The organism is Pseudomonas sp. MC6 (genome assembly GCF_054790575.1).
The window spans coordinates 3,394,769-3,507,318 of sequence record NZ_CP186504.1 but is presented as its reverse complement, the minus strand read 5'-3'; the positions used below and the strand labels follow the sequence as shown (position 1 = coordinate 3,507,318).

Genomic DNA, 112,550 nt, shown 5'->3' with positions numbered 1-112,550 from the left:
ACAACTCGCCCAGACCGAAGACGATGAACAGAATCGGCAGGATCGCCAGCGGCGGCACCATCGACAGCACCGTCAGCAGCGGCGACAACGGCGCGCCGAACAACGGCAGCGTGCCGGCGGCGATGCCCAGGCACAGGCCAGCCAGTGCGGCAATGCCGAGGCCGATGGCCAGGCGTCGCAGACTCGACGCCGTGTCCTGCCACAACAGGTAGTCACCGGTGCGGCTGTCGGCGTTGAAGGCCAGGCGTTTTACCGCGTCGCTCATCTGCACGGCGCTGGGCAGCAGTTTGTCGTTGGGGTTGTCCGCCAGGCGCTCGGCCGAGCCCATGAAGTAGGCGAACAGCAGCAAAGCGAACGGCAGGATCACCAACAGCAGGCGACTGGGGCGATCCGGGTGGCGATTGATCAGGCGCATGGCCAAATCCTCCGTGGCTTACAGCTTGGCGTCGGCGGCCATCTGCACGTAGGTCGGATCGAAACGCAGCTTGAGGTTGCCGGTATCGCCACTGGTCACGCCGTTGGCGAAGGCCATGCCGACCGCGCTGGTGTCTTTCGCGCCTTCACCCAGCAAGCCGTGCTGGAAGGAGAACTCGGCGACCTTGCGCATGGTTTCCGGTAGCTGTTTGCTGGTGGCGAAGTTCAGCGCTTCGCTTGGCGTGGCGAACAGTTTGGTGGTGTCGAGTTGTGCCTGGAATCCAGCGAGGTCGGTGCCCGAAGCTTTGGCCATATGCTCCAGCGCAGCCTTGCTCGCGGCGGTTTTGGCGTTCATCAGTTCGACCACTTCGAACCACGCGCCGGTCAGCGCTTTGCCCAGCGCCGGGTTGTCTTTGAGGGTGGCGCTGTTGACCACCATCATGTCCATGATCTCGCCGGGAATCTGGCTGGAATTGAACACCTCGGTCACACCCGGTTTGGCCTTGATGTCCGAGAGCATCGGGTTCCAAGTAGTGACGGCGTTGACCTGTTCGGTGTTGAAAGCGGCGGAGATATCGGCGTCGGAAGTGTTGACCACTTTCAGGTCTTTCTCGGTCAGGTCGACCGAGTCCAGCGCGCGGGCCAACAGGTAATGCGAGACCGACAGTTCGACCAGGTTGACGTCCATGCCCTTGAGATCGGCGACTTTCTTGCCGTCGCCCTTGAGGACGATGCCGTCGTTGCCGTTGGAGAAGTCGCTGACGATCAGCGCGGTGCTGTCGACGCCGCCCGCCGCCGGAATGGTCAGCGCGTCCATGTTGGTCATGGTGCAGCCGTCGAACTGGCCGGCGGTGTACTGGTTGATCGATTCGACGTAGTCGTTGAGCTGCACGACGTCGATCTTGATCCCGTACTTCTTCGCCCATTTGTCGACGATGCCCTGGCTGCCGGCGTATTCCCATGGCATCCAGCCGGCGTAAATCGTCCAGCAGACGCTGAAGTGGTCTTTCTGGGCGGCGGGGGATTGGGTACTGATGAGCGCGGCGAAGGCGGCGGCGAGCAGGGCGGGCAAACGTAGTCGGGTCATGGTGGCTTCTCCAGTTGATCAAGGGCGGACAGGAAGGCAACGCGGCACCGCGAACGGTGGCTTGTCTCCCGGGCTTTTGTCCCGCCGTGTAACCTCAACTGGAGGTCGCCAACTCTCGGACCAGCCACTCGCGATTGCGAGCCGGAACCCTAGTCAGCCATTGCAAATTGTGGTGCCGCGAACCTGTGATGACTCCTGCACGGGTTTGCTAAAGCGAGACGCGTGCCAAGTCGCGACAGGCGCTCTGGTACGGGCGCGCGGGTTGCTTAGGGTTGGCGGCGAGGGCGCTGAGGCGCTTTGTGTTGGTGCGCGGCTGCACCGTGATGCAGCGTATCAGCCGCTGATCCGATGGTTTTGGGTTGTTGGCACTCGGCATGGCTTTGCCAGTCAAAACAGATGTCAGCCGGTCTGTGCCGACTGCTGTCGCGGGTCTTTCAGGAGGCCGCCATGCTTATTCAGAAAACGTTGCGACGAGCGCTGCTGGGAGCGGTGCTCGGTTTGGGTCTGTCCGGTTGTTATTACTACGCCGGACCCTACGGCGGTTACCCCGCTACTTACTACTCTCCCGGCTATTACTCACCTTATTCCTACGGCAGTTATTACGGCCCGCGCTACTACGGCGGCGCGCGTTATTACTACGGTGGCTACGGGTATCGAGGCGGTTACGGACGGGGTTATCACGGCGGCGGATATCACGGTGGCCACCATTAATCAGCGGCTGAATGACAGCGTTTTTGCGGATGAACAAGGTTTCATCAATCACTTGTTTCAACTTGTTACGGGAACGCACCAGATGCCAAAAGCGCTGTCTGATTTTTCGACAGTCACCGATTAAATGACTGTCGCCTGCCAGCGTCGCTGGTGTGGCCAACCCGCGGTCCAGGAGGCCGCCATGTATAGACGAATTCTTCTACTTGCTGCGTTGATGTTTTCCGTTGCCGGTTGCGTCCCGTACTCCTACGCGGACTCGTATTACAGCTCAGAGGTCTACACATCACCTGCACCGGCCTATTACAACACGGGTGGCACGTATTACAACGGTGGCAGCAGGTATTACGCGCAGCCACGCTACTACCAGCCAGCCCCGCGGTACTACCAGCAACCGCGCTATTACCAATCGGCGCCGCGTTACTATCAACCGGCTCCACGTTATTACGAAAGCCGTCGCTGGCACGGCAATGATCGCGGGCGTTGGGATGGTCATCGTCGCGGCGGTTGGGATAACGATCACCGCGGTCGTGGCAACTATGACCGACACAGCGGACGTGGCGACCACAATGGACGTGGCAACCGCTGGTAAATCCACGCAAATGAAAGCGGCGCTATTAGCGCCGTTTTTTTATGCCCGTCGAAAAAGTCGTCCCGTTAGCCATCTCCTAGGGCATTCCCAGACGCTTCCTACAGTTTCATTTCCTTGCATTTGTTAGCGTTTGTTCCTGCCGAACGAGGTGAGCAAAACTCAGTTCAATAGCGGCGAATAAACGGACGATGCCGCTATGAAGCTTCTTGTGATTCACCAAAACTTTCCGGGCCAGTTCCGTCACGTGGTGCTGGCAGCGATTGACAGGCGTTATGAGGTTTTGGCGATAGGTCGGGATACGGCGCCGGGTATCGCAGAGGTGAAAATATATCGATACCGCGCTGCCAGCAGAGCCGCGGGCGATATTCACCCCTATCTGGCCCGTTACGAACAAGCGGTGACTGATGGACAGAAGGTTTTTGAAATTCTGAGCCGACTGAAACATTCGGGTTATCGGCCGGACGTGATTCTCGCTCATCCCGGATGGGGGGAAACGCTCTTCGTCAAGGATGTCTATCCTGACGCGCCGCTTATTCACTATTGCGAATATTACTATCGGGCGCAGGGCGCGGATTCCGGATTCGACCCTGAATTCCCGCGAGCCACAAGAGAGTCTTCGAGGCTGCGAGTGCTCAATTCGCTGCATCTTTTGAATCTCGAGCAATGTGACATTGCCATTGCGCCCACGCGGTGGCAGCGCAGTCTGTTTCCGGCCGCTTATCAGTCGGCCATTCGGGTTATTCACGAGGGCGTCATTCAAAGTTCCTGTTTGGCGAAAGTTGGGGCCGTCAGGTTGCGCAATGGCGTCGAACTGAGAGCCGGGCAGCCGATCGTTACTTATGTCGCGAGGAATCTTGAGCCTTATCGCGGGTTTCACAGTTTTATGCGAGCGATCCCGCATATTCAGGCTGGGTGTCCCGATGCGCAGATAATCATAGTGGGCGGTGATGCCGTCAGTTACGGGCGTAAGCCGGTTGGCTATGCAAATTGGCGCAGCAGGATGGAGGCAGAGGTAAGTTTCGATCATTCCACCGTCCATTTTACAGGGAAGCTTCCTTACCAGACTTACCGGGCAGTTCTGGACTGTTCAAAGGCTCATGTTTATTTGACGTATCCGTTTGTTATGTCGTGGTCGTTACTGGAGGCGATGTCGGCTGGGTGCGTGGTAGTAGCGTCGGATACGGCTCCGGTAAGGGAGGTGATCGTCGATGGTTACAATGGAATGCTGGTGGATTTCTTCGATCATCACGGTATCGCCAAACGTATTACCAAGGTTCTTGATTCTGTTGATGAGTACGACAGCCTGCGCAGCGCCGCGAAGTTGACGGCGAGCAGATTTGATGTGGAGTACGGCACGACACAATACTTTGAGGTATTTGAAAGCGCGACGTCCGGGCATCTGAAGAAACAGCCTGCTCCTCAGTTTGACAGGGAGATTTGAAATGCTCCGGATGTCGCGTAAGCAATGGGTTAAATGGTTTAAGAAGTTGTTGAAGTATGGCTTGTTTGTTTATGTCTGTTATTGCGTGGTGGATTTTTATATCCGTGAAGAACAAGTCGCCGAGGCGATGGCAGTCTATTACGCGGATCAGGAGGCCTGTCAAAAGAAGCTGGCGAGCATGAAGCAGGTGCCCATACTGGGCGGCAGCTATGTGGATAAGACTCTGGTGCCGGAGTTTTATGTGGGCATGCCTGAACTGGCGAATAAGAAAGCGTGTCTGGCCAATACGCTCAAGGGGCATTTCTGGTGGACCGGGACGGGTTTGCACCGGTACCAGGATCAGAGCCTGAAGTCGATTCCTGAAAGTTGGCGTCTTTATAAATTGACCGCCGGGCTTTATACAAGAAAAGAGACTAGCGAGCCCCATGAACGGGGCTATCGGCACGTCAACTGGCCGGATGAGTTGATGGTGAAGTTGAAAAATTATCCGGGGTTAGAGATTTGGCTGGATGCTCCGCCGCCGCATTTCAAGAATGTGGATTCCGTCAGAACGTTTGTCATTACTGGCTGGCCGCGGCGTGATGGCACCCCTCGGTTGATAGGCTGTGACGGTTTGATTCGCCCGGCTTCCGAAGAACAACTGACTGACGAGAAATTGGCAAGGCTCAGCAGAGCAGAATTGGAAAATCTGGATTTTGGCAAGTTGAACTTTTTCTGCACTGTCAATCTGGATAGCTTTGACTTTGCTGGGGGGCACGGCAGCGTAGACCTCGGTCTATCGTCATTACGCGAAGCACCTGAGATGCTCAAGTTTCTCAGTGATTATCTTTCACGCTCAGTTATTACAAGGAAGTAACGATGAGTTATGTTTTTAGCGATATGGAAAAAACAGCGATCTTTAACGCAGCCAATATTTGCAAAGGTATGAGGCTTCTCTCAAAAAAAATTGAGTACGAGGCACTGGGAATGGCGGGGGCTAGCTGCGCTCCCCTGTATCAAAAACTATTCGAGATTATTGGCGGAAGAGTTTCCGACGTTACCGCTGTCGATAAAGAGGCTAGAAAAATTCTGAAAAGCGCCAGGCTCTGGCTTGCCGTGGCCATTGATGCCAACGGTGGAAACGGTGCCTACTCCGCCCTGATTCGCGGCTACACCTCGCGGCAAGGTGAACTGAGATTGAATAAAATTTTCAGTGAAAACCTGATGCAGCTGTCATCCAATCAGGTCGCCGTCAATTTCATCAATACCTTGATCGACGGATCCCTCGCGGGTCGGCTGGCACCCTGGACGGTTCCATCCATCAGCCAGATTGCAGAGATTGATGCCAGTGCGATCGGCAAGGCACTGTTTAGTGAGGCTTGCGGAGAGAAGGATACAGCCGTGAGCCATAACGCCGGCTGGTCAGGGACAGTCGGATTCAGCCTGTTGGGTGGAGCGCCGCCCTATGAAACCTGGAGATTGATCTCCGCTGGTGATTCGCAAGGGGAAGATGGCGGCACGCCGACTCAAGCAAAAGCCAACAGGCTCGATGACTATAAAAATATCCTGTTCGCCATCGATTCCTACAGCGTCGGATTGCGAGCGGCGATCAGCAATTTCGGCGTCAACCCATTGCAAAGTCTGCTTTCCGTCGTGCCAGAGCAAATCAATATCGCGCTCGCCAGTGGCAGCCTCAATCCGCTGATTCAGCATGTCGTTCAAGGCACGTCTGTTTCCGCCGCAGTCGACCTGATATTGCGCTATGGCCAGAATGAATTCCTGGACATGTTCAAGCGCACCTACGACGGCGATTCAGCAGCGCCAGCTACCACCGATGAAACCTTCGCCACCAACGCTTACGCATTCTTCTCGGCATTTTCACCAGAGCAGTCCCAAAGCATCGTCACCCGTTCGATAGGCGAATACGGAAACGCCAATTCATGGGCAAAACTGGCTGGCGAGTCGACACCCATCGGCGTGGCGTTGCGCAATTCCCTGAAGCAACTCAGCGAGGTCGTCATAGAACGAGCTGACGGTTACCCCGGACGCGAACTGGCGCTCTACGATCCGTTGACCGGCGAAGGCTTCATCACCGCGCAATGGCTTGCCGATCGTGCGCAGATGTTGGCCCGGTTGATTGCTCGAACTCAGGGCTCGTTTGGAGAACACTCGCTGCAGAAGTTTTCCTACGTCGATCTCGCCTCAGCCAAACAGGTGCCAATGACGACCGGTGTGTTGAACCCGCTGGTCATGTTCGGCGATGACGGCTCGCGGTCTTTCGCGGGCGGTACGAACACTGATCATCTGTATGGCGGCGCGGGCAATGACACGATCAACGGGCTGGCAGGTCACGATGTCATCGAGGGTGGGGGCGGCAACGATTTGCTTGGCGGAGGCGACGGCAATGATGCGCTGTACGGAATGGCCGGTGATGATGTTTTGCGCGGAGGAAAGGGTAACGACTCTTTGATCGGTGGCGAAGGCAGCGACCGCTATGAGTTTTCCAGCGGTGATGGCATCGATGAGATCTTCGACGCCAACGCCAATGGGCAGCTGTGGATCAACGGCGCGCCGATTCCTTCACTCAAACGTCGCGCCCCTTTGAGCAATATCTGGTGGACCGAGGATCAGGCCATCACCCTGACCCTCATCGAAGAACTCAGCGAACCCACGCTCAATATCAAATATGGCCTGAACGATCTCGTCGTTATCAAGAACTTCCGCCCCGGGATGCTTGGCATCCGACTTCCCGAATACCAAGGCCATACGGTCTCTGCTCCCGATCTGGTTCTCCAGGGCGATTGGAAAGCGAAAGATATCGAGCCCAATGTTCCCGGTGATCAGTTCTCATACGATGAGTTGGGCAACGCCTTGCTATTGCCCAACGTAAAACAGAGAAACAAAGCCGATGTGCTTTACGGCTCTGCAAAAGACAACGTCATTCTCGGACTTGGTGGAGCAGACCGATTATTCGGCAAGGACGGAAACGATCAGTTGTTTGGCGATAAACAGATGACGCTCGAAAAGGCCATGGCCGCTGGCGACTCTAAAGGGAAAACAGCTCGAGGCGATTGGCTTGATGGCGGTGCTGGTCACGATTTGCTCATCGGTACGGCATCCCAGGACGTGCTTCTGGGCGGTAACGATCGGGATACGCTGATTGGAGGTGCGGGAGATGACATCTTATCAGGCGATGAAACGACCGGCGCGCTAGAGCAGAAATGGGGATTCAAACGCGTCGAAGTGCTTATAGACGGTGGTGTCACCAGTCACCGAACTGTCTTTTCAAAGGCCTCCTTTAATAGTTCGACGCAGGGCGATAACGATGTTCTCTACGGCCAGGGCGGCCGCGATGTTCTCAATGGTGGATGGGGCGACGATCTGCTTGATGGCGGAACTGAAGATGATCTTCTTGGAGGGGATGGCGGGAATGACACCCTGGCCGGAGGAAGTGGTAACGACACATTAATGGGAGACAACCTCGATTGGGGCGGTGGCCTGCAAAGTAAACACCATGGCAACGATGTATTGGACGGTGGCAGTGGCGATGATTGGCTCGCTGGTAACGGTGGAGCCGATGCGATTTATGGTGGCTCAGGCAATGACACTCTCCACGGGGATGACGATGTACTGAACGGCGTTGCCGGTGACGCCGCCCACTTTTTTGCAAATGACCTGCTGGACGGTGGTGCGGGAGACGACAAACTTTTGGGCGGCGGGGCGAATGATCTGCTGTTCGGAGGTGAAGGTAACGACGCGCTGGCCGGGGATTATGCGGAGCATCCAATTCGGTACCACGGCAATGATTTACTTGATGGTGGAGCGGGCGATGACACACTTCAGGGAATGGGTGGCTCCGATACCCTGATCGGTGGGGCAGGAGCTGACGCGCTGGATGGCGATGTGTCCAACCTGCAGTCAGGTGGAATCAACAATGATTACCTTCAAGGCGATGAAGGAAACGATACCCTTCTGGGAGGCTTGGGCGCCGACACGCTTTATGGCGGCGCAGATGATGACATTTTATCCGGCGACTACGAGCAGACAGCCGAAGCCGAACATGGCGCAGATTATCTGGACGGTGGTTCAGGCAACGATACCTTGCTGGGCGGTGGTGGCAACGACACGTTGTTGGGCGGGGAGGGTGGAGACCACCTTCGCGGCGATTCCGGCAATAACGTTTTTGATGGCGGGGCCGGTAACGACGTGATGGAGGGCCATGACGGCGCTGATATTTACTATTTCGGGGTGGGTGATGGTCTTGACGTTATCACCGATTCAGGTGGCAGCAATATCATCAAATTCGGGGCGGGGTTTTCTGCGCAAAGTCTAAAAGCCGACATCATTGATGTTTCCGTAGGCCGGGTATTGCGGGTGTTCAATGGCGAGGGTGACGCCATCCTTATCCGGAATTATGAAGAGTGGAAGAATTCAACGTTCACATTTAGCGATGGTGTCATTCTCGGCTATCAAGAAGTCATGAAAAAAACGCTGCCAGCTGTAGAAGTCAGCGAGCCGCCGGCAGGGGATGTGCTGGCCAAAGAAGAAGATAAAGACATCATTGCAGACGAAGCCCCGGTTGCTGTTCCGGACCAATCAGGGATCGTTGTTCCTGGTGAGGAACGAAGTAATGCCATTGATCATAATGTTGGCTGGACCGACAGGTTCCTGGCGGAGCTCAATGCAAAGCGCTCCGCAAGCAGGCATTTAACAGGCTTTACCCTGAGCAAACCAGGTGTTTGGATTCGGAGCTATATAGCCACCAGCGATACGGGATATATCACCCACACTGACGTGGTAAATGAAAGCACCGAAACGGGTACATTGTCTGAAACACCTCAATGGATGGGGCCTGCCACTGGTGACGCGGTATTTAGCGAAAGACAGACAAACTCTACATCCCAATCCAGTTTTCGAGAGGTAAAGAAAGAGGGCATTACGGCGCCGTCATCGCTGAAACCGCATTATTTTCGATCTGGCACTGCCAGCGGTTTTTCATTCAAAATCGGCGACGTAATTATCGCGGATAGAAAAGATTCAGGCGCTATTGAAGGGTGGTACGTCTATCCCGCTGAAAGTTTCGCGGCGGACGAAACTGTCCGCAGGGAATTTCGGCGGGATGTCACAACTGAAACGGTCAAACATAAAGTTGTCCACGGCGACGATGCCGGTGGGCGAGTTAATGTCGAAGTCGGCAATCTTTTCCAGGGTGGTGCAGGCGATGACCTGATCGTCGCCGATTCCGGTTTTCAACTTGATTATGGCTCTGTTAATGACAGGATACCGGGTGCCTTTCTGTCCGCCGGGGCAGGCAACGATACCCTGCTCGGTTCTGAGGGCGCTGATTATCTAGTAAGCGGCGCAGGGGATGATTACCTGTACGGTGAAAACGGTGCCGATACTTACATCGTGCAGGCGCATGCTGGCGCAACGACCATTATCGCGGATGTGCAGAATCCGGTTTTTCTTCGACCTGAAGTAGGTGTTGCCGGATGGAAGGACGAGTATGGATTGGTCGATCAAGATACTGTCGTGCTTCCAGAGGACGCGACGCAGGAGAATTTGCAGCTCAGTTGGGGCGCAACACTCATTGAAACGGTAAATGTTGAGTTGGCACCTGATCCACGTCGTGATGCCTATCGACATCCGCCGCGGGCGAAAATGCTCTATTCGACACTCGATATTAAATGGGGTGGGTCGCAGAAAGTTCGCATTGTTCTACCCAATGTCGGAGATGTCGAGGGTTCCGGCATTGAGATTATAAAATTTGCAGATGGCTCAAGCGTTACTCTCAACGAGCTGTTTGGCTCCCGTCAGCTGGGTCCTGCCCCGGATACTTATCACAATGGTCTCTTGGTCGATAATGCGGCCAGTGGCAAATCTATGAGAGATGGTCAAGCGCTGCCACTGGTGGGAAGTCACGGTAATGACACTCTAAGCGGCGCAGGTGAAATCAGAGGTATGCAGGGACATGATGTGCTGTTGGGGAGTGTCGACGATGATGTGCTGCTCGGCGGTCCCGGTAATGACACATTGTCTGGTGGTGCTGGCAACGATCTCTATAAATACGATGGTCTTGGAAGAGACTTGATTAACAACACCGGGGGTGGGATCGATGGAATCGATTTTTCTGGTGTGGATCTATCTATTGAACAATTAAGGTTTCATCGCGATCAGGATGATCTTGTCATAGTGGTCAGTTATGGCGTGGGGCCCAAGATTCGAGTGGCTAATGATTTTTCTGGAGGCGAAAGCGCGATTGGGTTCATAAGGGTTAGCGGTGAAGGAAAGACAGTTCAAGACTACACCGCAATGCAAATTGCCGAACGACTGCATCCTCTTCCACCACTGCGTGATGTAGAGGATATTCTTGTAAAGGAAAATGAAGAGTCGCAACTCGCATTGGCCGAAATAATTCAGTTCTACGAACTGAACATGTGACCGCGATAACTTCAGATTGAGGGGACCGCGATGGGACCCAGAGGTGATCATCGCGGGCAATCAATCTCAATACTGCGTCAAATCCGCCAACGGATGCCGCCCCTCCCAGACCTTGTGAAAGTGCGCTTCAACCACCGCATCCGGCACATTGTTAATGTCTGGCCAATGCCAGTGCGGCTTCTGATCCTTGTCGATCAACCGTGCGCGAACCCCTTCGCTGAACTCCGGATGCCGGCAGCAATTGAGGCTCAGGGTGTATTCCATCTGAAAGACTTCGGCCAGTGACATGTGTCGGGCACGGATGATCTGTTCCCAGACCAGATGCGCGGTCAGCGGCGAGCCTTCGCTCATGGTTTTCGCCGCGCGGGAGATCAACGGGTCGTTGCTGTCGCGTTGCAGGCTAATGGCTTTCCAGGCGCAGGCGATGTCGCTGACATCGAGCAATTCGTCGATCTGCTGGCGACGCGGCAGCCACTGCGCCTCGGGCATCTGCGCCACGGCTTCCTGTTGCAAGGCCTTGAGCAGACTGTTGAGTTGCACGTCGGTCTGTTCCTGCCAATTGAGCTGCAGCAGGCCTTCGATCAATTGCGGCTGCTGCTCGTCGAGCAGGAAACGATCGGCCAAATCCAGATCGATTGCATCACGAGCGTTCATGTGCGCGCCGGTCAGTCCGAGGAACAAACCGAGCTTGCCCGGCAATCGCGCGAGAAACCAACTGGCGCCGACGTCGGGATACAGACCGATGGTGATTTCCGGCATCGCCAAGCGGCTGCTCGGCGTGACGATTCGTGTGCTGGCGCCTTGCAGCAAACCCATACCGCCGCCAAGCACATAACCATGGCCCCAGCAGATCAGCGGTTTTGGATACGTGTGCAAGCTGTAATCCAGACGATATTCCGCGCTGAAAAACTGCGCGGCCAGCGGTGGTACTTCGCCAGGGTGGGCGCGACAAGCCTCAACCAGGCTGCGCACCTCGCCGCCGGCGCAGAAGGCCTTGGCGCCATTGCCGCGCAGCAGCACGCAGACGATTTGCGGATCTTTGGCCCAGGCGTTCAACTTATCGCTGAGGGCGTTGATCATCGGCAGCGACAGCGCATTCAGCGATTTTTCGGCATCCAGGCTGGCGATACCGATGCGGGCGCCGTCGGTGCCGGTGAGTTCTTCGAAGTGCAGATTCATCGTGACCTCGATCGGGAATTTGAACGATCAGTATGATCGTTGTGTGGGAAAGTGCCGGATCTGCATCAGATCAATTGACAAGCGTGGTCGGCTTTCCTAGGGTTCGCCCCATTGTTTTTGCCGGGTATGACCATGACTGCTGACGACCGTATCAAACTCGAACCGAGCTGGAAGGAGGCACTGCGTGCTGAGTTCGACCAGCCTTACATGGCAGAGTTGCGCCAGTTTCTGCAGCAGGAGCGGGCAGCCGGCAAGGAAATCTATCCGCCGGGGCCGATGATTTTCAATGCCTTGAACTCGACGCCGCTGGATAAAGTGAAGGTGGTGATCCTCGGCCAGGACCCTTATCACGGCCCGGACCAGGCCCATGGCCTGTGCTTCTCGGTGCAACCGGGTGTGCCGGCGCCGCCGTCGCTGGTCAACATCTATAAAGAGTTGAAGCGCGACCTGAACATCGATATTCCCAATCACGGCTACCTGCAGAGCTGGGCCGATCAGGGCGTGTTGATGATCAACACCACCATGACCGTCGAACGCGCCAACGCCAATGCGCACAAGGACAAGGGTTGGCAGTTTTTCACTGACCGGATCATTGAACTGGTCAGCGAGCGCCAGCCGCATCTGGTGTTCATGCTCTGGGGCGCGCATGCGCAGAGCAAGCAGAAGCTGATCGACGCGACCAAGCATCTGGTGCTGACGTCGGTGCATCCGTCGCCGTTGTCGGCGTATCGCGGGTTCTTGGGTTGCGGGCATTTCAGCCGGACCAACAAGTTTCTTGAGCAGAATGGCGAAACGCCGATCGAGTGGCGTCTGCCGCCGATTTGATGGGCTGACTGAGCCGGCCCCTTCGCGAGCAGGCTCGCTCCCACATTGGTTTTGCGGCGTTCACCTGACCAATGTGGGAGCGAGCTTGCTCGCGAAGAAGGCAACTCGGTCTTGCAGGCTTACTCGGGATTACGATTCCAGTACTTGAACAACGGCTCCGCCAGAAACAGCACAAACAACAGCCGCATTACCTGCATCGCCGTCACCAGCGGCACCGACAATTGCAGCGTCTCCGCCGTCAGGCTCATCTCGGCAATCCCGCCGGGCATCATGCCCAAGGTCAGCGAGCGCAGATCCAGATGGGTCAGCGCACTCAAGCCCAACGCCGCCAACGTTGCGATCAACATGGTCAACGCCGTGCCAATCAACGTCCGTCCCATGAATGAAGGCGCGCGGCGGAAGAACTGCCGGTTGAAGTGACAGCCCAAGCCACTGCCAATCAACCACTGGCCAATCTGACTGCCGCCATTGGGCAAACCGATGTGCAAGTCCCAACCAATGCTTACTGCCGCACTCACCAGCAACGGCCCGAACAACCACGGATTGGGTTGGCGCAAACGCTGCCAGAGCCACGCGAGCAAACCACCCGCCGGAAACAGAATTGCCAGCCAGCGCCAATCGACGCTGCCGGCATGAGAAATCGGTGTGCCGTCGCCGAGCAAATACTTGAACGCCGCCGGCACACACAAGACCACCACCAGAACGCGTAGACTCTGCCCCGCCGCAACGTGGCTAAGCATCGCGCCGTTACGCGCGCCGAGGTTGACCATCTCCCCGGAACCGCCGGGCATGCTCGAGAAAAACGCCGTGGCGCGATCCTCACCGGTGCGGCGCATCAACCAAACGCCGACCACCGCCGAGACACTGGTGACCAGCGCCCCAAAGAAGATCAAACCGAAATGACTGAGCACCTGCTCCATCACCACCGGGGTGAAGTGCAGGCCGATGCCGACGCCGACAATCCACTGGCCGCACTTGCGGCCGCCAGGGATTTCCGTGAGTTGCCACGGGGTCAGGCAGCGCACGAGGATGATCGCCAGCAACGAGCCGACCATCCACGGCAGTGGCCAGCCGATCTGGCTGGCGAGGTAGCCGCCAAGCAGACCGACCAGCGGGGTTCCCCACCAGGATCTCAGTGAGGCGCGATCAAACATCGGCGATGGCGCGACGCGCGACCGAACGTTTGCGCCAGATACGTAGCAGCGGCATCAGCAGCATGATTGCGGTCAGTACCCAGACACCGAAGGTGATCGGGCTCGACCAGAGGATCTCCAGTGCACCGTTGGAAATCGACAGCGCCCGACGCAGGTTCTGCTCCATCAAGCCGCCGAGAATGAAGCCCAGCAACACCGGCGACAACGGGAAGTCGAGCTTGCGCAGGATGTAACCGAAGATGCCGATGCCGACCATCAGGAACAGGTCGAACGTGGTGGCGTGTACCGCGTAGACGCCGATCCCGGTGATGATCGCGATCACTGGTACCAGTGCCCAGTTCGGCACGGCGAGGATGCGGGTGAAGATGCGGATCATCGGAATGTTGAGGATCACCAGCATGATGTTGGCGATGAACAACGAGGCGATCAGGCCCCAGACGATGTCCGGTTGCTGTTGGAACAGCAGCGGGCCGGGAGTGATGTTGTACAGCGACAGCGCGCCGATCATCACCGCCGTGGTGCCCGAACCTGGAACGCCCAGCGTCAGCATCGGCACTAAAGCACCACACGCGGAAGCACCGATGGCAGTCTCCGGCGCGGCGAGACCGCGAGCATCACCCTGACCGAATTTGCCACTGGCACCGGCGATGCGTTTTTCAGTCATGTAAGCCACAGCGCTGGCCAGTGTTGCGCCGGCACCCGGCAACACGCCCATGATGAAACCGAGCAGGCCGCAACGGATGTTCACCACGAACACCGACGAGGCTTCCTTGAAGTTGAACATCATCCGCCCGGTGGCTTTCACCGCTTCCTGACCGCGATGGGTTTTCTCCAGCAGCAACAGAATCTCACTGACCGAGAACAGGCCCAGCACCAGCACGACGAACTGAATGCCGTCAGTCAGGTGAATGTTGTCGCCGGTAAAGCGGTAAACACCGCTGTTGGCGTCGATGCCGACGCTCGACAGGAACAGGCCGATCAATGCCGCGATAAAGGTTTTCAACGGTCGATCCCCGGCCATACCGCCGAGACAGACAATCGCAAACACCATCAGCACGAAGTATTCGGCCGGGCCGAAGGCAATCGCCCATTTCGCCAACAACGGCGCGAACAGGACCATGCCGCAGGTGGCGATAAACGCGCCGATAAACGAACTCCACGCCGACAGCGACAGCGCAACACCGGCCAGACCTTTGCGGGCCATCGGGTAACCGTCGAGGGTGGTCATCACGGTCGATGCTTCGCCCGGAATGTTCAGCAGAATCGAGCTGATCCGGCCGCCGTATTCGCAACCCAGATACACCGCTGCGAGCAGAATCAACGCCGATTCCGGCGGCAGGCCGAGAGCGAAAGCAATCGGGATCAGCAGTGCCACACCGTTGATTGGGCCTAGACCCGGGAGCAAGCCGACGACTGTGCCGATCAGTGTGCCGGTCAGGGCCGTGACCAGATTATACGGGCTCAGCGCGACGCCGAAGCCTTGACCCAAATAACCGAGGGTATCCATATCAGTTCTCCAGCACGTCGAGCAGGCCAAGGGGCAGCGGAACGTCCATCACCCGGTCGAACAGCAGGTACAGACCGATGGCCATCAGCGTGGTGACTACGATGCTCGGCATCCAGCGACCGCCATACAAACGCGCCATCGGAATGCCGATAAGGATGCTGCTGAGGATGAAACCCAGCGGTTCGAACAGACCGGCGAACACCAGTAGCAGTGCGACGCAGATGGCGATCTTGGTCAGGGTTTCGCGATCCAGTGGCGGCTCGTCTTCACTGTGTTTGATCGGCGCCGGGCGAAACACCATGTACAGCAGCGCCGCGCCCATCAGGCCGAGCATCAGCAAAGGAAAGGCGCGCGGGCCGACCGGTTCGTAGGAAAAAGCCGCTTGGTACGGCCACGCCATCAGTGCCAGACCGGCGCAAACCAGCAACAACACTGAGGCGAAAATGCGTTGAATAAGCATGGGAGCTCCTGTGCCGCGTCCACGCAACCGGGAACGCAGCCGCTAGACAGAGGCGATCACTGAATCAGGCCGAACTCTTTGGCCAGCACTTTGTAGTCCGCCACCTGCTTCTTCACGTAGGTGTCGAGCTCCGGGCCGGTCATGGCGAACGGGAACAGTTCACGCTGATCGCGCAGCTTGGCGAACTCGTCGGAGGCCAGCAGTTTGTCGAACGAGTCTTTCCACCAGGCGTAGTCTTCATCGCTGACTTTTGGCCCCAGGTAGAAGCCGCGCACCACCGGCCAGACGATGTCGTAGCCCTGCTCGCGAGCGGTCGGGATGTCTTTCATCTCCGGCTCGTCGAGACGCTTGTCGGCAAACACCGCGAGCAGACGCATGTCGCCGCTCTGGATGTGCGGCATGGAGTCGGAGATGTCGGTACTGCCGACCTGGATGTGGCCACCGAGCAGGGCGGTGGCGATTTCGCCGCCACCTTCGAGGGCGACGTAACGCAGGTCACGCGGGTTGATCCCGGCAGCCTTGGCGATCAGTGCGGTTTGCATCCAGTCCTGGCTGCCGACGGTACCGCCGGAGCCGATCACCACCGAGCTTGGATCTTTCTTCAATGCCTGAACGAGATCGTCGAGGGTCTTGTAGGGCGAATCGCTTTTCACTGCGATGGCGCCGTAGCTGGTGCCGACCGCTGCCAACCAGCGCACGTTGGTTTCATCGAAGCGACCGAACTTGCCTTGGGCCAGGTTCAACAGCGAACCGCTCGACCACGCGACCAGCGTGCCGGCATCGGCAGGACGCTGAGCGACTACGGCGTTATAGGCCACCGCGCCGACACCACCGGGCATGTAGGTCACACGCATCGGTTTGCTCAGCAGTTTCTGGTTGACCAGTGCGCTCTGCACCAGTTTGCAGGTCAGGTCGAAACCACCGCCGGGGGAGGCCGGGGCGATACATTCCGGACGTTTCGGTTCGGCCATCAGTTGGCCGGCAAACAGGATGCAACTGGCGGCCAGTGCAACTTTACGCAGTGACAGGTTCATTCGATTCTCCACGGGCATTGTTGTTATTCGACGTGTTTTTCTTCAACTGGCCATTACCACAGCGCAACGCTGTAGCTCACCAGCAAACGCACTTCGTCTGCATCGCGAGCCGAGTAGTTGGAGCGGTAAGTGGCATTACGCAAACGCACGGCGACATCCTTCAAGGCGCCGCTTTGTACTACATATTTGATTTCGGTGTTGCGTTCCCACTCTTTGCCTTCTTCACCGTTCTTGAGCTTGATGTTGTCACCGCTCAAGTAGCGGCTCATGAAGCTCAGGCCAGGAATGCCGAGCTTGGCGAAGTCAAAGTCGTAGCGAGCCTGCCAGGAGCGTTCTTCAGCACCGGCGAAATCGTTGATCTGCACGAAGTTGACCAGGTACGGGTCGCTGCCATCGACATAAGGGAAGGCACTGTCGCCAGACATGTGCTGGTAACCGGCGCTGAACTTGTGGCCGCTCAGCGCATAGCTGACCAGGCCGTTGAGCGAGCGGTTGTCGATTTCGCCGCCGCGGGCCGCGCCCTGATCATCACTGACGGCGAAACGCAGGTCAGTGGCAAACGTGCCCGGGCCCATCGGCCGTGAAGCAACCAGGCCGAAGAAGTGCTGGTTGTAGACTTCGTCGAGTTGGGCGAAGTGGTAACTGCCGGTGATCTTGTCGGTGAACTTGTAGTCCACGCCGCCAAAATCAAAGTGCTTGCCAGCGGCGGTGCCGGCAAAACGGCTGTTCTTGTTGTTGAGGGCGATGTCTTCGAAATCGGTGCTGTCGCGATCCTTGGCTTTCTCCAGACGGCCACCGGTGAAGGTCAGGTTCTTGATCTCTTTGGAGGTCAGCAAGCCGCCTTCAAAGGTCTGCGGCAGGATGCGCCCGTCGTTGGGTTTGAGGATCGGCAGTTCGGGAATCAGGCTGCCGATTTTAAGTTCGGTGGCAGAGATTTTCACTTTGCCGGTCAGGCCGACTTTCGAGTACTCGTCTGCCGCGCGCCCGTCGTCGTGGGTTGGAAGCAGGCCGGTGCCGGTGCGGTCCGGACTCGAATCGAGTTTCACCCCAAGCATGCCCAACGCATCAACACCGAACCCCACGGTGCCGTCGGTGTAACCCGATTGCAGATTGAGCATGAAGCCCTGGGCCCATTCGTCACGCTTGGATTGCTGGGCGCTGGTGCCATCGCGAAAGTCGCGGTTGAAATACATGTTGCGGGTTTCGAAGGTGGCGCTGCTGTCTTCAATGAAGTCGGCAAAACTCAACGGCGAAAAACCGGCAAGGGCGGCGGCACTGACGAGGGCGGTGTGGCTGAAACGGGAAGGGCGAACAGACGTGGACGCCTGAGGCTGCATGGACGGCATGCGGGTGTACTCCGTTTATTGTTCTTATTGGTCGAAAACGCTTCGAGGCGTTTTTCTTTGCGCTGTGTGGCATCAGCGACGGCAGTCGGAACTGTCCGTGGGCCGACTGTAACGAGCTAACCTTTCGCTAACCTTTCAGTAGACTTTCAAGGTTTTCGGGCTTCACAGCGGCGGTTGCGGCTGTAAACTCCGCGGCAAAGCGTGGCGCCGGCCATCCCTGAACGAGGTAAAAATCCATGCGTGTTCTGCTCGTCGAAGACCATCTGCAACTGGCCGAAAGTGTCGCTCAGGCGCTCAAGAGCACCGGTCTGACCGTGGATGTGTTGCACGATGGCGTGGCCGCCGATCTGGCGCTGGGCAGTGAGGAATACGCCGTGGCGATCCTCGATGTCGGCCTGCCGCGCATGGACGGTTTCGAGGTGCTCGCGCGTTTGCGTGCACGCGGAAAGAATCTGCCGGTGCTGATGCTCACCGCACGCAGTGATGTGAAGGATCGTGTCCATGGTCTCAATCTTGGTGCCGACGACTACCTCGCCAAGCCTTTTGAGCTGACTGAGCTGGAAGCACGGGTCAAAGCCTTGTTGCGCCGCAGTGTGTTGGGTGGTGAACGCCAGCAGCGCTGCGGCGTGCTGGCCTACGACCTCGACACCCGACGTTTCACCCTTGGCGAAGAATTGCTGACGTTGACCTCTCGCGAACAAGCGGTGCTGGAAGCGCTGATCGCCCGGCCGGGGCGGGTGATGAGCAAGGAGCAACTGGCGTCCCAGGTGTTCGGCCTAGATGAAGAAGCCAGCCCCGACGCGATCGAAATCTACGTGCATCGCTTGCGCAAGAAACTCGATGGCCAACCGGTGGCGATCGTGACTTTCCGTGGCCTCGGTTATCTGCTGGAAAGCCGCGATGCATAAGCCCAGCAGCCTGCGCTGGCGCTTGCTGTGGAACCTCGCATTGCTGCTGGTGGTGTTGATGCTCGCTAGCGGCTTGAGCGCGTACTGGAACGGTCGCGAAGCCGCCGACACCGCGTATGACCGCACGCTGCTGGCCTCGGCGCGGACCATCGCTGCGGGCCTGTCGCAACGTGACGGCACACTGAGTGCCGATGTGCCTTACGTCGCACTCGACACCTTCGCTTATGACAGCGCCGGGCGGATTTACTATCAGGTCAATGACATCCACCAAAAGCTGATTTCCGGCTACGAAAACCTCCCCGGGCCGCCGCCGGGGACACCGCGCACGGACAGTTATCCAGCGTTGGCGCGTTTCTACAACGCCACCTACAAAGGGCAGAACGTGCGCGTGGTCAGCCTGCTGAAAGCAGTGACCGAGCCGAACATGAACGGCATGGCGGAAATCCGCGTTGCCGAAACCGATGAAGCTCGGGTGAGCATGGCGCGCAGTCTGGCGGCCGATACTTTGCTGCGTTTGGGCATGTTGGCGATTGGCGCATTGTTGCTGGTGTGGTTTGCGGTCAGTGCTGCATTGCGCCCGTTGGAGCGCTTGCGCACAGCGGTGGAAGAGCGGCAGCCCGACGACTTGCGGCCGCTGCCATTGGTTGAAGTGCAGCATGAGCTGTGGCCGTTGGTGCGTGGGCTTAATCATTTCACCGAGCGCTTGCGTGGTCAGTTCGAACGGCAGGCGCAGTTCATCGCCGATGCGGCCCATGAGTTGCGCACGCCATTGGCGGCACTGAAAGCGCGGCTTGAATTGGGCTTGCGTTCGAACGAGCCCGAGACGTGGCGCACGACATTGGAATCCTCGGCGCAAAGCACCGATCGCCTGACCCATCTGGCCAATCAGTTGCTGTCGCTGGCGCGCGTCGAAAACGGCGCCCGGGCGATTGCCGAGGGCGGCGCGCAGTTGCTCGATCTGAGTCAGTTGGCCCGGGAATTGGGCATGGCCATGGCGCCTCTGGCGCACAAGCGCGGGGTAGCGCTGGCGCTGGAGGCGGACGAACCGGTGTGGTTGCGCGGTGAGCCGACGCTGCTGAACGAATTACTGAGCAATCTGGTGGACAACGCATTGGCGCATACGCCACCGGGCGGTAACGTGATATTGCGGGTGACGGCGCCAGCGGTGCTTGAGGTTGAAGATGACGGGCCGGGGATTCCGCTGGAAGAGCGCGACCGGGTGTTCGAGCGATTCTACCGGCGCAATCAACAGGTCGCGGGTTCTGGCTTGGGCTTGGCGATTGTCGGCGAGATCTGCCGGGCGCATCTGGCGCAGATCAGTCTGCATGATGGTGAGCAGGCGGGGTTGAAGGTGCGGGTCAGTTTTATCGCCGGGTGACTTGCAGTGTTTTTGTTGGCCTCATCGCGAGCAGGCTCACTCCTACACTGGAACGCGTTCTCCTGTAGGAGTGAGCCTGCTCGCGATGGCCACAATAAAGTTTCGGATCAGTAAAACATCGTCCGCGATTCTTCCAGATCTTCACACAGCGCTTTGTTCTCCGGATCAATCCCAAGCTTTCTGAACGCCGGAACGGTCATTGGATCAATCCGCGCAAACGGATGATCCGTGTCCTTGTGGCAATACAGGCTCGCCACCTGCACCAGATCGACGTAATCAATGGCCGTCGAATCGCGCTTGAAGTCCTGATAGCGCCCCGGCAATTCCACCAGTCGCTCCGGGAACTCCCAGACGCGCAACAACTTGTCGCCCAGCAACGGATGTATGTGATCGATCACATGGTTGAGGCTGACCGGGTCTGACAGCAGTTCGTAGTGGTCTTCGGCGTAGGTCAGAATCGGCAACACACCGATCTGATGCACCAGTCCGCCGAGCGCTGCCTGATCGGGTTTGAGTTGTGTGTAGCGGCGGCACAACGCATAACTGACGCCAGCAATTTCCAGGCTCTTGCGCCAGACTTCGCGCATCTTCTGTTCGACCACTTCGGAGCGGGCGTGGAAAATCTGCTCCATCACCAGACCGATCGCCAGGTTGCTGCTGTAGTTGATGCCCAGCCGGGTGATGGCCGTGTGCAGGTCGGTGACTTCCTGTGCGGCGCGCAGCAGCGGGCTGTTGACCACTTTGATCAGGCGCGCCGACAGCGCCGTGTCCCGGCCGATCACTTTGCTCAGGTCGCTGACGCTGATTTCCGGGTCTTCAGCGGCCTTGCGAATCTGCAGGGCCACCTCCGGCAACGTGGGCAGAACCAGGTCATCGTTATCGATGGCCTCAACCAAATCCTGTTGGACTTTTTCCGCCAGTTCGCTCATTTAAACTCTCTAGGGTGTTGCAACAAATGCTGCGATCAGCGCTGGATTTCGCGGTCGCGATCCAGTTCGTAAGGCAGGTCGAGCAGATGCAGCGCGGGACCTTCGAGGGTGCCCAGATGCAAATCACCGGCTTCGGCAGCTTCGGCCTGCAGCACCGCCAGGAGTTCAATGTTTTGCCCGGCCTTGGCGGCCAGCACCACTTCACCGATGGAGCTGTTGTGGCTTGGCGCAAACAGTTGTGTGCCAGGCTCCGGCAAATCAGCAGTGTCCAGGCTCAGGCGATACAAGCGCCGCTTGAGTTTGCCCAGGTACTGCATGCGCGCAACGATTTCCTGGCCGGTGTAGCAGCCTTTCTTGAAACTCACGCCGCCGACGGCTTGCAGGTTGAGCATCTGCGGGATAAACAGCTCGCGGGTGCTCGGCATGACCTGGCCGATACCGGCGCGGATCTGGCCCAGCAGCCATTGATTGAGCTCAGCCTCAGGCAGGGCGGCGGACAATTTGGTTTTGATCGCGTCAGCCTGATCGGCCGGTGCCCAGAGTTCGGCGCGATCGGGCGAGACGCGAATCGCGAGCAGGCCTTCGTTGCGCACGAGGCTGTCGGTTTCTGCTGGCAACTCCAGGCCGAGGCTGGTCAAGGCGTTGTCGCCATGGGCCAGACCGAAGCGCACCCAAGCGGCGCTTTCATCGGTCAGTTTCGATTTGGAGAACACCGCGTACTTTTTCAGGTCCGCCAGTTGCGGCTCCAGCAGCTCACTGGCCATCGCCAGAACAACGCCGTCACTTTCGAGCAGAATGCGGAAGCTCGACTGCATCCGGCCTTTCTGCGTGCAGCGGGCGCCGAGGCTGGCGCGGTTGTCGCTCAGGTAATTGAGGTTGCAGGTCAACTGGCCTTGCAGGAATTTTCCGGCATCCGCGCCGCGAACCGCGAGAACGCCTTCATGAGACAGGGTGCAGAAAAAAGCAGAATCGGCCATGGGTCATCGCAGGGTAAATAGACTGGGGCACATCATAAGGGTGCGTCGGTGAAATGGGTAGTTGATAAAGGATCGGTGGTGCCCGACCAAAGCCGACTGTGCGGGCCGCCTCGGGGCTGTATACTTGCCGCCAAATTTGAGGAGGGCTCCATGGTCGAACAAGTTGAACTGAATCGCCTGTTTTGGCACAGCCGTCGCGGCATGCTTGAGCTTGACGTATTGCTGGTGCCGTTCGTGCAGGAGGTTTACGCGACGTTGAACCAGGTGGATCGCGATCTGTATGTGCGTCTGCTGACGTGCGAGGATCAGGACATGTTCGGCTGGTTCATGGAGCGCAGCGAGTCTGAAGATCCGGAACTGCAGCGCATGGTTCGTATGATCCTGGACCGTGTCCAGCCCAAGTAACACGTTCGAATGCCGCTGGCATGCCTCACGGCAGTTGCTGGCGGCTTATCTGTTGGCCCAGGCGTTCGCTCTGGGTTCGTTGTTTCTGCTTTCTATTCCACTCTGGGCCAGCTTGCTCGGGGTCTTTGGCTGTCTGCTTCACGGGTTTTGGGTGTTGCCTCGGCAGATTCTGCTGAATCACCGTCGGGCGTTTCGCGGATTGCGCCGGGACGCCGATGGCTGGCAGTTGTGGAATCAGGCGGATGGCTGGCAAGCCGTGCAATTGAGGCCGGACAGCCTCGCGCTGCCGTTGATCGTGGTGTTGCGTTTTCGTCTGCGCGGGGAATGGCGGGTCAGGTCGATCTGCGTACCAAGGGACTCGCAGGCGGCGGATTTGCACCGACGCCTGCGAGTGCGGCTCAAGTTCAGCCGACGTAGGTGGGCGGCACCAGAATAGTGTCGAGAGCCTCGGGCAGCAGGTCGGGATAGTCGAGGGTGTAATGCAGGCCGCGACTTTCCTTGCGTTCCATGGCTGAGCAGATCATCAGTTCGGCCACCTGCGCCAGATTGCGCAATTCGATCAGATCGCGGCTGACCTTATAGTTGCTGTAGAACTCGTCGATCTCGTCCAGCAGCAGGCGCACGCGGTGCTGTGCCCGCTGCAGGCGCTTGTTGGTGCGCACGATGCCGACGTAGTCCCACATGAAGCGCCGCAGTTCATCCCAGTTGTGCGCGATGATCACGTCTTCGTCGGAATCGGTCACCTGGCTGGCGTCCCACGCGGGTAAGGCGTTTGGCGCGGTGACATCGTCCAGTTGCGCGAGGATGTCGGCCGCCGCTGAGCGGGCATAGACAAAGCATTCCAGCAGCGAGTTGCTGGCCATGCGGTTGGCGCCGTGCAGGCCGGTGAAGCTGGTTTCGCCGATGGCATACAAGCCCGGCACATCGGTGCGACCGTTCTGATCGACCATCACGCCGCCGCAGGTGTAATGCGCGGCAGGCACGACCGGGATGGGCTGTTTGGTGATGTCTATACCGAAACCGAGACAGCGCTCATAAACAGTGGGGAAGTGCGTCTTGATGAAGTCTTCGGGCTTGTGGCTGATATCGAGATAAACGCAGTCGACACCCAGGCGCTTCATTTCATGGTCGATGGCCCGAGCGACGATGTCGCGCGGTGCCAGTTCGGCGCGCTTGTCGAAGCGATACATGAAGCGCTCGCCGTTCGGCAGCTTCAAATGGGCGCCTTCGCCGCGCAGGGCTTCGGTAATCAGAAAGCTCTTGGCCTGTGGGTGATACAGGCAGGTCGGGTGAAACTGGTTGAATTCCAGGTTCGCCACCCGGCAACCCGAGCGCCAGGCCATGGCAATGCCATCACCGCAGGCGCCGTCGGGATTGCTGGTATAGAGGTAGACCTTGGCCGCGCCGCCCGAGGCGAGAATCACAAAGCGTGCGCCGTATGTGTCGACTTCGCCGGTTTTACGGTTGAGTACGTAAGCTCCGAGGCAGCGTTCGCCGTCCATGCCCAAGCGTCGTTCGGTGATCAGATCAACGGCAACCCGCTGCTCCAGCAGTTCGACGTTTGAGCGCTCTTTGGCCTGAGCCAGCAGAGTTTTGAAAATCGCCGCGCCGGTCGCATCGGCAGCATGGATGATGCGGCGGTGGCTGTGGCCGCCCTCGCGGGTCAGGTGGAATTCGAATCCACCATCCTCAGTGCCGGATTGATCGTCGCGGGTGAAGGGCACGCCTTGGTCGATCAGCCACTGGATGGCTTCGCGGCTGTGCTCCACGGTGAAACGCACGGCGTCTTCGTGGCACAGACCACCGCCGGCGTTCAGGGTGTCATCAACATGGGATTCGACAGTATCGGTGTCGTCGAGCACGGCGGCGACGCCACCCTGGGCCCAGAACGTGGAACCGTTGGCCAGATCGCCTTTACTCAATACGGCAATGCGCAAATGACCCGGCAGGGTCAGCGCGAGACTCAAACCGGCAGCACCGCTGCCTATGACCAGAACATCATGTTGGAATTGTTGGCTCATTACAGGATTCCGCTCAAAGCGACCCGGGTCGGGGGTGGCGCAAGACAGCTGGATCGGCGAGTCAAGACAGCCACACAGCCCACTAGTATATAGAGGGGTGGGGCGGCACAATAGCCGGGCCGATATGGCATTGTGAAACTACTGTGACGGAAAAAACCGTGTGCTTCGTCGGAAGATTTTTTCCGCCGTTTGGGTAAAAGGCGACTGTATCGCTGCTGAAACAGGCTTTTTCTGCACACGGTTGCCCAATGTCGGGTGGCGACGGCTATAAATAATTGGAACTTTTGCCAAAGGCCCAAGATCAATAGTCGGTGCCAGAGATAAGGGACAGTGTCGGCTTCAGTGCGGAATCTGTGGTTGGATTCCTGCCGGCGAAACCGATGACTAGATTATTTGCGCAGCCGGTTTATCCCGAGCTGCGTTTTTCGTGCGTGCCAAATCAGAGCCCGCAGGAAACTTGCCTTGAGGGGGAGAACTTTTGCGAAAAGCCCGAGTCTATGTTTGCAAGTCTGGTCGTTTAGTTATGCAAGTCTCCTCCGGGCTTATCGAGGAGTGTTCATGCTAACCCAGGAAGAGGATCAGCAGCTGGTCGAGCGCGTTCAACGCGGCGACAAGCGAGCTTTCGATCTGTTGGTGCTGAAGTATCAGCACAAGATTCTCGGGTTGATCGTGCGTTTTGTGCACGACACCCATGAAGCCCAGGACGTGGCTCAGGAAGCCTTTATCAAGGCGTATCGAGCACTTGGAAACTTTCGCGGCGACAGTGCGTTTTATACGTGGCTGTACCGTATTGCCATTAACACGGCGAAGAACTACCTCGTTTCACGCGGCCGTCGGCCGCCGGATAGTGATGTAAGTTCCGAGGATGCAGAGTTCTACGATGGCGATCACGGCCTCAAGGATCTCGAGTCACCAGAACGGGCACTGCTGCGGGATGAGATCGAAGGCACCGTCCATCGAACCATTCAGCAACTGCCAGAGGATTTGCGTACGGCTTTAACTTTACGTGAATTCGATGGTCTGAGTTACGAGGACATTGCGAGCGTCATGCAGTGTCCGGTGGGTACCGTGCGCTCCCGGATTTTCCGCGCCCGGGAGGCCATCGATAAAGCCCTGCAGCCGTTGTTGCAGGAAAACTGAGACAGCGGCGACAGCCAAGAGAGGAACGCCATGAGTCGTGAAGCCCTGCAGGAATCGCTGTCCGCAGTGATGGATAACGAAGCGGACGAACTGGAATTGCGTCGAGTGCTCAATGCACTGGATGATGTTGATACCCGTGAGACCTGGGCTCGTTACCAGATCGCTCGGGCAGCCATGCACAAGGATCTGCTGCTTCCACGTCTGGATATCGCTGCGGCAGTGTCTGCTGCACTGGAAGACGAAACGGCTCCGGCCAAAGTATCTCGCAGCCCATGGCGCAACCTCGGCCGTCTGGCTGTTGCAGCCTCGGTAACTGTTGCCGTTCTGGCCGGTGTTCGCCTGTACAACCAGGATGAAATCGCTGGTGTCGAACTGGCTCAGCAATCCAGTCAGACAACCCTGGCGACCCCGCAGGTCAAAGGTCCGGCTGTTCTGGCAGGCTATAGTGAGAGTTCGGAAGCCACTGGTCCTATGGCCAACGGCGTACTGCAAGGTCAGCCAGGCTGGCACGATCAGCGTCTGCCAGGTTACTTGCGCCAGCACGCTCAACAGGCTGCACTGAAAGGCACTGAAAGCGCGTTGCCATACGCACGTGCAGCAAGTCTGGAAAACCGTTAAGGAGGATCATGCGCGCCATACCTCTACTTTCGCTTCTGCTGAGTGGCTGGTTCATTGTTCCAGCCCACGCTGATGAGGCCCAGGACTGGTTGACCCGTCTGGGCCAGGCCGAGCAGCAGCAAAGCTTTCACGGCACATTCGTTTACGAGCGTAACGGTAGCTTTTCTACCCATAACATCTGGCATCGCGTCCAGAATGGCCAAGTCCGCGAGCGTTTACTCCAGCTCGACGGTTCGGCGCAGGAAGTCGTGCGCATTGATGGACACACTCAATGCGTCAGCGGCACCCTGATTGCCGGGCTGGGGGATTCTCCCAACTCAGCCGCTCGTCCTCTTGATCCGCAAAAGCTGAAAAATTGGTATGAACTTGCCGTCATCGGCAAATCGCGCGTGGCTGGGCGGGACGCAGTGATCGTATCGCTGACGCCTCGCGATCAGCATCGTTACGGCTTTGAATTGCATTTGGACAAGAAAACCGGCTTACCGCTGAAGTCGTTGTTGCTGAACGACAAAGGGCAGTTGCTCGAGCGCTTCCAGTTCACCAGTCTTGATACTGACGAAGTCCCGTCGGATAAAGACTTGCAGGCCGACGCTGACTGCAAGGCAGTTACGTTGGACAGTGACAAGGCTTCGGCGGTGAAGACAGCTCAAGTCTGGCATTCTGAATGGCTGCCGCCGGGTTTCGAGCTGACTAGCAGCACCTCGCACAAAGATCCGGAAACCAAGACCCAGGTCAACAGCTTGCTGTATGACGACGGTCTGGCGCGTTTTTCGGTTTTCCTCGAGCCGTTGAATGGCGCGACTGTGACTGACACGCGGACTCAACTGGGCCCGACCGTTGCCGTTTCCCGTCGCCTGACCACGCCCGAAGGCGAAATGATGGTGACGGTCGTGGGCGAGATCCCGATTGGCACCGCCGAACGAATTGCTCTGTCGATGCGAAATACCGATGGCACTGCAACCAGTAAGCAATGAGCTGATTTCAGTCGTTAGCACTTCTTCGTCGAGACGTGGATGAAATGTTTGCTGAGCATTTTCATTTGCAAATACCCCGGAAATTTTTTATAGGTCAGAGCCTCACGGCTCTGGCCTTGTTTGTTTTTGCCGGAACAAAAATGCCGGTCGGTGGTTTCCGGTGTTCCTTGCTCCATATCGCTTAACCCTGCTCGTCGTAACGGGAGCTGTATGTCGATACCAAGTTTGAAATCTTATCTCTCCATTTTCGCCACCGTGCTGCTGCTCGGTCAGGTAGTCCCTGCGGCACAAGCGGCGGATCTGCCTGACTTCACCCAATTGGTCGAACAGGCGTCGCCAGCCGTGGTGAACATCAGTACAACGCAGAAACTGCCGGATCGTAAAGTGAACCAGCAGATGCCTGATCTGGAAGGCCTGCCGCCGATGCTGCGCGAGTTCTTCGAACGTGGCATGCCGCCTCAACAGCGTTCGCCGGGCGGTGGTGGTCGTCAGCGTGAAGCGCAGTCGCTGGGCTCGGGCTTCATCATCTCTCCTGATGGCTACATCCTGACCAACAACCATGTGATCGCTGATGCTGACGAGATCCTCGTGCGTCTGGCTGATCGCAGCGAAATGAAAGCCAAGCTGATCGGCACCGACCCGCGTTCCGACGTGGCATTGCTGAAAATCGAAGGCAAGGATCTGCCGGTATTGAAGCTTGGCAAGTCTCAGGACCTGAAAGCCGGCCAGTGGGTCGTGGCAATCGGTTCGCCGTTCGGCTTCGACCACACCGTGACCCAAGGCATCGTCAGTGCCGTCGGTCGTAGTCTGCCTAACGAAAACTACGTGCCGTTCATTCAGACTGACGTGCCGATCAACCCGGGCAACTCCGGTGGTCCGCTGTTCAACCTGAACGGTGAAGTGGTCGGCATCAACTCGCAGATCTACACGCGTTCGGGCGGCTTCATGGGTGTGTCGTTCGCGATCCCGATCGATGTGGCGATGGACGTTTCCAATCAGCTGAAGAGCGGCGGCAAGGTCAGCCGTGGCTGGTTGGGCGTGGTCATCCAGGAAGTGAACAAGGATCTCGCCGAGTCGTTCGGTCTGGATAAGCCGGCCGGTGCGCTGGTTGCTCAGATTCAGGATGACGGCCCGGCAGCCAAAGGTGGTTTGCAAGTCGGCGACGTGATCCTGAGCATGAACGGCCAGCCGATCGTCATGTCTGCTGACCTGCCGCATCTGGTCGGTGCACTGAAAGCTGGCGCCAAAGCCAATCTGGAAGTGATTCGTGAAGGCAAGCGCAAGAACGTCGAACTGACAGTTGGTGCGATTCCTGACGAAGACAAAGAACTGGATGCGCTGCCGAAGTCCGGCACTGAAAGCACCAGTAATCGCCTCGGTGTTTCGGTGGGCGAACTGACTGCCGAGCAGAAGAAAACCTATGACCTCAAAGGTGGTGTAGTAATCAAGGAAGTGCAGGACGGTCCTGCGGCCCTGATCGGTCTGCAGCCAGGTGACGTGATTACTCACCTGAACAACCAGGCTATCGGTTCCACCAAGGAGTTTGGCGAGATCGCCAAAGCGCTGCCGAAGAATCGTTCGGTGTCGATGCGCGTTCTGCGTCAAGGTCGCGCGAGCTTCATCACCTTCAAGCTGGCTGAATAATCCAGCGCTAAGGTAAAAAAGAAACCGCCTCGGAAGAGGCGGTTTTTTTATGCCTGAAGCTTTTGTCCCGGCGGGTAACGATCAGCCCATCATGTCCTTGACCATCCGCTCCTGCTCCATCAGTTCACGCTGGCGGGCATCGATTCGCGAGGACAGCGGGAAGTTGCTGCCAGCCTTGCGCTTAGCAAAGTCCAGCTGCTGGATCGCCTGACGATAATCGCCAACCAGTGCGAAGTACTCGGCGCGCGCCTGATGCAGGCCAATGATGTTGCCGGACAAGCCACGGGTTTCGGCGACCTGATACCAGACGTCCGGATCATCCGGGCGGGATTTGAGTAATGCTTCCAGGGCCTTTTCGGCATCCGGCGCGCGATTCTGTTTCAGCAGCAGATCCACGCGAACCTGATTCAGTGGATAGTTGCCCGGATATTGCGTGAGCATCCGGTCAACCCGTGATTGCGCATCCGGCAAACGATTATTGGTAATGTCCAGATCGACTTGGGCGAGGTTATAGATGATTTCGTTTGGCGACGTTGCCAGCAATTGCTTGAGATTCTCGCGCGCCTCATTCAGCTGGCCGCCCTTGATCTGCGCAATCGCCAGACCGTAGCGCGCCACATCGTTTTTCGGGTTCTCGTCCAGTTGTGCACGGAAACGCTTGGCACCCAGGCCAGGGGTTTCTTCGTAGATCAACTGCACGCGGGCGCGGATCAGTTGATAGCGCTTGGAATCTTCGATACCGCCTGGTTTGGCCTGTTCGGCACGGTTGCGGGTGTCGGCAATACGCGATTCTGTCACGGGGTGAGTCAACAGGAATTCCGGTGGCTTGGCGTCGAAACGGTACTGGCGCATCAAGCGCTCGAACATGGTCGGCATCGAGCGCGGGTCATACCCGGCCTTTTCCAGATTGAGGATGCCGATGCGGTCGGCTTCCTGTTCGTTCTGCCGGGAGAAGGTGCGTTGAGATTGAATCGCCGCGGCCTGCGTACCGGCAATTGTGGCGATGCCTGCGTCACCGCCACCGGCCGCTGCGATGACGATCCCGGCCAGCAGCGCAGCCATCATCGGTACTTGCATCCGCTGCGAAGCTTCGACGCCACGAGCAAAGTGGCGTTGCGACAAGTGAGCCAGTTCGTGCGCCAGTACCGAAGCGTATTCGCCTTCGGTCTGCGCATTGAGAAACAGACCGCCGTTGACCCCGACCACACCGCCCGGCGCTGCGAAGGCGTTGAGTTGCGGGCTGTTGATCAGGATGAATTCGAGGCGACGGTCAGTGACCTGGCTGGTCTCTACCAGTTTATAAACGCTGGATTCGACGTAGTCTTTGAGCTGCGGATCGTTGAGCTGTGAAACCTGGCTACGCAACATGGCCAGCCAGGCGCGGCCGAGCTGATATTCCTGTTGCGGCGAGACAATGGCAGAACTGGCGTCGCCGAGTGACGGCAGATCGTCGGCAAAGCCTGGTGAGGCGAGCAGGCAAGCGAGCGTCAGCAGGGTAGGGCGCAGAAAAGTCATGCACAAAGCCTTAGAAGACAAAGACCTTACTGTAGCCGGACACCGGAGCTGCGACCAGATATTCTAGGCAGCTCGACGACCCGAACCGGAGTGACGCAATGACTGACGCTGTAGCCCATGACGTGGAACTGGACGCCAGTGGCCTGAATTGTCCGTTGCCGCTGCTCAAGGCAAAAATGGAACTCAACAAGCTCCCGAGTGGCGCTGTGCTCAAGGTCATCGCCACGGATGCTGGCTCGCAGCGCGACTTCCGCACCTTTGCCAGACTGGCCGGTCATACGCTGCTGCGCGAAGAAGACGAAGCGGGCGTTTACCGTTACTGGTTGAAAAAGGCCTGAACCCAAAGCGTAAAAGACCTAAGGATTATTGATGTTCAAAGTGTTACGCGACTGGATTCAGCGCTATTTCTCCGATGAAGAAGCGGTGGTGCTGGCGGTGCTGCTGTTTCTCGCCTTCACGGCGGTGCTCACGCTTGGCGGCATGCTTGCGCCGGTGCTGGCGGGAATGGTGTTGGCGTATCTGATGCAGGGCCTGGTGGTTACGCTCGAGCGTCTGCGCGTGCCGGGTGGTGTGGCAGTAGGGTTGGTGTTCGCGCTGTTCATGGGCGTGCTGATGCTGTTTATCGTCGTGGTGCTGCCGTTGCTCTGGCATCAGTTGATCACGCTGTTCAATGAGCTGCCCGGGATGCTCGCCAAATGGCAATCGCTGCTGTTATTGCTGCCGGAGCGTTATCCGCATCTTGTATCCGATGAGCAGGTGTTGCAGGCGATCGAGGCGGCGCGTGGCGAGATCGGCAAGTTCGGCCAGTGGGCGCTGACATTCTCGCTGTCGAGTCTGCCGCTGCTGGTGAACATCATGATCTATCTGGTGCTGGTGCCGATTCTGGTGTTCTTCTTCCTCAAGGACCGGGCGATGATCGGTGAGTGGGTGCGTGGTTATCTGCCACGTGAGCGCGCGCTGATCACTCGGGTTGCGCAGGAAATGAACCGGCAGATCGCCAACTACATTCGCGGCAAGGTCATTGAAATCGTGATTTGCGGTGGTGTGACCTACATCGCTTTTGTCGCTCTTGGGCTCAACTATGCGGCGCTGCTGGCGTTGCTGGTCGGTGTGTCGGTGGTGGTGCCGTACGTTGGCGCGGTGGTGGTGACCGTGCCGGTATTGCTGATTGCGTTGTTTCAGTGGGGCTGGAGTGATCAGTTCATCTATTTGATGGCTGTCTACGGAATCATCCAGACCCTGGATGGCAACGTGCTGGTGCCGTTGCTGTTCTCGGAGGCGGTCAACCTGCACCCGGTCGCAATTATCTGCGCGGTGCTGTTGTTTGGCGGGTTGTGGGGATTCTGGGGCGTGTTCTTTGCGATCCCGCTGGCGACCCTGTTCAAGGCTGTGCTGGATGCGTGGCCGCGCCAAGAGCCGGCGGTGGCGCCGCTGCTGTAGCGATTGATCCAGATTTTGCAGGAAGGCTATTCGCGAGCAGGCTCGCTCCCACATTGATCGATTCGCCCATGCGAGCACGGTTTAATGTGGGAGCGAGCCTGCTCGCGAAGGCGTCAGTAAAAATGACGCAAAAACATCAGGCTTTATTCAGAACCTGAGCAGCAGCCAAAACTGCATCCACATGCCCCGGCACCTTCACACCGCGCCATTCCTGACGCAGCACACCTTCCTTGTCAATCAGGAACGTGCTGCGATCAACGCCCAGGTATTCTTTGCCATACAGCTTCTTCAACTTGATTACGTCGAACAATTGGCAGACGGCTTCGTCCTTGTCGCTGATCAGCTCGAACGGAAACTCCTGCTTGCACTTGAAGTTCTCGTGAGACTTCAGGCTGTCGCGCGAAACACCGAAGATTTCCGTGTTGGCAGCCTTGAACGCGGCGTACTGATCACGAAAGCCCTGCCCCTCAGTGGTGCAGCCCGGCGTGCTGTCCTTCGGGTAAAAGTAGATCACCACTTGCTTGCCCTTCAGGGCTGACAAGCTAACGGTCTGTCCGCTGGTGGCAGGTGCTTCGAAATCGGCAACCGGTTGATCGATGACAATGGCCATGAAAGCTTCCTTACATTGGGTTCTGTGGGCGCCAAGGCTCAATCAGTGCGTCGAGGTTCATCGCGTCAGAGAAATCGAGGAACTGGTCGCGCAACCAACTGATCTGGGTGCCGGCCGGCAGGGTCACGGTGAATGTGGCGTTGAGCATGGTGCCGCCGGTTTGCGGCGCCTGATACGTGTCGCAGGTCAGGTTTTCCAGCTCGACGTTGTGATCCATGAAGAACTGGCACAGCTCATTGATGATGTCCGGACGATACGCCGAGCTGACATAGGCCACGTACGGCAGCGCCTGCGGACGATTTTCCAGCGGTGCGCTGCGCACGACGTTGACGGTGAAAGCGTGTTTCTTGGACAGGCCCGACAGACTGCCTTCCAGGCGAGCGAGGGCGTCCCAACTACCGGAGACCTCAAGGATCAGCGCACTGCACTCGCCGTGGCGAGTCAGGCGCGAAGTAACCACGGCGCAGCGATTTTCATGGCTGGCGCGGCACAGGACGTTAGTCAGCTCCATGGGGTTGGCGCCGAGGGCACTGATGACAAGGAATTGTTCGCGAACTGTGGGGGTGGACATGCAGCATTCCTAAAGCGATGAGCGGTCGGTAGGTTATCGGGCGTTGGCTGCCGGGGAGTGCCTGTTCTGGCGGTCCGTACAAAGAGGCCCGGCAAGCTCGCGGCTCGCCCCACTGATAGTGGGAGCGCGCCGATGCGACGCAGGAACGGGGTCTGGGAGGCCGAAAAGGAAGGCTGGAACCCGGCGTACAAGCTGATCAGTACCGATCAAAGTCTGAAGGGTAGCGAAAAGCGGCGCCAAGGGGAATGGCGGCAGCGCAGTACTTCGCTTGTGCAAGCATCTTGGCGCCAGTACCATTACCGCTCTCTTTTTCCGGCAGGAGCGGTTTCATGATTGCGGGCAGTATGGTGGCACTGGTCACTCCCATGGATGCACAAGGGCGTCTTGACTGGGACAGCCTCAGCAAACTCGTGGACTTCCATCTCAAGAACGGCACCCATGCCATTGTCGCGGTCGGTACTACCGGCGAGTCGGCAACCCTTGATGTAGAAGAACACATCGCCGTCATCAAAGCCGTGGTCAAACAGGTTGCCGGGCGCATCCCGGTCATCGCCGGCACTGGCGCCAACTCGACCCGCGAAGCCGTCGAGCTGACCCGCAACGCCAAAGAAGCCGGCGCCGATGCCTGCCTGCTGGTCGTGCCGTACTACAACAAGCCGACTCAGGAAGGCCTGTACCAGCACTTCAAGTACATTGCTGAAGCGGTCGACATTCCGCAGATTCTCTATAACGTTCCGGGCCGCACCTCTTGCGACATGCAGGCCGAGACCGTGATTCGCCTGTCCACCGTGCCGAACATCATCGGTATCAAGGAGGCCACCGGCGACCTGAAACGCGCCAAAGCGATCATCGATGGTGTGAGCAAGGATTTCATCGTGCTGTCCGGCGATGATCCGACCGCCGTTGAACTGATCCTCCTGGGCGGCAAAGGTAACATCTCGGTGACAGCCAACGTCGCTCCGCGCGAAATGGCCGATCTGTGCGAGGCTGCGCTGAAAGGCGACGCCGACACCGCACGGGCAATCAACGAAAAACTGATGCCGCTGCACAAAGACCTGTTCATCGAAGCCAACCCGATTCCGGTGAAGTGGGCTTTGGTTGAAATGGGCCTGATGCACGAAGGCATCCGCCTGCCACTGACCTGGCTGAGCACACCTTGTCACGAAACGCTTCGCTCGGCCCTGCGCCAGTGCAGCGTCCTGGTTTAATTGAGGAAGTACAACGCATGAAGCGAATGGCCGGACTTTCCGCACTTGCCTTGATTATCTCCAGCACCAGCGGCTGCGGATGGGTCTGGGGCCCGGAAGGTTATTTCCGTGACCGTGGTAGCGACTACCTGGAAGCGCAACAAACTGCACCGATGCAACTGCCGCCGGAAGTCAGCACTTCCAAGCGTCTGGATCCGCTGCTGCCGATCCCGCGTAACGTCGCTGATGACACCGCCAAGGGCGAATACATTGTGCCGCGGCCTCAGCCGCTGTCGGCTGTTGCCGATGCCAGCGATTACTCTCTGCAGAAAAGCGGTGACTCGCGTTGGGTTGTGGCCCAGCACCCACCGGCCGAAGTCTGGCCAGTGGCGGTACAATTCTTCCAGGACAACGGTTTCCGTCTGGACGAACAGCGCCCGCAAACCGGCGAATTCACCACCACCTGGCAGCATTCCGATGAACTGTCCGCGTCCATGGCCAAGCGCCTGAGCGCAGCCGGTATTGCCAGCGACAGCGAAACCCGTGTGCGTGTTCGTATCGAGCCGGGTGTACAGCGCAACACCAGTGAAATCTACGTGGTCAGCGCCGAGCGTCCTGCCGGCAGCACGGCCGACGTGGCATTCACCAACCGTTCGGTCAACACTGGCCTGGACGCAGCGCTGGTCGACGACATGCTCGCAAGCATGAGCCGGATCTCCGAGAAGGGCGGTTCGGTGTCGATGCTGACCTCGCGGGATTTCGATACGCCGAGCCGTGTCAGCCTCAGCGAAGACGGCAGCGGTAACCCGGTGTTGAACGTCGGTACCGATCTGGACCGTGCCTGGTCGAGTGTTGGCCGTGCGCTGGAACAAGGCGAGTGGCGCGTTGAAGACATCAACCGCAGCCTCGGCCTGTACTACATCAACCTGGCCGAAAAAGCCGAGAAGAAAGACGACAAGCCTGGTTTCTTCAGCAGTCTGTTCGGCAGTGCGCCGAGCAAGGAAGAAGTTGAAGCCCGTGCCGAGCGTTATCAGGTTCGCCTGAGCAAGGTTGGCGAGAACATTCAGGTGACCGTCGAGAAAAACATCAACACCGTCGCGCCGGCTGAAGTGGCACGCAAAGTGTTGAGCGTGATTCAGGACAACCTGGGCTGATCAACCATGCGTTTTGCCGTTCTCGGCAGCGGTAGCCAAGGGAACGGCACGCTGATCGCCAGTGCTGATACGTATGTGCTGGTGGATTGTGGTTTTTCCCTGCGGGAAACCGAAAAACGCCTGTTGCGCCTGGGTGTGAACCCGGCGCAACTGAGCGCGATACTCGTAACCCACGAACATGCCGACCACGTGCATGGCGTGGGTTTGCTGTCTCGGCGCTACAATCTACCGGTCTACCTCAGTCGCGGCACACTGCGCGGGATGCGCAAACCGATCGAACCCGCAGGCTTTCTGGCCGGCGGCGAGCAACTGCAGATCGGTGCACTGAACATCGGGGTCATTGCCGTGGCCCATGATGCGCAGGAACCGACCCAGTATGTCTTCAGTGATCACGAGCAGCGGCGTTTCGGCCTGCTGACCGACCTGGGTTCCTACTGCGAGCGGGTGCTGGACGGTTATCGGGATCTCGATGCGTTGATGATCGAATCCAACCATTGTCGCGACATGCTGGCCCGTGGTCATTACCCGTACTTTCTCAAGCAGCGGGTGGGCGGCGAGCTGGGACATTTGAACAACCATCAGGCGGCATTCCTGGTGTCGGAGTTGGGCTGGCAAGGTCTGCAACACCTGGTTCTGGCCCATCTGAGCAGCAAGAACAACCTGCCGCAGCTGGCCCGGCAATGTTTTGTCGACACCCTCGGGTGCGACCCGGACTGGCTGCAACTGGCCGATCAAGATTCAGGGCTCGACTGGCGCCACATCGCCTAGCCCACCTACTTAGCAAGCGGAGCCCATCATGGAAAAACGTGAAGAACTCTACCGCGGCAAAGCCAAATCGGTTTACAAGACCGACGACGCTGACCGCTTGATCCTGCTGTTTCGCAACGACACCTCGGCGTTCGACGGCAAGCGCATCGAGCAGCTCGACCGCAAAGGCATGGTCAACAACAAGTTCAACGCCTTCATCATGCAGAAACTCGAAGCGGCCGGCATTCCGACCCAATTCGACAAACTGCTGGCCGACAACGAAGTGCTGGTGAAGAAGCTCGACATGATCCCGGTCGAGTGCGTCGTGCGTAACTACGCCGCCGGTAGCCTGGTCAAGCGTCTGGGCGTCGAAGAAGGCCTGAAGCTCAACCCGTACACCTTCGAACTGTTCCTGAAAGACGACGCCAAGGGCGACCCGTTCATCAACGAATCCCACGTCGTGGCATTCGGTTGGGGCACCGCCGAGCAACTGGTTCGCATGAAAGAACTGTCGCTCAAGGTCAACGAAGTCCTGACCAAGCTGTTCGACGACGCCGGCCTGCTGCTGGTCGACTTCAAGCTTGAGTTCGGCGTATTCAGTGACGGCTCCATCGTTCTTGGCGACGAGTTCAGCCCGGACGGCTGCCGTCTGTGGGACAAGGACACCAAGAAGAAGATGGACAAAGACCGCTTCCGTCAGGGCCTCGGTGACGTCATCGAAGCCTACGAAGAAGTCGCCAATCGTCTGGGCGTACCGCTTTAATCGACGCAAGCATCTGATAGCACGAAGAAATTTTCGAAAGAGGGTTTGCTTTCGGTAAAAGTGTTGTTATGATGCGCGCCGTTGGAGAGATGCCAGAGTGGCCGAATGGGACGGATTCGAAATCCGTTGTACCTTCACCGGTACCTAGGGTTCGAATCCCTATCTCTCCGCCATTACATAGGAAAAGCCCCGTAGATGAAAATCTACGGGGCTTTTTCGTTTCTGCGAATCCAGTATTCGTGGCTGTAGCGAGGGTGCTGAAGCGCGTTTTGCACGCTGAGGTCATTGGCAGAGAGGCAATTTAAGTAAATAGAGCCTCTGCCGACATTAGAGATACGACGCTCACAGGACCCGCCGACCCATTTAAAGCCGCGTTCGCAGAGTAGGGGGCTTTCATTATTGGCCAGCGATCGGCCGCCAGATCAAACTCGTCGTCGTTTATCCTCTGTCCAGCCATGAGGCCAGCGCTTTCACTAAAGTGGAGACTTGCTCACCTCGGCCGAGAAAAGCGCATCCAGCGAGTTCCAGCCTCGCTCCCTATTTGAATTGGTTTGAATATGATGATTCCACCATCAACCCAAGGTGCTCACCGCGCTTCTGAACGTCAGTCCGTCAAGTCAGGCATCAGCGCCGCTCCCCACGTCGACGGGTGCGAAGTACTGGTTGCGCAGCCGCCGGTATTCGAGGATGGCGAGCCGCCAGTCGGCGTGGTTATCCATGCGTATTACCCCGAAGTGCTGCAGGATATCCTGCGCCGTTTGATCAAACTGCCTGAACGCCTGCATCTTTACGTAACCTGCGTAGCCGGTCGTGACGATGAGGTCCGTGCTCAGCTGACGGCCAGTACATTGAGTTTTTCGCTATACCGGGTGCCGAACCACGGCAGGGACGTTTTGCCGTTTCTGCGGGTGCTGCCGTTCTTGCGTGCCGATAATATCCGCACGCTGGTCAAGCTGCACACCAAGCGTTCGCTGCACTTGGGCGGGGACAACGATTGGGGCGTTGAACTGTTCGATGACCTGTTGGGCCCGGTACGATTCAGTCGAGCGCTGGAACACCTTGCCGACCCGCTGCACGTTCCAATGCTGGGTCCCCAGCGATACCTGCTGCCAGTCACCCGATTCCTCAGCGAAAGCAATCGCGCCTTGCTTGTCACCCTGGCCGAGCGTGGCGGCGTTGATCCGCAAGGCATCAACGAAGCGGATTATTTTGCCGGCACCATGTTCTTTGCGCGCACTGAAGTGTTTGCCCCACTGGAGCGGATGCAGCTCACGAGCAACGATTTCGAAGCGGAAAGCGGCCAGCTCGACGGCACCCTCGCACACACTCTGGAGCGATTTTTCGGCGTTCTGGCGAATGTTGGTCGCCAGCAGCGCAATATCGACCTTTATCAGCGCTGGTTGGCGAGTCGGCAACTGGCTGCCGTCGAGGTCGAAGGTTTACCCGCGCGACTGGCGAGCTGGCCGCGGCAACCGGACGTGTTGTTGGTGTTGACCGACACCGTGGGTGACATCGAACTGTTGCGTTCCAGCCTGGCAAGCATCGATCGCCAGCTTTATCAGGCGGCGGCCATCGTGGTGCTCTCCGATGCCGAACCTGTAGGCGTTACGCCGGCCGACAATCTGGTCTGGCTGCCGTTGGCCGAATCCTGGCCGAGCCAGCTCAATCAGCTGTTGCAGGACATCGACGTCGACTGGTGGTACCTGTTACGGGGCGGAGACGAACTGGATCCTCACGCGCTGCTTTTGCTCGCTGAAGGCATCGCGCTGAATCCCGGCGTCAGCGCTTGCTACAGCGATGAAGACTCACTGACCGCTGAAGGCTGCCAGGGTCCGGTATTCAAGCCGGATTTGAATCTGGATATGTTGCGCAGTTATCCGTATGTCGGCCGCGCACTGTCCTTCAGTCGCGAGGCCGCGTTGTCTGCTGGCGGCTTTGATCCCGCCTTCAGCGAACTGGCGCCCCACGATTTGCTTTTTCGGCTGATTGAAACACACGGCCTGGGGACTGTCGGGCACCTCGCGGATGTGCTGGTGCATCAGGCCATCAATTTCCCCCAGTGGCTCAGTGAACCCCAAGTCATCGCAAACTCGGCAGCCATCGTCGGGGCGCACTTGCAGCGGCTGGGCGTGGCTCATGAGCTGCAGGCCGGACCTTTGCCAATGGCTAATCGTGTGGTCTACCGCCATGCGGAGCAGCCGCTGGTCTCGATCCTTATTCCCACCAAGGACTGCCTGCCGATGCTGCTGCGCTGCATCGAAAGCATCATGGAGAAAACCAGCTATACGAATTACGAACTGATCATCGTCGACAACAACAGCGAAACCGCCGAAGCCCGGGACTGGTTCAACGGTATGGAGCTGTTGAACAATCCCAAGGTGCGCATCCTGCGTTATCCGCACCCGTTCAACTATTCGGCGATCAATAATTTTGCCGCCAGCCATGCCCACGGCGATTACCTGGTGCTGCTCAACAATGACACGGCGATCATTGATGGCGACTGGCTTGGTGCGCTGCTGCATCACGCCCAGCGGCCAGAAGTGGGGATAGTGGGCGCCAAACTGTTGTTCCTCGACGGGACTGTTCAGCATGCAGGTGTGGTACTCGGGTTGCGTGGCGTTGCAGACCACCCGTTTATCGGCGATTCAATGCAGTCCAACGGCTACCTTCACCGCTTGCATCTTGATCAGAACTACAGCGCTGTCACCGCCGCCTGCCTGATGATCAGCACCGAGCTGTACCAGCAAGTGGGTGGAATGGACGAGGTCGGCCTGGCCGTTTCCTTTAACGATGTGGATCTGTGTCTGAAAGTCGGCCAGGCTGGACGGCTGATCGTCTGGACGCCCTATGTGCTGCTCGTTCACGAAGCCAGTGTGAGCCAGAACAACGTCGACACGACCAAGGAAGAAGCCAAGCGCAAACGGTTCAAGGGCGAACAATCGGTGATGTACCAGCGTTGGCTTGCGCAAATCGCCAACGATCCGGCCTACAACCGCAACCTGACCCTGGAGGGCAGTGGCTTCTCCTCCAAATACCGCACCGATACGGACTGGCACCCGTTTGCCAGTCGTGAGTTGCCTCACGTGCTGTGTCACCCCCTCGACTCTTTCGGCAGCGGACACTACCGCGTGCGTCAGCCTTTCGCTGCCCTGAAAGCCGCGCAGCTGATCGGCGGAACGGTAAGCGACGAGGGACTGCAACCGACAGAACTGGAGCGCATTGCGCCGGACACGATCATTTTCCAGGGGCAGCACACAACGCCTCATCTTGAGTACATGCAGGACACTAAGGCATTCTCCAGGGCGTTCAAGGTTTACGAGCTGGATGACTATATTCTTGACGTGCCCGCAGGCAACTTGAATCACGAATTGCTGCCCAAAGACATCACCAAACGCTTGAAGAAAGCGGTAGGGCTGTGCGATCGCTTGGTGGTGTCGACCGAACCGCTGGCCAATGCGCTGAAGGGCTTCAATACCGACATCCGGGTGATGGAAAACCGTCTGCCGAGCCACTGGTGGAGCGACCTGACCAGTTGGCGCCAGCAAGGCCGCAAGCCTCGGGTTGGCTGGGCCGGCGGCTCGAGTCACAGCGCCGACCTGCAAGTCATCGCCGAAGTGGTTCGTGCGCTGGAAGGGGAAGTTGAATGGGTGTTCATGGGAATGTGCCCACCAGCGCTGCGTCCCTATGTCCATGAGTTTCATAGAGGGGTGAGTATTGAAAAATACCCGCAAAGACTGGCCGGCCTGAACCTGGACCTGGCTTTGGCACCGCTGAAAGACAACTTTTTCAACGCCTGCAAAAGCAATTTGCGCTTGTTGGAATATGGCGCCTGTGGTTTCCCCGTGATCTGCTCGGACATCGTTTGTTATCAGGGGGATTTCCCGGTGACGAGGGTCAGGAACCGTTCGCAAGACTGGATTGCCGCTATTCGCGAACATCTTGCCGAACCCGATGCCAGCGCCAGGGCTGGGCAGGCCCTGCGCAGCGTTGTACTTGATCAGTGGATGCTCAAGGACGAGCATCTGTTGGCGTGGCGAGACGCCTGGCTGGCGGACTGAACAAGAGGCCTGCATTGCGCGCGGGTCTCTGTCAGGTCTTTCCCATAGTCGCGCAAAGCGCCCAAGCTTGTTCGAGCCCGAAAAAAAGCCTCACAGTCTTCAAACTGTGGGGCTTTTCCATTTCCGCAGGGTCGTGCACAGCGGCTAAATCACCTTGACCGGCGTCTCCCCCTGCACAGCCTTGATCAGCCCGATCACATGCAAGCAATCCGCCTTGTTCACATACGACTCGCCACTGGCGATGGTCTCGTGGTTACCCGCCCTCAGTCTCCAGCGCCATTGTCCTTTGCCGGTGCTCGGGGTGCCTCTGGATTGCCTGTAAATCTCGAAATACATTCAGTTCGCTCCATGCGATTCATTGTGCGACAGCCTGTGTGGCGCATGCTCGCAAGCCTAGCGCAGACGGTTTTTTTGGCTATCGGACATTTGTTTCCAATCGTTCGCGGATGTTTCTGAAGGGCGCGGGCTAGAGCGTGTGGATAGGCCTCTGGATTGGCCAATATGACGCCGTCTGCGCCTTGCAACGCCGTCGACGCTCCTGCTTAATACGGGACGGCTCATGGCGTCGAATATCGTTCGGCGACCGACAAACACTATAAGAAGAGCACTCCTTTGACTGAGCACGGAACGCAACAGGCCGGGCAGGTGACGTTATCGCTGGTGGTCCCCGTTTTTAACGAGGAGGACAGCCTCGACACCTTTTTGCGGCGCATCAATGAAGTCTTTCAGGCACAGGCGTTGATCGATCTGGAGCTGGTGTTCGTCAACGACGGCAGCACAGACGCGACCCTTGATCGCCTGCTTGAACATCAGCGCCAGGATGTGCGCCTGCGTATCGTCGACCTGAGCCGCAACTTCGGCAAAGAAGCGGCGTTGTCTGCCGGTTTGCAGATCGCGACCGGGCAGATCGTTGTGCCAATCGATGCTGACTTGCAGGATCCCCCGGAAGTCATTCTGCAGATGATCGAGCGCTGGCGTGAAGGCTTTGAAGTGGTGCTCGGTCACCGCATCAGCCGTCGCAGCGACACTTGGGCGAAACAGACCTCGGCTCACTGGTTTTACCGCCTGCACAACAAAATTGCCGAACAGCCTTTACCCGAGAACGTCGGCGATTTTCGCCTGATGGATCGCTGCGTGGTGGATGCCTTGCTGACCTTGCCCGAATCCCGGCGCTTCATGAAGGGCCTGTTCGCCTGGGTCGGCTTTCGCACTACCCACGTCGATTACGAGCGCCCGGAGCGCGTGGCGGGGCAGAGCAAGTTCAATGGTTGGCGCCTGTGGAATTTCGCGCTGGAAGGCATCACCAGTTTCAGTACCGAGCCATTGCGGATCTGGACGTATGTCGGCGCATTGGTGTCGCTGGTGTCTTTCGCCTTCGCCATGTTCATCGTCGTGCGTACGTTGATTCACGGTGTCGACATGCCCGGTTATGCCTCGCTGATGGTGGCCGTGACCTTTCTCGGTGGCCTGCAATTGATCGGCATCGGCGTACTCGGTGAGTACCTGGGCCGCACGTATATCGAATCCAAACGCCGGCCGGTTTTTCTGGTGCGTCGCGTCTACGACCCCAAGGACTGATACATGGATCTCAAGGAAACCGACATCCTCGGCGACAGCATCAACGAGCATTGGTATTACTGTTCGAAAGCCGCGGCCACCCGGCGTTTGCTGGGAGATGCAACCATCGGCCGAATCCTCGATGTCGGCGCCGGTTCGGGTTTTTTCTCCCACCATTTGCTGACGCACACCGATGCGCGTGAAGCGTGGTGCGTGGATATCAGCTATACCGCCGACTCCAGCACTACCACCGCCGGCAAACCGGTGCACTACCGTCGCGGGATCGAGACCATCGATGCCGATCTGGTGTTGCTGATGGACGTACTGGAGCATGTCGATGACGACCTCGGCCTGCTCAAAATGTACGTCGATAAAGTGCCGTCCGGTAGTCGTTTCCTGATGACAGTGCCGGCATTTCAGTTTCTGTGGAGCGGTCACGACGACTTTCTCGAACACAAGCGCCGCTACACGCTGGCGCAGTTCGAAACACTGGCGCGTGACGCGGGTTTGACGGTGCAGCGCGGTGCTTATTATTTCGGCGCGGTGTTCCCGATTGCGGCGGCGTTGCGCTTGTTGCCGCAAGGCGCGCAAGCGCAACCGCCGCGCTCGCAGCTTAAACGCCATCACCCACTGGTCAACGGCGTTCTCAAGACCTTGTGCAGTCTCGAGTTGCCATTGCTGGGCATCAACCGTCTGGCCGGGTTGAGTGTGTTCGTGCTGGCGCGCAAACCGTGACCTCGGCGGAAAAAAACGCATTGATCCAGCGTGGTGTGCGCTTTGCCGTGACCGGCCTGTTCGTCACCGCGTTGCATGCGTTGGTGGCGGTGCTGTTCATCAATTTCATTGCCGCGCAGCCGCCGCTGGCTAACGGCGTGGCGTTTGCCGTAGCGACCGTGGTGTCCTACGTGATCAACACCACCTGGAGTTTTTCTGCCCGTTTGCACGGGCGAACGCTGCTGCGTTTCCTGCTGGTGTCCGTAGGTGGCTTTTTTCTGGCGATGTTGGTTGCCTGGGCCGCACAGATTGCCGGGCTGCACTATCTGCTGGGCATCGTCGCGGTGGCGCTGACGATTCCGGTGTTCACCTTTGTCTTGCACAATTTCTGGACCTATCGATGAAGGCTTCACGACACCATCCGGCGCTGGGCCTGTTGCCTTTACTGCTCGGCGTTGTGGCATTTTTCTGCGTGATCGGGCCGCAAGCGCTCGATCCGCAAAACATTGCCTGGCTGGAGCAGGGCGATCCGGCCACGCATTATCTGGGCTGGGCATATTTCCGCCATTCACCCTGGACCTTTCCGCTGGGCCTTAACCCGTCCTATGGTCTGGAATTGGGCAATTCGATCATTTTCTCCGACTCCAACCCGCTGCTGGCGCTGTTGTTCAAGCCGTTCAATGCGTGGTTACCGGCGACCTTCCAGTATTTCGGTCTGTGGCTGCTGGCGTGTTTCGTTCTGCAAGCCTGGTTCGGCTGGAAACTGCTGGGGTTGATGACGGGCAATCCGTTGATCCGCCTGCTGGGCACTGGATTGCTGGTCATTTCGCCGCCGATGTTCCTGCGCATGGGCGGGCACCTTTCCCTGTCCGGGCATTTCCTTATTCTGGCGGCACTGTACCTGGCGTTATTACCGAACCTGTATCGACGTCGTCTGGCCTGGGGCGCGCTGCTGGCGGTGACGGCGATGGTGCATGCCTACCTGTTGGCGATGGTGGCGCTGATCTGGGTGGCGGATCTGCTCGGCAAGACCTTCAGCCAACAATTGACGCGACGTCAGGGCCTGCTCGAAGGCGTTTCGCTGTTTGCCGTGGTGAGTGTGTGTTGCTGGCAGGTCGGTTACTTCGCTATTGCCGATGGCGCGCAATCCGGCGGTTTCGGTTTGTACCGGATGAACCTGCTGTCGCCACTGGATCCGGCCGGCTGGTCGTTGATTTTGCCGGACCTGCCAAAAGCCAGCGGCGATTACGAAGGCTTCAATTATCCGGGTCTGGGTGTGCTGTTGCTGGTGCCGTTGGCGCTGATTGCCTTTCTGAGAAATCGCCAGCCGCTGAAGGATGAGCTTCGCCTTCGCCCTTGGCTAATGCTGGCGCTGATCGGTTTATCGTTGTTTGCGCTATCGAACCAGATTGGTGTCGGCGCACACACCTTCAGCTACCCGCTACCGAAAATCGCCATCAAATTGGCGAATGTTTTTCGCGCCTCGGGGCGGATGTTCTGGCCGGTGTTGTACGCGCTAATTCTGCTGGTGATGTTTCTGCTGGTGCGCGGTTACCGGCCACGCATCGTCGTCGCATTGCTGGCGATCGCGTTGACGATACAGGTCGTCGATACGCGCAACGGCTGGATGGGCTTGCGCAATGGCAAGATCATGACGCCGTCCGCAGAATGGCCAACGCCGATGCGTGATCCGTTCTGGGTGAGTGCGGCGGCGCATTACCCGAACATCCGCAGTCTGATGCCGCAGAATCAGTCCGAGCGTTGGCAAGTGATTGCCGATTTCGCCGCGACCCATGGCCTGAAAACCGACGCCGTTTATCTGGGGCGCATGAGTTCCAGAGCGTTGGAGCAGGCCCGACAAAAATCCCGGCACATGCTTGAGTCAGGGCAATACGATGCCGACTCCTTGTACATCCTCGACGACTCCGTGCTGGCCGATGCCGCGAAAAGCATCAACAGTGAAACGGACCTGCTGACCCGCGTGGATGGCATGGTGGTGCTGGCGCCGGGCTGGAAGCGTTGTTCGCAGTGCCTGAGCATGCCGGATGAAGGACGGCGGATGTCACTACTGGCATTGATGCGCCCCGGTCAGACGCTGATCTTCAACTACTCCGCCCGGCCACTGGCCAACGGCTGGTCGACCCCGGAAAACTGGGGAACATGGTCGACGGGGCAGCAGGCACAGATCGACTTGCGGGTGTCACCCGAGGCGCGCTCGATTGCGCTGGATGTCATGGCATTCGTTATGCCGCAACACCCGGCGCAGCGAGTGATCGTCCGTTTGAATGGCGAGCAGGTGCTGACTACGCGCATGGTGCAACATCAGGATAATCATCTGGAAATACCGATCACCCAGAGCATCCGGCAGCGCCTGGCGGGCGATGATCGCCTGACGATCGAGCTGCAATTACCCGACGCCATCAGCCCTGAACAATTGGGCATCAATGATGATTCACGGGTCATGGGGCTGGGCTTGAAGCGCTTGACGGTGAACTGACGCACCGTGGCGATGGACGCCGGGGCCCCGGCCTTTCTACACTGCCGGTATTCCGGGGGGGCAGGGGGCAATGGATGAACCGCAATGAACTTCGCAAGGCCGACATCAACCTGATGGTGGTGTTCGAGACCTTGATGCTCGAGCGCAACGTGACCCGCGCGGCCGAGAAGCTGTTTCTCGGCCAGCCGACCATCAGTTCGGCGCTCAACCGCTTGCGCACGATGCTCAACGATCCGCTGTTTATCCGTGTCGGCCACCGCATGGAACCGACCGCCCGCGCCGAAGATATTTTTCGCCATCTCAAGCCTGCGCTGGACTCGTTGTCAGTGGCGCTGAGCCTGACCCGCGATTTTGATCCGGCCGTCAGCACCATGACTTTCCGCATCGGCCTGTCCGATGACGTCGAGTTCGGCCTGTTGCCGCCGCTGTTGCGTGCGCTGCGCCAGGAAGCGCCGAACGTGGTGTTCGTGGTGCAACATGTCGATTACTGGCGCATCCCCGATCTGCTCGCAGCGGGTGATATCACGGTCGGTATCAGCCAGACGCGTGGCTTGCCGGCCAATGCCAAGCGCAAACTGCTGCGGCACATTCAGCCGAGCATCCTGCGCGCCGACGCCAGCGATACACCGCTGACGCTGGATGAATATTGCGCACGCCCGCACGTGCTGGTTTCGCACACGGCCAATGTCAGTGGATTTGCCGATGAGTGGCTCGCGGAACTCGGGCGCACCCGTCAGGTGGTGCTGTCGGTGCCGCAATACAGTGCATTGCCGGCATTGCTGGCCGGCACCGACCTGATTGCCAGTCTGCCGGATTACACGGCGGCGGCCATGGCCACTTCGGGGTTACTGTTCAAGGAGCCGTTCCCGTTCAAGACGCCGACGCTGGATTTGTCGATGGTCTGGCTCAGTCACGTCGACAGCGATCCGGCGGAGCGCTGGTTGCGTTCGCGGCTGGAGCAATTCATGAGCGAACGGCCATTGACCGCAGCCTGAGCCATGACACCGTGTAGGAGCTGCGGCACGCTGCGATCTTTTGATCTTCAAATCTCACGATCAAAAGATCGCAGCCTCGTTTCACTCGACAGCTCCTACAGGGATTGGTGATGAGCCGCATGTGCTATATGTACGACCTTTCTGCCAACTGACCGGGGACCTGCAATGCCACACCTGCACATGGAATACACCGCCAACCTGCCGCAGTTGAACGCCGATGTCGCGTTGATGCGGCTCAACAACACCCTGGTGGGCTCTGGTCAGTTCGCGGCGGAGTTCGATATCAAGAGCCGTGCGGTGAAAGTCGAGACCTTCAAGGTCGGAACCGCCATGGCCGAGCGCGCCTTCGTCTATGTGAAGCTGGCGCTGCTCAGCGGGCGTTCGCCGCAGATCAAGAAGCAGTTGTCAGAAAGCCTGTTGGCAGTCTTGCAGGACCTGTGCGAATGGCCGGCCGGTGTCGAGGTGCAGCTGTGTGTCGAACTGGTCGACATGGATCGCGAGTCCTACAGCAAAACCGCTATTGGCGTGTAGGACTCAGGCCGCTTCGAGTTCGCTGCACACCTTGACCACCTGCTCGCGCAACCACAGATTGGCGCTGTCCTGATCAACGCTCTGGCTCCATTGCATGTCCAGGGTAAAGCCCGGCAAGCCATTTGGTGCCTCGCAGTGATTGAACACCGCCTCGTTGGTCAGCAAGCGCTGGATACGGCGTGGCAGGGTGAGGATGAAGTCGGTCCCGGTGATCATTTTTAATGCCGCGCTGTAGCTGTTCGAGCGCGCAACGATCTGGCGTTTTTGCGCCTGCCGCGCCAGCCAGCCGTCGACCATGTTGGTGGTCGACGTCCACGGTGTAGGGAACACATGCCGGCGTTCGGTAAAGGCCTGCAGGCTCAGGCGCGGCTCCAGTGGCGTGGCGCGTTTGTCGAAGACGCAGACCAGATCATCTTCCAGCAGCATCCGCGATTTCAGGTCGGTGTGATGGCGGTGGAAGTTGGGGCCGAAGCTGATCACCAGATCGAGGCTGCCGTCGCGCAGCTCATCCGCCGGCACATCGGTCTCGAACTTGTGCATGTTGACCATCACCGGCAAATCGTCGAAGTCGAAACGCTTCAACAGGCGCGGCAGAATCAGTTGCTCGAAGTATTCCGGGGCGCAGATGTTGAAGGTGACGGCTTGCCGGGTCGGGTCGAACGTGGGGGCGCCGGCGTGGCACAGGTTGATACTTTCCAGAATCTTCTGCACATGGCCGTACATGGTGCTGGCCTTGTAGGTCGGACGCATGCCGGTGCGGGTGTTGATGAACAGTTCGTCTTCGAAACTGGTGCGCAGTTTTTTCAAACAGTAACTGACGGTGGACTGGCTGACGAACAGGGTTTCTGAAACATCGGTAACGCTGCTTTGCTCATAAACAGCGATAAACACCATGAGATCCTGCATGTCGAGCTTTCGAAGCAAGTTACTGTTCAGCATCCGTTCCGTCTCGCTGTGCTCCTTGCGCTGAATCCGCGCAAACGTGTGCGAATGATCCTAACGGAACGATGGTGCCAGGACAAAGCCCTGTAGGACGTTTCACAGTCAGTTGTGGGACAGAAAGTTTTACGAACACGACGTCCCCGACAAAACCACTGAAATGTGGCCAGAAGCCTTTATCTCGACGCGGGAAAGTGTCGGGCGTAATGCCTGGGATCGAAGCGCCACACCATTAACAGCATCACTCCCATCACAGCGGTCAGCGCCCACCAGGCCCATTCGAAACTTCCAAGCCAATCGCGGATCATTCCGGCCAGCAGCGGCGAAAGGCCGGCGATCAAGTAACCGATGCCCTGCACGAACGCGGTCAGCCCACCGGCGCGTTGCGGGTTGTCGAGGTGATCGAGCGAGACGATCAGGCTCATCGGAAACAAACCGCCAATACCCAAACCCAACAGGCACGGCCACAGCAGGCTGAGCTGTTGTGGGCTGAGGATCAGGCCGCAAAATCCGCTGATGATCAGCATCAGTAACGCCATCAGAATCACGCGTCGATCCCGGCTGCGATTGGCGATCGCCGGCACCACCAAGCCGGAAATCACCTCCATGGCCGTCAGAAGACCCAACAACAGCCCAGCGTTTTGTTCACTCCAGCCTTTTTCCACGTAATACGGCGCGAGCCAGGCCAGCACGCAGGTGTAGGACGCTGTCCCCAAACCAAAGAAGATCGCCAGTAACCAGGCGCGGGAATTGGCGAGGAACGAGTCTTTTCTGGCTACCGCCATCTCCGTGGAGGGTTGCTGGCGGCGTTGGAACCACCAGAACACAAACGCGAGTAAAGCCAGCATCGCCCAGAAGGCCAGACCACTGCGCCAGCTCCCGGTTTGCATCAGCACCAGCGGCGCGAGCGAGGCGGCAAGCGCGGCGCCAGCCATGATCGACGTGACGTATAGACCCATGCACAGCGCGACGTTGTCAGCGAAGCGCGATTTGATCAGCGCCGGCATCAACGCCTGAATAAGTGCTATGCCGATGCCGGCCAGCACGGCGCTTGCAATAAATTGGGCAGCAGAGTCGATAAACAGTCGTGACAATGTTGCCAGGCCGATGATCAGCAAGGACAGCAATACCGTCCGTTGCTCACCCAGCCGTTGACTGATGCCAATACCGAAAAACATCGCCAGGCCCATGGCCATCACCGGCAGCATGGTCAGCAGTGAAGCGACAGTGAAGCTCAGCGGGATGTCGCCGCGAATGGCCGACAGTAACGGACCGACTGCCGCCATCGACGGACGCAGATTGAGCGCGACGAGAATGATGGCGAGCATCAACAAGACGGCGGGGCGAGCGGTGGCGCGGAGGTTTTCCATCGTCAGACCTTTGGACAGGGCGGATGATTAGGCGCGGAACCGCTTGTGCTGGGCAAACCAGAAAATCCACAGCCCTTTTTAAAAATCAAATACCGATCCCTGTAGGAGCTGTCGAGTGCAACGAGGCTGCGATCTTTTGATCTGGCTTTAAAGATCAAGATCAAAAGATCGCAGCCTGCGGCAGCTCCTACAGGGGACGCATTGTTTACTGAATAAAAGCTGAACCATTCTCAAATACTTCACAAGTTTCATCACGTCACCAAAGTCCAACTAATCGTTGGCGTCTTTTTCACAAAAAATTGATGGTTGCCTGCTTAAAGTTTGTCATGCCTTGGTTAATGAAATTTTCACAACTGAAATTTCTTTCATGGACTGAGGCTCTTCTTTTCAGGAATCGCCCTTTCTATGTTGAAGTTAAAAGCCGTGCGCCCGGAATCGGTGACGTTGATCGCCAGCGCCTTTCTTTTAATCGGCTGCAATGTTGTCCTCTGGCAGCACCTGTTCGAGATCACCACCGCAGATGGCAAGGGCATCGCCATGCGCGTGGCGTTTGGGGTAATGATCCTGGCGGCATTCAACATTGTGCTGACGGTTCTGGCTTTCCGTCCGCTGCTCAAACCGCTGTTGACCCTGATATTCCTGATCAGCGCCGGCGTGGCTTACTTTATGAGTCAATATGGCGTAATGATCGATGCCGGCATGTTGCGCAACTTTGCCGAAACCAATGCAACGGAAGTGCGTGATCTGCTCTCGTTGAAGTTGTTTGCTTATATTCTGTTGCTTGGTGTCTTGCCATCATTTTTGTTGTGGAAGTTGCCGATTAATTATCGTCGCTGGCACCGTGAGTTGTTCAGTAAAGTTATTGTCAGTGTCGCCTCGGTAGCGGTAATTGGCGGCGTGGCCCTAGCCAACTATCAGGGCTTGTCTTCACTGTTTCGCAACCATCACGAAATTCGCCTGATGCTAGTGCCGAGCAACTACATTGGTGCTTCGGCTGGTTACCTGCGTGAACAAGTGGTTTCGGCGCAGCAACCGTTCGTCAAGATCGGTGAAGACGCTGAGCGCAATCCGGATGTGAAGCTTCAGCCGCGTAAATCCCTGACCGTGTTAGTGGTGGGCGAAAGTGCCCGGGCGGAGAATTTCGGCATCCTCGGTTATGACCGCGACACCACACCGAAACTGGACAAGGAAGCCGGGCTGATCGCCTTTACCGATGTACATTCCTGCGGCACGGAAACGGCTGTTTCTGTGCCGTGCATGTTCTCCAACATGGGTCGCAAGGATTACGACGCCAGCAAGGCGAAGAATGAAGAAGGTTTACTCGATGTGCTCAAGCGTGCCGGGATCGACGTGATCTGGCGTGACAACCAGTCTGGCTGCAAAGGCACCTGTGATCGAGTCACCCTGCAGGATGTCAGCAACCTGAAGGACCCGGCGCTGTGCGCCAACAGCGAGTGCCGCGACGAAATCCTCCTGCAAGGCCTGCAAGGTTTTATCGACCACCTGGACAAGGACACCGTTCTGGTCCTGCACCAGATGGGCAGCCATGGCCCGGAATACTTCAAGCGCTATCCAAAGGAATACCAGCACTTCACGCCTGTTTGTGAAAGTAACGCGCTTAACAATTGCAGTCGCGAAAGTATCGTCAACGGTTACGACAACACGCTGGTGTATACCGACCATGTGCTGTCGAGTCTGATCGATGTATTGCGCAGCAATCAGGACAAAGTCGATACCGCCATGTTGTACCTGTCGGACCACGGTGAGTCGCTGGGCGAATACAACTTGTTCCTGCACGGTACGCCTTACATGCTGGCGCCAGAGCAACAAAAGCATGTAGCGATGCTGGCGTGGTTTTCCGACAACTATCAGAAGGCTTATTCGGTCGACACCCATTGCCTGCAGATGAGCCGCGATAAACCTCTGAGCCAGGATAACCTGTTCCACTCGATGCTTGGCCTGCTTGAGGTCAAGAGCAAGGTCTATCAGCCGGGTCTGGACATGTTTGCCGGTTGCCGTGGCGCGGTGATTGACGGCGTGCTCGCGAAGGAATGAGGCCAATCGGCTCCGTCGTTCTGACGTGACGGGCCTGTCTGTTTCCTCTGTCAGACTATTCTTGCTCTTTGGCAGGACATTTCGTTACAGCTCTTGCCCTTCGCAGGCGCGTAAATCGCCGGTGGCGATATATACTGCGCGCCATTCTTCAAGGGAGAGCCGTGTGGCCATCGATATTCACTGGATTCGCGACAACGAAAGCCTCGCGCAGTTTTGCGCCGAGTGGCAGCAGCTGCCGTTCGTTGCCCTCGACACCGAATTCATGCGGGTCGACACCTTCTACCCGATTGCCGGCCTGTTGCAGATTGGCGACGGCAAACGCGCCTATCTGATCGATCCGCTGACCATCAATGCCTGGCAACCGCTGGCCGCACTGCTGGAAAACCCGGCGGTGCTGAAAGTCTTGCACGCCTGCAGCGAAGACCTCGAAGTGCTGTTGCGTCTGACCGGCAGCCTGCCGGCACCGATGTTCGACACGCAACTGGCCGCCGCTTACCTGAATCTCGGGTTCTCGATGGGCTATTCGCGACTGGTGCAGGAAGTGCTCGGCATCGAACTGCCGAAGGGCGAGACCCGTTCCGACTGGTTGCAACGCCCGTTGTCCGACACACAAATCAGCTACGCCGCCGAAGATGCCGTGCATCTGGCTGAGGTTTTCGTACAACTGCGGCCGAAACTGTCTGACGACAAATTCGCCTGGGTGCTGGAGGACGGTGCTGAACTGGTCGCCAACCTGCGCCGCGAAACCGACCCTTACGAGGTCTATCGCGAGGCCAAACTGGCGTGGAAACTCTCGCGGGCGCAACTGGCGGTATTGCGTGAGTTGTGCGCCTGGCGTGAAAAAGAAGCCCGCGCCCGCGATCTGCCGCGCAACCGCATCGTCCGCGAGCATTCGCTGTGGCCGTTGGCTCGTACGCAGCCGGATAACCTCGCCGCGTTGGGCAAGATCGAAGACATGCATCCGCGTACCGTGCGTCAGGACGGCCAGTTTCTGCTTGATCTGATCAAGCGCTCTGGCAGTGTGGGCCCTGATCAATGGCCGCCCGCCGTAGCCGAGCCATTGCCGATCGAAGCGGCTGCGTTGATCAAACAACTGCGCGCATTGGGTCAGGCTGAGGCCGAGCGCCTGGGCATCGCCCCGGAACTGATGCTGCGCAAGAAAACCCTCGAAGCTCTGGTCAAAAGCGGTTATCCCGAGGGTCCTTACCAATTGCCTGAGTCGTTGCGTGGCTGGCGCCGCGAACTCATGGGTCAGAAGCTGCTCGACAGCCTGGCCACCGCCGGAGAACAGCCTTGAAACGTATTTGTTCCATTTACCAAAGCTCGAAGCGCAGCGGCATGTACCTTTATTTGCTCAAAAGTGATGCGCTGGAGCGCGTTCCGGAAGCGCTGATGCTGGCCTTCGGCAAGCCGAAGCATTCCTTCGATCTGGTGCTGTCGCCCGAGCGCAAACTGGCCAGCGAAGACATCGTCGTGGTCCTGGAAAACCTCGACAAGCAGGGCTACCACCTGCAAATGCCGCCGGCTGAGGACGAGTACATCGAGCATTTGCCCGAAGAGTTGCTGCGACGTAACGACCCGGTCTGATCTGCGCGGCTCTGTTCTGAGTCTCGGTTTACCCTGGAACTGTTTTTACCGCGATGGCCGTCCGAATCCGGCGGCCGTCTGCACGGTTTGCGAAAGGTTTGAAGATGCGCGTTCTGATTGCTGAACACGACCACGCGATATACGCCCGGCTGCTGCGTCAGGCAGCGCCCGAGCTTGAAGTACTGACCAGCGGCGACTCCGCCGAGTTGGTCCGTCAGGCCGCCGATTGCCCGGTGTGGCTCGGTCAGCCCGATCTATTGGCGACCCTGCTGCGTCAGGGCCACCAGCCACAATGGCTGCAGTCGACCTGGGCCGGTATCACGCCGTTGCTCGCTGACGGTTTGCGCCGCGATTACCGTTTGACCCGCGCGGTGGGGATTTTCGGTCAGGTGATGGCTGAATATGTGCTGACTTACATTCTTGGCCATGAGCGCGAAGTGCTCGCGCGGCTGGTCAGCCAGGTCGAGCGCAAATGGGACAACCGCAGTGGCCAGAGTCTGGTCGGGCGCAAGGTGTTGATCGTTGGCACCGGTGACATTGGCCAGAGCGTGGCGCAGTTCCTGCTGCCATTTGGCATTGAACTGTACGGCATCGCCAGCAGTGCCCGTGAGCAGGCACCGTTTGTCGAGGTCGGTTCGATGGCCGATCTGCCGCGTCTGGTGGGCGAGGTGGATTACGTGGTCAACCTGCTGCCGAACACCGAGCACACCCACGATATCTACGACGCGGCGCTGTTCAAGCAATTCAAGCCGACCGGGTTGTTTATCAACGCCGGACGTGGTGTCGCGGTGGTTGATGCCGATCTGGTGGACGCGTTGAAGGAAGGTCATCTGGCGGGGGCGGTGATCGACGTTTGCCGTCAGGAGCCACTGCCACAGCGCCATCCGTTCTGGACCGCGTGGGGTTTGCTGCTGACCGGGCACAGCTCGGCACCGACGTCACCGGCGTTGATGGTGCAGTTGTTTGTCGAGAACCTGAAGGCGTATCAGGCGAGCGAAGCGTTGCGCGGGGAAGTGGATTTCAACCGCGGGTATTGATACACCGCAATCAATGTAGGAGTGAGCCTGCTCGCGATAGCGGTGTGTCAGACAGCATTAATGTCGACCGACACACCGCTATCGCGAGCAGGCTCACTCCTACAGTTGTTTTACGGTGTGGCTTAGAGGGTGAAGTCGCCTTCAGCCGCCAGTTCATCCAGCGGGCGGCGCGGGCTCGGCTCTTCACGGGCCTGCAGGTATTCAGCCAGCGTTGCCTTGTCACCGAGTTTGCCCACTGCCACGGCCGCGTGCAGCGCGTAACCTTCAGGAATATTCAGCTCCTTACGCGTCAGCTCCTGATCGAAACCCGCCATGCCGTGGGTGTGCCAGCCACTGATGCTCGCTTGCAGCGCCAGATGGCCCCACGCTGAACCCGTGTCAAACGTGTGCCACAACGCTGGAGTTTCCTCGGTGGCACCCGGTGCAGTGAAAGTGGTTTTCGAAATCACGATCACCAGCGCCGACGCATGTTGCGCCCAGCTACGGTTGAATTCATTGAGCAGACCCAGATAACGCTCCCAGTTCGGCGTATCGCGACGTGCATAGAGGAAACGCCATGGCTGCGAGTTGTACGCCGAAGGTGCCCAGCGCGCGGCCTCGAAGAAGCTCAGCAGGGTTTCTTCCGGAATCGCTTCCCCGGTGAAGGCGCGCGGCGACCAGCGGTCGGTGAATTGCGGGTGAATGGCGTAATCGGCAACGCGAGGGTTGGCACTCATCGAGAGATTCCTTGCTACGTTTGAGTCATGAATTCGAGGCAAAACCCTACGTGGAGGCGGTTAGGCTGACAAGCGCGATTTACCGACAGTCGCCAACGCTTGGCCCGCAAGGCCTTGAGCACTAGACTGGCGGCCTTTTCACCACCTGATGTTGATGCTTGAGCCATGGCCGCCAAAGTCGAACCGTTCTGGATACGCAAACCCCTCGATCAACTGGATCACCAGGAATGGGAATCGCTGTGCGACGGCTGTGGTCTGTGCTGCCTGCAGAAACTCGAGGATGAAGAAGACAACAGCGTTTATTACACGCGCATCGCCTGCAAACTGCTGGACCTGAAAACCTGCCAGTGCAGCGACTACCCGAATCGCATCAAGTTTGTCCCGGACTGCATCCAGCTCACCCCGGGTCAGGCTGAAGAATTCAAATGGCTGCCGCCGACCTGCGGCTATCGACTGGTCAGCGAAGGCAAGGATCTGCCGTTGTGGCACCACCTGGTGTGTGGCGATCGCGACGCGGTGCACCATGAGCGTATTTCCCAGTCCGGGCGCATGCTTGCCGAAGGCAGCGTGCCGGAAGATGACTGGGAAGATCACCTGATTTTCCGCGCAGGTTAAACACCTGCTGTTCCAAGCTTTACCAAGGAGTGCGTATGGCTGTCGGATTGCCGCAAGCGTTGATGGTTGCGCTGCTGGCGTTGAGCGCGCCGGTCTGGGCGGCGAAGAAAGTCGATCTGGATTATCACGTGCGCCTGTTGCCACAGAGCGATCAGGCCGAAGTACGCCTGACCCTGGCCAAGGGTGAAGCGGTGCGCAGTCTCGATTTCGATCTTGGCGACGGCAGCCATTACAGCGACTTCAAGGCTGACGGCCAGTGGCTGCTGAGCCCGGGCAAACAGGCGCGCGGGGTGTGGCGCCCCGCCAGCGAAAAGTCCAGCCTGACCTACCGCGTGCGCATCAGCCACGGCCGCAAGAACGGCAGTTTCGACACGCGCATGACCCCGACTTGGGCGTTGATGCGTGGCGACGAACTGGTACCGCCGGCCAAACTCGATCAGCAGGACGGCACCGAACTGGTCGCGCGTCTGCAATTCGAATTGCCTGATGGTTGGAAAAGCGTTGAAACCGCGTGGCCACGCATCGGCAAAAACAAATTCCGCATCGATAACCCGTCACGCCTGTTCGACCGCCCGACCGGCTGGATGCTGGCCGGTCACCTCGGCAGTCGCCGCACACGCCTGGGCGAAACCGAAGTCACCGTGGCCTCGCCGCAAGGGCAGGGCATGCGTCGCATGGACGTGCTGACGTTGCTGACATTCGTCTGGCCGCAGGTGCAGGCGGTTTATCCACGCCATCCGGCCAAACTGTTGATTGTCGGTGCCAACGACCCGATGTGGCGCGGCAGCCTCGGTGCGCATGAATCCATTTACGTGAATACGCGATTGCCGCTGGTCAGCGAGAGCGGTAGCAGCGCGCTGGTGCGGGAGCTGGCACAGGTGTTCGGGCGGATCAACGACGAGCAGCGCAGTGACTGGATCAGCGAAGGTTTTGCCGAGTATTACGCGATCGAACTGGTGCGCCGTGCCGGTGGCATGAGCGATGAGCGTTATCAGAGTTTGCAGGCGAAACTGGCCAGGGACAGCCAGAAAGTCACGACCTTGCGCGGCGCGCAGATCAGCCTGGCGCAGGTGTCAAAAGCAGTGATTTTGTTGCAGGAACTGGATCGCGAGATTCGCTTGAAGACGCGCAACAAGCGTTCGCTGGATGATGTGTTGCGTGGGGCGATGCATCTGGGGACAGTGAGTACCAAGGAGTTTGTGCAACTGGCCGAGAGCGTGCTTGGCGAGTCGTCCAAGGTCCTCGATACTGCATTACTTAAGTGACACCGCTATCGCGAGCAGGCTCACTCCTACAAGTGAACGCATTCCAAATGTAGGAGTGAGCCTGCTCGCGATGGGGCCCTCAACCCCACCGCAAATCTCGGATCAAACCCCGGTTTTCGGCGACTTCACCGAATCATTGCCGGTCACGGTGGCAGTGCTGGTCGCCGCTTCGGCATTGGCCTTGAGCTTGCTCAGCTCTTCGCCGGCCCGCTCGATCTTCGCCCGCACGTTATTCATGTCCTGACGACTCTTCTCGATCAGGCTTTTCACCGAACTGTGCCCGGTAATCCCGCGCGCCATCGCCACGCCGCCAATCGCCACCTGAATCAAGCCGAACACACCGCCACGGCGCAGGCCCTTGCCGACCATGATCACGCCACCGGCCAATGAGCCGATGCGCTCCCAGCCTTCGACGTTCTGCTCGGGATGGCTCTGGAACGGGGTGGATTCGATACGTTCGACACGTTTGAGCTCGGTCATGATCTTTCTCCAGGCAATGAATAATCGATAAACAAGCTGACTGCCAGAGCAGTCAGCTCGTTCCATCGGATGTGCGACGCTTCAGCGGAATTTTGGCCCGGAGCGGGTGTTCAAGCCCTTGGCCATGCGGTCGTAGAGCACGACGTTGACCGTGGCGGCGAGGTTCATGCAGCCGGTGGTCGGGATGTACACGACGTCTTCGCACCAGTCGCGGATCTCTTTGTCCAGCGATCCGTCTTCGGGGCCGAAGATGTACAGGGCGCGATCCGGGTGGGTGTATTCCGGCAGCGGGCGAGCGCCTTCGACCAGTTCCACGGCGACCGGTACGCAGTTGAGCGGGAGGATCTTTTTCAGATCGTCGATGCCGATCAGCGGGATGTCGTAGTGCACGCGTTTGGTGTCGGTGACGAAGTCGGCGGCGCGTTCATAACGCTTGCCGGTGTAGAACACCGACGCCACGCCATAACAGCCTGCGGCGCGCATCACCGAACCGACGTTCTCCGGTGATTTGGGGTTATACAAACCAATGCAGCTGTACCGTTTGTCTGCCACGAGCGGGGTGCCTTCGGGAAAAAGAGCGCGATTATACGGGGATAAGATCAAAAGATCGCAGCCTTCGGCAGCTCCTACATTTGGATGGTGTACACCCTGTAGGAGCTGCCGAAGGCTGCGATCTTTTGCTTTTTAATCTTCTTTCTTCATCAACCCGGCCAACGCGGCAAACGGGTTATGCGTCGCCTTGGCAATCTTCGGCGTGCTCAGCGAGCCTTCGCTGAAATACTGCTGGTCGGTATAGCGCGAGTGTTCGTTGTCGTGGCAATACAGGCACAACAATTCCCAGTTAGAGCCGTCCTGCGGGTTGTTGTCGTGGTTGTGGTCGCGGTGGTGCACGGTCAGTTCGCTCAGGCGCTTGCCGGAAAACTCACGGGTGCAGCGGCCACAGACGTGCGGGTACATCTTCAGGGCTTTGTCGCGGTAGCCCATTTCCTTGTCGCGCTGGTTGTCGGCGAGGATGCGATCCAGTTTCGACGTATTGGTTGGGGTGGACGAACTCATGGGTTCACCTTTGTAAAAGACTAATGACGGTTATGCGCAGAGTTTAGCTCAGCCTTTGAGCTTCTCGGCAATCCAGATCGTGTGGCGCGTGCCCTTGTTGCCATGGGCGAAGACCTGAACTTCTTCGGCCTTGAAACCGGCCTTCTTCAATTTGTCGGAAAACAGCCGATCGGCGCTGGCCGACCACACCGCCAGCACACCTTTCGGTCGCAATGCTTTGGCACAGGCATTCAGACCAGCGGCGGAGTACAGCCAGCTATTGGCCTTCTGGGTCAGGCCTTCGGGGCCGTTGTCGACGTCGAGCATGATCGCGTCGAAGCCGTTCGGTTCGCTTTGCAGCACCTTGGCCACGTCTTCCTGACGGATCACCGTGCGCGGATCGAGCAGCGGCCGGCCGGACTTCTCGCCGAGCGGGCCACGGTTCCACTCGACCACGCCGGGCACCAGTTCCGCGACCACCACTTCAGCGGTTTTGCCCAGATGCTTGAGCGCCGAGGCGAGGGTAAAGCCCATGCCCAGACCGCCGATCAGCACCCGTGAGTCCGGCCGCCCGGCCACTTTACGGCAAGGAATTTCGGCCAGAGCATCTTCGGAGCCGTGCATGCGCGTGTTCATCAATTGCCCGCCGTCGCCGCCCTGGATCTTGATGACGAAGTCCTCGCCATATTCGAACAGGCACAGGGCACCGCCGCTTTCAGGGATCGGGGTGGTGTCGAGCAGAACGAAACGTTTCATGGAAATCTCTACAAGGGGGAAGGCAAGCAGGCCCGTTGGGAGTAGCCTGAGCGCAGACTAGAGGCCAAACGGAGCCCTTGATGAAGCGCACCATTCTAACGGTCATTGCCCTGGCCGCGCTCTCGATTACTGCAGTGCAGGCGCAACAGACAATACCGGTCAGCCCGGCGCCGCAACCCGGCGCGCCCGGCACCGCGACGCCGACGCCGTATCCGCAGATCACGCCGATCAACATTCCCAAGTCGGGTGCCGGCAGTGGCAGCCCGCCGCTGGTGCCGATTGAAATGCCCAGCCCGCCGAGCAAGGATCAACCTGTGCCGGGCATTGAACCGAGCGGCACCAAAGCGAAAACCCCCGGCGGTTAAACCTGTTGCGCCGCCAGTTGACCGTCGGCCATGCGCAGGCGTTTCGACAGGGATACGGCGAGGGCGCGGATGATCTTCGCGGCGATCTTCGGCGCGTCGTTGAGCATTTTTTCCAGCGAATCCTTACCGAGGTTCAGTAGCTGGCAATTAGTCGCGGCGACGCAGGTGGCCGAGCGGCGTTCACCGTCCAGAACGGCCATTTCACCGAACGCCCGACCGCTGCGCAGGGTGGCCATAGTGATCACCTGACCATCGGGCCCGGTTTTCTGCACGGCGACCTGGCCGGTGTGGAGGATGCACATGAAACTGCCGGCATCGCCCTCGCGGAAAATCGCCTCGCCCTCAGCCACAGTGCTGATGCTGAAGTAGCCGGAAGCGGCCGCAAAGTCGGCCAGTTGCAATTGATCGAACAGGCCGCAGTCCATCAGCCAGTCGCGGATTTCGTTGTTCAGTAAGGTCGGTTCTGACATGTCGTCACGGTCTTTTTGTTTTCACTGTTTCAGGCTTCAGACGATCCCTTGTAGGAGTGAGCCTGCTCGCGATAGCGGTCGGTCATTCAAATCATCTTTAACTGACATACCGCTATCGCGAGCAGGCTCACTCCTACAGGGGATCTGTGTGGTATCGGCCTCTTGGGTCTGCAATTAAGACCCAAGTGACCGACGGAGTTCCTCAGGCCAGGCCCAAAACCTTGAAAACAAATGCATATTCGAGCGCTACGTCACGTAATCCCTGATAACGCCCGCTCATTCCGCCATGCCCGGCGCCCAATTCGGTCTTGAGCAGCAGCACATTGTTGTCGGTCTTGGTCGCGCGCAATTTCGCCACCCACTTCGCCGCTTCCCAGTACTGCACGCGGCTGTCGTTATAGCCGGCGATTACCAGCGTCGCCGGATAGTCCTGCGCGCTGACGTTTTCGTACGGCGCATACGCCTTGATTCGCTCGTAAACCTGCGGCTCTTCTGGATTGCCCCACTCGTCGTACTCGGTAACGGTCAGCGGCAGATCCGGATCGAGCATGGTATTGAGCACGTCGACGAACGGCACCTCAGCAATCGCCACGCCGAACAGATCGGGACGCTGGTTGAGCACGGCACCGATGAGCAAACCACCCGCGCTGCCGCCACTGATCGCCAGTTTTTCAGCTGTGGTGATGCCGTTAAGGATCAAGAACTCGGCGCAGGCAATGAAGTCGGTGAAGGTGTTGTGTTTGTGTTCCTGCTTGCCGGCGCGATACCAGGCTTCGCCCAGTTCACCGCCGCCGCGCACATGGGCGATGGCGAATGCCATGCCGCGATCCAAGAGGCTCAGACGGGCGTGGGAGAACCACGGATCAAGGCTCGAACCGTAAGCGCCGTAACCGTAGAGATACAGCGGCACCGCTTGGCCGACCATTTCGCGCTTCATCACCAGGCTGATCGGCACTTGCGTACCGTCCGGTGCGGTCGCCCACAAACGCTGGCTGACGTACGCGTCGGCGTCGAACGGGCCGAGTACCGGGGTTTCTTTCAAAACGGTTTGTTCGCCACTGGCGAGGAGCAGTTGGCGAACCTGTGCCGGGCGGTTTAGCGCCTCGTAGCGCAGACGAATGCGGTCGCTCTCGAACTCCAGGCTGTTTTGCACATAGAGGCTGTAGGTCGCGTCCGGCAATTGCACGCGATAAGGCGTCAGACCGTGTGGGTGAACTTCGATGATCGGCAGGCCACCCTCGCGCAGGCTCAGGGTCATGGCGTCGGTGTTGAGGCTGACGCCATCGAGCATCACTGTGTCGCTGTGGGGGATCAGGTTTTGCCAGTCGGCTTCGGTCGGCGCGGTGCCGCTGTCCGGCGCCTGGTACAGGGCGTAGTTGATGCCGTCGCGGTTGGTGCGGATAAACCATGTCCACACGCCATCGAGCAGACCGTGATCGACATCGTATTCATGATCTTCGACCCGTGGCGCCAGGCAAGTGAAGGGCTGGTGCGGCTGATTGGCGTCGAGCGCCCAGACTTCGCTGGTGGTCTTGCTACCCAGCGACAGCAGCAATTGCTGCTCGGAACTGGAACGGTAGCAGTGCAGGAAGAAACGCCCGTCCGGCTCGTGGAAAACTTCTTCGGCAGCGGTGCCGTCGAGGCGATAACGGAACAGTTTGTGTGGACGATGGGTGTCGTCGAGTACGCCGAAAAACAGGGTCAGGCTGTCGTTGGCCCAGGTCATGCTGCCGTCGCAGTCTGCGAATTCCAGTTCGCTGACTTTGTCGTTGGCCAGTTCCTTGACGAACAACGTGTAGATTTCATCGCCCGAGGCGTCGACGCTGTAGGCCAGACGCTGGTGATCCGGGCTGATGCTGAACGCACCCAGTGAGAAAAAACCGCCATTGGCCAGCACATTCGGGTCGAGCAGCAGTTGTTCGCGGCTTTCGTCGAGGCTCAGGCTATCGTCTGCCGGACGCGGGCAGCGGTAATGCCGGGCGTATTCGTCGCCCGCCGTGGTGCGGGTGTAATACAGATACGGGCCCCACGGCGAGGGCAGGGACAGGTCGGTTTCCAGAATCCGGCCCTTGATCTCCTCGAACAGGGCTTCGCGCAGTTCAGCTTGATCGGCGGTTTGCGCTTCCTGATAGGCGTTTTCGGCCTTGAGGTAATCGAGCACCGCGTCGGTGTCGCGCTCCTGCAGCCAGGCATACGGGTCGGCACCGGCAGCCTTGTGGGCGATCGGGGCACTGATGACGTTGGCGGATTGGGGCATGGAAGGCTCTCGGACAATGTTCGGAATAAAGGTTTTCGCGGATCGTGAAACCGCCGCAGTCCCCTGTGGGAGCGAGCCTGCTCGCGAATGCGGTGGGTCAGACAACAAAGTTTCAACTGACAGTCCGTATTCGCGAGCAGGCTCGCTCCCACAGGTCGTGTGTCTATTGGGACAAGCCGCACGGGCGAAAAGTCGTTACTATAAGCGCCTCTTTGCCTGCCTTGCCATGGACACCATGACCGAGAACGACTATCTGATCGCCTGGGGCCTCTACGCCTTTGCCGCTGTGGGCTGCCTGTTGGTATGGATGCGCCTGACTACCTGGATGTGGCGCTGGTTGCGCGAGCCGCTGCGCGTGTTGATGGCGGTGTTGCTGTTCAGCCCGACCATCATTGATCCGGTGAAAGCCAAGGTTGCGCCGTCCATTGCCATCACCGCGCTGGACCTGGCCTTCAAGGTCGGCAACAACGCCTGGCGTGCAGTCTCCGATCTGTTCATGTACAGCATGATCGCTTTCGGCATTTACCTGATTTTCGTGGCGATCCGCTTCCCGATCGAACGTGCTTCGCGTGCGCGTCGTGAACAGGCAGAAGCCGCCAAAGCCGCCGCCCGCGCCGATGATCGCGATGACGATCAACCGTTTGGCGGCGCCGGTGATGACCGTTATGGCCGTCCACCTCTGCCGAATAATCCGCAGCGCATGCGGGTCGAGCCGCGCCTGTAACCCGAGAGTCCGCACATGTGTGAATTACTGGGCATGAGTGCCAACGTGCCGACCGATATCGTGTTCAGCTTCACCGGCTTGATGCAGCGCGGCGGCCGCACCGGCCCGCACCGCGATGGCTGGGGCATTGCCTTCTATGAAGGCCGTGGCTTGCGCCTGTTTCAGGACCCGGCCGCGAGTTGCGAGTCGGAAGTCGCCAATCTGGTGCAGCGTTATCCGATCAAGAGTGAAGTGGTCATCGGCCACATCCGCCAGGCCAACGTCGGCAAAGTCTGCCTGTCCAACACCCACCCGTTCGTCCGCGAACTGTGGGGACGCAACTGGTGCTTCGCGCACAACGGCCAGCTCGCCGATTTCACCCCGATCAAAAGCTTCTACCGCCCGGTCGGCGATACCGACAGCGAAGCGGCATTCTGCGATTTGCTCAACCGCGTGCGTGCAGCATTCCCGGAGCCGGTCGATATAGAAGAACTGCTGCCGGATCTGGTCGCCGCGTGCGCCGAATACCGCAGCAAAGGCGTGTTCAATTGCCTGCTCAGCGATGGCGACTGGCTGTTCTGCTATTGCTCGACCAAACTCGCACAGATCACCCGTCGCGCACCGTTCGGCCCGGCGCGTCTGAAGGATGTCGACGTGATCGTCGATTTTCAGGCGGAAACCACGCCCAACGACGTGGTCACGGTGATCGCCACTGAGCCTTTGACCGAAAACGAAACCTGGACCCGTTACGAACCGGGCCAATGGAGCCTGTGGCGACGCGGCGAATGCGTCAGTCAGGGCAAGACCGAATAAGGATTGCACCCCATGTTGCTCAGTTATGTACGGCTGGTTTTGTTTGCGGCGGGCCTGTTGATTGGTGTCCAGGTGCCGGGTTTCATCAACGATTACGCGAAACGCGTCGAGGCGCATCTGATCGAAGCGCAGACCGGTCTGCGCGGTTTTCAGGGCACGGCTGATCAATTCTTCAAAGGCGATATGCAGGCGCTGGTCGCGCATTATCGCGCCAGTGAAGACCCAGTGTTTCGCAGCGATGCCGACAGCCTGAACACGTTGCTCAGCCGTCAGATCGCGCTGGACAAGCAGTTCCAGGCGATGCAAGGCCCGTGGTACATCCGCTTTCTTCAAGTGGTGCTGGCCGCTGATCCGGATATCCGCAAGGAAACGTGGAACGGCTACAGCTACCAGATCCTGCTGACCCCGGAAGCGATGATCTGGGGCATGAGCGGCGCGTTGCTGCTGTCGTTCGGGGTTGAGTGCCTGTTCCGCTTGATCGATTGGGTCGTGCTCGGTGGCCGGCGCCTGCGTCAGAGCCGGCCGATCGAAGACCGCGACGTGCGTGGGTTGTAACAGCTCAAGATCAAAAGATCGTCCGATCGCGGCCCGAACCTTCGGCAGCTCCTACAGAGATCAATGTAGGAGCTGCCGAAGGTTCGGGCCGCGATCGGACGATCTTTTGCTGTTAAGGGGTCAAAACCACATACCCATCACCGACCTTCTGCGCATACCCCACCAGCACCTGCTGACACAACGTCACAATCTCCTCGACCCACTCAACCCCCACCCGCCACGACACCACCACCTGCAAGTCCGGCGGCCGTTGATCAATCGCCAACAAGGTCAATTCGCCCCGCGCCAGTTCCTCAGCCACCAGCACCGGCGGCAGCACACCAATACCAAACCCATCACGCAACAACCGCGTGATCGCCGACACCGAATTCACGCAATTCAAGCGCGGCGCTATCACGCCGCTCGCCTGCATCAACGCCAGCAGGTCCTGATGCGGCCGGGAGTTTTTCGAGTAGGTGATGATCCGCTCCTGCGCCAGTTCGGTGAGGTCGGCGTAGTCGCGGTTGTAGATCGAATTACTGGCGACAATCCAGCCCAGCGGATGGCTGGCCAGCTCCAGACTGCGCACGCTTTCATGGCGGATCAGGTCAGTTTGCAGAACGATGTCGAGAAAGCCTTTTTGCAATTGATCGCAGAGGTTCAGCGAAGTATCCGCCACCAGCTCGATTTCCACCCGTGGATACAGGTCGGTCATTTGCGCCACCAACGGGCTGAGCCAGGTGTGAATCACCGTGTCCATCACGCCGATACGTACACGGCCGACCTTGCTCGACCGGGTCTCGATCGACTGTTTCAGTGCTGACATGGTGTCCAGCATCTGCTCGGCATACTCCAGCACTTTCAACCCTTCGGGCGTCAGGCTGACACCACGTGAATCGCGCAAAAACAGCTTCACCCCCAGCTCACCCTCCAACACCGCGATGCGGCTGGAAATCGACGCCTGGGTGGTGAACAGCTTGTCGGCGGTCAGGCGAAAACTCTTCAGGCGGGCGACCCAGACAAAGGTCTCGAGAAACTTCAGGTTCATGGGCAAGGCTCGGGTGACAAATTTTTCTTATGGCTAAGGCGGGTTTTTATTCGTTGGACGCAGCAGGGCCGCGCGACGAAAAATCGACGCATCCGGTCCCCACGATAGGCGTCGTCGGGGCTACGAACAAGACCAATAAAAAACCTGCGGAGATAAGCCATGCGTGCTCCCGACACCCTAGAAGTACCCAAGGCAACGGCGCGTCCCGGGCCTTTCGACTGGTATCGCAACATCAACCAACAGGAGCGCCGCACGTTCTGGAGCTGCAAGATCGGCTACGGTCTGGACGGCATGGACACGCAGATGCTCAGCTTCGTCGTGCCGACGCTGATCGCGATGTGGGGCATTACCACCGGTGAGGTCGGGCTGATTCACACCAGCACCTTGATCGCTTCGGCCATCGGCGGCTGGGTCGCCGGAATTCTCTCCGACCGCATCGGTCGTGTGCGCACCCTGCAACTGACCGTGCTGTGGTTCGCCTTCTTTACCTTCCTCTGCGGCTTCGCGCAAAACTACGAACAACTGCTGATCGCCCGGACCTTGATGGGCTTCGGTTTCGGCGGCGAATGGACCGCCGGGGCGGTGCTGATCGGCGAGGTCATCCGCGCCAAGGATCGCGGCAAAGCGGTGGGCATGGTGCAATCCGGGTGGGCGTTGGGCTGGGGACTGACGGCGATTCTGTATGCGTTGCTGTTCTCGGTATTGCCGCCGGAAGATGCCTGGCGGGCGCTGTTCATCCTCGGCATCGTGCCGGCGATTTTTGTGATTTTTGTCCGCCGTCTGGTGAAGGATCCGGAGATCTACCGCGAAGCCAAGGCGCAGCAAACGCCAGAAAACCAATCGAAGTTCTATGAGATCTTCGCCCCCGGCATGCTCTTCACCACGTTTCGCGCTTCGCTGCTGACCACCGGCGCGCTGGGTGGTTACTACGCGATCACTTCGTGGCTTCCGACCTTTCTGAAAAACGAACGCGGCTTGAGCGTACTCGGCACGGGCGGTTATCTGGCGATGGTGATTGTCGGCTCTTACGTCGGTTACGTGATCAGCGCTTATCTGACTGACCTGCTGGGGCGGAAAAAGAACTTCATCCTCTTCGCAGTCGGCTCGTTCACCATCGTTCTGCTCTACACGCAGTTGCCGGTGAGCAACGGCGTGATGCTGTGGCTGGGCTTCCCGCTGGGCTTCTTCGCCTCGGGGATTTTCAGCGGCATGGGCGCGTTTCTGACCGAGCTGTTTCCCACGCGAATTCGCGGTTCGGGGCAGGGCTTTTGCTACAACATCGGTCGGGCGCTGGCGGCATTGTTTCCGCTGCTGATTGGTCTGCTTAGCCAGAAAGTACCGTTGAGCGTAGGCATTGGTGCCTTTGCCGCAGTGTCTTACGGCGTGGTGATTATCGCGGCGTTGAGTCTGCCGGAAACCCGAGGCAAGCAACTCGATGCGCAGTAACTGATAACCTGCGCAGCACAGTCCTACAGATAAAAAGACAAGCACCTACAGGAGTGTTCACCGTGAGCCGCCTGCTATTGAATTGCGACATTGGCGAGAGCTTCGGCAGTTGGACCATGGGTCTGGATGCCGAGGTCATGCCCTTCATCGATTGCGCCAACGTGGCCTGTGGTTTCCACGCGGGTGATCCGAGCATCATGCGCAAGACCGTCAGCCTGGCGTTGAGCCACGGCGTGCAGATCGGCGCACACCCGGCCTATCAGGACCTGGTCGGATTCGGTCGACGTTCCATGGCGTACTCGGCGCAAGAACTGCAAGACATTCTGCATTACCAGATCGGTGCCCTCGACGGCATCTGCCAAGCCCAGGGCGGGCGCGTCAGTTACGTCAAACCCCATGGCGCGATGTACAACGACATGATGGCCAACCCCGCGCAATTGCGTGCAGTGATCCAGGCGGTGGCTGCTTACGACCGCAGTCTGCCGGTGATGCTCATGGCTACTCGCGACAACTGCGCCGCGCAGCAGATCGGTGATGAGTACGGAGTGACCCTGTGGTTCGAAGCCTTCGCTGACCGCGCTTACGACAGTGCCGGCAAACTGGTTTCACGGCAATTGCCGGGCGCGGTGCATCACGATGCCGAAACCATTATCGAACAAGCCCTGACCATCGCCCGTGGCGACAGCCTCAGCGCCAACGACGGCAGTGCCTTGCTGCTGCACGCCAATACCCTCTGCGTGCACGGCGACAACGCCAGTTCGGTCGCCGCTGTGCAGCGCATTCGCGAGGCCCTGAATCAGCAGAGTGCGCCATGAACCCAAGGATTGAAGTGGTGGCACTGGATTGCCTGATGCTGCGGCTGTTCGATGAAATCGTCGAAGCCAACATGCCTTGGATGCTCGCTGCCAGTGAGCGTTTGCGTGCGGCATTTGGCGCGCAATTGATCGATCTGGTGCCGTCGTATACGACATTGATGGTGCATTACGATCTGACGGCTCTGAGCCCGAGTCAGGCGCGGGAGTTGATCGCCGAGGCGTTGATCGACCTGTCGCCGAATGTGCGAACTGGCGGTCAATGTCATGTGTTGCCGGTCTGGTATGACTTGAGCGTCGGCCCGGAATTGGTCCTGCTGGCCGAGCGCAGTGGGCTGGCAGTGGAGGAGGTGATACGTCGCCACAGTGGTCGCGAATATCAGGTGTTTGCGCTTGGCTTTGCGCCGGGATTCGCGTTTATGGGGTTGGTCGAAGAAGTGCTTGCCGCGCCTCGCCTGAACACGCCACGCAAAAAAGTCGCTGCCGGTAGCGTCGGCATTGCCGAACGGCAGACGGCGGCTTACCCCGTGGTCTCTCCCGGCGGCTGGAATCTGATCGGCCGCACCCCGGCCAAATTGTTCGACCGCAACCGCGAGGGCTACAGTCTGATGCAACCGGGCGACACGGTGCGATTCGAAGCGGTCAGTCATGCCGAGTTCGTCAATCTGGGCGGCGATGACACGCCACTGGAGGTGCAGGCATGAGCCGACTGACGATTGAAGCGAGTACGCCGCTGTGCCTGTTGCAGGACGCAGGACGTTTCGGCGTGCGCCATCTGGGCGTCACCCAGGGCGGCGCAGCGGACTGGTGCTCAATGAGCTGGACCAACTGGTTGCTGGGCAACGGACTGGATGTGCCGGTGATCGAAATCACCCTCGGCGGCTTTGCCGTCATCGCGGAGGAGGACTGCTTGCTGGCGCTGGCTGGAGCTGATCTTGGCGCGCAGATTGAGGGTCAACCGCTGGCGCCGTGGCGCAGTTTCAAGTTGGGTAAAGGACAGAAGTTGCTGTTCACGCAGCCGTTGCTTGGGGCTCGGGCCTATCTGGCGGCGCCCGGTGGTTTTGATGCACCGAAGGTGCTGGGCAGTAGCGCCACGGTTGTACGTGAAGAACTCGGTGGTCTGGATGGCATGGGTTTGCCGTTGGCCGCGGAATCAACGCTGAGTTATCGCGGGGAATCGCTGTGGGTACGGGAAGTGCCGTTGGCGTTGCGGCCGGATCTGAAGTCGAATGCACCACTGGATCTGGTGCTCGGTGCGCAGATTGGCCATTTCAGCGGGCAGAGTCTGTTCGATGCATTCAACAGTGCCTGGAGGCTGGACAGTCGCGCCGATCGCATGGGCATTCGCTTGCTCGGCAAAGCGTTGCAATACCAAGGCCAGCCGATGATTTCCGAGGGTATTCCGTTAGGCGCCGTTCAAGTGCCACCGGACGGGCAGCCGATTGTGTTGCTCAATGATCGGCAGACGATTGGCGGGTATCCGCGATTGGGCGCGTTGACGCCGATGGCGTTGGCGCGGTTGGCGCAGTGTCTGCCGGGGGCGCAGGTGCGGTTGCGGCCGGTGGTGCAGGAGGTTGCGCACCGTGAGCACATCAAATATCTGCAGCGCTTCAAAGATAGCTAGAAGCATCGCGAGCAGGCTCACTCCTACAGGGGAACGCATTCCAAATGTAGGAGTGAGCCTGCTCGCGATAGCGTCCGTACAGACAAAGCAGGTTATTTGGAAAGAAACCGCATCCCTTCCTCAAGCCCGCGCAACGTCAACGGATACATCTGATCCTCGATCAGATCCCGCACGATATTGGTCGATGAGGTATAGCCCCAGGTATCTTTCGGATACGGGTTGATCCAGATGAGCTTCTTGTACTTCTCCATGAAGCGCTGCATCCACACGTAGCCCGGCTCTTCGTTCCAGTGCTCGACACTGCCGCCGGCCTGGGTGATTTCATAGGGCGCCATGGCGGCGTCACCGATGAAGATCACTTTGTAGTCGGCGCCGTACTTGTGCAGCAGGTCCTGAGTCGACGTGCGCTCTGAAGTGCGGCGCATGTTGTTCTTCCACACCGATTCGTAAACGAAGTTGTGGAAGTAGAAATACTCCAGATGCTTGAACTCGGTCTTGCAGGCCGAGAACAGCTCTTCGCAAATCTTCACATGCGCGTCCATCGAACCGCCGATGTCGAACAGCAGCAACAGCTTCACGGTGTTGCGTCGCTCGGGGCGCATCTGGATATTCAGCAGACCGGCGTCCTTGGCGGTGTGGTCGATGGTGCCGTCGATGTCCAGCTCTTCTGCCGCGCCTTGGCGGGCGAATTTGCGCAGTCGGCGCAGGGCGACTTTGATATTGCGCGTGCCCAGTTCCACCGAATCATCGAGGTTCTTGTATTCGCGCTGATCCCAGACTTTCACCGCTTTGCCTTGGCGTTTGCCGGCATCGCCAACGCGAATGCCTTCCGGGTTGAAGCCACCGGAGCCGAACGGGCTGGTGCCGCCAGTGCCAATCCATTTATTGCCGCCGGCGTGGCGTTCCTTCTGTTCTTCCAGACGTTTCTTGAACTCTTCGATCAGCTTGTCCAGACCGCCGAGGGACTGGATCTGCGCGCGTTCCTCGTCGCTCAGCGAGCGCTCGAACTCCTTGCGCAGCCAGTCTTCGGGAATCAGCGCCTGCAAGTGATCATCGAGCTTTTCGAGACCATTGAAGTAGGCGCCGAACGCGCGGTCGAACTTGTCGAAATGGCGTTCGTCCTTGACCAGAATCGCCCGCGACAAGTAGTAGAACTCGTCCATGTCGGCGAAGGTCACGCGCTGTTTCAGCGCGTTGATCAGGTCGAGCAACTCGCGCACGGACACCGGCACCTTGGCGGCACGCATTTCATTGAACAGGTTGAGCAACATGGCATCAGCCTCTTAGCGGGTGCCGCGACGGCTCATGAACGCCAGGCGCTCAAGCAGTTGCACGTCCTGTTCGTTCTTCACCAGCGCACCGGCCAGCGGCGGGATGGCTTTAGTCGGATCACGTTCGCGCAGCACCGCTTCGCCGATGTTGTCGGCCATCAGCAGCTTGAGCCAGTCGACCAGTTCCGAGGTCGAGGGCTTCTTCTTCAGGCCCGGCACCTTGCGCACATCGAAGAACACGTCCAGCGCTTCGCTGACCAGATCCTTCTTGATGTCCGGGTAGTGCACGTCAACGATTTTCTGCAGGGTGGTGCGGTCGGGGAAGGCGATGTAGTGGAAGAAGCAGCGGCGCAGGAAGGCATCCGGCAGCTCTTTTTCATTGTTAGAGGTAATGATGATGATCGGGCGCTTCTTGGCCTTGATGGTCTCGTCGATCTCGTAAACGTAGAACTCCATCTTGTCGAGTTCTTGCAGCAAGTCGTTAGGGAACTCGATGTCAGCCTTGTCGATTTCATCGATCAGCAGAATGACCCGCTCTTCGGACTCGAACGCCTCCCAGAGCTTGCCTTTCTTCAAGTAGTTGCGCACGTCGTGGACTTTTTCATTGCCCAATTGCGAGTCGCGCAGGCGGCTGACCGCATCGTACTCGTACAGGCCCTGATGGGCTTTGGTGGTGGATTTGATGTGCCAGGTGATCAACTTGGCGCCGAACGATTCGGCCAGTTGCTCGGCGAGCATGGTCTTGCCGGTGCCCGGCTCGCCCTTGACCAGCAGCGGCCGCTCCAGAGTGATGGCGGCGTTGACCGCCAGCTTCAGGTCATCGGTGGCGACGTAGGCCTGGGTGCCTTCGAACTTCATCTGCTAATCCTCGAACGGTAACGCCGACCTGACGGGCAGGGCGGGGGCGAAATAATCGGATGCCCGACTATAACGCGCAGGCCGGTCGACTGTGAACGCAGACGGCTTATTCAGTCTCTGAATGGGGCGTCACATGTTGACTCAGTCTCGGCCGATGGCCGGTATTCAGGCCTCGTTGATTTGACGATAGCCTTAAGGATGTCCACTGAATCTGTGGCGAGGGAGCTTGCTCCCGCTGGGCTGCGAAGCAGTCCCCATGTGCCTGGAGGCGCTGAATTGATGCTATCCATGAAACGACCACGCTTGGCGGCAGTTACTGCACTCTCTGATTGCCGGCTTGCACTGGACTTTGTTGATGGTCGAGCGCTGCCACTCGATTTGAGTCGAGATATTCAAACGTGTAAGCAGTTGCAGCCCTTGCTTGATCCCCAAGTCTTTGCGACTGCCATCTTGGGCGATAAAGGTTGGACCGTTGAATGGCCGGCCCCGGATATTCAGATTGGCGCCGATACTCTATATCTGGATGCTTTTCCAGAAATGAACCCTAACCCGCATCCGGCTTCGGCCGCTCATACCGCGCATTGAATGCCTGTACGAAACCATTACGCAAAATCTGCAAAAACGCTTCGAACGCGCTGATATTTTGCTGATGTACGTTGCCTCTGAGCTCAACTTTGGTGGCGAACTGGTTTTTCGCCTGGTTCTTCAGCACGGTTTCCGTGCCGCCCACCAGCGCCTCCCAGACCGAGCGGAAAATGCTCTTGTTCTTGTTTTCCACGTCCTGCTGCCAGTTGAACACTTCGACATCGCGCAGCAGCGGTTTGATGTAGCCGTTGACCTGGGCCTTTTTTGCCTGGGCTTCGATCACCACGTCACCGTGGCCGGCGTTGAAGTCGAACTTGCCGTAGGCCGAGGCGAAGTCGTTCATTCGTTTAAGTTCGATGTCTTTGGCGCGCAGACGGAATTCGAAGTCCTCGAAGTTGCTCAGCGGGTCGAACGTGGCGGTGGTTTCCAGCGGTGCATGCCCCAGCAGCAGGGCTTTGCCTTCAAAGCGGGCGTCGCGTTTGCCCTGTTTGTCGACTACGTTGGTCAGGTTGTAGATGCTGGCGTCGACATTGGTCGCGTTCATGTTGACCGGTGGCTTGGAGTTGAAATTGCGGAAGCTGATCTTGCCGTCTTGAATCTGTACTTCGTCGAGGGTGATCGGCAGCAATTTACCCAGTTGCGCGCGCCAGTCGGTTCCTTGACCGGTCTGGGAGTTCTGCTTGTTGGCCCCGCCATCGACGAAATTGATCTCGGGATTGACGAATTTCACTTGCGCCACCACAGCATGGTCGTACCACAGCGAATGCCAGCTGACCGCCAGATCGATCAGCGGTGCGTTAACGAATGGTACCGGTACCTTGCCGTCGACCTTGACGATTTTCAGCCCGTTGATCTTGTAGGCGCCGCGCCATAGGGCCAGATCGACATCAGTGATCTGGCCCCGATAATCACCCATATCCGCGAGTTTGCCGTTCAGGTAGTCGCGCACCATGTAAGGCAGCGCAATATGCAGCGCGATCAGCAGCACAACGACGACGACAAAAATCCCTAGTGGCCAACTGTAGCGACGCTTCATGACGGCAATTCCCTGACGATGTAAGCGATTGACTATTGCCTGGCGCAGTCGTTCGACCCGACTGGACTGCGCCAGGCAACAGGCATACCTTTGAAGGCTGAATTCAATGCTGCATAAGGACCCAGCCATGAGCCGTATTTTTGCTGACAACGCCCATTCCATCGGTAATACGCCGCTGGTGCAGATCAACCGTATCGCACCGCGTGGCGTGACTATTCTGGCCAAGATCGAAGGGCGCAACCCCGGTTATTCGGTCAAGTGCCGGATCGGCGCCAACATGATCTGGGACGCCGAAAGCAGCGGCAAACTCAAGCCGGGCATGACCATTGTCGAGCCTACGTCGGGTAATACAGGCATTGGCCTGGCATTTGTGGCTGCTGCCCGTGGTTACAAATTGATGCTGACCATGCCGGCCTCGATGAGTATCGAGCGTCGCAAGGTTCTCAAGGCTTTGGGCGCCGAACTGGTGTTGACCGAGCCGGCCAAGGGCATGAAAGGCGCCATCGAAAAGGCCGCCGAGATCGTTGCCAGCGATGCCGATAAATACTTCATGCCGGCGCAGTTCGACAACCCGGCCAACCCGGCGATTCACGAAAAAACCACGGGTCCGGAAATCTGGAACGACACCGATGGCGCCGTCGATGTACTGGTCGCGGGCGTCGGCACCGGCGGAACCATCACCGGTGTTTCGCGGTATATCAAGAATACCCAGGGCAAACCGATCCTGTCGGTAGCGGTGGAGCCGATGTCATCGCCAGTAATCACCCAAGCGCTGGCCGGTGAAGAGATCAAACCGAGCCCGCACAAGATTCAGGGGATCGGTGCCGGTTTTGTGCCGAAAAACCTTGATCTGTCGATGGTGGACCGAGTCGAGCAGGTCACCGACGACGAATCCAAGGCCATGGCGCTGCGCTTGATGCAGGAAGAAGGGATTTTGTGCGGCATCTCCTGCGGTGCAGCGATGGCGGTAGCAGTGCGTCTGGCTGAGACTCCGGAAATGCAGGGCAAGACTATCGTGGTGATTCTGCCGGACTCCGGCGAGCGTTATCTGTCGAGCATGTTGTTCAGTGATCTGTTTACCGAACAGGAGACGCAGCAGTAACCGAGTTGATTCAGGTCAGCCAGGGTTCAGGATCGTTATGCTAATAAATGCTTTGTTGCGCAATTCTTAACACTGAATCTTGTGTAAGGCGGGTTTTGCCCGGCGCCGGTAGTGTTTATCATGGCCGGCTGCCATGCCGGGTAAAGGGCATTGCGCAGCGTTGTCTTTATTCAAGGAGTCGTTGATGACCTTTTCGTTAGCCGCCAAGGTATTGGTGCTGCTGCTGTTTGTGGGCAGCATCCTGTATGTGCATTTGCGCGGCAAGGCGCGTTTGCCGGTTCTGCGCCAGTTCGTCAACCACTCGGCACTGTTCGCCCCGTACAACGCCTTGATGTACCTGTTCTCCGGCGTCCCGTCCAAGCCGTACCTGGATCGCAGCAAGTTCCCGGAACTGGATGTGCTGCGCGACAACTGGGAAACCATTCGCGACGAAGCCATGCATTTGTTCGATGAGGGCTATATTCGCGCGGCGGAAAAGAACAACGACGCCGGTTTCGGCTCGTTCTTCAAGAAGGGCTGGAAGCGTTTCTACCTCAAGTGGTATGACAAACCTCTACCATCTGCCGAAACCCTGTGCCCGAAAACCGTGGCGCTGGTCAGCGCGATTCCCAACGTCAAAGGGGCGATGTTTGCGTTGCTGCCGGGGGGCAGTCACCTGAACCCGCATCGTGACCCGTTTGCCGGCTCGCTGCGCTATCACCTCGGCCTGTCGACGCCGAACTCCGACGATTGCCGGATCTTCGTCGATGGCCAGGTCTACGCCTGGCGTGACGGCGAAGACGTGATGTTCGACGAAACCTACGTGCACTGGGTCAAGAACGAAACCGACCAAACCCGCGTGATTCTGTTCTGCGACGTCGAGCGTCCGCTGAGCAACCGCTTCATGACCCGCATCAATCGCTCGATCAGCGCTTGGCTCGGCCGTGCGACCGCACCGCAGAACCTTGATGATGAACGCGTCGGCGGGATCAACCAGGCCTATGCCTGGAGCAAGAACTTCAGCGACAAGTTCAGTGGCGTGGTCAAACAGTGGAAGCGCCGTCATCCGAAGGCTTACCGCGTGATGCGGCCGGTGTTGGCAGTGGTGGTGTTGACGTTGTTGGGGTATTGGCTGTTTGGTTGAGGCTGAATCGCAGGCAATAAAAAACCGCTCCTTGAGAGCGGTTTTTTTATGAAGAGAAGGTGAACGAAGCGCCAGCGAGGACGCCTCCTGGCTCTTCCGCGGCTGGGTTCACCAATGCTTCTCTGATTCGGTGCAACTCCCGTTCAGACAACTTTCCGGAAGAGCGTTTTCTATCAGCTTTTATCGATCTGGCGCCTGGCGCTTTTTTTTCAACGGCAGCCTTCATGGTGTCTCCGGCGTTGATCATTAAATGAGCAGTTGTCCGATACTAGTCTTAGTCAATTAGCCCTTGTCCCCCATGGTTTGGTGTCGCGATTGCAATCCAGCCTATTCACCTTGCGGCCAACTGTCCCTGCTGGCCCTTTGTCCAAATCATTGCAATCCATGTCCCACGCTGGTTATAGTCGGCGCTCGTGAGTCGTATGCCTCACCTTCCACCCTCTCAAAAAAGATCTGCGCCAATGCCTGCATCCCTCATCAACGCGGTAGTCGATTCAGCGGTCAACGCTGGCGTCGTGCCGTGCGGGAATCAGCAGCCCAAGCAGATCAGTCATTACCCTCCACCTGTCAGTAGCACGCCGGTGTGCGCAGTCGTATCACCGCCGGGCGTTGGCGTTTCGGGCTGATCGGCAGTTTCTGCTGACCCCTGCGCCCGCCAGAAAAACCTACTGAATTTCAGCTTCGGCTGAGTTGGCTCCTTGCCTGACTACAGGTGGTATTCATGTTTGTCCTTTCGAAAAAATCCGCGCTCGCGGCTGCGTCCACGAGCCTGTTCGTTCTGCTGTGGAGCAGCGGGGCGATCTTCTCCAAATGGGGCCTGGCGCACGCTTCGCCGTTTGCCTTTCTGCTGATTCGCTTTGTGATTGCCCTGTGTGGGCTTCTGCTGTTGGCGCCGCTGCTCAAACTGAAGTTGCCCAAGGGGGGGCGGCCGATGCTGTTTGCGATCGCCACGGGTGTGGTGTTGTTGGGCGCTTATCAGATTTTCTATCTGCTGGCGCTCAACACCAAAGTCACCCCCGGTGTGATGGCGACCATCATGGGCGTGCAGCCGATTCTCACCGTCGTCTTGATGGAGCGGCAGCGCTCGGCCAGCCGCCTGTTCGGTCTGGCGCTGGGGCTGGCGGGGCTGATCATGGTGGTGTACCAGGGCATCAGTCTGGCCGGGATGTCCTGGGCGGGAATGCTGTTTGGTCTGTTGGCGCTGGCGAGCATGACGCTGGGCTCGATCATGCAGAAACGCATCACCGACAATCCCCTCGGCACACTGCCGGTGCAATATCTGGCCGGGCTATTGTTGTGCGGGATCTTCGTGCCGTTTCAGCCGTTCCATTTTGAACACAGCACCGGTTTTATCGTGCCGGTGTTGTGGATGGGGCTGGTGGTCTCGGTGCTGGCGACGCTGTTGCTGTATCGGCTGATCGCGCGGGGCAATCTGGTGAATGTCACCAGTTTGTTCTATCTGGTACCGGCGGTGACGGCGGTGATGGATTATCTGATTTTCGGCAATCGCCTGGCAGTGTTGAGTGTGCTGGGGATGCTGTTGATCATTGTCGGTCTGGCGTTTGTGTTCCGTAAAACCAGCTAACAGATCGTCAGGTGGCGGCTTTTAGGCCGCCGATCGCGAGCACGCTCACTCCTACAGGGGAACGCATTCCAATTGTAGGAGTGAGCCTGCTCGCGATAGCCATTTCAGCAGCGCCAGAAGTCTAGCGGGCTGTCACCTGCGAAGGTTTCACTACCGCCGGCTTCAACACCAACCACAACGCCGCCGCAATCAACACCCCGCCGTAGACATGCGCCATCGACAACGGCTCATCCAGCAACAACGCCCCCCACAGCACGCCAAACGGCGGAATCATGAAGGTCACGGTCATCGACTTCACCGGGCCGATCGAACTGAGCAGGCGGAAATAAATGATGTAGGCAAACGCCGTGCAGCCCAGACCCAGGCCCAGCAGCGACAGCCAGACATTCCAGCCGCCCCAACTGACGGGTGGAGCGCTGATCACGCTATAAATGAACAACGGCAACAGGAACAACGTCGCACCGAGCATGCTGCCCAGCGCCGACAGACGACTGTCCAGTCCACCGGCCTGATCCAGCCAGCGCCGCGCGAGGAATCCGGCAAAACCATAACAAGTGGTTGCGAGCAGACAGGCAACGGCGCCCATCAACAGCTGCAAGTCGAACGCCACGGGGCCGGCACGGGTCAGCACGCCAACACCGAATAGCCCGAGAAACACCCCACCCAACTTGGCTGCGGAGAGTTTTTCACTGAAGAACAACCCGCCAATCAGTACGCCCATCAGCGGCGTGGTGGCATTGAAAATCGCCGAGTAGCCGGCCGGCAGTACCTGGGCCGCAACCGAATACAGCGTCGCCGGAATCCCTGAGTTGATGACGCCCAGCAGCATCACGGTTTTCAGTTTGCCTTTGAAATCCCAGCGCACGCGCATCAGCCCGAGGATTACCAGCAGCCCTGCAGCCGCAATCGACACGCGAAAGAACCCGGTCGGAATCGTGCCGATCACCGGCGCAATAATGCGCATGAACAGAAAGCTCGCGCCCCATATGGCCGCCAGCGACAACATACGGAAAATATCGACAGGGCTCACGGCGGGTCTCCTTCCTTGATCGGGACGAGAGTGTTGCCGAGCGCCCTGACGAAGGCAACCGCTATTCGGGCATGCAACTTTCCGATCAGATCACAAAGCGTGTCACCAGGCCGTTGAGATCGACGGCCAGACGCGACAGTTCCTGGCTCGCGGCCGAGGTCTGAGTGGCGCCGGCGGCGGTCTGCGTTGAGAGGTCACGGATGGTCACCAGATTCTGATCGACCTCACGCGCCACCAATGCCTGCTGCTCGGCCGCGCTGGCGATCACCAGGTTGCGTTGGTTGATCTGCGAGATCGACGCGGTGATTTTTTCCAGTGCCTGACCGGCACTGTTGGCGCGGCGCAGCGTCTGACCCGCCTGTTCGGCACTGCTCTGCAACGCGCCAACGGTTGCCCCGGTGCCTTGCTGGATGCTGCTGATCATCAGCTCGATTTCTTCGGTGGAATTTTGCGTGCGTTGGGCCAGCGAACGCACTTCATCGGCGACCACGGCGAAGCCGCGGCCGGCCTCACCGGCCCGAGCCGCTTCGATCGCCGCATTGAGCGCCAACAGGTTGGTCTGCCCGGCAATCCCGCGAATCACCTCCAGCACTTTGCTGATGTTCTGCGCCTGCGTGGCCAGACCCTCGGCTTGTCCGGAAGCACCGAGTACCGCATCGACCAGTTGCTGAATCGAGCTGATGGTTTCGCTGACCTGTACATGGCCGTGCTTGCTGTCTTCGTTGGAGGCAGCGGACGCTTCGGCGCTGGACACAGCGTTGGCGGCGACTTCATCCACTGCTGTGCTCATCTCGGTGACCGCCGTGGCGGCTTGTTCGATTTGATCGTTCTGCTGCTGCAGGCCGCGAGTACTTTGCTCCATCACCGAACTCATTTCCTCGGCAGCGGAAGCCAGTTGCTGTGCCGATTCGCTAATACCGCGGATGGTCGAGCGCAGATTGCCCTGCATCTCGGCCAAGGCGTCGAGCAACTGCGACGCCTCATCTTTGCCGCTACTGATAATTTCGCCATTGAGATTGCCGGCAGCAATGCGCCGCGCCACATTCAGTGCCTGATTGATCGGCGTGGTGATGCTGCGGGTCAGCAACCAGGCCAATAGCAATGTGGCAATCAGGGCGACCACGATGATCGTTGCGACGATCCATAATGCCTGCTGATACATCTGCGCAGCGGCTTTGGCGGCGGCATCCGCGCCTTGTTGGTTGAGGCTGATCATCTGCTCCAGCGTCTTGTCGAGCACAGTGCCCTGCGGTGCCAGTTCGTTGCTCAAACGCGTGGCAGCCTGCTCGTTCTGCCCCGCGTCAATCTGGCTGACAATCTGATCGAGAATGCTCAGGTATTTGCCGACGGCCGCGTTCAAGCCGTCGAGCATCGCCTGTTCCTGATCACTGGCGATCAAGGCTTTATGATCGTTGAGGCGTTTGAGCAACTCCTCACGTTGCGCCTTGAGGATGCCGTTGCTTCGGTCGCGCACAGCAGGCTGGGAGTTGGTGATCAGACGCAACGATTCGAGACGGATGCTGGCGATGTTCGCCGCCGCGTCATGAATGCTCTCGATGCTCGGCATCCATGATTCTTCGATCACCGCAGCACTTTCGCGCAGGGTTTTCATCTGGCCCAGACCGAACAGGCCGACCACCACCAGCAGACTGGCCAAAACGGCGAAGCTCAAACTGGCGCGCAAACCTATGCGCAGATTCCGGATAGACATCAGTGTGCTCCTTGATCTTTGAGGGGGGAGGTCGTCCTCGTCAGCGAGGATCTTGTTATGAGGCGGGTGATGGCGGGCTATATATCAAAGTGCCACTATTTTGGTAAGACCAATCTGGGGGTGTCGTTGAGGGGGCGTGAATTTGCAGCAAAACCACGGCCTAGACGCGTCTGCTTTGTATTGGATCCGAAGCCCAGAGAATTCGCGGGCTGGCGCGGAGCGGCAAGAAGGATTGCTCAGGCGATTAGCTGACCGAACGGTCGATTAAAAAAACTTTGCAAAAAACGCTGTTGGCGTACAACCCCGGCGCAGATTTGGCAGAAATTGCACTTCACCTGCGCCCGCTTCCGTGGCTAAGCTCAGGCACAGATTTCCCCACGCACGCCGAGGTCTTATTTATGCCGCAGCAATGGCCAGCCACCGACATCGCCCGCATGATCCTCGATGGCTTTGACGATTACCGCGAGCATTTCCGGCGGATCACCGACGGCGCCCGGGAGCGCTTCGAGCAGGCGCGCTGGCAGGAGACGCAAACGGCGTCGGCGGCGCGGATCAATCTCTATGAAGAAAAGGTCAGCGAAACCATCGCCCGTCTGCGTGAATACTTCGATGACGAAACGCTGATGAATGTCAGTTGCTGGCCGCTGGTGAAAAGCGCCTACATCAGCGTCATCGACCTGCGCTTCGACGATGAGCTGTCCGAGACCTGGTACAACTCGATTTTCTGCGGTCTGTTCAGCCATGACCTGATCAGCGACGGCTGCATGTTCATCCACACCACGCGTCCGAGCCTGCGCCGCGCCCGCGCCGCGCAAACCCGCACGTACAAACCACAGGGACAGCTGTCGGGGATGCTCGCGAGCATTTTTGCCGACTATCGTTTCAGCGAGGACTACGCCGATCTGCCCGGCGATTTGCTTCGCCTCGAAGCACAACTGCGCGACAATCTGCCGGACTGGGTGTGCAAGGACCCGGAACTCAGCGTCGAGCTGTTTTCCTCGGTGCTCTACCGCAACAAAGGCGCGTATCTGGTCGGGCGTATTTACACCCGCGACGAGCAGTGGCCGCTGGTGATTCCGCTGCTGCACCGCGAAGGACGCGGGATCCAGATCGATGCGCTGATCACCGACGAAGCCGATGTGTCGATCATTTTCTCGTTCACCCGTTCGTACTTCATGGTCGATGTGCCGGTGCCGGCGGAATTCATCGGTTTCCTGCGGCGCATTCTGCCGGGTAAGCACATCGCCGAGCTGTACACCTCGATCGGCTTCTACAAGCACGGAAAATCCGAGTTCTACCGTGCACTGATCAATCATCTGGCCAACACCGACGACCAGTTCATCATGGCCCCGGGCGTACGCGGCATGGTCATGAGCGTGTTCACCCTGCCGGGCTTCAACACCGTATTCAAAATCATCAAGGACCGTTTCTCGCCGTCGAAAAACGTCGACCGTGCCACGGTGATCGAGAAGTACCGGCTGGTAAAAAGTGTCGACCGGGTAGGGCGCATGGCCGATACCCAGGAGTTTGCCGACTTCCGTTTTCCGCTGAGCAAATTTGATCCGGCGTGTCTTGAGGAGTTGCTGGAAGTCGCACCGTCGACGGTGTCGGTCGAAGGCGACACGGTGCTGATCCGCCACTGCTGGACCGAGCGGCGAATGACCCCGCTCAATCTGTATCTGGAAAACGCCAACGACGCGCAGGTGCGCGAAGCGCTGGAGGATTACGGCCTGGCGATCAAGCAACTGGCAGCGGCGAACATCTTTCCCGGCGACATGCTGCTGAAGAACTTCGGCGTTACCCGGCATGGGCGGGTGGTGTTTTATGACTACGACGAGATCTGCTTTCTGACCGAAGCCAACTTCCGCCACATCCCAGCGCCGCGCACGCCGGAGGACGAAATGGCCTCCGAACCGTGGTATTCGATCGGGCCGCTGGATGTGTTTCCCGAGGAGTTTCCGCCGTTCCTGTTTGCCGATTCCGGGCAGCGCAAGTTGTTCGATCAGTTGCATGGCGAGTTGTATAACGCCGATTACTGGAAGAGCCTGCAGGAGGCGATTCGGGCGGGGAAGGTCATTGATGTCTTTCCGTATCGGCGCAGAGGCTTGGATAACGAGTAAGCCCTGAAACCCTCACCCCAGCCCTCTCCCAAGGGGAGAGGGGGCCGACCGAGGTGTCTTGGAGCAAACGCCGACCTGAAAGATTTTGGCGATTATGGATTCGGTGATGCACGTTCAGGTCGGCGAAGCTGGCAAAGTTGACTCGGTCGGTCCCCTCTCCCTCCGGGAGAGGGCTAGGGTGAGGGCAGCAATCCCCCAGACACGCCACAAATCCGCCAAATCTGCGACAATCCGCCCCCTGCATAAATAGACGACCGAATTGCCTACCCGATGACCGACGAATCGCCCTCCATCGACAAACTGCTGAAAAACCTCGATCACGCCATGCTCGCCGACCGTCACCGGCTGCGGCGGCAGTTGCTTGAGCTGCGCAAGAAACCCGACGAGGCCAAGCTGGCCCAGTGGGTGACGCGCATGCAGGCGTCCTGTGATCAGGTGCTGGCGCGCAAGGCGAGCCTGCCGGTGATTCGTTACGACGACAGTTTGCCGATCGCCGCCAAGCGTGACGAAATCAAGAAGGCGCTGGAGCAGCATCAGGTTCTGATCATCGCCGGCGAAACCGGTTCGGGTAAAACCACCCAGTTGCCGAAAATCTGTCTGGAAATCGGTCGCGGCCAGCACGGTCTGATTGGCCACACGCAACCGCGCCGAATCGCCGCACGCAGCGTCGCCAGCCGCGTTGCCGAGGAACTCGGCACGCCGCTCGGTTCGCTGGTCGGCTATCAGGTACGTTTCGAGGATCAAAGCGATTCCAACACCCTGATCAAGCTGATGACCGACGGCATCCTGCTCGCGGAAACCCAGAACGATCGCTACCTCGAACGCTACGACACGATCATCGTCGACGAAGCCCATGAACGCAGTCTCAACATCGATTTCCTGCTCGGTTACCTGAAAACCCTGCTGCCGCGTCGCCCGGATCTGAAAGTCATCATCACCTCGGCGACCATCGATCTGGAGCGTTTCTCCAAACACTTCGATGATGCGCCGATTGTTGAAGTGTCGGGCCGTACCTTCCCGGTGGACACCTGGTATCGCCCGCTGACGCTCGAGCAGGACGAAGAGGGCAACCGCGTCGAGGATGACCTGACCGTCGATCAAGCGATCCTCGCCACCCTCGACGAAATCGCCGCCTATGAGCGCAGCGAACGCCGCAGTCCCGGTGACGTGCTGGTGTTCCTGCCCGGCGAGCGTGAGATTCGCGACGCTGCCGACATGCTGCGCAAGGCACAAATCAAACACACTGAAATCCTGCCGCTGTACGCGCGCCTGTCGCCGGCCGAGCAGCAGCGGATTTTCCAGTCGCACCCGGGCCGTCGCGTGGTGCTGGCGACCAACGTCGCCGAGACCTCGCTGACCGTGCCGGGCATCCGTTACGTGATCGACAGCGGCACTGCGCGCATCAGCCGCTATAGCTATCGTGCCAAGGTCCAGCGCTTGCCGATCGAAGCGATTTCCCAGGCCAGCGCCAATCAGCGTAAAGGCCGTTGCGGTCGGGTCGAGCCGGGCATTTGCATTCGGTTGTACAGCGAAGAAGATTTTAACGGGCGCCCGGAATTCACCGATCCGGAGATTCTGCGCACCAACCTCGCGGCAGTTATCCTGCAGATGCTGCATCTGCGCCTCGGCGAGATCACCGCGTTTCCGTTCATTGAACCGCCGGATGGCAAGGCGATCAGTGACGGTTTCAACCTTCTGCAAGAACTCTCTGCAGTCGATCGCAACAGTCAGTTGACGCCGCTGGGTCGGCAGTTGGCGCGCTTGCCGGTCGACCCGCGCATGGGCCGCATGCTGCTCGAAGCGGCCAAGCTCGGCAGCCTGCAGGAAGTGCTGATCGTCGCCAGTGCGATGTCGATTCAAGACCCGCGCGAGCGGCCGCCGGAGCGTCAGCAAGCCGCCGATCAGGCCCACGCGCAATGGAAAGACATCGATTCGGACTTCGCCGGTTTGGTGAATCTGTGGCGTGGCTTTGAAGAGCAGCGCCAGGCGTTGACCGCGAGTCCGCTACGCAACTGGTGCCGCAAGAATTTCCTCAACTATCTACGCTTGCGCGAATGGCGCGATTTCCACCGCCAGTTGAGCCTGATCTGCCGTGACATGCAGCTCAGCCTTAACAAAGAGCCGGCGGATTATCCGAAACTGCACAAAGCGGTACTGGTCGGTTTGCTCAGCCAGATCGGTCAGAAAACCGAGGACGGCGATTATCTTGGTGCGCGTCAGCGGCGTTTCTGGATTCACCCGTCGTCGGGCATCGGCAAGAAGCGCCCGCAATGGCTGATGACCGCCGAACTGGTGGAAACCACCAAGCTCTACGCGCGCATGGTCGCGAAGATCGACGCCGACTGGATCGAGCCGCTGGCCGGGCACCTGATCAAGAAAAACCACTTCGAACCGCATTGGGAGAAGAAGCGCGGCCAGGTCGTCGCGTTTGAACAGATCACCCTGTTCGGGCTGATCGTGGTCGGCCGCCGGCCGGTGCATTACGGCCCGGTGGACCCGGTGGTTTCCCGCGAGCTGTTTATCCGCGAAGGTCTGGTGCGTGGCGAGATTCAGTCGAAAGCCAAGTGTCTGAGCGCCAACAAACAACTGCTGGAACAGCTCGACGAACTGGAAGCCAAGGCCCGTCGCCGCGACATTCTTGCCGACGAAGAAACCCTGTACGCGTTCTACGATGCGCGTTTGCCGGCGGAGATTCACCAGACCGCGACCTTCGACAGTTGGTATCGCATCAACAGTCAGAAAGACCCGCAACTGCTGATCATGCGCGAAGAAGACGTGCTGGCTCGCGAGGCCAGTGAAGTCACCGCGCGTGATTACCCGGACACCCTGCACATCGGTGATCTGGAACTGGCGCTGACCTATCACTTCGAACCCAATCACCCGCGTGACGGCGTGACCCTGTGCGTACCGGCACCGCTGTTGCCGATGCTGCCGCCGGAGCGCCTGGAATGGCTGGTACCGGGGCTGATCGAAGCCAAGTGCATCGCCCTCGTGCGCAACCTGCCCAAAGCTTTGCGCAAGAACTTCGTGCCGGTGCCGGACTTCATCAAGGCCGCCTTGCAACGCATGACCTTTGCCGAAGGTTCGTTGCCGCAAGCGCTGGGCCGTGAATTGCTGCGCATGACCGGCGCGCGGGTCAGCGATGAGGCGTGGGCAGAAGCCGAGCTAGGCGTCGAGGGGCATCTGCGGATGAACCTGGAAATCGTCGACGGCCAGGGCAAGTTCCTCGGCGAAGGCCGCGATCTGGCTGAGCTGACCGCACGGTTTGCCGAAGCCAGTCAGGCCGCGTTGGCCGTGCCGCAAAGTGCGAAAAGCCAGCAACCGGTAGAGGCGAAAGTCTTCGCGCCGGTGGCAGAAAAGACTCAACAGAAGATCGCCGGGTTGTCGATGACGGTGTATCCGGCGCTGGTCGAAGAGGGCGGTACGGTCAAGGAAGGGCGCTTTTCGACCCCGGCCGAGGCCGAGTTCCAGCATCGCCGCGCGTTGCAGCGGTTGTTGATGCAGCAACTGGCGGAGCCGGCCAAATTCCTGCGCGGCAAGTTGCCGGGGCAGACCGAACTGGGCTTGCTCTATCGCGAGCTGGGCCGCGTTGATGCGCTGGTTGAAGACATTCTCCTGGCGAGCCTCGACAGCTGCATTCTCGAAGGCGAAGACCCGTTGCCCCGTGACGGTGCCGGGTTGGCGGCGTTGGCCGAGCGCAAACGCGGCAACTGGACCGAGCATGCCGAGCGCGTGGCCCGGTTGACGCTGGAGATTCTCAAGCTCTGGCACGGTCTGCAAAAACGCTTCAAAGGCAAGATCGACCTGGCGCAAGCCGTGGCGCTGAATGACATCAAGCAGCAAATCAACAATCTGGTGTATCCGGGTTTTGTCCGCGAGACGCCGATGCAGTGGCTCAAAGAGTTGCCGCGTTACTTGAAGGCGGTCGAGCAGCGTTTCGAAAAGCTCGGTGCGCAGGTGCAGAAGGATCGCGTCTGGAGCGGCGAACTCGCCGGCCTCTGGACGCAATACCAGACCCGCGCAGCGAAACATGCGCAGGAAGGCAAACGCGATCCGCAGCTTGAGTTGTATCGCTGGTGGCTGGAGGAATACCGGGTCTCGCTGTTCGCCCAGCAGTTGGGCACGAAAACGCCGATTTCAGACAAACGCCTGAACAAGCAGTGGACTCAGGTCGAACCCTGACCTTGAGCCGTACGCAATCCCCTGTAGGAGTGAGCCTGCTCGCGATTGCGGTGTGTCAGTCACATTATCACTGGCAGACAGACCGCTATCGCGAGCAGGCTCACTCCTACAGGGGGATCGCGTTTAGAAGGAGAAAGGCGCCAAAAGCCCACGTTTATGGCAAACTTCGCGACCATAAACGCCGGTTTCGCGACCCAGAGCCTTCGGCCGGGGTGCGAGACGGAATAAAGCGATGCCAGGTTTGCGTCCCCCGGATGGGAATAGACCCTTTGTGTGTTGGTACGACGGTTCCAGCACTTTCTGCCTGAACAGATTAGAGAAACGACCATGCATAACGTCGTCATCAGCGGCACCGGCCTGTACACCCCGGCCAACAGCATCTCCAACGAAGAGCTGGTGCAGTCTTTCAATACCTACGTCGCCCAGTTCAACGCCGACAACGCCGACGCGATCGCCAGCGGCGAAGTCCAGGCCCTGACCGAATCCAGCGCTGCGTTTATCGAAAAGGCTTCCGGCATCAAGAGCCGCTTTGTCATGGACAAGGACGGCATCCTCGATCCACAACGCATGGCTCCGTGTCTGCCGGAGCGTTCCAACGACGAATGGTCGGTACTTTGCCAGATGGCCATTGGCGCTGCCGAACAAGCCCTGCAACGCGCCGGCAAAACCGCCGCTGACATCGACGGCGTCATCGTCGCCTGCTCCAACCTGCAGCGCGCCTACCCGGCCATCGCCATCGAAGTCCAGGAAGCCTTGGGCATTCAGGGCTTCGGTTTCGACATGAACGTGGCCTGCTCCTCGGCCACCTTCGGCATCCAGGCTGCGGCCAACAGCGTGCAACTGGGCCAGGCCCGGGCGATCCTGATGGTCAACCCGGAAGTCTGCACCGGGCACTTGAACTTCCGCGACCGCGACAGCCACTTCATCTTCGGCGACGCCGCGACTGCGGTGATCATCGAGCGTGCGGACACCGCGACGTCCAAGCACCAGTTCGATGTAGTCAGCACCAAACTGCTGACCAAGTTCTCCAACAACATCCGCAACAACTTCGGCTTCCTCAACCGCGCAGCGGAAGAGGGCATCGGTGCCCGCGACAAGCTGTTTGTGCAGGAAGGCCGCAAGGTGTTCAAGGACGTTTGCCCGATGGTTGCCGAGCTGATTGGCGAGCACCTGGAAGAGAACCGGCTCAACGTCGGCGACGTGAAGCGCTTCTGGCTGCACCAGGCCAACCTGAGCATGAACCATCTGATCGTGCGCAAACTGCTCGGCCGCGAAGCCACCGAGGAAGAAGCGCCGGTGATTCTCGACACCTACGCCAACACCAGCTCTGCAGGCTCGGTGATTGCTTTCCACAAATATCAGGACGATCTGGCTGCCGGTTCGCTGGCAGTGTTGAGTTCGTTCGGTGCGGGCTATTCGATCGGCAGTGTGATTCTGCGCAAGCGTTGAAAATTGGTTTAATTTCCTCTTAATCGCGCCGACCTTTCCTACATCCGAATCGGCTCAAACGCTGTAATTTTTCGGAAATGGCGGCAGGTGAAGACCTGTCGCCGTCATTTTCGGAATCGGGACAAGGGGATTGATGGATGGCGGCTGACGACACCCAACTGCTTGCGCGCCTGCTGGCAGGTGAACAACAGGCTTTCAAGGAACTGGTGACGACGTATCAGAGCGCCATGCGCGCCGTGGCGTATGCCATTGTCGGCCAGCGCCACGTTGAAGAAGTGGTGCAGGACGCTTGGCTATCGGTGGTGCGCCATATTGCCAGTTTCGAAGGTCGCTCCAGTCTCAAGACCTGGCTGTTGACCATCACCGCCAACTCGGCGAAAAGTCGCTATAAACAAAATCGCCGGGAAGTGTTGATGGATGATTTGCCATCGCCCCATGGCACGATCGACGACGACCGCTTTTCTCCCGGTGACGGCCATTGGCTGGTCGCCCCCTTCGCCTGGCACCAGGACACACCGGAAGCGCTGCTGACCGAGAGCGAATTGCGCGAATGTCTGGAGCACACCCTGTTGAATCTGTCGGAACTGCAAAGCAGTGTTTTGCTGCTGCGTGAGCGTCAGGGGCTGGAGCTTGAAGAGATCTGTAATCTTCTGGAGATCTCGCTCTCCAATGTCCGTGTGCTGCTGCATCGTGCGCGGCTGAAAGTCTTCGCGACCGTGGAGCATTTTGAGGAGACCGGAGAATGCTGACCTGTAAGGAACAAGTGGCGCGCTCCAGCGACTATCTCGATGACCAATTGAGCTTTGGTGAAAAGTGGATGGTGCGTCATCACCTGATGTTTTGCCCGAACTGCCGGCGTTTCATTCGCCAGATGCGTTTGATGCAAGCCACCTTGAAGGCAATGCCGGAGAAACCGGAAGAAGGCGTCGATGCCTTGGCTGAACGCCTGGCCGAGCAACGACGAAAAGATAATCCCCTGTAGGAGCTGTCGAGTGAAACGAGGCTGCGATCTTTTGATCTTTTTTAAGATCAAGATCAAAAGATCGCAGCCTTCGGCAGCTCCTACAGGGGATTTTCGCATCCTGCAGAAATAGCCCGGCGCGAGCGAAACGAACGGATGATGGGGATCGTCCCGCCCGCACCGGGCTAAAGGGTGAAGCGTTTTAGAACTTGGCTTCGGCGTCCAGCTGCAAGGTGTTGGCGTCAGCGTCACGCTGGGTACGGCTGGCGAAGTCGGCCTTGGTCAGGAAGTACGTAGCGCCAATGGCGAAGTTCTTGTCGATGTCGTAACCGACCTTGAACTTGTGACCACGGGAACCGGTGGTGCCGTTGGCGAAGTCGGAGTCGGTGAAGGCGCCGACCACGGCGTTGCGCTGCACGTCACGATAGTTGTAATCGAGGTTCAGGCCGAAGACTTTCGACTTGGCACCCAACAGCCACGCGGTGTCCTGATCGGTCACGGCGTCGTTGTTCTTCACGTACTGACCGTAGAACGACAATGGCATCGGCAGACCGCCGATGTCGACCTGGCTGAACCCTTCATACAGACGGAATTCGTTGTTGGCCGAGTTGCCGTTGACCGCCAGCGCACACGGTGTGGAAGTGCCGGTGCAGCGGCTGTCTTCGTCGTTCTGGTAGGCGTAGACACTGCCGCCCACAGTCACTTTCAGGTTGTCGGTGATGTTGAAGCGGCTACCCAACTGGCCAGCGGTCAGACGCAGGTCGTGACGGAATTGCACGCCATCGCCATCAACGTTGTCCTTGAGGTTGTAGTTACCCAGGCTGCCGAACAGTTCGGCGCTGCTGCCCAACGGGTATTTGTAAGTAACGGCCAGACCTTCCGGGTTGATGTCGCTGTCCCAGATCACGTCGCCCATGCTGACCCACGGCTGAAGCATCTTGCCGCCGATGATGTGCAGGTTCTTGATCTGATCCGGGTGGTAGTCGATGTAACCCAGGTCGAGCCAGATCTGCTTCTTGTCGAAGTAGTTGTCCTGATCCTGGTTTGTCGAACGGGCGTCGTCGCCGCCGCCGGTGGCGATACGGATGCCGGTGTCGACCTGCGGGTTGATCTCGGTGTAGGCACCCAGACGGGCACGAATACGCTGACGATCCTTGTCGCGGCCGCCGTTGTTCGGCTCGCCGTCGATCTTGATGGTTTCCTGACGAATACGCACGTCACCCTTGAACTGGGTCTTCGCGGCCCAAGCCAGTTTCTGGTCGAAAGCGCTTTGCTCGTTGCTCTTCTTCGCGACAGCCGCGACTTGTTCGTTGGTCTCTTGCTGCGCCTGCTGCGCGATTTGCTGGGCCTTCTGATCCTTGGCCAGTTCAGTTTGCAGTTCGATGTACTGCGCCTGGGAAATGGAACCGTTAGCCTTGAGCATGTCGAGCAGTTTGGCGTCGACTGCGGCACTGGCCGGAACACTCATGGCCAGCAACAGGCCGCCACACAGGGCCGCCGCAGTTTTCGTGGAAGCAAGACGCATAGCAATCTCCGAAGATGAGAGGGATGGCTGAACCATCCCGGGCACAACCGACGATCTGGACGTCGGAAAACAGTGTCCGGGTAGAACCCGGCGCTCTAAAAACAGGCGCCAGTATCGCGATGGTTTATGACAGAGCAGTGGCACAGTGATGGCAGGATGATGACGATATCGATTAACCCTGAACTATTGATCCAGAGCGCTGTCGGCCGATTGCGGGTGTGCAAAGCCGCGCAATCGGCGATACTCGCCGGGCGCTGAAGTCCTGTCGTGGAGAGCTCGTTGATGCCGTTGCAACGCCTGCAAAACCTGTCGCAAATCGCCTCGGCAAGCTGGGATGCGCTGGTGCCTGAAAGCCAGCCGTTTCTGCGCCACGCTTTTCTCAGTGCACTGGAGGACAGTGGTAGCGTTGGCCCCCACACTGGCTGGCAACCTGAGCATTTGCTGCACATCGAAGATGATCGACTGATCGCCGCGTTACCCAGTTATCGCAAGTGGCATTCCTACGGCGAGTACGTGTTCGATCACGGCTGGGCCGACGCCTGCGCCCGTGCCGGCATCGATTACTACCCCAAGCTTTTGACCGCTGTGCCGTTCAGTCCGGTGAGCGGCCCGCGCCTGTTGGCGGCCAATGTCGAAGACGGTTTCGAACTGCTCAAGAGCCTGCCCGGCTATCTGGAGATCGAAGGGCTTTCCAGCGCGCACATCAATTTCACCGACGCTTTCACTGATGCGGCGATGGCCGAACAACCGGGCTGGCTGCAACGCATCGGCTGTCAGTATCACTGGCAGAATCGCGGGTATCGTGACTTCCAGGATTTCCTCGACGTGCTCAGTTCGCGCAAGCGCAAACAGATGCGCAAGGAGCGCGAGCAGGTGGCGGGGCAGGGCTGTGAGTTTGAATGGCTGGAGGGGCGCGAGCTGGACGAGGCGCAGTGGGACTTTGTCTACGCCTGTTACGCCAACACCTACGCGGTGCGGCGCCAGACGCCGTATCTGACGCGGGAGTTTTTCAGTCTGCTGGCCGAGCGCATGCCCGAGGCAATCCGCGTAGTGCTGGCCAAACAGGGCTCACGGCCGGTGGCGATGGCGTTCAGTCTGGTCGGTGGCGACAGTTTCTACGGCCGCTATTGGGGATGTCTGGCGGAGTTTGATCGACTGCACTTCGAGACCTGTTTTTATCAGGGCATGGATTACGCGATTGCGCAGGGTTATCAGCGTTTCGATGCTGGCGCCCAGGGCGAGCACAAGCTGATTCGCGGGTTCGAACCGGTGATCACGCATTCGTGGCATTACCTGCTGCATCCGGGTCTGAAAGCAGCGGTGAAGGATTTCCTGCAACAGGAACGTGCCGGCATCCTTGCGTATGCCGAAGAAGCGAAAACAGCCTTGCCTTATCGCCAGACATAGATCCTTTGTAGGAGTGAGCCTGCTCGCGATAGCGATCTGTCAGAGCCATTGATGTTGACTGACACACCGCTATCGCGAGCAGGCTCACTCCTACCAGGGGATCTCAGGCACCCCTCAGGTTTCTTCTTTGCCCAACCACCGATAAATCCCACCACCGACCACCGCACCCATCAACGGGGCGACCCAGAACATCCACAACTGCGCAATCGCCCAGCCGCCGACCATCAGTGCCGGTCCCGTGCTTCGGGCCGGGTTGACCGAGGTGTTGGTGACCGGAATCGAGATCAGGTGGATCAACGTCAGGCCCAGGCCGATGGCGATTGGTGCCAGCCCCGGCGGTGCGCGTTTATCGGTGGCGCCGAGGATGATGATCACAAACACCGCGGTCATCACGAGCTCAGTGACAAACCCTGCCGCCATCGAGTACTTGCCCGGTGAATGCTCACCATAGCCGTTGGACGCCAGGCCGGCGGCGATATCGAAACCCTCTTTGCCGCTGGCGATGTGGGCGATCAGCGCCGCCGCGAGAATCGCGCCGAACACTTGGGCAATGATGTAAGCGGGCAACTCCTTGGCCGGAAACCGACCGCCAACGAACAGACCGACCGAGACGGCTGGGTTGAGATGACAGCCGCTGATGTGGCCGATGGCAAACGCCATGGTCAGCACCGTCAGACCAAACGCCAGGGCCACCCCCAGCACCCCGATTCCCAGCGGTGAAGACGCGGCGATCACCGCGCTGCCGCAACCACCCAATACCAACCAGAACGTACCCAACAACTCAGTGACTGAACGTTTGAACAGAGACATGAGAGGCGTCCTTGATAGCCCTGCTATCGAGACTGCATCGAGTTGTGCGTCCTTGCAGACTTACTACAGGTTCCGTTCCGGAACCTCGGCTGAGTACAGCAGGCTTAACGGATTTCCACCAGATGCAAAAAAAACCGCCAGTGCCCGTGGTTAAAGGGCTGTGGCGGTTTTATCCTGTGCCGATGGCACCTGTAGGAGTGAGCCTGCTCGCGATAGCGGTGTGTCAGCCGACATTAACGGGACTGACACACCGCTATCGCGAGCAGGCTCACTCCTACAGGGTTCTGTGGTGACTGGACGGGTCAGTCGATGCCGACAAACCCTCCGGTCTGATGCGCCCACAGCCGTGCATACAAGCCACGGTGAGCCAACAGTTCAGCATGGGTGCCGCTCTCGGCAATCTTCCCGTTCTCCAGCACCACCAGCCGATCCATGCGCGCGATGGTCGAGAGTCGGTGCGCAATCGCGATCACGGTTTTACCCTGCATCAGGGTTTCCAGGCTTTCCTGAATCGCCGATTCGACTTCCGAATCCAGTGCCGAGGTCGCTTCGTCCATGATCAAAATCGGCGCGTCCTTGAGCAGCACTCGCGCAATCGCAATGCGCTGGCGCTGGCCGCCGGACAGTTTCACCCCACGCTCACCGACATGCGCATCGAAGCCTGTGCGGCCCTCAGCGTCCGACAGCAGCGGAATGAACTCATCAGCGCGAGCCTTGTGCACCGCATCCCACAGCTCGGCATCAGTCGCGTCCGGTTTGCCGTACAACAAGTTGTCGCGGATCGAACGGTGCAGCAGCGAAGTGTCCTGGGTGATCATGCCGATCCGCGCGCGCAGGCTTTCTTGGCCGACCTCGGCAATGTTCTGGCCATCGATCAGAATCCGTCCGCCTTCGACGTCGTAGAGGCGCAGGAGCAAGTTGACCAAAGTCGATTTGCCGGCGCCGGACGGCCCGATCAAACCGATTTTCTCGCCCGGTTTGATGTTCAGATTGAGGTCGCCGATGATCCCGCGCTTCTTGCCGTAGTGAAAATCCACGTGCTCGAAACGCACTTCGCCGCGAGCCACCTCCAGCGGTTTGGCCTGCTCGTGATCGGTGACGCTGACCGGTTGCGAAATGGTGCGCAGACCGTCCTGGACCATGCCGATGTTTTCGAAAATGCCGGTGACCACCCACATGATCCAGCCGGACATGTTGACGATGCGAATCACCAGGCCAGTGGCCAAGGCGATCGCCCCGACAGTGATCAGCGACTGCGTCCACAACCACAGGGCCAACGCCGTGGTGCCGACGATCAACAAGCCGTTCATGGCGGTGATCACCACGTCCATGCTGGTGACGACGCGGCCGGCCATCTGCGCTTTGACAGTCTGTTCTTCGATGGCTTCCTTGGCGTAATGCTGTTCGAAATTGGTGTGGGCGAACAGCTTCAGCGTGGCGATGTTGGTGTAGCCATCGACGATGCGGCCCATCAGTTTCGAACGCGCGTCAGAAGCCTCCACCGAGCGATCTTTCACCCGCGGTACGAAGTAGTAGAGCGCGCCGATGTAGGCGAAGATCCACGTCAGCAGCGGGATCATCAGGCGCCAGTCGGCCTCGGCGAACAACACCAGCGAACTGATTGCGTAGATCACCACGTGCCACAGCGCATCCACCGCCTGCACCGCTGAGTCACGTAGCGAGTTGCCGGTCTGCATGATGCGTTGGGCGATGCGCCCGGCGAAATCGTTCTGGAAGAAATTCAGGCTCTGCTTGAGCACGTAGCTGTGGTTCTGCCAGCGGATCATGCTGGTCATGCCGGGGCTCAAGGTTTGATGCACCAGCAAGTCGTGCAGGCCGAAGAAGATCGGCCGCAGCACCAGGGCAACCACCAGCATCCACGTCAGTTCGAGGGCGTGGTCGCTGAAGAAATTCGGGTTGGGTGTGCCTTGGGCCAGGTCGATGATGCGGCTCAGGTAACTGAACAGCGCCACTTCGATCAGCGCGGCGAACAGGCCAACGACGAGCAGGGCGGCAAAACTTGGCCAGACCTGCTTGAGGTAATAGGTATAGAAGGGGAGAACGCGGTCCGGCGGAGACGCCGTCGGGGCTTCACGGAATATGTCGATCAGTTGTTCGAAACGGCGATAGAGCATCAGATAACCGCCCGGAGTACGGGCTCTCCTTTTATCGGTGTGAGCGGCGTGAGGTTGAATTCACGCCGCTCGATACGCCCTGTGCAGCTTAGTCGATGACTTTGGCCGACTTGATGATCACAGGGTCGACAGGCACGTTTTGCATGCCGCTTTTGGTGGTGGTTTGCGAGTTGACGATGATGTCGACCACGTCCATGCCCTTGACCACTTTGCCGAATACAGCGTAGCCGTCGCCTTGGTCGAGGAAGTCGTTGTCCTTGACGTTGATGAAGAACTGGCTGGTCGCCGAATCAGGTACGGAGGTGCGAGCCATGGACAAGGTGCCACGAACGTTAGCCAGACCGTTTTTGTGTTCGTTCTTGATCGGCGCCTTGGTTTCTTTTTGCTGCATCTGTTGAGTGAAACCGCCGCCCTGAACCATAAAGCCCGGGATCACACGGTGGAAAATGGTGTTGGTGTAGAAGCCGCTGTTGACGTAATCGAGAAAGTTCTTGGTACTGATCGGCGCCTTGACCGGGTCCAGTTCGATTTCGATCTGGCCGTTGGTGGTGTCCAGCAGCACGTGCGGTGCTTTGGCCGGCGTGGCAGCCATCAGGTTGGCGGCAAACAGCACAGTACCAGCGGCGAGGGCGAGTTTTTTCAGCATGGGTCAGTGATCCTGAGATTGAATATCGGCTGCGGCGAGAAACTCCAGCAGCGTTTGATTGAAGCGTTCGGGTTGATCGAGCGGAGTGGCGTGGCGCGAATCGGCGATTACCACCAGCCGCGCATTCGGCAGCAGTTTTACATAGGTTTCTTTCAGCGCAACCGGTGTGTAGTCACGGTCGGCGCTGATGACGAGCGTTGGACAGGTCACCCGGGAAAGTCGTTCCTGAACGCCCCAGCCAACAATCGCATCGAAGCTGGCGAGATAAGCACGTTTGTCGTTTTTTGCCCAGCGTTCGGCCATTTTCTGCCGCAGATCGGCTTGTTCGGGTTTCGGAAAAAGTTTGCCGCCCAGCGCTTTGCCAATGGCCGCGAGACTCAGCACGCGCATCAGGCTCCAGCGTTTGAACCACTGCCAGTAGTCATCGCGGCTGCGGATTTTGACTTCGGGCGCGCTGTTGACGATGGACAGGCTCTTGAGCATTTGCGGATGATCGACGCCGAACTGGAAGCCGATCATGCCGCCCATCGATAGCCCGACGTAATGCACCGGGCCAAGGTTCAAGTGCTCGATCAGCGCCAGCAGGTCGGCGCTGAAACCGGCAATGCTGTAGCGCTCGCGCGGTTTGTCCGAGCGCCCGTGGCCGCGAATATCGGGGACGACCACCCGAAAATGCGCGGCCAGAGCCGGGATCTGCATTTCCCAGTCCAGCGTGCTCGAACCGAGCCCGTGAACCAGCAGCAACGGCGTGCCGTGGCCATATTCCTCGTAGTGCAGGTTGCAACCATCGTGCTCGAAATACGCCATCGGTGAACTCCGTGTCAGGCTTGTTCAGGGGCGGCGAACGGGGCGTCCAGCGGCAAGGTGTCGAAGGTACGCAGCAGTTCGATGAGGATTTGCGTGGCCGGGCCCAGGGGTTTGTCCTTGTTCGAATACAGATAGAAGCTGGAATTGCGGTTGCCGCCCCTGTCCAACGGTAGCAGCTTGAGCGAACCATCTTTTAGTTCCCGCTCGATCATGTGCCGGGGCAGCCAGGCAAAACCGAGGCCGCTGCTGACGAATGTGGCCGCCGTGGCGAGGCTGCCGACGGTCCAGCGCTGCTCGGCGCCGAGCCAGCCGACGTCCCGCGGTTGCTGGCGGCCGGAGTCGCGAATCACCACTTGCATCTGGGTTTCCAGATCCTGAAAGCTCAGCTCGCGATTGAGCCGATGCAGCGGGTGATCGGGGTGGGCGACAGCGACAAACTCGACGTCGCTCAACTCCGCACCAAGGTAACCGGGAATGCTCAGGCCAGTGATGGCCAGATCGGCCACGCCTTCGAGCAGCACTTCCTCGACACCCGACAACACTTCCTCACGCAGACGCACGCGGCAGCCGCGACTCTGCGGCATGAACGCGGTCAATGCGCGGACGATGCGCGCGCTCGGGTAGGCCGCATCGACTACCAGCCGCACCTCGGCTTCCCAACCTTGTTCCATGTGATGGGCGAGGTCTTCCAGTTGACTGGCCTGTTTCACCAGTTGCCGCGAGCGACGTAGCAGCACGCCGCCGGCCTCGGTGAGCACGGCTTTACGCCCATCGATGCGCAGCAACGGCACGCCGAGCTGGTCCTGCATGCGGGCGACGGTGTAGCTCACCGACGATTGCGAACGGTGCAAGGCCTCGGCGGCCTGGGCGAATCCGCCGTGGTCGACCACGGCCTGCAATGTTCGCCATTGATCAAGGGTCACGCGGGGCGCTTTCATCAATAGCTCCTCTTGTCCTAAGCTGGCCGTCCCTCATGGAGACTGCCGAATGAAAAAATTCTGTTGTGTGCTGCTGGCGCTGCTACCGCTGACGGCTTTTGCGTACCCGATCGATGTGCAGAAAGAACTCAACGGCATGAAGATCGACTACGAGACCTTCGACACCGATAACGACATCGGCTCGATTCGGGTGGCCAACTACGGTGATGTCGACGCGACCTGCAAAGCGGTGTTCAGCAATGGCCCGGAAGCGCCGCGCACCCGCACAATCGATGTACCGGCCGGCAAACATAAAAACGCCACGGCCAAGTTCACCCGCGAGATCATCAAGCTGCGCATCAAACTGACCTGCGTCCCGAAATAACACCGATCCCTGTAGGAGTGAGCCTGCTCGCGATAGCGGAGTTTCAGTTAACACAGATGTAGCTGACACACCGCTATCGCGAGCAGGCTCACTCCTACAGGAGCATGGTTCAGCATCTAAACGAATTATTCGATGCTTTGCAGCAATTATTTGCGCTTTTTCATCGATTCAACTCTGTTTAACCTTCACTCCATCGACCTACAACATTCTCGGATGGAGGCTACACACCATGTCCCGCGTTCTGATCATCGAAAGCAGCGCCCGCCAGCAAGACTCGGTATCCCGTCAACTGACCCAGACCTTCATCAGTCAGTGGAAAGCTGCGCATCCCAACGATCAGATCACCGTACGTGACCTCGCCGCGAACCCGGTACCACACCTGGACAGCAACCTGCTGGGTGGCTGGATGAAGCCCGCCGAGCAGCGCAACGCCAACGAGCAATCGTCGCTGGACCGTTCCAACGAATTGACCGATGAGTTGCTCGCCGCCGACGTGCTGGTGATGGCCGCGCCGATGTACAACTTTGCGATCCCGAGCACCCTCAAGGCCTGGCTCGACCACGTGCTGCGTGCCGGTGTGACCTTCAAGTACACCGAAACCGGCCCGCAAGGCCTGCTCAGCGGCAAACGTGCCTACGTGCTCACCGCTCGTGGCGGCATCTACGCCGGCGGCCCGGCGGATCATCAGGAACCGTACCTGCGTCAGGTCATGGGTTTCATCGGCATCAACGACGTGACGTTCATTCACGCCGAGGGCATGAACCTCGGTGGCGACTTCCAGGAGAAAGGTCTGAATCAGGCCAACGCCAAGCTGTCCCAGGTCGCTTGATATGTTAATCGCCAGATAATCGCTGGATGGTCTAGTGACCTGGCGCAACCCCTTCAAGGCTCTACGCGCATCGAACCTCCCTTTGCACTTGTTGCTCCTGAGTGCTGTAGCCCGATTGAACGCATTAGCGAGATCGGGCTTTTTTTTGCCTGTGTTTTTTGAACGACGCAAAACTCCTTGTGGGAGCGAGCCTGCTCGCGAAAGCGGTGTATCAGACAAGTATTTGCCGTCTGACACTCTGCCTTCGCGAGCAGGCTCGCTCCCACAGGGGGATTTTGTGTTTCCGGCTATTCGCAGTGAGACCAGAAAACCGCTATCGTCGCCGCCATTCGATTTCGAGGCGAGCATGGGCTATCTACTTTTTGTCACGCTGATCCAAGCGTTTTCCTTCAGTCTGATCGGCGAATACCTGGCCGGTCATGTCGACAGTTACTTCGCGGTACTGGTGCGTGTGGTGCTGGCCGGGCTGGTGTTTATCCCGCTGACTCGCTGGCGCTCGGTCGAACCTTCGTTCATGCGCGGCATGCTAGTGATCGGCGCGTTGCAGTTCGGCGTGACTTACGTCTGTCTGTACTTGAGCTTCCGCGTGCTGACGGTGCCGGAGGTGTTGCTGTTCACCATTCTCACGCCGCTGCACGTGACGCTGATCGAAGATGCACTGAACCGCCGCTTCAATCCATGGGCGCTGATTGCGGCGCTGGTGGCGGTGGGCGGGGCGGCGGTGATTCGTTTCGACAGCATCAGCCCGGACTTCTTCATGGGCTTCCTGCTCCTGCAACTGGCCAACTTCACCTACGCGGCAGGGCAGGTGATGTACAAGCATCTGGTGGCGAAACACCCAGGCGATCTGCCGCATTACCGGCGTTTCGGCTTCTTCTACCTCGGCGCGCTGGCGGTGGTGCTGCCTGCATTCCTGATGTTCGGCAAAGCCAACTTCCTCCCGGAAGCACCGCTGCAGTGGGGCGTTTTGCTGTTCCTCGGTCTGGTCTCGACCGCGCTGGGCATGTATTGGTGGAACAAGGGCGCGTGCATGGTCAACGGCGGCACGCTGGCGGTGATGAATAACCTGCATGTGCCCGTGGGGTTGCTGCTGAATCTGCTGATCTGGAACCAGCATGAGGAACTTGGAAGATTGTTCCTCGGTGGCAGCGTCATCCTGGCAGCGGTCTGGATCAGCCGACTGGGCATTCGCCGCACCGCATGATCCGGTGTAGGAGCTGCCGAAGGCTGCGATCTTTTGATCTTTAAAGTCTAAAGATCGCAGCCTTCGGCAGCTCCTACAGGGGAATTGTGTTTTACAGGAGGTGTTTCTGCGGCTCGGGAATGCTGGCCGCGCCGAGCACCGCCGGCAGCAACCCGGAACGCAAATCCCCGCCACTCGGCTGCTGATACAGGCTCAACCCGAACTCCGGCAGCACCGCCAGCAGATAATCAAAAATATCCCCCTGAATCCGCTCGTAATCGGCCCACACCGTGGTGCGGGTGAAGCAGTAGATTTCCAGCGGAATGCCCTGCGCGGTGGTCTGCATCTGCCGGACCATGCAGGTCATGTTCGGCTGAATCTCCGGATGACTCTTCAGATACGCCAGTGCATACGCGCGAAACGTGCCGATATTGGTCATGCGTCGGCGATTGGCCGACATCGCCGCGACATTGCCCTGCGCCTCGTTCCACGCCTTGAGCTCGGCTTTCTTGCGGCTCATGTAATCGGTCAGCAAGTGCACCTGCGAGAGCTTTTCTTCTTCGTCATCACGAATGAAACGCACGCCGCTGGCATCGATGAACAGGCTGCGCTTGATCCGTCGTCCGCCTGATTGCTGCATGCCGCGCCAGTTCTTGAACGACTCGGACATCAGCCGCCAGGTCGGGATCGAGACGATGGTCTTGTCGAAGTTCTGCACCTTGACCGTGTGCAGGGTGATGTCGACCACGTCGCCATCGGCGCCGACCTGCGGCATCTCGATCCAGTCGCCGACGCGCAACATGTCGTTGCTGGTCAACTGCACGCTGGCAACGAACGACAGCAGCGTGTCCTTGTAGACCAACAGAATCACAGCCGACATCGCACCCAGACCGGACAGCAGCAACAGCGGCGAACGGTCGATCAGTGTGGCGACGATGATGATCGCACCGAATACGTACAGGACCATTTTTGCCAGTTGCACGTAGCCTTTGATCGAGCGCGTGCGGGCGTGCTCGGTGCGCGCATAAATGTCGAGCAGGGCATTGAGCAGGGCGCTGACCGACAGCAGCAGGAACAGAATGGTGAACGACAACGCGACGTTGCCGAGGAAAGTCATCGCGGTTTTGCTCAGTTCCGGCACCAGATGCAGGCCGAACTGAATCACCAGCGACGGCGTAATCTGCGCCAGACGCTGAAACACCTTGTTGTGGCGAAAGTCATTGATCCAGTGCAGCGACGGCTGGCGCCCGAGCATGCGGCTGGCGTGCAGGATCAGGTAACGGGCCACTCGTCCGAGCACCAGCGCGATTCCCAGCAGCAGCGTCAGGGCGAGGCCGGCCTGCAAAAGTGGATGCTGTTCGAGGGTGCCCCAGAGGTCCTGGGCGTTGAGCCAGAGCTGTTTGAAATCCATATGAGCAACGATTCTTCTATAAGACGCGATGGGTAATTAGAGCATTTAAGCCGCCGTGTATTACCGTTGGAGACAAATCGAGCAACAAAAAAGCCACTGATTGCGTCCGTTTGTATAAAGAAACTCGGCCTGAGCGCTCGAAACCGGTAACCTATGCAGCTGTTTTTTTGCATATCTTCGAGGTAGCACCCGTGTTTTCCCAATTCGCCCTGCACGAACGCCTGCTTAAAGCTGTGGCCGAGCTGAAATTTGTCGAGCCAACGCCTGTGCAAGCCGCGGCCATTCCGCTGGCGCTCCAAGGGCGTGATCTGCGGGTGACGGCGCAAACCGGTAGCGGCAAAACCGCCGCTTTCGTTCTGCCAATCCTCAATCGCCTGATCGGCCCGGCCAAGGTTCGCGTCAGCATCAAGACGCTGATCCTGCTGCCGACCCGCGAGCTGGTCCAGCAGACGCTGAAGGAAGTTGAACGTTTTTCGCAGTTCACTTTCATCAAGTCCGGTCTGATCACCGGCGGTGAAGACTTCAAGGTCCAGGCGGCGATGCTGCGCAAAGTGCCGGACATCCTCATCGGCACCCCGGGCCGGATGATCGAGCAACTCAACGCCGGCAACCTCGACCTCAAAGAAGTCGAAGTGCTGGTGCTCGACGAAGCCGACCGCATGCTCGACATGGGCTTCGCCGAAGACGTGCAGCGTCTGGTCGACGAATGCCCGAACCGTCAGCAGACCATGCTGTTCTCCGCCACCACCGGTGGTTCCGGCCTGCGCGACATGATCGGCAAGGTGCTGAACAACCCTGAGCACTTGCAGCTCAACGCGGTCAGCCAGCTGAACTCGACCACCCGTCAGCAAATCATCACCGCCGACCACAATCAGCACAAAGAGCAGATTGTGAACTGGCTGCTGGCCAACGAGACCTACCAGAAAGCGATCATCTTCACCAACACCCGCGCCATGGCCGACCGCATCTACGGCCGCCTTGTGGCTCAGGAATACAAAGCGTTCGTGCTGCACGGCGAGAAAGACCAGAAGGATCGCAAACTGGCGATCGACCGTCTGAAGCAGGGCGGCGTGAAGATCCTCGTGGCCACCGACGTCGCGGCCCGTGGTCTGGACGTTGATGGTCTGGACATGGTGATCAACTTCGACATGCCTCGCAGCGGCGACGAGTACGTGCACCGCATCGGTCGTACTGGCCGTGCCGGTAACGACGGCCTGGCGATCTCGCTGATCTGCCACGGCGACTGGAACCTGATGTCGAGCATCGAGCGCTACCTCAAGCAGAGCTTCGAGCGTCGCACCATCAAGGAAGTCAAAGGCGTCTATGGCGGTCCGAAGAAGGTCAAGGCCTCGGGCAAAGCCGTTGGCGTGAAGAAGAAAAAGACTGACGCCAAAGGCGACAAGAAGAAAACTGCCGCCAAGACGCCGACCAAGCGCAAGAGCGCCAACCGTCCGAAGCCGGACTCGTTGGTGAGCAGTGACGGCATGGCGCCGCTGAAACGCCGCAAGCCAGCAGAGCCTGCGGCTGAGTAAAGCGTTTCAGACGTGTAAAAAAAAACCGGACAGTGTCCGGTTTTTTTTCGTCCATCAGTTGCCGAGTTGGCCACTGGTGTCGGCGTCAAAGCGCCGCTTGGCTTGATCCGCTGCCGGTTTCAATGCGCCGAGCAGTGTTGCTTCGCTGTACAACCCGGTAACCGCCAATTCCTTGGGTGTCGGCTCGATCGGGATCAGCACGTCTTCACCGTCGGCATGCAGCCAGATCGCGACAACGTGCAGGGCCGAGACAAACAGCACGCGCAACTCAACGGTCTTGCCCTGAAGTTGCGGCGCTTGCTCTGCCAGTTTCAACGCTCCCACTGTCGCGGCGGCGTGATCGCCGTGGTTCAACGAGGCGAACTCGACGTGACCGCGCACTTCAGCCAATTGCGCATCGGCAATCGTCACGCCGTCGGCAAATACCAGGTAATGCCAGTCGCCGAGGCGAGCCTCCTTCAGGCCTTTGCCGTGGCTCAGGTCCTCCAGGTTCAACGAGTAGCCGCGATAGGCTTCGCTGAGACTGATTTTTGCAGGTGCCGTGTTGGCGAACTGGCGATTGGCGCCAAAGCCCTGGGTTTGCAGCGCGGCTTGCAGCGCCGGGCGCAAAGTCTGAACGCCGTTGGAAGGCGCCTTTGGATAAGTCAGTTGCATGATGTCGCCCTCCTAGTTTTTCACGGTGAAGTAAGTGTGAGTCCAATTGCCGCCGCCGTTGTAGGCGCGGGGGAACGCGTTCAGCGCACGGGTCGAATAGCCGTAGATCGAGTCCGCGACCAACAGGTAATCGCCGTTGGTGCCGTAAATCGTCAGGAAATGCGCCCCACCGCCGTACCAGCCGCAGCGCAAGCCGACAGGACGGCCCATGCTGATCTGGTTCTGAATGGCCGACATCTGTAGCGAACCCTGATTCATGCCGTTGTAGCTGCGGGTGGTTTGCAGGGCCGAATCCAGATAGCCGTAAACGTTGCACGGCCCCGGCTGATTGCAGCAATTGCGATCGAGCTGGGTGCTGGCGACACCACACTGAGTCCAGTTGCCGGTGCCGTAATAGTTGCCGACCGAGGCGGAAACGGCGGCCCAGCACCAGTTGGTCTGGGTCTGTTTCTGCATGTTGAAGTTGAGGCTGCCGGCGGCGAGGGGGCTGATTTGTTCAGCGGCTTCGACTTCGGTGAGTTGCGGGTCGAGCAGGTGACCGGCCAGGCACCTTGGCAGTGATTCGCCGGTGAATTGTGTTGCTGCGGTGGTTAACATTCTTCAATCCTCCATGAGTGAAAACAAGCGTCCAGCTTGTGTGGATGTAGCAGTGTTGCCGAGCGATCGGTGCTTAACGGTTGCCATCTTCTGTGGCCGGTTCCGATCTCCTTGCTCGAGGTAACCCTAGTCAGGGATATGCATTAATGCAAATAAATAAATGCATTAATGCATTTTTAGTGGCAAAAGATCGCAGCCTTCGGCAGCTCTACAGGGTTTTGTGTAGGAGCTGCCGAAGGCTGCGATCTTTTGATCTTGCTGTTAGCCCTCGGTCTTCTTCTCGGCAGAATTCAGTTCTCTCAAGCGCTGATCAATCAACTGGCATTTATCCGGTAGATCCGCACTGGCCGTACCCAGATCCATCTTCTGCAATTCGGCATTGATCTCTTTGGCCTTTGCCGGATTCTGCTCGGTCAGCTTCGAGACTTCCTTGGCTAATTGTTCGCGTTTGGCGGTGGCTTCTTCCGGCGTGCAGGCCCAGACGGGCAGGGCGCAGGCGAGGGTGGCGGCGAGGGTAAGCTTGATCAGGGTTTTCATCGGGGCAGGCCTCAGTTCCGGTTAAGGCGGTTAACCGGTTGAGCGGCGAAACTGGCGAAAAGTTCACACTCTGTGGGAGCGAGCTTGCTCGCTCCCACAAAGGGCTTTCAGTTTCCGTGGCAGCAACTGGATTTTGTCGCTAACGCATAGCGATCATGATGCCGAACCCACTCCATGATCTCGTCCTCATTCCTGCCTTTGGGCGTGAGATCGAGGTAGTTGTAGGCGCCAACCAGCATGTCAAGACCGCGGGCATAGGTTGAGTAGGTGTGGAATATGTCGCCCTTTGCATCACGATAAAACACGCTCAGGCCGGGCATTTCTTCCTCGGCGCTGTCAGTCTTTTCGTAATTGTACGTAGCCTTTCCCGCCGCGACATCTTCAGCCCGTGCGCAAACTCCGAAGTCATAGTTGAAGTCGCAGCCTTCTGAAGACACCCAGTCAAACTTCCAGCCCATCCGCTGTTTAAATGCCTGAAACTCGTTGAACGGCGCATGAGACACAGCAACCACCGCAATATCGTGATGCGCCAGATGCAGGTTGGCGCCATCAATGTGGTCGCTGAGGAACGAGCAACCCTGGCAACCTTCCTCCCAATCCTTGGCAAACATGAAGTGGTAAACCACCAATTGGCTGTGTTTGCCGAACAGGTCGGCCAGCTTCAATTCGCCGTTGGGCCCCTGAAAGTGGTAGTCCTTGTCGACCTTCACCCAAGGCAAGGCGCGACGTTCAGCGCTGAGGCGATCGCGTTCCCTGGTGAAGGCTTTTTCGTGAGAGAGGTGTTGCTTACGGGCGGCGAGCCATTCTTCGCGCGATACCACCGGATGATTCTCAACGTTCATGATGATTTCTCCTGCGGGGTTGAAGGCGGCACTTTCAGACTAGTCGTTTAACCCAGCGGGAAATCGACAGACCGCCGGTCGGTCGGCTCGGGAAATGCGGCTGAACGGCTGAGAACGGCTCCGGTCACAACCTATGAACGCGCCATAAATCATGCGCACCGGAGGTTGTATCAGGATGACGACTTATAACTGGGATTTGATTGAACGCTTGCTGCACGAAGTGCAAAACAGCGCAGGCCACAGCTTTGCCCCACGGGCTTATGCCGAAGACTATGCGGCCGAGAAAGCCAGCGCCGGCGAGCCGATCGAGAACCTTGATCACCTGAAAACGCTGGCTTGCGACTATGAAAGGTTGTTGCTCCTGCGCGGCTATATCGCACCGCGCCCGGATGAGGAGGGCAGCACCGGAAACAATTTTGTCCTGACCCCGCGCGGCTCAAGCCTGCTGAGCCTGATCGACAGCAGTATTCCCGGCAATGATCACCCGCGTCAGGTGCTGGATGAACAGGACGATGCGCTGGCTGAGGCGACGTTTGATGAAGTGGCTTCAAAAGCCCAGATCGCCTGAGTTCACGCGGATCCCCCTGTAGGAGTGAGCCTGCTCGCGATTGCGTTCTTCCAGTCAACATTGATGTCACTGGAAGTCCGCTATCGCGAGCAGGCTCACTCCTACATTGGATTCGGGTATGTTCAGGTTTTTTGCGCGGCCTTGAGGCATTTGAGGTCGTTGAAGTCTTTACGCACACCCTCGATCTTCTTCAATAACCGCTGACGCTGTTGCGGCGTACTTTCGGCCATCAGGTCAACCGCCAGTGAACGTCCCTGCGCTTCAGTTTCGGCGAAGGCCTTGCGGTAATCCGCTGTCCATAAGCTCTCGCGATTGACCAGAAGCGTCTCGATTCTCTGTGGGAATTCGGGGCTTTTACGTTGCGCCACTGCTGCACTGAACTGCTTCTGCCAATGGGCGCGGTTGGCAATCCATTGGGTGTACTGATCGCCCAGCGCGGTCGACCACGCCATGACTCGCTGTTCCTGGGTGGCGCTCAAGGGGCCGAGCCAGTCATTCAAGCGTTTAACCATTCGTGCGCCACGCTCGGCAATTTGTTGATCAAGCGGTGGTTTCAGGTATTCCTGCTGACGCTTGCGCAGATCCTTGGCAAACGCGTCATTCATCTCGGCCACTTGCCTGTCATCCAGACCTTGCAACAACTCAATGGCCGAAGGCGTGATTTCCTTCGCTGTTTCGGCAATCGCCTGCTTGGCTTCCGTAGTGCGCGCCTGTAACGCAGCATCGGTGACCTGATTGGTTTCGACCATGCTCTGCAGGCGATCAAGCCAGTCCAGATAACCCGGCAATTGCGTGGTGCAATGCCAGCTCAGGTGGTCCTTGAGGCGTTCGTTGAACCAGTCTTTCTGCTCGCCGTTCATGTCCAGGTAATCACCGAGCGTCCACGGAATAATGACGTCGAGATTGCGATAGACGCCAGACCGACGCGACTGCAAGCGCCGAGGGCGAGGGTGAAAATCAGTAGTGCGGTGATGTGCGTGAACCAGCGAGACATGGGCGAATCCTTGCGTGAGCCTGGCTTCGAGGGACTGATTCCTATGTGAACGCAGAATGAACCCGGCAGTTCAGCCGATCAATAGAACGCGCGGGCAGCCTTGAGGGTGACGAGGCCGTCGCACTCGCTGTTGTGCCCGGAATAGGCTGAGCAATCGCTGCCGCTGAGGCTGGAGTTGCTGTAGATCAGGTCGAGGTCGACGCCCATGAACGGCCGGGATAATTTCACCGACCAGTCGGTAAAACTGCTGACATAACCACCGTCCACGGCGACGGGCGTGTTCAGTTGGTGGGTGGTGTATTTCATGCTGACGCCGATACCGAATGGCTGGTTGCCGCCAAGATCGGCAAACAAGGTGTTGTTCTGTTTATCCGGGTCGTTGCTGAAGGCCACGCCGAAACGACTGCCGAGCAAGGTCAGGCCACCGAACAGCTCCTGGCTGTCGAGGGTATCTACCTTGGGATAGCTGTAGTGGATCATCCCGACTTCGTAGCCAAGGGTCTGATCGAAAGGTTGTTTAAAACCGACGTAGGAATCGATCTCGAGATTCTTGCCCGGGGAGATGCCCATACTCGGCGCGTATTGGCCAACGTAGAGGCCACTGTCGTGGCTCAGGTCGAGGCCGCCGTGGAAGGAACCGATTGCCGCCGGCTTGACCAGGCCTTGAGCCATGCTGCGCGTGGGCGTGGTGCCGAGTTTGAGATCGAAGTCGCCCAGTTCACGCTGGAAAATCTGCGCGTGCGCGGTTGCACTGGCCAGAAGGCTTACGAGTAATAAACAGGGTGTTTTGCGCATGCGTCACTCCATGAACAGCGAGGGCAGGGCAGCGGGCCTGCTGAAACGCTTGATCTAGACGCGTGCAAGGATACCGGCGAATGATCGGCGTTGAAGGCCGTTCGTCGATTTACAAGGATTTTTGTTTAACAAGGGAGGGATGTTGCGCGGTGCCAGTCCAGGCGCTTCGAAGCTCAAAGCGCCTCTGGACGGGTGTAAAACCGGGTGTTACTTCTTGCCTAGGCTGATCTGCTTGGACGGGCCGAACGTCTGGCCACTGACGCCTTTGGCAATTTGCTGGATCTCGCCGCCAGACTTGAGGAACGCTGCGATCTGATCGTTGATCGATTCGCTGGTTTCAACGGCTGGAGCTGGCTTTGCTTTGCTGGTGGATGCTTTTACACGCATGGCGGCCATTAACCTGTAGAAAAGTAACTCGGCCAGGCATCGTACAGGAATAACTTGACAATTGCTTGGTAAATATCCCCCGGAATAACCCAGCACTGCACTGCATTATTCGCGATTGAATATGCGATATATCCGGCTAACCTGCTGTTTTAAATAAGAACATTCAGGTTTGGAGGCGTTGAAATATTCAACCGCGAGCGGTGGTACCTGCCTGACGAGCGGCACCTCAGCCCAGCCACGCACAAGGAAAATCAAGGCATTGCGCAGATTTACGACGCGTGCGGATCTGCCGCCCGACGGCCACGCCAAAAACGGGTAGAATGCCGCCCACGCAATGAGGGTTCTGGAAATGGCTTTAGTCGGGCGTTACAACAGTTTGCAAGTGGTTAAACACACTAACTTCGGTTTATATCTGGATGGCGGTGCCGACGGCGAGATTCTTTTGCCTAATCGTTATATCCCGAAAGATATTCCGACCGAAGATGAAGATTGGCTCAACGTATTTGTTTATCTGGACAGTGAAGACAAACTTCTCGCTACCACGGAAAAACCAAAAGTTCAGGTCGGCGAATTTGCCAGTCTGAAAGTCGTTGAAGTCAACAGCATCGGTGTGTTCCTCGATTGGGGGCTGCCGAAGGATCTGTTGCTGCCGTATTCCGAAGAAAAGCGCCAGATGACCGCCGGCGAATACTGCGTGGTGCATGTCTACCTCGACAAGCACACCCGCCGCATCACCGCAACTGCGCGTCTGGATCGCTACCTCGACAAGACCCCGGCCAACTACAGCCAGGGCCAGGAAGTTGATCTGCTGGTTGCCGAAGCCACCGACATGGGCTTCAAGGCGATCATCAACAACAAGCACTGGGGTTTGATTCACAAGAACGAAATCTTCAAGTTCATGCGCGCCGGCATGACCGAGAAGGGCTACATCAAGGAAATCCGTGCCGACGGCAAGATCGCCCTGAGCCTGCAACCGGTTGGTCAGGAAGCGGCCAGCAGCCTGAACTCGAAGATCCTCGCCAAGTTACGCGACAACAGCGGTACATTGCCGGTCAGCGACAAGAGCGATCCGGCGTTGATCAGCAGCCTGTTCGGCGTCAGCAAGGGCAACTTCAAGAAGGCGATCGGTTCGCTGTACAAGGAAGGCAAGATCGTCATTCACGCTGATCGCATTGAACTAACCTGAGCCTTGCGTGGCCCATCCTGCATGGGCACACATGAGGTCGGGTCGATGAAAAAAGCGCTGATTGGCTATGTTGCAACGCTGCTGACGTTTCTGCTGCTCGACGGCATCTGGCTCGGCCTGCTGATGGCACCGACCTACCGCGAGCTACTCGGTCCGCTGATGCTCGAAAAACCGCTGCTGGTTCCGGCAGCGGTTTTTTATTGCCTGTATGTTTTTGGCTGCGTGATATTTGTGGTGCTGCCGGCCGTGACGTGGCAATGGGCGGCGAAGCGGGGCGCGTTGTTAGGGCTGATAGCTTACGGCACGTATGACCTGACCAATTGGGCGACGTTGCGCGGGTGGTCGGTGCAGGTGACGCTGATGGATTGGGCGTGGGGGACGCTTGCCACTGCTGTGGCTTGTAGCGTTGGGTTTTTGTTGGCGAGGCGGTTTGGCAAGGTCTGATCCGAAATGCAGGTAAGCCATGCGGGCCTCTTCGCGAGCAGGGAACGCAATCCAAAGTGGGAGCGAGCCTGCTCGCGAATGGCGGCGCAGCCGACAGCCATTCACCACTGCCGCCACTGAAGCACTAAATGTCTTTTCCAGACGCCTTTTTTCCGCCCGACTGATTGATAATCCCCAGCACTATTTTCTGACCATTGGATGGCCTGCCATGTTGTGTGTGTTCGAGGTGTTGCGGTGAGTGTCGAGCGGCGCAATGCCGACAGTTTTGCCTTGCAGGTGATGATCGGCCTCTGCCTGATCTGGGGCGTGCAGCAAGTGATGATCAAATGGGCGGCGCCGGACATCGCGCCTGTCATGCAAGCGGCCGCGCGCTCGGGGATCTCTGCGTTACTGGTGGGGTTGCTGATCTGCTGGAAGGGCGGCTGGGATCAGGTCGGTACGACCTGGCGCGGCGGCTTGCTGGCCGGTGCGCTGTTCGGTCTGGAATTCCTTTTCATCGCTGAAGGTCTGCAACTGACCACCGCTGCGCACATGTCGGTGTTCCTCTACACCGCGCCGATTTTCACCGCTTTGGGGGTGCATTTCCTGTTAGCCAGTGAGCGCCTGCGACCTTTGCAATGGCTGGGCATTCTCCTTGCGTTTATCGGCATCGCGATTGCCTTCGCCGGGGGCGTGTCGTGGGACAACCTCGACCGGCGCATGCTGCTGGGTGATGCTTTTGGCGTACTGGCTGGCGCCTGTTGGGGCGCGACCACGGTGGTGGTGCGCGCCTCGCGGCTGTCGGAAGCACCGGTGACGCTGACCTTGTTCTATCAGTTGATCGTCGGCTTCCTCGGCCTGCTGCTGATCGCGCTGTTCAGCGGCCAGATCACTCACGTCAGCCTGACCCCCGTGGCAGTCGCCAGCGTGCTGTTCCAGGGACTGGTGGTGTCGTTCTTCAGTTACCTGATCTGGTTCTGGCTGCTGCGTCGTTATCTGGCGGCCAACCTTGCGGTGTTTTCGTTTATGACGCCGCTGTTCGGCGTGACCTTTGGCGTGTTGCTGCTCGACGAACAGTTGACGGTTAACTTCGTAGTCGGCGCCGTACTGGTGCTGCTCGGCATCACTTTTGTCAGCGCCGAGCAGTGGCTGCGTCGGCGTTTGCGCAAAGCGCTGGGTCAGCGTTAGTCGATTGCATCGCCAGGCCGCCGGCAATCAGCAAGCCGCTGCCGGCGATGATCAGCGCCGGCTGCAGGCCACCGCTGAAATGGCTGCTCAGCGCTGCCAATAGAGGGCCGCTGAGTTGGCCGACGGCGAAGCAGGCGGTAAGCATCCCGGCATTGCGCTGGGTGGCGTGCGGCGCCAGTTCCCGCGAGCGTTGCATGACCAGTTGCATGCAGGCGAGGAATGGCGTGCCGCAGAGGATCACCCCCAGTGCTAGGCCGATGCCGCTGCCGAGCAGGCAGGCGAATACGCCGGCCGCTTGAAGCCACAGCGTCGCCATCAACCAGTGCCGGGTGGTGGCGGGATCGTGACGCCGCAGGCTCACCAGCAACACGCCAAGCGCCGCAGCCAGACCAAAGCAAGGCCAGAACAGATCCGCCTGCCATTCCCCGTGAAACTGCGCATTGGCCATTTGCGAGAGGAAGGTCGCCGGAATGATGTAGCCGACGCCGTAAAGCGCATAAATCAAGGCCAGCCGTCCAATGCCCCGATTCGATGGACTGACTGGCGCTGCAACCACCGTCGCCGTTGCGACAGGCGTTGGCAGCAGTCGCCAGACCCCCAGCATCATCACCAGCGCAGCCGCGGCATAAATCAGCCACAACGTTGCGGACGTCTGATTCAGCAGATGTGAGACCAGCGCCAGCAACCCCGTCAGAAAAATCCCCAACCCCGGTCCGGCAAACACCAGTGCTCCCAATCTCGGACGACCTGCTGCTGCCGCCAACGGTTGACTCAACGAAGTGATCATCACCAGCACCCAGGCACTCGCCACCCCGTTGCCGAAGCGCAGCACCAAGTGCGACCAGAATCCATTGGCCCAGAACGACGCCAGCGTCAGCAGCACGCACAACCACAGTCCGCCATGCAGGCGCCGCTGAACCTGCTGCGGGCGATGGGCGAACATCGCATCCACCGCACCGAGCAAGTAGCCGAGGTAGTTGGCCGCCGCAATCAGACCGGCGGCCGTCAGGTCGATCTGCCCTTCGCTGAGCAGGTGTGGCATTTGCGGGGTGAGGGCGAAACGCCCGATGCCCATGGCCATCATCAGGGCAACGAAACAGGCGGATAAGCGAATCAAGGGCGACATGGTCGGAATTCCTTGGAAGGATCAATGACCGTCAGGCTAAGACTGATTGACTTTCTTTAAAATTGAATAATAGTGAGTAACTTGTTCTGTTCTGGAGAAAGGTTGTGGAGTTCAGCCAACTGCGGATTTTTCAGGCCGTGGCCGAAGAAGGGTCGATCACCCGCGCCGCCGAACGCCTGCACCGGGTGCCGTCGAACCTGTCGACGCGGCTCAAACAGCTTGAAGAACAACTCGGTGTCGAACTTTTCGTCCGTGAGCGTCAGCGTTTGCAGCTGTCGCCTGCGGGAAAAGTCCTGCTGGACTACACCGGCAAACTCTTCGCCCTGCGCGATCAGGCCATTGCGGCGGTCATGGGCGGCAAACCGGCCGGCGACTTCGCTCTGGGCACCATGTACAGCACGGCGGCGATCCATTTGCCGGCGCTGCTGGCGCAGTATCACAAGCAGTATCCGGCGGTGAATCTGCAGGTGCAGTCGGCGCCGAGCGGGGAGTTGCTGGAAGGTTTGCTCACCGGACGTCTGGATGCCGCGTTGGTCGATGGTCCGCTGGAACTGGCCGGGCTCGACGGCGTGCCGTTGTGCGAGGAGCGGTTGGTGCTGATCACGGAAATCGATCATCCGCCGGTACGCAGTGCCCGGGATGTCGAGGGGCGTTCAGTTTTCACTTTTAGGCGGGGTTGTTCCTACCGCATGCGTCTTGAAGCGTGGTTTTCGCACTACCACGCGACGATGGGTCGGGCGATGGAGATCGAGTCCTATCAGGGCATGCTCGCCTGCGTGATTGCCGGAAGTGGCGTGGCACTGATGTCGGAGTCGATGCTGGCCAGTCTGCCGGGGCGCGATAGCGTCGCCGCGCACCCGTTGGCCGAGCCATTCGTGGGTGCGACAACATGGCTCATGTGGCGCAAGGGCATGCTCGGCGCCAACCTCAACGCGTGGATTGAGGTGCAGCAGGCTGTCTATCCCGCGGCTCAGATAGAAAGCCGAGAAACAGCCTGAACCAATGGCGGCGAATTCTGTTCAATTCAGTAACAGATCATTGCGGATTTGGCCGAGCATTACGTAGGACTTCGGACTATTATCAGTGCGAAGCGGCCTCAGAATTCCGGCCGCTCAGCACCACCCTGAAGGGGGCATGACGATGAAAGAGAAAATTCAAAACTGGCTGCACGATTTGGGTGTTGCCCTCGGTTTGATCGAACCGCCTCTGCAACCTGTACCGATCCG

Annotated in this window: 106 protein-coding genes, 1 tRNA gene, 1 pseudogene and 1 riboswitch (2 of these 109 running past the window's edge); of the genes and pseudogenes, 63 read left to right on the top strand and 45 right to left on the bottom strand. The window is 58.6% G+C overall.

The window, feature by feature from the left end; genetic code table 11:
- Together ACOYXE_RS15665 and ACOYXE_RS15660 are read right to left on the bottom strand one after the other, a co-directional pair.
- Positions 1-415 carry the 5' portion of an ABC transporter permease gene (locus ACOYXE_RS15665; protein WP_460926254.1) on the bottom strand. Its footprint begins 401 nt before the window's first position, so the window shows 415 of its 816 coding nt (coding positions 1-415); its start codon is at positions 413-415; its stop codon lies beyond the left edge, outside the window.
- A gap of 18 nt (positions 416-433) precedes the next feature.
- Entirely contained in the window at positions 434-1,501 is a 1,068-nt protein-coding gene (locus ACOYXE_RS15660) for a putative urea ABC transporter substrate-binding protein (RefSeq protein ID WP_160056524.1), read from the bottom strand.
- A gap of 63 nt (positions 1,502-1,564) precedes the next feature.
- A riboswitch (guanidine-I (ykkC/yxkD leader) is annotated at positions 1,565-1,665 on the bottom strand.
- A 283-nt stretch (positions 1,666-1,948) separates the two neighbouring features.
- Between ACOYXE_RS15660 and ACOYXE_RS15655 the strand changes: the two genes are divergently transcribed.
- The 5 genes from ACOYXE_RS15655 (at position 1,949) to ACOYXE_RS15635 (ending at position 10,662) form a co-directional block, all read left to right on the top strand.
- Positions 1,949-2,212, top strand: coding sequence for a hypothetical protein (locus tag ACOYXE_RS15655; RefSeq protein ID WP_160056526.1), 264 nt, complete (start codon positions 1,949-1,951; stop codon positions 2,210-2,212).
- A gap of 181 nt (positions 2,213-2,393) precedes the next feature.
- Positions 2,394-2,801 carry a hypothetical protein gene (locus ACOYXE_RS15650; RefSeq protein WP_150706204.1) on the top strand — a complete coding sequence of 136 codons (408 nt, stop codon included), beginning with the start codon at positions 2,394-2,396 and terminating at the stop codon, positions 2,799-2,801.
- 196 nt (positions 2,802-2,997) lie between these two features.
- Positions 2,998-4,242 (top strand): glycosyltransferase family 4 protein, encoded by a 1,245-nt coding sequence (locus ACOYXE_RS15645; protein WP_160056528.1) that lies wholly within the window; start codon positions 2,998-3,000, stop codon positions 4,240-4,242.
- 1 nt (position 4,243) lies between these two features.
- Complete coding sequence (locus ACOYXE_RS15640) at positions 4,244-5,098, top strand: hypothetical protein (RefSeq protein ID WP_460926253.1); 855 nt, start codon at positions 4,244-4,246, stop codon at positions 5,096-5,098.
- Between the two features lie 2 nt (positions 5,099-5,100).
- Positions 5,101-10,662 (top strand): calcium-binding protein, encoded by a 5,562-nt coding sequence (locus ACOYXE_RS15635; RefSeq protein WP_460926252.1) that lies wholly within the window; start codon positions 5,101-5,103, stop codon positions 10,660-10,662.
- 66 nt (positions 10,663-10,728) lie between these two features.
- Here ACOYXE_RS15635 and ACOYXE_RS15630 read toward each other — a convergent pair whose 3' ends face one another.
- Entirely contained in the window at positions 10,729-11,841 is a 1,113-nt protein-coding gene (locus ACOYXE_RS15630; protein WP_460926251.1) for an enoyl-CoA hydratase/isomerase family protein, read from the bottom strand.
- 132 nt (positions 11,842-11,973) lie between these two features.
- On the opposite strand from ACOYXE_RS15630, the gene ung reads away from it, so the two are divergent.
- Complete coding sequence (gene ung / locus ACOYXE_RS15625; RefSeq protein ID WP_460926250.1) at positions 11,974-12,666, top strand: uracil-DNA glycosylase; 693 nt, start codon at positions 11,974-11,976, stop codon at positions 12,664-12,666.
- Positions 12,667-12,785: 119 nt separating this feature from the next.
- Here ung and ACOYXE_RS15620 read toward each other — a convergent pair whose 3' ends face one another.
- The 5 genes from ACOYXE_RS15620 to ACOYXE_RS15600 are packed head-to-tail and all read right to left on the bottom strand — an operon-like array spanning position 12,786 to position 18,167.
- Positions 12,786-13,820 (bottom strand): AbrB family transcriptional regulator, encoded by a 1,035-nt coding sequence (locus ACOYXE_RS15620; RefSeq protein WP_460926249.1) that lies wholly within the window; start codon positions 13,818-13,820, stop codon positions 12,786-12,788.
- A complete protein-coding gene (locus tag ACOYXE_RS15615) occupies positions 13,813-15,327 on the bottom strand; it encodes a tripartite tricarboxylate transporter permease (RefSeq protein ID WP_007911435.1) in 1,515 nt (504 codons plus the stop codon). Before ACOYXE_RS15615 ends, ACOYXE_RS15620 begins: the two co-directional genes overlap by 8 nt.
- 1 nt (position 15,328) lies before the next feature.
- Entirely contained in the window at positions 15,329-15,787 is a 459-nt protein-coding gene (locus tag ACOYXE_RS15610) for a tripartite tricarboxylate transporter TctB family protein (RefSeq protein ID WP_007911434.1), read from the bottom strand.
- Positions 15,788-15,843: 56 nt separating this feature from the next.
- Positions 15,844-16,821 (bottom strand): Bug family tripartite tricarboxylate transporter substrate binding protein, encoded by a 978-nt coding sequence (locus ACOYXE_RS15605; RefSeq protein WP_034153137.1) that lies wholly within the window; start codon positions 16,819-16,821, stop codon positions 15,844-15,846.
- A gap of 53 nt (positions 16,822-16,874) precedes the next feature.
- Positions 16,875-18,167 carry an OprD family porin gene (locus ACOYXE_RS15600; RefSeq protein WP_405122162.1) on the bottom strand — a complete coding sequence of 431 codons (1,293 nt, stop codon included), beginning with the start codon at positions 18,165-18,167 and terminating at the stop codon, positions 16,875-16,877.
- 236 nt (positions 18,168-18,403) lie between these two features.
- Between ACOYXE_RS15600 and ACOYXE_RS15595 the strand changes: the two genes are divergently transcribed.
- On the top strand, positions 18,404-19,075 hold the full coding sequence (locus tag ACOYXE_RS15595; protein ID WP_007911422.1) for a response regulator: 672 nt from the start codon (positions 18,404-18,406) through the stop codon (positions 19,073-19,075).
- On the top strand, positions 19,068-20,453 hold the full coding sequence (locus tag ACOYXE_RS15590; protein ID WP_016984705.1) for a sensor histidine kinase: 1,386 nt from the start codon (positions 19,068-19,070) through the stop codon (positions 20,451-20,453). Before ACOYXE_RS15595 ends, ACOYXE_RS15590 begins: the two co-directional genes overlap by 8 nt.
- A 107-nt stretch (positions 20,454-20,560) precedes the next feature.
- Here the strand turns inward: ACOYXE_RS15590 and ACOYXE_RS15585 are convergent, their stop codons facing one another.
- Positions 20,561-21,382 carry an HDOD domain-containing protein gene (locus ACOYXE_RS15585; protein ID WP_016984704.1) on the bottom strand — a complete coding sequence of 274 codons (822 nt, stop codon included), beginning with the start codon at positions 21,380-21,382 and terminating at the stop codon, positions 20,561-20,563.
- 35 nt (positions 21,383-21,417) lie between these two features.
- Positions 21,418-22,359: a CAF17-like 4Fe-4S cluster assembly/insertion protein YgfZ gene (ygfZ, locus tag ACOYXE_RS15580; RefSeq protein WP_460926248.1), complete on the bottom strand. Its 942-nt coding sequence runs from the start codon at positions 22,357-22,359 to the stop codon at positions 21,418-21,420.
- A gap of 150 nt (positions 22,360-22,509) precedes the next feature.
- Between ygfZ and ACOYXE_RS15575 the strand changes: the two genes are divergently transcribed.
- A complete protein-coding gene (locus tag ACOYXE_RS15575) occupies positions 22,510-22,764 on the top strand; it encodes an FAD assembly factor SdhE (RefSeq protein ID WP_007911418.1) in 255 nt (84 codons plus the stop codon).
- Positions 22,748-23,200 (top strand): protein YgfX, encoded by a 453-nt coding sequence (locus tag ACOYXE_RS15570; RefSeq protein WP_460926247.1) that lies wholly within the window; start codon positions 22,748-22,750, stop codon positions 23,198-23,200. The genes ACOYXE_RS15575 and ACOYXE_RS15570 overlap by 17 nt, the downstream gene beginning before the upstream one ends.
- On the opposite strand, the gene nadB is transcribed toward ACOYXE_RS15570, so the two are convergent.
- A complete protein-coding gene (nadB, locus tag ACOYXE_RS15565) occupies positions 23,169-24,785 on the bottom strand; it encodes an L-aspartate oxidase (protein ID WP_160056544.1) in 1,617 nt (538 codons plus the stop codon). The two genes, ACOYXE_RS15570 and nadB, sit on opposite strands and share 32 nt — an antisense overlap.
- Positions 24,786-25,343: 558 nt before the next feature.
- Between nadB and rpoE the strand changes: the two genes are divergently transcribed.
- The 4 genes from rpoE to ACOYXE_RS15545 all read left to right on the top strand — a co-directional run bounded on the left by rpoE (position 25,344) and on the right by ACOYXE_RS15545 (position 29,161).
- On the top strand, positions 25,344-25,925 hold the full coding sequence (gene rpoE / locus ACOYXE_RS15560; protein ID WP_003172477.1) for an RNA polymerase sigma factor RpoE: 582 nt from the start codon (positions 25,344-25,346) through the stop codon (positions 25,923-25,925).
- A 30-nt stretch (positions 25,926-25,955) separates the two neighbouring features.
- Positions 25,956-26,543 (top strand): sigma-E factor negative regulatory protein, encoded by a 588-nt coding sequence (locus ACOYXE_RS15555; protein ID WP_116028859.1) that lies wholly within the window; start codon positions 25,956-25,958, stop codon positions 26,541-26,543.
- 8 nt (positions 26,544-26,551) lie between these two features.
- Positions 26,552-27,517 (top strand): MucB/RseB C-terminal domain-containing protein, encoded by a 966-nt coding sequence (locus ACOYXE_RS15550; RefSeq protein ID WP_160056546.1) that lies wholly within the window; start codon positions 26,552-26,554, stop codon positions 27,515-27,517.
- A gap of 210 nt (positions 27,518-27,727) precedes the next feature.
- Positions 27,728-29,161 (top strand): DegQ family serine endoprotease, encoded by a 1,434-nt coding sequence (locus ACOYXE_RS15545; protein ID WP_160056548.1) that lies wholly within the window; start codon positions 27,728-27,730, stop codon positions 29,159-29,161.
- A gap of 81 nt (positions 29,162-29,242) precedes the next feature.
- Here the strand turns inward: ACOYXE_RS15545 and ACOYXE_RS15540 are convergent, their stop codons facing one another.
- The gene (locus ACOYXE_RS15540; RefSeq protein WP_034153149.1) at positions 29,243-30,676 is read right to left on the bottom strand and encodes a M48 family metalloprotease; all 1,434 of its coding nucleotides are present in this window, start codon (positions 30,674-30,676) and stop codon (positions 29,243-29,245) included.
- A gap of 98 nt (positions 30,677-30,774) precedes the next feature.
- On the opposite strand from ACOYXE_RS15540, the gene ACOYXE_RS15535 reads away from it, so the two are divergent.
- Positions 30,775-31,014, top strand: coding sequence for a sulfurtransferase TusA family protein (locus ACOYXE_RS15535; protein WP_405122159.1), 240 nt, complete (start codon positions 30,775-30,777; stop codon positions 31,012-31,014).
- 31 nt (positions 31,015-31,045) lie between these two features.
- Positions 31,046-32,116 carry an AI-2E family transporter gene (locus ACOYXE_RS15530; protein WP_034153151.1) on the top strand — a complete coding sequence of 357 codons (1,071 nt, stop codon included), beginning with the start codon at positions 31,046-31,048 and terminating at the stop codon, positions 32,114-32,116.
- Between the two features lie 136 nt (positions 32,117-32,252).
- Here the strand turns inward: ACOYXE_RS15530 and ACOYXE_RS15525 are convergent, their stop codons facing one another.
- Both ACOYXE_RS15525 and ACOYXE_RS15520 read right to left on the bottom strand, forming a co-directional pair.
- Positions 32,253-32,726, bottom strand: a complete 474-nt coding sequence (locus ACOYXE_RS15525; protein ID WP_160056554.1) for a peroxiredoxin — start codon at positions 32,724-32,726, stop codon at positions 32,253-32,255.
- A gap of 10 nt (positions 32,727-32,736) precedes the next feature.
- Entirely contained in the window at positions 32,737-33,297 is a 561-nt protein-coding gene (locus ACOYXE_RS15520) for a glycine cleavage system transcriptional repressor (protein ID WP_007911394.1), read from the bottom strand.
- Between the two features lie 329 nt (positions 33,298-33,626).
- On the opposite strand from ACOYXE_RS15520, the gene dapA reads away from it, so the two are divergent.
- The 6 genes from dapA to ACOYXE_RS15490 all read left to right on the top strand — a co-directional run bounded on the left by dapA (position 33,627) and on the right by ACOYXE_RS15490 (position 41,206).
- Positions 33,627-34,505 carry a 4-hydroxy-tetrahydrodipicolinate synthase gene (gene dapA, locus ACOYXE_RS15515; RefSeq protein WP_034153154.1) on the top strand — a complete coding sequence of 293 codons (879 nt, stop codon included), beginning with the start codon at positions 33,627-33,629 and terminating at the stop codon, positions 34,503-34,505.
- Between the two features lie 17 nt (positions 34,506-34,522).
- A complete protein-coding gene (gene bamC, locus ACOYXE_RS15510) occupies positions 34,523-35,638 on the top strand; it encodes an outer membrane protein assembly factor BamC (protein WP_460926246.1) in 1,116 nt (371 codons plus the stop codon).
- Positions 35,639-35,644: 6 nt separating this feature from the next.
- On the top strand, positions 35,645-36,406 hold the full coding sequence (locus ACOYXE_RS15505) for an MBL fold metallo-hydrolase (protein WP_007911390.1): 762 nt from the start codon (positions 35,645-35,647) through the stop codon (positions 36,404-36,406).
- Positions 36,407-36,434: 28 nt separating this feature from the next.
- Positions 36,435-37,148 (top strand): phosphoribosylaminoimidazolesuccinocarboxamide synthase, encoded by a 714-nt coding sequence (gene purC / locus ACOYXE_RS15500; protein ID WP_008077821.1) that lies wholly within the window; start codon positions 36,435-36,437, stop codon positions 37,146-37,148.
- Between the two features lie 83 nt (positions 37,149-37,231).
- A tRNA-Ser gene (locus tag ACOYXE_RS15495) sits at positions 37,232-37,321 on the top strand.
- A gap of 387 nt (positions 37,322-37,708) precedes the next feature.
- On the top strand, positions 37,709-41,206 hold the full coding sequence (locus tag ACOYXE_RS15490; protein WP_460926245.1) for a rhamnan synthesis F family protein: 3,498 nt from the start codon (positions 37,709-37,711) through the stop codon (positions 41,204-41,206).
- Positions 41,207-41,350: 144 nt separating this feature from the next.
- Here ACOYXE_RS15490 and ACOYXE_RS15485 read toward each other — a convergent pair whose 3' ends face one another.
- Complete coding sequence (locus ACOYXE_RS15485; RefSeq protein WP_160056558.1) at positions 41,351-41,542, bottom strand: YegP family protein; 192 nt, start codon at positions 41,540-41,542, stop codon at positions 41,351-41,353.
- Positions 41,543-41,818: 276 nt separating this feature from the next.
- Here ACOYXE_RS15485 and ACOYXE_RS15480 point away from each other — a divergent pair, with 276 nt between their 5' ends.
- The 6 genes from ACOYXE_RS15480 to ACOYXE_RS15455 all read left to right on the top strand — a co-directional run bounded on the left by ACOYXE_RS15480 (position 41,819) and on the right by ACOYXE_RS15455 (position 47,500).
- Complete coding sequence (locus ACOYXE_RS15480; protein ID WP_160056560.1) at positions 41,819-42,784, top strand: glycosyltransferase family 2 protein; 966 nt, start codon at positions 41,819-41,821, stop codon at positions 42,782-42,784.
- A 3-nt stretch (positions 42,785-42,787) separates the two neighbouring features.
- Positions 42,788-43,498, top strand: a complete 711-nt coding sequence (locus ACOYXE_RS15475) for a class I SAM-dependent methyltransferase (RefSeq protein ID WP_160056562.1) — start codon at positions 42,788-42,790, stop codon at positions 43,496-43,498.
- Complete coding sequence (locus ACOYXE_RS15470; RefSeq protein WP_405122152.1) at positions 43,495-43,881, top strand: GtrA family protein; 387 nt, start codon at positions 43,495-43,497, stop codon at positions 43,879-43,881. Before ACOYXE_RS15475 ends, ACOYXE_RS15470 begins: the two co-directional genes overlap by 4 nt.
- Positions 43,878-45,974: a DUF6311 domain-containing protein gene (locus tag ACOYXE_RS15465; protein ID WP_460926244.1), complete on the top strand. Its 2,097-nt coding sequence runs from the start codon at positions 43,878-43,880 to the stop codon at positions 45,972-45,974. Before ACOYXE_RS15470 ends, ACOYXE_RS15465 begins: the two co-directional genes overlap by 4 nt.
- A gap of 74 nt (positions 45,975-46,048) precedes the next feature.
- Positions 46,049-46,969 carry a LysR substrate-binding domain-containing protein gene (locus tag ACOYXE_RS15460; protein WP_077571542.1) on the top strand — a complete coding sequence of 307 codons (921 nt, stop codon included), beginning with the start codon at positions 46,049-46,051 and terminating at the stop codon, positions 46,967-46,969.
- Positions 46,970-47,134: 165 nt separating this feature from the next.
- Positions 47,135-47,500 (top strand): 5-carboxymethyl-2-hydroxymuconate Delta-isomerase, encoded by a 366-nt coding sequence (locus ACOYXE_RS15455; protein WP_093438263.1) that lies wholly within the window; start codon positions 47,135-47,137, stop codon positions 47,498-47,500.
- A 3-nt stretch (positions 47,501-47,503) separates the two neighbouring features.
- Here the strand turns inward: ACOYXE_RS15455 and ACOYXE_RS15450 are convergent, their stop codons facing one another.
- Positions 47,504-48,439, bottom strand: a complete 936-nt coding sequence (locus ACOYXE_RS15450) for a LysR family transcriptional regulator (RefSeq protein WP_007911368.1) — start codon at positions 48,437-48,439, stop codon at positions 47,504-47,506.
- 176 nt (positions 48,440-48,615) lie between these two features.
- On the bottom strand, positions 48,616-49,809 hold the full coding sequence (locus ACOYXE_RS15445; RefSeq protein ID WP_160056570.1) for a cyanate transporter: 1,194 nt from the start codon (positions 49,807-49,809) through the stop codon (positions 48,616-48,618).
- 405 nt (positions 49,810-50,214) lie between these two features.
- On the opposite strand from ACOYXE_RS15445, the gene ACOYXE_RS15440 reads away from it, so the two are divergent.
- The 4 genes from ACOYXE_RS15440 (at position 50,215) to ACOYXE_RS15425 (ending at position 54,488) form a co-directional block, all read left to right on the top strand.
- Complete coding sequence (locus ACOYXE_RS15440) at positions 50,215-51,864, top strand: phosphoethanolamine transferase (RefSeq protein ID WP_460926243.1); 1,650 nt, start codon at positions 50,215-50,217, stop codon at positions 51,862-51,864.
- Positions 51,865-52,027: 163 nt separating this feature from the next.
- Positions 52,028-53,161 carry a ribonuclease D gene (gene rnd / locus ACOYXE_RS15435; RefSeq protein ID WP_160056574.1) on the top strand — a complete coding sequence of 378 codons (1,134 nt, stop codon included), beginning with the start codon at positions 52,028-52,030 and terminating at the stop codon, positions 53,159-53,161.
- Positions 53,158-53,451 (top strand): YcgL domain-containing protein, encoded by a 294-nt coding sequence (locus tag ACOYXE_RS15430; protein ID WP_460926242.1) that lies wholly within the window; start codon positions 53,158-53,160, stop codon positions 53,449-53,451. The genes rnd and ACOYXE_RS15430 overlap by 4 nt, the downstream gene beginning before the upstream one ends.
- A gap of 104 nt (positions 53,452-53,555) precedes the next feature.
- Positions 53,556-54,488 (top strand): D-2-hydroxyacid dehydrogenase, encoded by a 933-nt coding sequence (locus tag ACOYXE_RS15425; RefSeq protein WP_460926241.1) that lies wholly within the window; start codon positions 53,556-53,558, stop codon positions 54,486-54,488.
- Positions 54,489-54,610: 122 nt separating this feature from the next.
- Here ACOYXE_RS15425 and ACOYXE_RS15420 read toward each other — a convergent pair whose 3' ends face one another.
- Positions 54,611-55,204, bottom strand: coding sequence for a nitroreductase family protein (locus tag ACOYXE_RS15420; RefSeq protein ID WP_160056578.1), 594 nt, complete (start codon positions 55,202-55,204; stop codon positions 54,611-54,613).
- Positions 55,205-55,369: 165 nt separating this feature from the next.
- On the opposite strand from ACOYXE_RS15420, the gene ACOYXE_RS15415 reads away from it, so the two are divergent.
- A complete protein-coding gene (locus ACOYXE_RS15415) occupies positions 55,370-55,819 on the top strand; it encodes a YcgN family cysteine cluster protein (RefSeq protein ID WP_160056580.1) in 450 nt (149 codons plus the stop codon).
- A 35-nt stretch (positions 55,820-55,854) separates the two neighbouring features.
- Entirely contained in the window at positions 55,855-57,084 is a 1,230-nt protein-coding gene (locus ACOYXE_RS15410) for a hypothetical protein (protein ID WP_460926240.1), read from the top strand.
- A gap of 102 nt (positions 57,085-57,186) precedes the next feature.
- Here the strand turns inward: ACOYXE_RS15410 and ACOYXE_RS15405 are convergent, their stop codons facing one another.
- The 4 genes from ACOYXE_RS15405 to ACOYXE_RS15390 form a co-directional block, all read right to left on the bottom strand.
- On the bottom strand, positions 57,187-57,564 hold the full coding sequence (locus ACOYXE_RS15405; protein WP_160056584.1) for a YgaP family membrane protein: 378 nt from the start codon (positions 57,562-57,564) through the stop codon (positions 57,187-57,189).
- An 81-nt stretch (positions 57,565-57,645) separates the two neighbouring features.
- The gene (locus tag ACOYXE_RS15400; protein ID WP_007911337.1) at positions 57,646-58,116 is read right to left on the bottom strand and encodes an RNA methyltransferase; all 471 of its coding nucleotides are present in this window, start codon (positions 58,114-58,116) and stop codon (positions 57,646-57,648) included.
- A 132-nt stretch (positions 58,117-58,248) separates the two neighbouring features.
- On the bottom strand, positions 58,249-58,620 hold the full coding sequence (locus ACOYXE_RS15395; protein WP_007911336.1) for a YajD family HNH nuclease: 372 nt from the start codon (positions 58,618-58,620) through the stop codon (positions 58,249-58,251).
- Positions 58,621-58,668: 48 nt separating this feature from the next.
- Positions 58,669-59,355: a spermidine synthase gene (locus ACOYXE_RS15390; protein WP_007911335.1), complete on the bottom strand. Its 687-nt coding sequence runs from the start codon at positions 59,353-59,355 to the stop codon at positions 58,669-58,671.
- Between the two features lie 80 nt (positions 59,356-59,435).
- Between ACOYXE_RS15390 and ACOYXE_RS15385 the strand changes: the two genes are divergently transcribed.
- Positions 59,436-59,720 (top strand): hypothetical protein, encoded by a 285-nt coding sequence (locus ACOYXE_RS15385; RefSeq protein WP_160056586.1) that lies wholly within the window; start codon positions 59,436-59,438, stop codon positions 59,718-59,720.
- Here ACOYXE_RS15385 and ACOYXE_RS15380 read toward each other — a convergent pair.
- On the bottom strand, positions 59,717-60,190 hold the full coding sequence (locus ACOYXE_RS15380) for a cyclic nucleotide-binding domain-containing protein (RefSeq protein ID WP_077571551.1): 474 nt from the start codon (positions 60,188-60,190) through the stop codon (positions 59,717-59,719). The two genes, ACOYXE_RS15385 and ACOYXE_RS15380, sit on opposite strands and share 4 nt — an antisense overlap.
- A gap of 202 nt (positions 60,191-60,392) precedes the next feature.
- Positions 60,393-62,447 carry a S9 family peptidase gene (locus ACOYXE_RS15375; protein WP_460926239.1) on the bottom strand — a complete coding sequence of 685 codons (2,055 nt, stop codon included), beginning with the start codon at positions 62,445-62,447 and terminating at the stop codon, positions 60,393-60,395.
- Positions 62,448-62,673: 226 nt separating this feature from the next.
- On the opposite strand from ACOYXE_RS15375, the gene ACOYXE_RS15370 reads away from it, so the two are divergent.
- The 3 genes from ACOYXE_RS15370 to ACOYXE_RS15360 are packed head-to-tail and all read left to right on the top strand — an operon-like array spanning position 62,674 to position 64,518.
- Positions 62,674-63,171, top strand: coding sequence for an MFS transporter (locus ACOYXE_RS15370; protein WP_095119087.1), 498 nt, complete (start codon positions 62,674-62,676; stop codon positions 63,169-63,171).
- A 15-nt stretch (positions 63,172-63,186) separates the two neighbouring features.
- On the top strand, positions 63,187-63,963 hold the full coding sequence (locus ACOYXE_RS15365) for a class II glutamine amidotransferase (protein WP_007911322.1): 777 nt from the start codon (positions 63,187-63,189) through the stop codon (positions 63,961-63,963).
- A 12-nt stretch (positions 63,964-63,975) separates the two neighbouring features.
- Positions 63,976-64,518, top strand: coding sequence for a DUF2937 family protein (locus ACOYXE_RS15360; protein ID WP_160056590.1), 543 nt, complete (start codon positions 63,976-63,978; stop codon positions 64,516-64,518).
- 112 nt (positions 64,519-64,630) lie between these two features.
- Here ACOYXE_RS15360 and ACOYXE_RS15355 read toward each other — a convergent pair whose 3' ends face one another.
- Complete coding sequence (locus ACOYXE_RS15355) at positions 64,631-65,545, bottom strand: LysR family transcriptional regulator (RefSeq protein ID WP_160056592.1); 915 nt, start codon at positions 65,543-65,545, stop codon at positions 64,631-64,633.
- A 159-nt stretch (positions 65,546-65,704) separates the two neighbouring features.
- Between ACOYXE_RS15355 and ACOYXE_RS15350 the strand changes: the two genes are divergently transcribed.
- The 4 genes from ACOYXE_RS15350 (at position 65,705) to ACOYXE_RS15335 (ending at position 69,427) form a co-directional block, all read left to right on the top strand.
- A complete protein-coding gene (locus tag ACOYXE_RS15350; RefSeq protein WP_460926238.1) occupies positions 65,705-66,991 on the top strand; it encodes an MFS transporter in 1,287 nt (428 codons plus the stop codon).
- Positions 66,992-67,053: 62 nt separating this feature from the next.
- Positions 67,054-67,806, top strand: coding sequence for a 5-oxoprolinase subunit PxpA (locus tag ACOYXE_RS15345; protein WP_460926237.1), 753 nt, complete (start codon positions 67,054-67,056; stop codon positions 67,804-67,806).
- Positions 67,803-68,507 (top strand): 5-oxoprolinase subunit B family protein, encoded by a 705-nt coding sequence (locus tag ACOYXE_RS15340; protein WP_460926236.1) that lies wholly within the window; start codon positions 67,803-67,805, stop codon positions 68,505-68,507. Before ACOYXE_RS15345 ends, ACOYXE_RS15340 begins: the two co-directional genes overlap by 4 nt.
- Entirely contained in the window at positions 68,504-69,427 is a 924-nt protein-coding gene (locus tag ACOYXE_RS15335; protein WP_460926235.1) for a 5-oxoprolinase subunit C family protein, read from the top strand. Before ACOYXE_RS15340 ends, ACOYXE_RS15335 begins: the two co-directional genes overlap by 4 nt.
- Positions 69,428-69,519: 92 nt before the next feature.
- Here ACOYXE_RS15335 and ACOYXE_RS15330 read toward each other — a convergent pair whose 3' ends face one another.
- Together ACOYXE_RS15330 and ACOYXE_RS15325 are read right to left on the bottom strand one after the other, a co-directional pair.
- Positions 69,520-70,698 (bottom strand): vWA domain-containing protein, encoded by a 1,179-nt coding sequence (locus ACOYXE_RS15330; protein WP_007911295.1) that lies wholly within the window; start codon positions 70,696-70,698, stop codon positions 69,520-69,522.
- A 12-nt stretch (positions 70,699-70,710) separates the two neighbouring features.
- A complete protein-coding gene (locus ACOYXE_RS15325; protein ID WP_007911294.1) occupies positions 70,711-71,556 on the bottom strand; it encodes an AAA family ATPase in 846 nt (281 codons plus the stop codon).
- A gap of 288 nt (positions 71,557-71,844) precedes the next feature.
- Between ACOYXE_RS15325 and ACOYXE_RS15320 the strand changes: the two genes are divergently transcribed.
- Positions 71,845-72,141, top strand: coding sequence for a DUF2442 domain-containing protein (locus ACOYXE_RS15320; protein WP_460926234.1), 297 nt, complete (start codon positions 71,845-71,847; stop codon positions 72,139-72,141).
- On the opposite strand, the gene ACOYXE_RS15315 is transcribed toward ACOYXE_RS15320, so the two are convergent.
- Entirely contained in the window at positions 72,101-73,177 is a 1,077-nt protein-coding gene (locus tag ACOYXE_RS15315) for a DUF748 domain-containing protein (protein WP_405122143.1), read from the bottom strand. The two genes, ACOYXE_RS15320 and ACOYXE_RS15315, sit on opposite strands and share 41 nt — an antisense overlap.
- Positions 73,178-73,304: 127 nt before the next feature.
- Here ACOYXE_RS15315 and cysK point away from each other — a divergent pair, with 127 nt between their 5' ends.
- The 4 genes from cysK (at position 73,305) to ACOYXE_RS15295 (ending at position 76,987) form a co-directional block, all read left to right on the top strand.
- Complete coding sequence (cysK, locus tag ACOYXE_RS15310; protein ID WP_127926224.1) at positions 73,305-74,279, top strand: cysteine synthase A; 975 nt, start codon at positions 73,305-73,307, stop codon at positions 74,277-74,279.
- A 184-nt stretch (positions 74,280-74,463) separates the two neighbouring features.
- Positions 74,464-75,402 (top strand): aspartyl/asparaginyl beta-hydroxylase domain-containing protein, encoded by a 939-nt coding sequence (locus ACOYXE_RS15305; RefSeq protein ID WP_160056604.1) that lies wholly within the window; start codon positions 74,464-74,466, stop codon positions 75,400-75,402.
- A 461-nt stretch (positions 75,403-75,863) separates the two neighbouring features.
- Positions 75,864-76,028: a hypothetical protein gene (locus tag ACOYXE_RS15300; protein ID WP_162835961.1), complete on the top strand. Its 165-nt coding sequence runs from the start codon at positions 75,864-75,866 to the stop codon at positions 76,026-76,028.
- Between the two features lie 95 nt (positions 76,029-76,123).
- Positions 76,124-76,987, top strand: a complete 864-nt coding sequence (locus ACOYXE_RS15295; protein ID WP_460926233.1) for a DMT family transporter — start codon at positions 76,124-76,126, stop codon at positions 76,985-76,987.
- A gap of 121 nt (positions 76,988-77,108) precedes the next feature.
- Here the strand turns inward: ACOYXE_RS15295 and ACOYXE_RS15290 are convergent, their stop codons facing one another.
- Together ACOYXE_RS15290 and ACOYXE_RS15285 are read right to left on the bottom strand one after the other, a co-directional pair.
- Entirely contained in the window at positions 77,109-78,017 is a 909-nt protein-coding gene (locus tag ACOYXE_RS15290; RefSeq protein WP_460926232.1) for a DMT family transporter, read from the bottom strand.
- An 85-nt stretch (positions 78,018-78,102) separates the two neighbouring features.
- Positions 78,103-79,728: a methyl-accepting chemotaxis protein gene (locus tag ACOYXE_RS15285; RefSeq protein ID WP_160056610.1), complete on the bottom strand. Its 1,626-nt coding sequence runs from the start codon at positions 79,726-79,728 to the stop codon at positions 78,103-78,105.
- 398 nt (positions 79,729-80,126) lie between these two features.
- Here ACOYXE_RS15285 and aceK point away from each other — a divergent pair, with 398 nt between their 5' ends.
- The 5 genes from aceK (at position 80,127) to ACOYXE_RS15260 (ending at position 88,461) form a co-directional block, all read left to right on the top strand.
- Positions 80,127-81,848, top strand: coding sequence for a bifunctional isocitrate dehydrogenase kinase/phosphatase (gene aceK, locus ACOYXE_RS15280; RefSeq protein WP_160056612.1), 1,722 nt, complete (start codon positions 80,127-80,129; stop codon positions 81,846-81,848).
- A gap of 270 nt (positions 81,849-82,118) precedes the next feature.
- Complete coding sequence (gene hrpA, locus ACOYXE_RS15275; RefSeq protein ID WP_460926231.1) at positions 82,119-86,030, top strand: ATP-dependent RNA helicase HrpA; 3,912 nt, start codon at positions 82,119-82,121, stop codon at positions 86,028-86,030.
- A gap of 327 nt (positions 86,031-86,357) precedes the next feature.
- Entirely contained in the window at positions 86,358-87,479 is a 1,122-nt protein-coding gene (locus ACOYXE_RS15270; protein ID WP_460926230.1) for a beta-ketoacyl-ACP synthase III, read from the top strand.
- A gap of 137 nt (positions 87,480-87,616) precedes the next feature.
- Complete coding sequence (locus tag ACOYXE_RS15265; protein ID WP_127926234.1) at positions 87,617-88,228, top strand: RNA polymerase sigma factor; 612 nt, start codon at positions 87,617-87,619, stop codon at positions 88,226-88,228.
- On the top strand, positions 88,222-88,461 hold the full coding sequence (locus ACOYXE_RS15260; protein WP_095119072.1) for an anti-sigma factor family protein: 240 nt from the start codon (positions 88,222-88,224) through the stop codon (positions 88,459-88,461). The genes ACOYXE_RS15265 and ACOYXE_RS15260 overlap by 7 nt, the downstream gene beginning before the upstream one ends.
- Before the next feature lie 181 nt (positions 88,462-88,642).
- Here ACOYXE_RS15260 and ACOYXE_RS15255 read toward each other — a convergent pair whose 3' ends face one another.
- The gene (locus ACOYXE_RS15255; RefSeq protein ID WP_127926236.1) at positions 88,643-89,965 is read right to left on the bottom strand and encodes a putative porin; all 1,323 of its coding nucleotides are present in this window, start codon (positions 89,963-89,965) and stop codon (positions 88,643-88,645) included.
- Between the two features lie 282 nt (positions 89,966-90,247).
- Here ACOYXE_RS15255 and ACOYXE_RS15250 point away from each other — a divergent pair, with 282 nt between their 5' ends.
- Positions 90,248-91,372, top strand: a complete 1,125-nt coding sequence (locus ACOYXE_RS15250; protein WP_460926229.1) for a GNAT family N-acetyltransferase — start codon at positions 90,248-90,250, stop codon at positions 91,370-91,372.
- 114 nt (positions 91,373-91,486) lie between these two features.
- Here the strand turns inward: ACOYXE_RS15250 and aqpZ are convergent, their stop codons facing one another.
- The 5 genes from aqpZ to ACOYXE_RS15225 form a co-directional block, all read right to left on the bottom strand.
- Positions 91,487-92,182 carry an aquaporin Z gene (gene aqpZ, locus ACOYXE_RS15245; protein WP_460926228.1) on the bottom strand — a complete coding sequence of 232 codons (696 nt, stop codon included), beginning with the start codon at positions 92,180-92,182 and terminating at the stop codon, positions 91,487-91,489.
- Positions 92,183-92,484: 302 nt separating this feature from the next.
- Positions 92,485-94,317 carry an ABC transporter ATP-binding protein gene (locus tag ACOYXE_RS15240; protein WP_460926227.1) on the bottom strand — a complete coding sequence of 611 codons (1,833 nt, stop codon included), beginning with the start codon at positions 94,315-94,317 and terminating at the stop codon, positions 92,485-92,487.
- An 88-nt stretch (positions 94,318-94,405) separates the two neighbouring features.
- The gene (locus ACOYXE_RS15235; protein WP_405122135.1) at positions 94,406-94,963 is read right to left on the bottom strand and encodes a peptidylprolyl isomerase; all 558 of its coding nucleotides are present in this window, start codon (positions 94,961-94,963) and stop codon (positions 94,406-94,408) included.
- A 3-nt stretch (positions 94,964-94,966) separates the two neighbouring features.
- Positions 94,967-95,770: an alpha/beta fold hydrolase gene (locus tag ACOYXE_RS15230; protein ID WP_160056630.1), complete on the bottom strand. Its 804-nt coding sequence runs from the start codon at positions 95,768-95,770 to the stop codon at positions 94,967-94,969.
- Positions 95,771-95,784: 14 nt separating this feature from the next.
- Entirely contained in the window at positions 95,785-96,708 is a 924-nt protein-coding gene (locus tag ACOYXE_RS15225; protein ID WP_007914443.1) for a LysR family transcriptional regulator, read from the bottom strand.
- A 49-nt stretch (positions 96,709-96,757) separates the two neighbouring features.
- Here ACOYXE_RS15225 and ACOYXE_RS15220 point away from each other — a divergent pair, with 49 nt between their 5' ends.
- The 3 genes from ACOYXE_RS15220 (at position 96,758) to ACOYXE_RS15210 (ending at position 99,105) form a co-directional block, all read left to right on the top strand.
- Positions 96,758-97,072 carry a 3-phosphoglycerate kinase gene (locus ACOYXE_RS15220; protein WP_405122134.1) on the top strand — a complete coding sequence of 105 codons (315 nt, stop codon included), beginning with the start codon at positions 96,758-96,760 and terminating at the stop codon, positions 97,070-97,072.
- Between the two features lie 229 nt (positions 97,073-97,301).
- Positions 97,302-97,901: an FMN-dependent NADH-azoreductase gene (locus ACOYXE_RS15215; protein ID WP_110720045.1), complete on the top strand. Its 600-nt coding sequence runs from the start codon at positions 97,302-97,304 to the stop codon at positions 97,899-97,901.
- A 346-nt stretch (positions 97,902-98,247) separates the two neighbouring features.
- A complete protein-coding gene (locus ACOYXE_RS15210; protein ID WP_460926226.1) occupies positions 98,248-99,105 on the top strand; it encodes a carboxylate/amino acid/amine transporter in 858 nt (285 codons plus the stop codon).
- Positions 99,106-99,196: 91 nt separating this feature from the next.
- Here ACOYXE_RS15210 and ACOYXE_RS15205 read toward each other — a convergent pair whose 3' ends face one another.
- Entirely contained in the window at positions 99,197-100,495 is a 1,299-nt protein-coding gene (locus ACOYXE_RS15205) for a mechanosensitive ion channel family protein (RefSeq protein ID WP_460926225.1), read from the bottom strand.
- A 191-nt stretch (positions 100,496-100,686) separates the two neighbouring features.
- Between ACOYXE_RS15205 and ACOYXE_RS15200 the strand changes: the two genes are divergently transcribed.
- Positions 100,687-102,027, top strand: coding sequence for a DEAD/DEAH box helicase (locus ACOYXE_RS15200; protein ID WP_460926224.1), 1,341 nt, complete (start codon positions 100,687-100,689; stop codon positions 102,025-102,027).
- Positions 102,028-102,081: 54 nt separating this feature from the next.
- Here ACOYXE_RS15200 and ACOYXE_RS15195 read toward each other — a convergent pair whose 3' ends face one another.
- From ACOYXE_RS15195 to ACOYXE_RS15180, 4 genes are all read right to left on the bottom strand, one after another.
- Entirely contained in the window at positions 102,082-102,681 is a 600-nt protein-coding gene (locus tag ACOYXE_RS15195; RefSeq protein WP_460926223.1) for a hypothetical protein, read from the bottom strand.
- Between the two features lie 12 nt (positions 102,682-102,693).
- Positions 102,694-103,278, bottom strand: a complete 585-nt coding sequence (locus ACOYXE_RS15190) for a papain-like cysteine protease family protein (RefSeq protein WP_405122129.1) — start codon at positions 103,276-103,278, stop codon at positions 102,694-102,696.
- Between the two features lie 261 nt (positions 103,279-103,539).
- Positions 103,540-103,815, bottom strand: coding sequence for a hypothetical protein (locus ACOYXE_RS15185; RefSeq protein ID WP_160056644.1), 276 nt, complete (start codon positions 103,813-103,815; stop codon positions 103,540-103,542).
- Between the two features lie 107 nt (positions 103,816-103,922).
- Positions 103,923-104,657, bottom strand: coding sequence for a DUF899 domain-containing protein (locus ACOYXE_RS15180; protein ID WP_160056646.1), 735 nt, complete (start codon positions 104,655-104,657; stop codon positions 103,923-103,925).
- 175 nt (positions 104,658-104,832) lie between these two features.
- Here ACOYXE_RS15180 and ACOYXE_RS15175 point away from each other — a divergent pair, with 175 nt between their 5' ends.
- Complete coding sequence (locus tag ACOYXE_RS15175) at positions 104,833-105,225, top strand: transcriptional regulator (protein ID WP_160056648.1); 393 nt, start codon at positions 104,833-104,835, stop codon at positions 105,223-105,225.
- A gap of 122 nt (positions 105,226-105,347) precedes the next feature.
- Here ACOYXE_RS15175 and ACOYXE_RS15170 read toward each other — a convergent pair.
- From ACOYXE_RS15170 to ACOYXE_RS15160, 3 genes and pseudogenes are all read right to left on the bottom strand, one after another.
- Positions 105,348-106,219: pseudogene (locus tag ACOYXE_RS15170) on the bottom strand (DUF6279 family lipoprotein).
- A gap of 78 nt (positions 106,220-106,297) precedes the next feature.
- Entirely contained in the window at positions 106,298-107,014 is a 717-nt protein-coding gene (locus ACOYXE_RS15165; RefSeq protein ID WP_160056652.1) for a TorF family putative porin, read from the bottom strand.
- A 207-nt stretch (positions 107,015-107,221) separates the two neighbouring features.
- Complete coding sequence (locus tag ACOYXE_RS15160; protein ID WP_016985943.1) at positions 107,222-107,410, bottom strand: hypothetical protein; 189 nt, start codon at positions 107,408-107,410, stop codon at positions 107,222-107,224.
- A gap of 340 nt (positions 107,411-107,750) precedes the next feature.
- On the opposite strand from ACOYXE_RS15160, the gene ACOYXE_RS15155 reads away from it, so the two are divergent.
- The 3 genes from ACOYXE_RS15155 to ACOYXE_RS15145 all read left to right on the top strand — a co-directional run bounded on the left by ACOYXE_RS15155 (position 107,751) and on the right by ACOYXE_RS15145 (position 110,198).
- Positions 107,751-108,587 carry a CvfB family protein gene (locus ACOYXE_RS15155; protein WP_405122128.1) on the top strand — a complete coding sequence of 279 codons (837 nt, stop codon included), beginning with the start codon at positions 107,751-107,753 and terminating at the stop codon, positions 108,585-108,587.
- Positions 108,588-108,632: 45 nt separating this feature from the next.
- Positions 108,633-109,031, top strand: a complete 399-nt coding sequence (locus ACOYXE_RS15150) for a DUF2177 family protein (protein WP_405122127.1) — start codon at positions 108,633-108,635, stop codon at positions 109,029-109,031.
- A 234-nt stretch (positions 109,032-109,265) separates the two neighbouring features.
- Positions 109,266-110,198: a DMT family transporter gene (locus ACOYXE_RS15145; protein WP_160056656.1), complete on the top strand. Its 933-nt coding sequence runs from the start codon at positions 109,266-109,268 to the stop codon at positions 110,196-110,198.
- Here ACOYXE_RS15145 and ACOYXE_RS15140 read toward each other — a convergent pair.
- The gene (locus ACOYXE_RS15140) at positions 110,143-111,324 is read right to left on the bottom strand and encodes an MFS transporter (RefSeq protein WP_460926222.1); all 1,182 of its coding nucleotides are present in this window, start codon (positions 111,322-111,324) and stop codon (positions 110,143-110,145) included. The genes ACOYXE_RS15145 and ACOYXE_RS15140 overlap by 56 nt on opposite strands.
- A gap of 104 nt (positions 111,325-111,428) precedes the next feature.
- Between ACOYXE_RS15140 and ptrR the strand changes: the two genes are divergently transcribed.
- A complete protein-coding gene (gene ptrR / locus ACOYXE_RS15135; protein WP_460926221.1) occupies positions 111,429-112,322 on the top strand; it encodes a putrescine utilization regulator PtrR in 894 nt (297 codons plus the stop codon).
- Between the two features lie 142 nt (positions 112,323-112,464).
- Positions 112,465-112,550, top strand: partial view of a PA1414 family protein gene (locus tag ACOYXE_RS15130; RefSeq protein WP_007914492.1) — the 5' portion only. 43 nt of this gene lie beyond the right edge of the window; 86 of the gene's 129 nt are visible here — the first part of the coding sequence; the start codon lies at positions 112,465-112,467; the stop codon falls past the right edge of the window.

What these genes read in the sequence shown, in the direction of transcription:
- ACOYXE_RS15185 (WP_160056644.1), bottom strand. Translation starts at nt 103,815, where the DNA reads ATGAAAACCCTGATCAAGCTTACCCTCGCCGCCACCCTCGCCTGCGCC.
- dapA (WP_034153154.1), top strand. Translation starts at nt 33,627, where the DNA reads ATGATTGCGGGCAGTATGGTGGCACTGGTCACTCCCATGGATGCACAA.
- ACOYXE_RS15225 (WP_007914443.1), bottom strand. Translation starts at nt 96,708, where the DNA reads ATGAAAGCGCCCCGCGTGACCCTTGATCAATGGCGAACATTGCAGGCC.
- ACOYXE_RS15355 (WP_160056592.1), bottom strand. Translation starts at nt 65,545, where the DNA reads ATGAACCTGAAGTTTCTCGAGACCTTTGTCTGGGTCGCCCGCCTGAAG.
- ACOYXE_RS15655 (WP_160056526.1), top strand. Translation starts at nt 1,949, where the DNA reads ATGCTTATTCAGAAAACGTTGCGACGAGCGCTGCTGGGAGCGGTGCTC.
- ACOYXE_RS15460 (WP_077571542.1), top strand. Translation starts at nt 46,049, where the DNA reads ATGAACCGCAATGAACTTCGCAAGGCCGACATCAACCTGATGGTGGTG.
- ACOYXE_RS15140 (WP_460926222.1), bottom strand. Translation starts at nt 111,324, where the DNA reads ATGTCGCCCTTGATTCGCTTATCCGCCTGTTTCGTTGCCCTGATGATG.
- ACOYXE_RS15440 (WP_460926243.1), top strand. Translation starts at nt 50,215, where the DNA reads ATGTTGAAGTTAAAAGCCGTGCGCCCGGAATCGGTGACGTTGATCGCC.
- ACOYXE_RS15325 (WP_007911294.1), bottom strand. Translation starts at nt 71,556, where the DNA reads ATGAAGTTCGAAGGCACCCAGGCCTACGTCGCCACCGATGACCTGAAG.
- ACOYXE_RS15315 (WP_405122143.1), bottom strand. Translation starts at nt 73,177, where the DNA reads ATGAAGCGTCGCTACAGTTGGCCACTAGGGATTTTTGTCGTCGTCGTT.
- ACOYXE_RS15240 (WP_460926227.1), bottom strand. Translation starts at nt 94,317, where the DNA reads ATGCTCTATCGCCGTTTCGAACAACTGATCGACATATTCCGTGAAGCC.
- ACOYXE_RS15410 (WP_460926240.1), top strand. Translation starts at nt 55,855, where the DNA reads ATGGCTGTCGGATTGCCGCAAGCGTTGATGGTTGCGCTGCTGGCGTTG.
- ACOYXE_RS15180 (WP_160056646.1), bottom strand. Translation starts at nt 104,657, where the DNA reads ATGAACGTTGAGAATCATCCGGTGGTATCGCGCGAAGAATGGCTCGCC.
- ACOYXE_RS15205 (WP_460926225.1), bottom strand. Translation starts at nt 100,495, where the DNA reads ATGGATTTCAAACAGCTCTGGCTCAACGCCCAGGACCTCTGGGGCACC.
- ACOYXE_RS15645 (WP_160056528.1), top strand. Translation starts at nt 2,998, where the DNA reads ATGAAGCTTCTTGTGATTCACCAAAACTTTCCGGGCCAGTTCCGTCAC.
- ACOYXE_RS15380 (WP_077571551.1), bottom strand. Translation starts at nt 60,190, where the DNA reads ATGTCAGAACCGACCTTACTGAACAACGAAATCCGCGACTGGCTGATG.
- ACOYXE_RS15485 (WP_160056558.1), bottom strand. Translation starts at nt 41,542, where the DNA reads ATGTATTTCGAGATTTACAGGCAATCCAGAGGCACCCCGAGCACCGGC.
- ACOYXE_RS15215 (WP_110720045.1), top strand. Translation starts at nt 97,302, where the DNA reads ATGTCCCGCGTTCTGATCATCGAAAGCAGCGCCCGCCAGCAAGACTCG.
- ACOYXE_RS15465 (WP_460926244.1), top strand. Translation starts at nt 43,878, where the DNA reads ATGAAGGCTTCACGACACCATCCGGCGCTGGGCCTGTTGCCTTTACTG.
- ACOYXE_RS15340 (WP_460926236.1), top strand. Translation starts at nt 67,803, where the DNA reads ATGAACCCAAGGATTGAAGTGGTGGCACTGGATTGCCTGATGCTGCGG.
- ACOYXE_RS15330 (WP_007911295.1), bottom strand. Translation starts at nt 70,698, where the DNA reads ATGTTGCTCAACCTGTTCAATGAAATGCGTGCCGCCAAGGTGCCGGTG.
- ACOYXE_RS15305 (WP_160056604.1), top strand. Translation starts at nt 74,464, where the DNA reads ATGACCTTTTCGTTAGCCGCCAAGGTATTGGTGCTGCTGCTGTTTGTG.
- ACOYXE_RS15550 (WP_160056546.1), top strand. Translation starts at nt 26,552, where the DNA reads ATGCGCGCCATACCTCTACTTTCGCTTCTGCTGAGTGGCTGGTTCATT.
- ACOYXE_RS15385 (WP_160056586.1), top strand. Translation starts at nt 59,436, where the DNA reads ATGAAGCGCACCATTCTAACGGTCATTGCCCTGGCCGCGCTCTCGATT.
- ACOYXE_RS15265 (WP_127926234.1), top strand. Translation starts at nt 87,617, where the DNA reads ATGGCGGCTGACGACACCCAACTGCTTGCGCGCCTGCTGGCAGGTGAA.
- ACOYXE_RS15405 (WP_160056584.1), bottom strand. Translation starts at nt 57,564, where the DNA reads ATGACCGAGCTCAAACGTGTCGAACGTATCGAATCCACCCCGTTCCAG.
- ACOYXE_RS15220 (WP_405122134.1), top strand. Translation starts at nt 96,758, where the DNA reads ATGAAAAAATTCTGTTGTGTGCTGCTGGCGCTGCTACCGCTGACGGCT.
- bamC (WP_460926246.1), top strand. Translation starts at nt 34,523, where the DNA reads ATGAAGCGAATGGCCGGACTTTCCGCACTTGCCTTGATTATCTCCAGC.
- ACOYXE_RS15230 (WP_160056630.1), bottom strand. Translation starts at nt 95,770, where the DNA reads ATGGCGTATTTCGAGCACGATGGTTGCAACCTGCACTACGAGGAATAT.
- ACOYXE_RS15335 (WP_460926235.1), top strand. Translation starts at nt 68,504, where the DNA reads ATGAGCCGACTGACGATTGAAGCGAGTACGCCGCTGTGCCTGTTGCAG.
- ACOYXE_RS15620 (WP_460926249.1), bottom strand. Translation starts at nt 13,820, where the DNA reads ATGTTTGATCGCGCCTCACTGAGATCCTGGTGGGGAACCCCGCTGGTC.
- ACOYXE_RS15160 (WP_016985943.1), bottom strand. Translation starts at nt 107,410, where the DNA reads ATGGCCGCCATGCGTGTAAAAGCATCCACCAGCAAAGCAAAGCCAGCT.
- ACOYXE_RS15595 (WP_007911422.1), top strand. Translation starts at nt 18,404, where the DNA reads ATGCGTGTTCTGCTCGTCGAAGACCATCTGCAACTGGCCGAAAGTGTC.
- hrpA (WP_460926231.1), top strand. Translation starts at nt 82,119, where the DNA reads ATGACCGACGAATCGCCCTCCATCGACAAACTGCTGAAAAACCTCGAT.
- ACOYXE_RS15260 (WP_095119072.1), top strand. Translation starts at nt 88,222, where the DNA reads ATGCTGACCTGTAAGGAACAAGTGGCGCGCTCCAGCGACTATCTCGAT.
- rpoE (WP_003172477.1), top strand. Translation starts at nt 25,344, where the DNA reads ATGCTAACCCAGGAAGAGGATCAGCAGCTGGTCGAGCGCGTTCAACGC.
- ACOYXE_RS15475 (WP_160056562.1), top strand. Translation starts at nt 42,788, where the DNA reads ATGGATCTCAAGGAAACCGACATCCTCGGCGACAGCATCAACGAGCAT.
- ACOYXE_RS15455 (WP_093438263.1), top strand. Translation starts at nt 47,135, where the DNA reads ATGCCACACCTGCACATGGAATACACCGCCAACCTGCCGCAGTTGAAC.
- ACOYXE_RS15615 (WP_007911435.1), bottom strand. Translation starts at nt 15,327, where the DNA reads ATGGATACCCTCGGTTATTTGGGTCAAGGCTTCGGCGTCGCGCTGAGC.
- ACOYXE_RS15285 (WP_160056610.1), bottom strand. Translation starts at nt 79,728, where the DNA reads ATGTCTATCCGGAATCTGCGCATAGGTTTGCGCGCCAGTTTGAGCTTC.
- ACOYXE_RS15445 (WP_160056570.1), bottom strand. Translation starts at nt 49,809, where the DNA reads ATGGAAAACCTCCGCGCCACCGCTCGCCCCGCCGTCTTGTTGATGCTC.
- ACOYXE_RS15610 (WP_007911434.1), bottom strand. Translation starts at nt 15,787, where the DNA reads ATGCTTATTCAACGCATTTTCGCCTCAGTGTTGTTGCTGGTTTGCGCC.
- ACOYXE_RS15545 (WP_160056548.1), top strand. Translation starts at nt 27,728, where the DNA reads ATGTCGATACCAAGTTTGAAATCTTATCTCTCCATTTTCGCCACCGTG.
- ACOYXE_RS15640 (WP_460926253.1), top strand. Translation starts at nt 4,244, where the DNA reads ATGCTCCGGATGTCGCGTAAGCAATGGGTTAAATGGTTTAAGAAGTTG.
- ACOYXE_RS15295 (WP_460926233.1), top strand. Translation starts at nt 76,124, where the DNA reads ATGTTTGTCCTTTCGAAAAAATCCGCGCTCGCGGCTGCGTCCACGAGC.
- ACOYXE_RS15425 (WP_460926241.1), top strand. Translation starts at nt 53,556, where the DNA reads ATGCGCGTTCTGATTGCTGAACACGACCACGCGATATACGCCCGGCTG.
- ACOYXE_RS15250 (WP_460926229.1), top strand. Translation starts at nt 90,248, where the DNA reads ATGCCGTTGCAACGCCTGCAAAACCTGTCGCAAATCGCCTCGGCAAGC.
- ACOYXE_RS15390 (WP_007911335.1), bottom strand. Translation starts at nt 59,355, where the DNA reads ATGAAACGTTTCGTTCTGCTCGACACCACCCCGATCCCTGAAAGCGGC.
- ACOYXE_RS15195 (WP_460926223.1), bottom strand. Translation starts at nt 102,681, where the DNA reads ATGCAACTGACTTATCCAAAGGCGCCTTCCAACGGCGTTCAGACTTTG.
- ACOYXE_RS15235 (WP_405122135.1), bottom strand. Translation starts at nt 94,963, where the DNA reads ATGCTGAAAAAACTCGCCCTCGCCGCTGGTACTGTGCTGTTTGCCGCC.
- ACOYXE_RS15190 (WP_405122129.1), bottom strand. Translation starts at nt 103,278, where the DNA reads ATGTTAACCACCGCAGCAACACAATTCACCGGCGAATCACTGCCAAGG.
- ACOYXE_RS15375 (WP_460926239.1), bottom strand. Translation starts at nt 62,447, where the DNA reads ATGCCCCAATCCGCCAACGTCATCAGTGCCCCGATCGCCCACAAGGCT.
- ACOYXE_RS15155 (WP_405122128.1), top strand. Translation starts at nt 107,751, where the DNA reads ATGGCTTTAGTCGGGCGTTACAACAGTTTGCAAGTGGTTAAACACACT.
- ACOYXE_RS15575 (WP_007911418.1), top strand. Translation starts at nt 22,510, where the DNA reads ATGGTCGAACAAGTTGAACTGAATCGCCTGTTTTGGCACAGCCGTCGC.
- nadB (WP_160056544.1), bottom strand. Translation starts at nt 24,785, where the DNA reads ATGAGCCAACAATTCCAACATGATGTTCTGGTCATAGGCAGCGGTGCT.
- ACOYXE_RS15660 (WP_160056524.1), bottom strand. Translation starts at nt 1,501, where the DNA reads ATGACCCGACTACGTTTGCCCGCCCTGCTCGCCGCCGCCTTCGCCGCG.
- ACOYXE_RS15530 (WP_034153151.1), top strand. Translation starts at nt 31,046, where the DNA reads ATGTTCAAAGTGTTACGCGACTGGATTCAGCGCTATTTCTCCGATGAA.
- ACOYXE_RS15420 (WP_160056578.1), bottom strand. Translation starts at nt 55,204, where the DNA reads ATGAGTGCCAACCCTCGCGTTGCCGATTACGCCATTCACCCGCAATTC.
- ACOYXE_RS15635 (WP_460926252.1), top strand. Translation starts at nt 5,101, where the DNA reads ATGAGTTATGTTTTTAGCGATATGGAAAAAACAGCGATCTTTAACGCA.
- aceK (WP_160056612.1), top strand. Translation starts at nt 80,127, where the DNA reads ATGCCGCAGCAATGGCCAGCCACCGACATCGCCCGCATGATCCTCGAT.
- ACOYXE_RS15585 (WP_016984704.1), bottom strand. Translation starts at nt 21,382, where the DNA reads ATGAGCGAACTGGCGGAAAAAGTCCAACAGGATTTGGTTGAGGCCATC.
- ACOYXE_RS15520 (WP_007911394.1), bottom strand. Translation starts at nt 33,297, where the DNA reads ATGTCCACCCCCACAGTTCGCGAACAATTCCTTGTCATCAGTGCCCTC.
- ACOYXE_RS15210 (WP_460926226.1), top strand. Translation starts at nt 98,248, where the DNA reads ATGGGCTATCTACTTTTTGTCACGCTGATCCAAGCGTTTTCCTTCAGT.
- ACOYXE_RS15365 (WP_007911322.1), top strand. Translation starts at nt 63,187, where the DNA reads ATGTGTGAATTACTGGGCATGAGTGCCAACGTGCCGACCGATATCGTG.
- ung (WP_460926250.1), top strand. Translation starts at nt 11,974, where the DNA reads ATGACTGCTGACGACCGTATCAAACTCGAACCGAGCTGGAAGGAGGCA.
- ACOYXE_RS15450 (WP_007911368.1), bottom strand. Translation starts at nt 48,439, where the DNA reads ATGCTGAACAGTAACTTGCTTCGAAAGCTCGACATGCAGGATCTCATG.
- ACOYXE_RS15490 (WP_460926245.1), top strand. Translation starts at nt 37,709, where the DNA reads ATGATTCCACCATCAACCCAAGGTGCTCACCGCGCTTCTGAACGTCAG.
- ACOYXE_RS15175 (WP_160056648.1), top strand. Translation starts at nt 104,833, where the DNA reads ATGACGACTTATAACTGGGATTTGATTGAACGCTTGCTGCACGAAGTG.
- ACOYXE_RS15165 (WP_160056652.1), bottom strand. Translation starts at nt 107,014, where the DNA reads ATGCGCAAAACACCCTGTTTATTACTCGTAAGCCTTCTGGCCAGTGCA.
- aqpZ (WP_460926228.1), bottom strand. Translation starts at nt 92,182, where the DNA reads ATGTCTCTGTTCAAACGTTCAGTCACTGAGTTGTTGGGTACGTTCTGG.
- ACOYXE_RS15150 (WP_405122127.1), top strand. Translation starts at nt 108,633, where the DNA reads ATGAAAAAAGCGCTGATTGGCTATGTTGCAACGCTGCTGACGTTTCTG.
- ACOYXE_RS15255 (WP_127926236.1), bottom strand. Translation starts at nt 89,965, where the DNA reads ATGCGTCTTGCTTCCACGAAAACTGCGGCGGCCCTGTGTGGCGGCCTG.
- ACOYXE_RS15350 (WP_460926238.1), top strand. Translation starts at nt 65,705, where the DNA reads ATGCGTGCTCCCGACACCCTAGAAGTACCCAAGGCAACGGCGCGTCCC.
- ACOYXE_RS15605 (WP_034153137.1), bottom strand. Translation starts at nt 16,821, where the DNA reads ATGAACCTGTCACTGCGTAAAGTTGCACTGGCCGCCAGTTGCATCCTG.
- ACOYXE_RS15320 (WP_460926234.1), top strand. Translation starts at nt 71,845, where the DNA reads ATGAAACGACCACGCTTGGCGGCAGTTACTGCACTCTCTGATTGCCGG.
- ACOYXE_RS15630 (WP_460926251.1), bottom strand. Translation starts at nt 11,841, where the DNA reads ATGAATCTGCACTTCGAAGAACTCACCGGCACCGACGGCGCCCGCATC.
- ACOYXE_RS15535 (WP_405122159.1), top strand. Translation starts at nt 30,775, where the DNA reads ATGACTGACGCTGTAGCCCATGACGTGGAACTGGACGCCAGTGGCCTG.
- ACOYXE_RS15555 (WP_116028859.1), top strand. Translation starts at nt 25,956, where the DNA reads ATGAGTCGTGAAGCCCTGCAGGAATCGCTGTCCGCAGTGATGGATAAC.
- ACOYXE_RS15505 (WP_007911390.1), top strand. Translation starts at nt 35,645, where the DNA reads ATGCGTTTTGCCGTTCTCGGCAGCGGTAGCCAAGGGAACGGCACGCTG.
- ACOYXE_RS15650 (WP_150706204.1), top strand. Translation starts at nt 2,394, where the DNA reads ATGTATAGACGAATTCTTCTACTTGCTGCGTTGATGTTTTCCGTTGCC.
- ACOYXE_RS15300 (WP_162835961.1), top strand. Translation starts at nt 75,864, where the DNA reads ATGCCTGCATCCCTCATCAACGCGGTAGTCGATTCAGCGGTCAACGCT.
- ygfZ (WP_460926248.1), bottom strand. Translation starts at nt 22,359, where the DNA reads ATGGCCGATTCTGCTTTTTTCTGCACCCTGTCTCATGAAGGCGTTCTC.
- ACOYXE_RS15395 (WP_007911336.1), bottom strand. Translation starts at nt 58,620, where the DNA reads ATGAGTTCGTCCACCCCAACCAATACGTCGAAACTGGATCGCATCCTC.
- ACOYXE_RS15370 (WP_095119087.1), top strand. Translation starts at nt 62,674, where the DNA reads ATGGACACCATGACCGAGAACGACTATCTGATCGCCTGGGGCCTCTAC.
- ACOYXE_RS15360 (WP_160056590.1), top strand. Translation starts at nt 63,976, where the DNA reads ATGTTGCTCAGTTATGTACGGCTGGTTTTGTTTGCGGCGGGCCTGTTG.
- ACOYXE_RS15540 (WP_034153149.1), bottom strand. Translation starts at nt 30,676, where the DNA reads ATGACTTTTCTGCGCCCTACCCTGCTGACGCTCGCTTGCCTGCTCGCC.
- cysK (WP_127926224.1), top strand. Translation starts at nt 73,305, where the DNA reads ATGAGCCGTATTTTTGCTGACAACGCCCATTCCATCGGTAATACGCCG.
- ACOYXE_RS15600 (WP_405122162.1), bottom strand. Translation starts at nt 18,167, where the DNA reads ATGCCGTCCATGCAGCCTCAGGCGTCCACGTCTGTTCGCCCTTCCCGT.
- ACOYXE_RS15415 (WP_160056580.1), top strand. Translation starts at nt 55,370, where the DNA reads ATGGCCGCCAAAGTCGAACCGTTCTGGATACGCAAACCCCTCGATCAA.
- purC (WP_008077821.1), top strand. Translation starts at nt 36,435, where the DNA reads ATGGAAAAACGTGAAGAACTCTACCGCGGCAAAGCCAAATCGGTTTAC.
- ACOYXE_RS15525 (WP_160056554.1), bottom strand. Translation starts at nt 32,726, where the DNA reads ATGGCCATTGTCATCGATCAACCGGTTGCCGATTTCGAAGCACCTGCC.
- ACOYXE_RS15590 (WP_016984705.1), top strand. Translation starts at nt 19,068, where the DNA reads ATGCATAAGCCCAGCAGCCTGCGCTGGCGCTTGCTGTGGAACCTCGCA.
- ACOYXE_RS15270 (WP_460926230.1), top strand. Translation starts at nt 86,358, where the DNA reads ATGCATAACGTCGTCATCAGCGGCACCGGCCTGTACACCCCGGCCAAC.